Annotated in this window: 107 protein-coding genes and 5 pseudogenes (1 of these 112 running past the window's edge); 57 read left to right on the top strand and 55 right to left on the bottom strand. The window is 73.6% G+C overall.

Going from position 1 to position 112,538, the window contains the following annotated elements:
* The 3 genes from ACFY00_RS05690 to ACFY00_RS05680 all read right to left on the bottom strand — a co-directional run.
* Positions 1–810: the 5' portion of a hypothetical protein gene (locus ACFY00_RS05690; protein WP_388027593.1), read on the bottom strand. The gene continues 510 nt to the left of window position 1, outside the view; 810 of the gene's 1,320 nt are visible here — the first part of the coding sequence; it begins with the start codon at positions 808–810; the stop codon falls past the left edge of the window.
* A gap of 127 nt (positions 811–937) precedes the next feature.
* The gene (locus ACFY00_RS05685; protein WP_388027591.1) at positions 938–1,138 is read right to left on the bottom strand and encodes a hypothetical protein; all 201 of its coding nucleotides are present in this window, start codon (positions 1,136–1,138) and stop codon (positions 938–940) included.
* A complete protein-coding gene (locus ACFY00_RS05680) occupies positions 1,135–1,659 on the bottom strand; it encodes a carboxymuconolactone decarboxylase family protein (RefSeq protein WP_388027589.1) in 525 nt (174 codons plus the stop codon). The genes ACFY00_RS05685 and ACFY00_RS05680 overlap by 4 nt, the downstream gene beginning before the upstream one ends.
* 97 nt (positions 1,660–1,756) lie before the next feature.
* Between ACFY00_RS05680 and ACFY00_RS05675 the strand changes: the two genes are divergently transcribed.
* A complete protein-coding gene (locus ACFY00_RS05675) occupies positions 1,757–2,362 on the top strand; it encodes a TetR/AcrR family transcriptional regulator (protein ID WP_388027587.1) in 606 nt (201 codons plus the stop codon).
* 85 nt (positions 2,363–2,447) lie between these two features.
* Positions 2,448–3,662 (top strand): M20 family metallopeptidase, encoded by a 1,215-nt coding sequence (locus tag ACFY00_RS05670; RefSeq protein WP_388027586.1) that lies wholly within the window; start codon positions 2,448–2,450, stop codon positions 3,660–3,662.
* Positions 3,663–3,677: 15 nt separating this feature from the next.
* Here ACFY00_RS05670 and ACFY00_RS05665 read toward each other — a convergent pair whose 3' ends face one another.
* Positions 3,678–4,673: an Lrp/AsnC family transcriptional regulator gene (locus ACFY00_RS05665; protein WP_388027583.1), complete on the bottom strand. Its 996-nt coding sequence runs from the start codon at positions 4,671–4,673 to the stop codon at positions 3,678–3,680.
* 120 nt (positions 4,674–4,793) lie between these two features.
* Here ACFY00_RS05665 and ACFY00_RS05660 point away from each other — a divergent pair, with 120 nt between their 5' ends.
* Entirely contained in the window at positions 4,794–6,185 is a 1,392-nt protein-coding gene (locus ACFY00_RS05660; protein WP_388027581.1) for an MFS transporter, read from the top strand.
* 50 nt (positions 6,186–6,235) lie between these two features.
* Here ACFY00_RS05660 and ACFY00_RS05655 read toward each other — a convergent pair whose 3' ends face one another.
* The 3 genes from ACFY00_RS05655 to ACFY00_RS05645 all read right to left on the bottom strand — a co-directional run bounded on the left by ACFY00_RS05655 (position 6,236) and on the right by ACFY00_RS05645 (position 9,723).
* Complete coding sequence (locus tag ACFY00_RS05655; protein ID WP_388027578.1) at positions 6,236–7,102, bottom strand: hypothetical protein; 867 nt, start codon at positions 7,100–7,102, stop codon at positions 6,236–6,238.
* Positions 7,103–7,265: 163 nt separating this feature from the next.
* Positions 7,266–8,414: a metallophosphoesterase gene (locus ACFY00_RS05650; RefSeq protein WP_388027575.1), complete on the bottom strand. Its 1,149-nt coding sequence runs from the start codon at positions 8,412–8,414 to the stop codon at positions 7,266–7,268.
* 151 nt (positions 8,415–8,565) lie between these two features.
* On the bottom strand, positions 8,566–9,723 hold the full coding sequence (locus tag ACFY00_RS05645) for a LacI family DNA-binding transcriptional regulator (protein ID WP_388027572.1): 1,158 nt from the start codon (positions 9,721–9,723) through the stop codon (positions 8,566–8,568).
* A gap of 286 nt (positions 9,724–10,009) precedes the next feature.
* Here ACFY00_RS05645 and hisC point away from each other — a divergent pair, with 286 nt between their 5' ends.
* From hisC to ACFY00_RS05580, 13 genes are all read left to right on the top strand, one after another.
* Entirely contained in the window at positions 10,010–11,086 is a 1,077-nt protein-coding gene (hisC, locus tag ACFY00_RS05640; protein WP_388027570.1) for a histidinol-phosphate transaminase, read from the top strand.
* A 97-nt stretch (positions 11,087–11,183) separates the two neighbouring features.
* Entirely contained in the window at positions 11,184–12,479 is a 1,296-nt protein-coding gene (locus ACFY00_RS05635) for a TrpB-like pyridoxal phosphate-dependent enzyme (protein ID WP_388027568.1), read from the top strand.
* Positions 12,480–12,675: 196 nt separating this feature from the next.
* Entirely contained in the window at positions 12,676–14,052 is a 1,377-nt protein-coding gene (locus tag ACFY00_RS05630; protein WP_388027566.1) for an efflux RND transporter periplasmic adaptor subunit, read from the top strand.
* A complete protein-coding gene (locus ACFY00_RS05625; RefSeq protein WP_388027564.1) occupies positions 14,052–14,828 on the top strand; it encodes an ABC transporter ATP-binding protein in 777 nt (258 codons plus the stop codon). Before ACFY00_RS05630 ends, ACFY00_RS05625 begins: the two co-directional genes overlap by 1 nt.
* Positions 14,825–16,027 (top strand): ABC transporter permease, encoded by a 1,203-nt coding sequence (locus tag ACFY00_RS05620; RefSeq protein WP_388027562.1) that lies wholly within the window; start codon positions 14,825–14,827, stop codon positions 16,025–16,027. Before ACFY00_RS05625 ends, ACFY00_RS05620 begins: the two co-directional genes overlap by 4 nt.
* A gap of 12 nt (positions 16,028–16,039) precedes the next feature.
* Positions 16,040–16,678: a hypothetical protein gene (locus tag ACFY00_RS05615; RefSeq protein WP_388027560.1), complete on the top strand. Its 639-nt coding sequence runs from the start codon at positions 16,040–16,042 to the stop codon at positions 16,676–16,678.
* Between the two features lie 161 nt (positions 16,679–16,839).
* The gene (locus ACFY00_RS05610) at positions 16,840–17,589 is read left to right on the top strand and encodes a response regulator transcription factor (protein WP_388028003.1); all 750 of its coding nucleotides are present in this window, start codon (positions 16,840–16,842) and stop codon (positions 17,587–17,589) included.
* Between the two features lies 1 nt (position 17,590).
* The gene (locus tag ACFY00_RS05605; RefSeq protein ID WP_388027558.1) at positions 17,591–19,054 is read left to right on the top strand and encodes a sensor histidine kinase; all 1,464 of its coding nucleotides are present in this window, start codon (positions 17,591–17,593) and stop codon (positions 19,052–19,054) included.
* A gap of 303 nt (positions 19,055–19,357) precedes the next feature.
* On the top strand, positions 19,358–20,899 hold the full coding sequence (locus ACFY00_RS05600) for a cytochrome ubiquinol oxidase subunit I (protein WP_388027556.1): 1,542 nt from the start codon (positions 19,358–19,360) through the stop codon (positions 20,897–20,899).
* An 11-nt stretch (positions 20,900–20,910) separates the two neighbouring features.
* Positions 20,911–21,918 (top strand): cytochrome d ubiquinol oxidase subunit II, encoded by a 1,008-nt coding sequence (cydB, locus tag ACFY00_RS05595; RefSeq protein ID WP_388027553.1) that lies wholly within the window; start codon positions 20,911–20,913, stop codon positions 21,916–21,918.
* Positions 21,919–21,952: 34 nt separating this feature from the next.
* Positions 21,953–25,420 carry a thiol reductant ABC exporter subunit CydD gene (gene cydD, locus ACFY00_RS05590; protein WP_388028001.1) on the top strand — a complete coding sequence of 1,156 codons (3,468 nt, stop codon included), beginning with the start codon at positions 21,953–21,955 and terminating at the stop codon, positions 25,418–25,420.
* A gap of 57 nt (positions 25,421–25,477) precedes the next feature.
* Positions 25,478–27,268 (top strand): GAF domain-containing sensor histidine kinase, encoded by a 1,791-nt coding sequence (locus ACFY00_RS05585; protein WP_388027551.1) that lies wholly within the window; start codon positions 25,478–25,480, stop codon positions 27,266–27,268.
* Between the two features lie 51 nt (positions 27,269–27,319).
* Entirely contained in the window at positions 27,320–28,222 is a 903-nt protein-coding gene (locus ACFY00_RS05580) for a DUF72 domain-containing protein (protein ID WP_388027550.1), read from the top strand.
* Between the two features lie 18 nt (positions 28,223–28,240).
* Here the strand turns inward: ACFY00_RS05580 and ACFY00_RS05575 are convergent, their stop codons facing one another.
* The 4 genes from ACFY00_RS05575 to ACFY00_RS05560 all read right to left on the bottom strand — a co-directional run bounded on the left by ACFY00_RS05575 (position 28,241) and on the right by ACFY00_RS05560 (position 31,652).
* Positions 28,241–29,053 carry an HAD family hydrolase gene (locus tag ACFY00_RS05575; protein ID WP_388027548.1) on the bottom strand — a complete coding sequence of 271 codons (813 nt, stop codon included), beginning with the start codon at positions 29,051–29,053 and terminating at the stop codon, positions 28,241–28,243.
* 82 nt (positions 29,054–29,135) lie between these two features.
* Positions 29,136–30,071, bottom strand: coding sequence for a hypothetical protein (locus tag ACFY00_RS05570; protein WP_388027547.1), 936 nt, complete (start codon positions 30,069–30,071; stop codon positions 29,136–29,138).
* A gap of 98 nt (positions 30,072–30,169) precedes the next feature.
* The gene (locus ACFY00_RS05565) at positions 30,170–30,643 is read right to left on the bottom strand and encodes a hypothetical protein (RefSeq protein WP_388027545.1); all 474 of its coding nucleotides are present in this window, start codon (positions 30,641–30,643) and stop codon (positions 30,170–30,172) included.
* Positions 30,644–30,719: 76 nt separating this feature from the next.
* Complete coding sequence (locus tag ACFY00_RS05560; protein ID WP_388027544.1) at positions 30,720–31,652, bottom strand: LysR family transcriptional regulator; 933 nt, start codon at positions 31,650–31,652, stop codon at positions 30,720–30,722.
* Positions 31,653–31,723: 71 nt separating this feature from the next.
* Between ACFY00_RS05560 and ACFY00_RS05555 the strand changes: the two genes are divergently transcribed.
* The gene (locus ACFY00_RS05555; RefSeq protein ID WP_388027541.1) at positions 31,724–32,458 is read left to right on the top strand and encodes an SDR family NAD(P)-dependent oxidoreductase; all 735 of its coding nucleotides are present in this window, start codon (positions 31,724–31,726) and stop codon (positions 32,456–32,458) included.
* A gap of 75 nt (positions 32,459–32,533) precedes the next feature.
* Here the strand turns inward: ACFY00_RS05555 and ACFY00_RS05550 are convergent, their stop codons facing one another.
* Positions 32,534–33,601, bottom strand: a complete 1,068-nt coding sequence (locus ACFY00_RS05550) for a ParB-like protein (RefSeq protein WP_388027539.1) — start codon at positions 33,599–33,601, stop codon at positions 32,534–32,536.
* Positions 33,602–33,767: 166 nt separating this feature from the next.
* Between ACFY00_RS05550 and ACFY00_RS05545 the strand changes: the two genes are divergently transcribed.
* Positions 33,768–34,241 carry a hypothetical protein gene (locus ACFY00_RS05545; RefSeq protein ID WP_388027538.1) on the top strand — a complete coding sequence of 158 codons (474 nt, stop codon included), beginning with the start codon at positions 33,768–33,770 and terminating at the stop codon, positions 34,239–34,241.
* Between the two features lie 15 nt (positions 34,242–34,256).
* Here ACFY00_RS05545 and ACFY00_RS05540 read toward each other — a convergent pair whose 3' ends face one another.
* On the bottom strand, positions 34,257–35,144 hold the full coding sequence (locus ACFY00_RS05540; RefSeq protein ID WP_388027536.1) for an LLM class flavin-dependent oxidoreductase: 888 nt from the start codon (positions 35,142–35,144) through the stop codon (positions 34,257–34,259).
* Between the two features lie 239 nt (positions 35,145–35,383).
* On the opposite strand from ACFY00_RS05540, the gene ACFY00_RS05535 reads away from it, so the two are divergent.
* Positions 35,384–35,938 (top strand): DUF433 domain-containing protein, encoded by a 555-nt coding sequence (locus ACFY00_RS05535; protein WP_388027533.1) that lies wholly within the window; start codon positions 35,384–35,386, stop codon positions 35,936–35,938.
* Positions 35,935–36,396 (top strand): DUF5615 family PIN-like protein, encoded by a 462-nt coding sequence (locus tag ACFY00_RS05530; RefSeq protein WP_388027531.1) that lies wholly within the window; start codon positions 35,935–35,937, stop codon positions 36,394–36,396. The genes ACFY00_RS05535 and ACFY00_RS05530 overlap by 4 nt, the downstream gene beginning before the upstream one ends.
* Before the next feature lie 65 nt (positions 36,397–36,461).
* On the opposite strand, the pseudogene ACFY00_RS05525 reads toward ACFY00_RS05530, so the two are convergent.
* A pseudogene (locus ACFY00_RS05525) lies at positions 36,462–36,701 on the bottom strand (LLM class flavin-dependent oxidoreductase); the annotation flags it as partial.
* 60 nt (positions 36,702–36,761) lie between these two features.
* Here ACFY00_RS05525 and ACFY00_RS05520 point away from each other — a divergent pair.
* Both ACFY00_RS05520 and ACFY00_RS05515 read left to right on the top strand, forming a co-directional pair.
* Positions 36,762–37,010, top strand: coding sequence for a type II toxin-antitoxin system CcdA family antitoxin (locus tag ACFY00_RS05520; protein ID WP_388027529.1), 249 nt, complete (start codon positions 36,762–36,764; stop codon positions 37,008–37,010).
* Positions 37,007–37,408: a DNA-binding protein gene (locus ACFY00_RS05515; RefSeq protein WP_388027526.1), complete on the top strand. Its 402-nt coding sequence runs from the start codon at positions 37,007–37,009 to the stop codon at positions 37,406–37,408. Before ACFY00_RS05520 ends, ACFY00_RS05515 begins: the two co-directional genes overlap by 4 nt.
* Positions 37,409–37,414: 6 nt before the next feature.
* Here the strand turns inward: ACFY00_RS05515 and ACFY00_RS05510 are convergent.
* Positions 37,415–37,597 (bottom strand): annotated as a pseudogene (locus ACFY00_RS05510) (LLM class flavin-dependent oxidoreductase); the annotation flags it as partial.
* Positions 37,598–37,646: 49 nt separating this feature from the next.
* On the opposite strand from ACFY00_RS05510, the gene ACFY00_RS05505 reads away from it, so the two are divergent.
* On the top strand, positions 37,647–38,201 hold the full coding sequence (locus ACFY00_RS05505; protein ID WP_388027524.1) for a hypothetical protein: 555 nt from the start codon (positions 37,647–37,649) through the stop codon (positions 38,199–38,201).
* On the opposite strand, the gene ACFY00_RS05500 is transcribed toward ACFY00_RS05505, so the two are convergent.
* The 7 genes and pseudogenes from ACFY00_RS05500 to ACFY00_RS05470 form a co-directional block, all read right to left on the bottom strand.
* Positions 38,165–38,662: an Imm15 family immunity protein gene (locus ACFY00_RS05500; RefSeq protein ID WP_388027522.1), complete on the bottom strand. Its 498-nt coding sequence runs from the start codon at positions 38,660–38,662 to the stop codon at positions 38,165–38,167. The genes ACFY00_RS05505 and ACFY00_RS05500 overlap by 37 nt on opposite strands.
* Before the next feature lie 3 nt (positions 38,663–38,665).
* Positions 38,666–42,451, bottom strand: a complete 3,786-nt coding sequence (locus ACFY00_RS05495) for an RHS repeat-associated core domain-containing protein (RefSeq protein ID WP_388027520.1) — start codon at positions 42,449–42,451, stop codon at positions 38,666–38,668.
* Positions 42,448–43,173 (bottom strand): WXG100 family type VII secretion target, encoded by a 726-nt coding sequence (locus ACFY00_RS05490; protein ID WP_388027518.1) that lies wholly within the window; start codon positions 43,171–43,173, stop codon positions 42,448–42,450. Before ACFY00_RS05490 ends, ACFY00_RS05495 begins: the two co-directional genes overlap by 4 nt.
* Before the next feature lie 286 nt (positions 43,174–43,459).
* A pseudogene (locus ACFY00_RS05485) lies at positions 43,460–43,714 on the bottom strand (LLM class flavin-dependent oxidoreductase); the annotation flags it as partial.
* A gap of 36 nt (positions 43,715–43,750) precedes the next feature.
* Complete coding sequence (locus ACFY00_RS05480) at positions 43,751–44,287, bottom strand: hypothetical protein (RefSeq protein WP_388027516.1); 537 nt, start codon at positions 44,285–44,287, stop codon at positions 43,751–43,753.
* A 15-nt stretch (positions 44,288–44,302) separates the two neighbouring features.
* The gene (locus ACFY00_RS05475) at positions 44,303–45,352 is read right to left on the bottom strand and encodes a glycosyltransferase family 4 protein (protein ID WP_388027514.1); all 1,050 of its coding nucleotides are present in this window, start codon (positions 45,350–45,352) and stop codon (positions 44,303–44,305) included.
* 32 nt (positions 45,353–45,384) lie between these two features.
* Positions 45,385–45,870, bottom strand: coding sequence for an NUDIX hydrolase (locus ACFY00_RS05470; RefSeq protein ID WP_388027511.1), 486 nt, complete (start codon positions 45,868–45,870; stop codon positions 45,385–45,387).
* Between the two features lie 125 nt (positions 45,871–45,995).
* Between ACFY00_RS05470 and ACFY00_RS05465 the strand changes: the two genes are divergently transcribed.
* Positions 45,996–46,571, top strand: coding sequence for a hypothetical protein (locus ACFY00_RS05465; RefSeq protein ID WP_388027508.1), 576 nt, complete (start codon positions 45,996–45,998; stop codon positions 46,569–46,571).
* A 2-nt stretch (positions 46,572–46,573) separates the two neighbouring features.
* Here the strand turns inward: ACFY00_RS05465 and ACFY00_RS05460 are convergent, their stop codons facing one another.
* The 5 genes from ACFY00_RS05460 to ACFY00_RS05440 all read right to left on the bottom strand — a co-directional run bounded on the left by ACFY00_RS05460 (position 46,574) and on the right by ACFY00_RS05440 (position 51,459).
* Complete coding sequence (locus tag ACFY00_RS05460) at positions 46,574–47,218, bottom strand: hypothetical protein (RefSeq protein WP_388027505.1); 645 nt, start codon at positions 47,216–47,218, stop codon at positions 46,574–46,576.
* Positions 47,178–48,296, bottom strand: a complete 1,119-nt coding sequence (locus ACFY00_RS05455; RefSeq protein ID WP_388027503.1) for a hypothetical protein — start codon at positions 48,294–48,296, stop codon at positions 47,178–47,180. The genes ACFY00_RS05460 and ACFY00_RS05455 overlap by 41 nt, the downstream gene beginning before the upstream one ends.
* Positions 48,293–49,639 carry a glycosyltransferase family 2 protein gene (locus ACFY00_RS05450; protein WP_388027500.1) on the bottom strand — a complete coding sequence of 449 codons (1,347 nt, stop codon included), beginning with the start codon at positions 49,637–49,639 and terminating at the stop codon, positions 48,293–48,295. The genes ACFY00_RS05455 and ACFY00_RS05450 overlap by 4 nt, the downstream gene beginning before the upstream one ends.
* Entirely contained in the window at positions 49,636–50,778 is a 1,143-nt protein-coding gene (gene ribA / locus ACFY00_RS05445) for a GTP cyclohydrolase II (RefSeq protein ID WP_388027497.1), read from the bottom strand. Before ribA ends, ACFY00_RS05450 begins: the two co-directional genes overlap by 4 nt.
* Before the next feature lie 174 nt (positions 50,779–50,952).
* On the bottom strand, positions 50,953–51,459 hold the full coding sequence (locus tag ACFY00_RS05440) for a hypothetical protein (RefSeq protein WP_388027495.1): 507 nt from the start codon (positions 51,457–51,459) through the stop codon (positions 50,953–50,955).
* A gap of 190 nt (positions 51,460–51,649) precedes the next feature.
* Here ACFY00_RS05440 and ACFY00_RS05435 point away from each other — a divergent pair, with 190 nt between their 5' ends.
* Positions 51,650–52,996: a transcriptional regulator gene (locus tag ACFY00_RS05435; protein WP_388027492.1), complete on the top strand. Its 1,347-nt coding sequence runs from the start codon at positions 51,650–51,652 to the stop codon at positions 52,994–52,996.
* On the opposite strand, the pseudogene ACFY00_RS05430 reads toward ACFY00_RS05435, so the two are convergent.
* The 3 genes and pseudogenes from ACFY00_RS05430 to ACFY00_RS05420 all read right to left on the bottom strand — a co-directional run.
* Positions 52,996–53,205 (bottom strand): annotated as a pseudogene (locus ACFY00_RS05430) (LLM class flavin-dependent oxidoreductase); the annotation flags it as partial. The gene ACFY00_RS05435 and the pseudogene ACFY00_RS05430 sit on opposite strands and share 1 nt — an antisense overlap.
* Before the next feature lie 446 nt (positions 53,206–53,651).
* The gene (locus ACFY00_RS05425) at positions 53,652–54,479 is read right to left on the bottom strand and encodes a helix-turn-helix domain-containing protein (protein WP_388027489.1); all 828 of its coding nucleotides are present in this window, start codon (positions 54,477–54,479) and stop codon (positions 53,652–53,654) included.
* 116 nt (positions 54,480–54,595) lie between these two features.
* Entirely contained in the window at positions 54,596–56,101 is a 1,506-nt protein-coding gene (locus tag ACFY00_RS05420; RefSeq protein WP_388027487.1) for an MFS transporter, read from the bottom strand.
* 309 nt (positions 56,102–56,410) lie between these two features.
* On the opposite strand from ACFY00_RS05420, the gene ACFY00_RS05415 reads away from it, so the two are divergent.
* From ACFY00_RS05415 to ACFY00_RS05375, 9 genes are all read left to right on the top strand, one after another.
* Positions 56,411–57,703, top strand: a complete 1,293-nt coding sequence (locus ACFY00_RS05415) for a glycerophosphoryl diester phosphodiesterase membrane domain-containing protein (RefSeq protein ID WP_388027484.1) — start codon at positions 56,411–56,413, stop codon at positions 57,701–57,703.
* Positions 57,704–57,948: 245 nt separating this feature from the next.
* The gene (locus ACFY00_RS05410) at positions 57,949–58,824 is read left to right on the top strand and encodes a hypothetical protein (protein ID WP_388027482.1); all 876 of its coding nucleotides are present in this window, start codon (positions 57,949–57,951) and stop codon (positions 58,822–58,824) included.
* Positions 58,825–58,858: 34 nt separating this feature from the next.
* Entirely contained in the window at positions 58,859–59,824 is a 966-nt protein-coding gene (locus ACFY00_RS05405) for a hypothetical protein (protein ID WP_388027479.1), read from the top strand.
* Positions 59,821–60,594 carry a hypothetical protein gene (locus tag ACFY00_RS05400; protein WP_388027477.1) on the top strand — a complete coding sequence of 258 codons (774 nt, stop codon included), beginning with the start codon at positions 59,821–59,823 and terminating at the stop codon, positions 60,592–60,594. Before ACFY00_RS05405 ends, ACFY00_RS05400 begins: the two co-directional genes overlap by 4 nt.
* A complete protein-coding gene (locus ACFY00_RS05395; protein WP_388027475.1) occupies positions 60,591–61,622 on the top strand; it encodes a hypothetical protein in 1,032 nt (343 codons plus the stop codon). The genes ACFY00_RS05400 and ACFY00_RS05395 overlap by 4 nt, the downstream gene beginning before the upstream one ends.
* Positions 61,623–61,747: 125 nt before the next feature.
* The gene (locus ACFY00_RS05390) at positions 61,748–62,758 is read left to right on the top strand and encodes an ABC transporter ATP-binding protein (protein WP_388027474.1); all 1,011 of its coding nucleotides are present in this window, start codon (positions 61,748–61,750) and stop codon (positions 62,756–62,758) included.
* Positions 62,755–63,648, top strand: coding sequence for an ABC transporter permease (locus ACFY00_RS05385; protein WP_388027473.1), 894 nt, complete (start codon positions 62,755–62,757; stop codon positions 63,646–63,648). Before ACFY00_RS05390 ends, ACFY00_RS05385 begins: the two co-directional genes overlap by 4 nt.
* Before the next feature lie 9 nt (positions 63,649–63,657).
* On the top strand, positions 63,658–64,575 hold the full coding sequence (locus ACFY00_RS05380; protein ID WP_388027471.1) for an ABC transporter ATP-binding protein: 918 nt from the start codon (positions 63,658–63,660) through the stop codon (positions 64,573–64,575).
* A 10-nt stretch (positions 64,576–64,585) separates the two neighbouring features.
* A complete protein-coding gene (locus tag ACFY00_RS05375; protein ID WP_388027468.1) occupies positions 64,586–65,302 on the top strand; it encodes an ABC transporter permease in 717 nt (238 codons plus the stop codon).
* 78 nt (positions 65,303–65,380) lie between these two features.
* Here ACFY00_RS05375 and ACFY00_RS05370 read toward each other — a convergent pair whose 3' ends face one another.
* The 3 genes from ACFY00_RS05370 to ACFY00_RS05360 form a co-directional block, all read right to left on the bottom strand.
* Positions 65,381–66,628 (bottom strand): CynX/NimT family MFS transporter, encoded by a 1,248-nt coding sequence (locus ACFY00_RS05370; RefSeq protein WP_388027466.1) that lies wholly within the window; start codon positions 66,626–66,628, stop codon positions 65,381–65,383.
* A gap of 74 nt (positions 66,629–66,702) precedes the next feature.
* Entirely contained in the window at positions 66,703–67,422 is a 720-nt protein-coding gene (locus ACFY00_RS05365; RefSeq protein ID WP_388027464.1) for a FadR/GntR family transcriptional regulator, read from the bottom strand.
* 133 nt (positions 67,423–67,555) lie between these two features.
* Positions 67,556–68,200 (bottom strand): ScbR family autoregulator-binding transcription factor, encoded by a 645-nt coding sequence (locus tag ACFY00_RS05360; RefSeq protein WP_388027462.1) that lies wholly within the window; start codon positions 68,198–68,200, stop codon positions 67,556–67,558.
* 173 nt (positions 68,201–68,373) lie between these two features.
* On the opposite strand from ACFY00_RS05360, the gene ACFY00_RS05355 reads away from it, so the two are divergent.
* The 6 genes from ACFY00_RS05355 to ACFY00_RS05330 all read left to right on the top strand — a co-directional run bounded on the left by ACFY00_RS05355 (position 68,374) and on the right by ACFY00_RS05330 (position 73,707).
* Positions 68,374–69,564 carry an acyl-CoA dehydrogenase family protein gene (locus tag ACFY00_RS05355; RefSeq protein ID WP_388027460.1) on the top strand — a complete coding sequence of 397 codons (1,191 nt, stop codon included), beginning with the start codon at positions 68,374–68,376 and terminating at the stop codon, positions 69,562–69,564.
* Positions 69,561–70,253: an HAD family hydrolase gene (locus tag ACFY00_RS05350; RefSeq protein WP_388027457.1), complete on the top strand. Its 693-nt coding sequence runs from the start codon at positions 69,561–69,563 to the stop codon at positions 70,251–70,253. The genes ACFY00_RS05355 and ACFY00_RS05350 overlap by 4 nt, the downstream gene beginning before the upstream one ends.
* Before the next feature lie 98 nt (positions 70,254–70,351).
* Entirely contained in the window at positions 70,352–70,924 is a 573-nt protein-coding gene (locus ACFY00_RS05345; RefSeq protein WP_388027456.1) for a TetR family transcriptional regulator, read from the top strand.
* A gap of 220 nt (positions 70,925–71,144) precedes the next feature.
* Complete coding sequence (locus tag ACFY00_RS05340) at positions 71,145–72,899, top strand: pyridoxal-phosphate dependent enzyme (protein WP_388027455.1); 1,755 nt, start codon at positions 71,145–71,147, stop codon at positions 72,897–72,899.
* Entirely contained in the window at positions 72,896–73,204 is a 309-nt protein-coding gene (locus tag ACFY00_RS05335; RefSeq protein ID WP_388027454.1) for a hypothetical protein, read from the top strand. The genes ACFY00_RS05340 and ACFY00_RS05335 overlap by 4 nt, the downstream gene beginning before the upstream one ends.
* 41 nt (positions 73,205–73,245) lie before the next feature.
* Positions 73,246–73,707 carry a DUF2000 domain-containing protein gene (locus ACFY00_RS05330; RefSeq protein WP_388027452.1) on the top strand — a complete coding sequence of 154 codons (462 nt, stop codon included), beginning with the start codon at positions 73,246–73,248 and terminating at the stop codon, positions 73,705–73,707.
* 165 nt (positions 73,708–73,872) lie between these two features.
* On the opposite strand, the gene ACFY00_RS05325 is transcribed toward ACFY00_RS05330, so the two are convergent.
* Positions 73,873–74,367 carry a hypothetical protein gene (locus ACFY00_RS05325; RefSeq protein WP_388028036.1) on the bottom strand — a complete coding sequence of 165 codons (495 nt, stop codon included), beginning with the start codon at positions 74,365–74,367 and terminating at the stop codon, positions 73,873–73,875.
* 166 nt (positions 74,368–74,533) lie between these two features.
* Positions 74,534–74,997 (bottom strand): annotated as a pseudogene (locus ACFY00_RS05320) (BTAD domain-containing putative transcriptional regulator); the annotation flags it as partial.
* A gap of 392 nt (positions 74,998–75,389) precedes the next feature.
* Between ACFY00_RS05320 and ACFY00_RS05315 the strand changes: the two are divergent.
* The gene (locus tag ACFY00_RS05315; protein WP_388027450.1) at positions 75,390–76,307 is read left to right on the top strand and encodes a ScbA/BarX family gamma-butyrolactone biosynthesis protein; all 918 of its coding nucleotides are present in this window, start codon (positions 75,390–75,392) and stop codon (positions 76,305–76,307) included.
* Positions 76,308–76,754: 447 nt separating this feature from the next.
* Positions 76,755–78,527 carry an LCP family protein gene (locus tag ACFY00_RS05310; protein WP_388027448.1) on the top strand — a complete coding sequence of 591 codons (1,773 nt, stop codon included), beginning with the start codon at positions 76,755–76,757 and terminating at the stop codon, positions 78,525–78,527.
* A 43-nt stretch (positions 78,528–78,570) separates the two neighbouring features.
* On the opposite strand, the gene ACFY00_RS05305 is transcribed toward ACFY00_RS05310, so the two are convergent.
* From ACFY00_RS05305 to ACFY00_RS05265, 9 genes are all read right to left on the bottom strand, one after another.
* Complete coding sequence (locus ACFY00_RS05305) at positions 78,571–79,386, bottom strand: HAD family hydrolase (RefSeq protein ID WP_388027446.1); 816 nt, start codon at positions 79,384–79,386, stop codon at positions 78,571–78,573.
* Between the two features lie 31 nt (positions 79,387–79,417).
* A complete protein-coding gene (gene serS, locus ACFY00_RS05300; protein WP_388027445.1) occupies positions 79,418–80,698 on the bottom strand; it encodes a serine--tRNA ligase in 1,281 nt (426 codons plus the stop codon).
* A 570-nt stretch (positions 80,699–81,268) separates the two neighbouring features.
* Positions 81,269–82,204: a prephenate dehydratase gene (gene pheA / locus ACFY00_RS05295; protein ID WP_388027442.1), complete on the bottom strand. Its 936-nt coding sequence runs from the start codon at positions 82,202–82,204 to the stop codon at positions 81,269–81,271.
* Between the two features lie 121 nt (positions 82,205–82,325).
* Complete coding sequence (efeB, locus tag ACFY00_RS05290; protein ID WP_388027439.1) at positions 82,326–83,549, bottom strand: iron uptake transporter deferrochelatase/peroxidase subunit; 1,224 nt, start codon at positions 83,547–83,549, stop codon at positions 82,326–82,328.
* Positions 83,546–85,675: a FixH family protein gene (locus ACFY00_RS05285; RefSeq protein WP_388027438.1), complete on the bottom strand. Its 2,130-nt coding sequence runs from the start codon at positions 85,673–85,675 to the stop codon at positions 83,546–83,548. The genes efeB and ACFY00_RS05285 overlap by 4 nt, the downstream gene beginning before the upstream one ends.
* A gap of 30 nt (positions 85,676–85,705) precedes the next feature.
* Complete coding sequence (locus ACFY00_RS05280) at positions 85,706–86,188, bottom strand: copper chaperone PCu(A)C (protein ID WP_388027436.1); 483 nt, start codon at positions 86,186–86,188, stop codon at positions 85,706–85,708.
* Positions 86,185–86,865 (bottom strand): SCO family protein, encoded by a 681-nt coding sequence (locus tag ACFY00_RS05275; RefSeq protein ID WP_388027434.1) that lies wholly within the window; start codon positions 86,863–86,865, stop codon positions 86,185–86,187. The genes ACFY00_RS05280 and ACFY00_RS05275 overlap by 4 nt, the downstream gene beginning before the upstream one ends.
* 95 nt (positions 86,866–86,960) lie before the next feature.
* Positions 86,961–87,692, bottom strand: a complete 732-nt coding sequence (locus tag ACFY00_RS05270; protein WP_388027431.1) for a YcnI family protein — start codon at positions 87,690–87,692, stop codon at positions 86,961–86,963.
* A gap of 141 nt (positions 87,693–87,833) precedes the next feature.
* Positions 87,834–88,682, bottom strand: a complete 849-nt coding sequence (locus ACFY00_RS05265; RefSeq protein WP_388027429.1) for a hypothetical protein — start codon at positions 88,680–88,682, stop codon at positions 87,834–87,836.
* A 230-nt stretch (positions 88,683–88,912) separates the two neighbouring features.
* On the opposite strand from ACFY00_RS05265, the gene ACFY00_RS05260 reads away from it, so the two are divergent.
* From ACFY00_RS05260 to ACFY00_RS05235, 6 genes are all read left to right on the top strand, one after another.
* Positions 88,913–89,587, top strand: coding sequence for an ATP-binding protein (locus ACFY00_RS05260; RefSeq protein WP_388027426.1), 675 nt, complete (start codon positions 88,913–88,915; stop codon positions 89,585–89,587).
* A gap of 114 nt (positions 89,588–89,701) precedes the next feature.
* Positions 89,702–90,940: an MFS transporter gene (locus tag ACFY00_RS05255; RefSeq protein WP_388027424.1), complete on the top strand. Its 1,239-nt coding sequence runs from the start codon at positions 89,702–89,704 to the stop codon at positions 90,938–90,940.
* Between the two features lie 121 nt (positions 90,941–91,061).
* Positions 91,062–91,451, top strand: coding sequence for a YciI family protein (locus tag ACFY00_RS05250; protein WP_388027999.1), 390 nt, complete (start codon positions 91,062–91,064; stop codon positions 91,449–91,451).
* 103 nt (positions 91,452–91,554) lie between these two features.
* Positions 91,555–91,791: a hypothetical protein gene (locus ACFY00_RS05245; protein ID WP_388027422.1), complete on the top strand. Its 237-nt coding sequence runs from the start codon at positions 91,555–91,557 to the stop codon at positions 91,789–91,791.
* Between the two features lie 90 nt (positions 91,792–91,881).
* Entirely contained in the window at positions 91,882–92,502 is a 621-nt protein-coding gene (locus ACFY00_RS05240; RefSeq protein ID WP_388027420.1) for a TetR/AcrR family transcriptional regulator, read from the top strand.
* Positions 92,503–92,592: 90 nt separating this feature from the next.
* A complete protein-coding gene (locus tag ACFY00_RS05235; RefSeq protein ID WP_388027418.1) occupies positions 92,593–93,549 on the top strand; it encodes an alpha/beta fold hydrolase in 957 nt (318 codons plus the stop codon).
* A 75-nt stretch (positions 93,550–93,624) separates the two neighbouring features.
* Here ACFY00_RS05235 and ACFY00_RS05230 read toward each other — a convergent pair whose 3' ends face one another.
* Positions 93,625–93,861, bottom strand: a complete 237-nt coding sequence (locus ACFY00_RS05230) for a DUF5302 domain-containing protein (RefSeq protein ID WP_388027416.1) — start codon at positions 93,859–93,861, stop codon at positions 93,625–93,627.
* A 110-nt stretch (positions 93,862–93,971) separates the two neighbouring features.
* On the bottom strand, positions 93,972–94,124 hold the full coding sequence (locus ACFY00_RS05225; protein ID WP_388027415.1) for a hypothetical protein: 153 nt from the start codon (positions 94,122–94,124) through the stop codon (positions 93,972–93,974).
* A gap of 147 nt (positions 94,125–94,271) precedes the next feature.
* On the opposite strand from ACFY00_RS05225, the gene ACFY00_RS05220 reads away from it, so the two are divergent.
* Entirely contained in the window at positions 94,272–95,093 is an 822-nt protein-coding gene (locus ACFY00_RS05220; protein ID WP_388027414.1) for an integrase, read from the top strand.
* A 7-nt stretch (positions 95,094–95,100) separates the two neighbouring features.
* Here the strand turns inward: ACFY00_RS05220 and ACFY00_RS05215 are convergent, their stop codons facing one another.
* A complete protein-coding gene (locus tag ACFY00_RS05215; RefSeq protein ID WP_388027411.1) occupies positions 95,101–95,655 on the bottom strand; it encodes a 1,4-alpha-glucan branching protein in 555 nt (184 codons plus the stop codon).
* 96 nt (positions 95,656–95,751) lie between these two features.
* Here ACFY00_RS05215 and ACFY00_RS05210 point away from each other — a divergent pair, with 96 nt between their 5' ends.
* Positions 95,752–96,654 (top strand): hypothetical protein, encoded by a 903-nt coding sequence (locus ACFY00_RS05210; protein ID WP_388027409.1) that lies wholly within the window; start codon positions 95,752–95,754, stop codon positions 96,652–96,654.
* 26 nt (positions 96,655–96,680) lie between these two features.
* Here ACFY00_RS05210 and ACFY00_RS05205 read toward each other — a convergent pair whose 3' ends face one another.
* From ACFY00_RS05205 to ACFY00_RS05180, 6 genes are all read right to left on the bottom strand, one after another.
* Positions 96,681–97,334 (bottom strand): class I SAM-dependent methyltransferase, encoded by a 654-nt coding sequence (locus ACFY00_RS05205; RefSeq protein ID WP_388027407.1) that lies wholly within the window; start codon positions 97,332–97,334, stop codon positions 96,681–96,683.
* Positions 97,335–97,649: 315 nt separating this feature from the next.
* The gene (locus tag ACFY00_RS05200) at positions 97,650–98,522 is read right to left on the bottom strand and encodes a hypothetical protein (RefSeq protein ID WP_388027405.1); all 873 of its coding nucleotides are present in this window, start codon (positions 98,520–98,522) and stop codon (positions 97,650–97,652) included.
* A gap of 105 nt (positions 98,523–98,627) precedes the next feature.
* Positions 98,628–99,131 carry a SigE family RNA polymerase sigma factor gene (locus ACFY00_RS05195; protein ID WP_388027404.1) on the bottom strand — a complete coding sequence of 168 codons (504 nt, stop codon included), beginning with the start codon at positions 99,129–99,131 and terminating at the stop codon, positions 98,628–98,630.
* A gap of 143 nt (positions 99,132–99,274) precedes the next feature.
* Positions 99,275–99,442, bottom strand: coding sequence for an excalibur calcium-binding domain-containing protein (locus tag ACFY00_RS05190; RefSeq protein WP_388027402.1), 168 nt, complete (start codon positions 99,440–99,442; stop codon positions 99,275–99,277).
* Between the two features lie 24 nt (positions 99,443–99,466).
* On the bottom strand, positions 99,467–100,393 hold the full coding sequence (locus tag ACFY00_RS05185; RefSeq protein ID WP_388027399.1) for an SUMF1/EgtB/PvdO family nonheme iron enzyme: 927 nt from the start codon (positions 100,391–100,393) through the stop codon (positions 99,467–99,469).
* A gap of 52 nt (positions 100,394–100,445) precedes the next feature.
* Positions 100,446–101,219 carry an aminotransferase class IV family protein gene (locus ACFY00_RS05180; RefSeq protein ID WP_388027397.1) on the bottom strand — a complete coding sequence of 258 codons (774 nt, stop codon included), beginning with the start codon at positions 101,217–101,219 and terminating at the stop codon, positions 100,446–100,448.
* Between the two features lie 241 nt (positions 101,220–101,460).
* On the opposite strand from ACFY00_RS05180, the gene ACFY00_RS05175 reads away from it, so the two are divergent.
* The 5 genes from ACFY00_RS05175 (at position 101,461) to ACFY00_RS05155 (ending at position 107,148) form a co-directional block, all read left to right on the top strand.
* Entirely contained in the window at positions 101,461–102,030 is a 570-nt protein-coding gene (locus tag ACFY00_RS05175; protein ID WP_388027395.1) for an ATP-binding protein, read from the top strand.
* A 250-nt stretch (positions 102,031–102,280) separates the two neighbouring features.
* Positions 102,281–103,384, top strand: coding sequence for a radical SAM protein (locus ACFY00_RS05170; protein WP_388027393.1), 1,104 nt, complete (start codon positions 102,281–102,283; stop codon positions 103,382–103,384).
* Positions 103,381–104,205: a hypothetical protein gene (locus ACFY00_RS05165; RefSeq protein ID WP_388027392.1), complete on the top strand. Its 825-nt coding sequence runs from the start codon at positions 103,381–103,383 to the stop codon at positions 104,203–104,205. The genes ACFY00_RS05170 and ACFY00_RS05165 overlap by 4 nt, the downstream gene beginning before the upstream one ends.
* Complete coding sequence (gene serS, locus ACFY00_RS05160; protein ID WP_388027389.1) at positions 104,198–105,430, top strand: serine--tRNA ligase; 1,233 nt, start codon at positions 104,198–104,200, stop codon at positions 105,428–105,430. The genes ACFY00_RS05165 and serS (ACFY00_RS05160) overlap by 8 nt, the downstream gene beginning before the upstream one ends.
* Positions 105,427–107,148, top strand: a complete 1,722-nt coding sequence (locus tag ACFY00_RS05155) for a carbamoyltransferase (RefSeq protein WP_388027388.1) — start codon at positions 105,427–105,429, stop codon at positions 107,146–107,148. Before serS (ACFY00_RS05160) ends, ACFY00_RS05155 begins: the two co-directional genes overlap by 4 nt.
* A gap of 90 nt (positions 107,149–107,238) precedes the next feature.
* Here the strand turns inward: ACFY00_RS05155 and ACFY00_RS05150 are convergent, their stop codons facing one another.
* On the bottom strand, positions 107,239–108,195 hold the full coding sequence (locus ACFY00_RS05150) for a pirin family protein (protein ID WP_388027386.1): 957 nt from the start codon (positions 108,193–108,195) through the stop codon (positions 107,239–107,241).
* Positions 108,196–108,332: 137 nt separating this feature from the next.
* Entirely contained in the window at positions 108,333–108,821 is a 489-nt protein-coding gene (locus ACFY00_RS05145; RefSeq protein WP_030459265.1) for an SseB family protein, read from the bottom strand.
* Between the two features lie 214 nt (positions 108,822–109,035).
* On the opposite strand from ACFY00_RS05145, the gene ACFY00_RS05140 reads away from it, so the two are divergent.
* A complete protein-coding gene (locus ACFY00_RS05140) occupies positions 109,036–110,865 on the top strand; it encodes an acyl-CoA dehydrogenase (protein ID WP_388027384.1) in 1,830 nt (609 codons plus the stop codon).
* A gap of 249 nt (positions 110,866–111,114) precedes the next feature.
* A complete protein-coding gene (locus tag ACFY00_RS05135; RefSeq protein WP_388027381.1) occupies positions 111,115–112,416 on the top strand; it encodes a M18 family aminopeptidase in 1,302 nt (433 codons plus the stop codon).
* Positions 112,417–112,538 lie beyond the last annotated feature (122 nt).

Here is a 112,538-nt window from a genome sequence, read left to right as displayed (position 1 = left end):
GCGGATCAGGTCGGCGGTCTCGGTGCTGCCGGGGGTCTTGACGAAGTGGTAGAGCGACGGGGCGTTGAGCGCGAGGCTCTGGTAGGTGCCGGTCTGGCGGCTGTAGACGGTGAGCAGTTGGACCGGGTCCGCGCCGACCAGCAGCGCCGGGACGTCCAGTGCGAGGTAGACGGCCGGGATCGCCAGCAGGCTCTGCCACTTGACCTGCCGGGTGACCACCATGACCAGCAGGAACGGGAAGACGAAGACGGTCTGGAGCTTGAACGCGAAGGCCAGGCCGAACAGGGTGCAGGCCCACCACGGGCGGTGCCGGAGCACGAAGTAGACGCCGCCCACCACGAACGAGGCGTAGATCGAGTCGGCCTGCGCCCACCACCCGCTGTTCGCGGCGACGGTCGGCAGCAGCACGGCCAGCAGCGCCGCCGCGAACGGCTGCCACGCGGAGCGCCCCGGGAAGCGCAGGGCCACCAGCTTGAACACGAAGAACGCCTGCAGCAGGTCGAAGGCGACGGAGAGCGCCTTGATCCCGGTGAGCGCGGAGACCGGAAGGTGGGTCAGGCCGGCCAGCAGGTACAGGTACGGGACGTTGTAGTCGGCGAAGCCGGGGTCGCTGAGCGCCCGGAGGCCGCCGTGATCCGCGATGTAGTGGTACCAGGTCTGCAGGAAGACCTGGTAGTCCACCGATTCGGCGTGCCACTTCGGCAGCCGGGCGGTCAGGCAGGCGGCCACGACGACGGCGGCCAGCAGCAGGCGGACCGCCGGTCTCGACAGCGCTCCCCGCGCTTCACCGGATATGTTCGGTGCGCTCACAGACGATCTCCCCGGATACGGGGGAGCGCCACATCGCCCCCCGAACACAATTGGCACACATCCTAGCCGTCCTGGGTAACGGGCCGGGCGGAGCAGGGGGGTGCGGGGAGCGCGGGCCGGGGTGCGGTCAGGCCGGGTGGGTGAGGCGGTGGACGGCCGGGGCGGAGACCACCTGGACGGTGTCGGTGCCGGGCAGCCGGAGGTGGGCGAAGCCGCCCTCCAGGGTGAAGTCGACGTCCTCGGCGCGGTCGACGGGGGTGCCCGTGGCGTCCAGGACGGTGTAGCCGGGGCGGAGTTCGACCGTGCCGCGGCGGGGGTGGGGGGTCATGCCGGGACCTCCGGGAAGTCGAGGGCGGGCTGCGCGAGGTGGTTGAAGTAGTTGGAGAGCGTGTTGAGCGCGACGTGGGCGGTGATCTCGGCGAGTTCGGCGTCGGTGACCCCGGCCGCGCGGGCGGTGGCGAGCTCCTCGTCGGTGACCCGGCCGCGGCGGTGCAGGACGCGGTCGGCCAGGCGCAGCACCGCGTCGGCGTGCGGGTCGGTGTCGTCGGCGCCCTGGCGGGTGCGGGCGAGCTGCTCCTCGTCGAGGCCGAGCAGGCGGCGGCCGCGCAGGGTGTGGGCGCTGACGCAGTAGGTGCACCCGTTGTGCTGGGCGGTCAGCAGGGCGAGCTGTTCGCGCAGCTTCGGGGTGAGGGCGCCGTTGCCGAGGTGTTCGTGCAGGGCGAGGTAACCGCCCAGGGCGGCGGGGGAGTTGGCGAGGGTGGCGTACAGGTTGGGGAGCCGTCCGAGGCGGGCGCGGGTGCGTTCCAGCAGCCCGTCCGGGTCCTCGGTGAGCAGTGGCAGGCGTGGCATCGTCCCCTCCGGATGGTACCGATCGGTTCCGTTCTGACGCGACAGGACGGTACCGATCGGTACCGAAATCCGTCAACCACCCGCTAGCCTGGGGGACATGGCCACCCACGCACGCGCCCGCCTGCTCGACACCGCCGAGGCGCTGTTCTACGCCGAAGGCGTCCGCGCGGTCGGAGTCGAGCGGATCCTCGCCGAGTCCGGCGTCGGCCGCGCCTCCTTCTACCGGCACTTCGCCGGCAAGGACGCCCTGGTCGTCGCCGTCCTCACCCGCCGCGACCAGGCCTGGCGCGACTGGCTCGCCGACCGCGTCACCGCCCTCGGCGGCCGCCCCCTCGACGTGTTCGACGCCCTCGCCGAACGCTTCGCCCGCGCCGACTTCCGCGGCTGCGCCTTCATCAACACCATGGTCGAGACCGCCGACCCCGACAGCCCCGCCCACCGGGTCGCCGCCGCCCACAAGCGGCAGGTCGTCGACTACGTCGCCGCGCTGCTCGCCGACCGGGGCCACCCGGCCGACCGGGCCGCCGACCTCGCCCACCGGATCGTCCTGCTGATGGACGGCGCGATCGTCACCGCCCTGCGCGAGGGCACCCCCGCCCCCGCCGCCGAGGCCCGGACGATCGCCGCCGCCCTGCTGGCCGCCGAGCCGCCGCCGGGGCCGGGACTGGAAGATCCGTGCGCGGAGCCCGCCGCCCGCGGGTGATCCGTGCGCCCGGACCGGACGGGCGGGCGACGGCGCGAGGATGCCGGGGAACCGTCCGCTCCCCGTCCACCCAGGAGGCGCACCCATGTCGGCCGACGTTCACCCCCCGCTCGACGGACTCCGCCGCGACGCCGCCGCGCTCCACCCCGAACTCGTCGCACTGCGGCGCGCCCTGCACCGCGAGCCCGAGATCGGACTCGACCTCCCCCGCACCCGGGCCCGGGTCCTCGCCGCCCTGGACGGCCTCCCGCTGGAGGTCACCCTCGGCGAGCGGCTCTCCTCCGTCACCGCCGTGCTGCGCGGCGCCCGCCCCGGCCCCGCGGTGCTGCTCCGCGCCGACCTGGACGGCCTGCCCGTGCAGGAGAACACCGGCCTCCCGTACGCCTCCCAGGCCCCCGGCGCGATGCACGCCTGCGGGCACGACCTGCACACCGCCGCGCTGGTCGGCGCGGCCCGGCTGCTCGCCGCCCGCCGCGAGGAGTTGGCGGGCAGCGTGGTGCTCATGTTCCAGCCCGGCGAGGAGGGCGGTGGCGGCGCCGCCCTGATGGTCGAGGACGGCGTCCTGGACGCGGCCGGGGAGCGGGTCGCCGCCGCGTACGCCCTGCACGTCGGCGCCGCGCTGCTCCCGGCCGGGTACGTGGCCGGGCGGCCCGGGCCGATCATGGCGGCCTCCGACACCCTGCGCGTGGTGGTGCGCGGCCGCGGCGGCCACGGCTCCAGCCCGCACCTGTCCACCGACCCCGTCCCGGTGGCCTGCGAAGCCGTGCTCGCCCTACAGACCATGGTCACCCGCCGCTTCGACGCCTTCGACCCGGTCGTGCTGACCGTCGGCACCTTCCACGCGGGCACCGCCGAGAACGTCATCCCCGACGAGGCCGCCTTCGGCGCGACCGTCCGCTCCTTCTCCCCCGCCGCCCGCGAGCGGGTCCTCGCCGAGGCCGTCCGGCTGGTCCGCGGCATCGGCGAGGCGCACGGCTGCCAGGTCGACGCGGTGGTCGAGCCCGGCTACCCCGTCACCGTCAACGACCCGGCCGAGGCCGCGTACGCCGAACGCACCGTGCGCCGACTGCTCGGCGAGGAGCGCTACGTCGAGATGCCCCGCCCGCTGGCCGGGTCCGAGGACTTCGGCGTGCTGGCCGAGCACGTCCCCGCCGCGTACGTCATGGTCGGCGCCTGCCCCGCCGACGCCGACCCGTTCACCGCCGCCTACAACCACTCCGCCGAGGCCCGCTTCGACGACGGCGTCCTCGGCGACGCGGCGGCCCTGCTGGCGGCGCTGGCGCTCGGCAGGCTGCGGTGACCCGGCCGCGACGGCTCAGGGCTCGATCGGGACGTAGCCGGTCCGGCGGCCGTCCGCGGTCAGCAGGTGCCCGACCAGCTTGAGGGTGCGCAGGGTCACGTGCCGGTCGTGGACCCGGATCGCCGGGTGGTGGTGCGCCAGCTCCTGCTCGATCCGGCGCAGGTCCGGCAGCTGCGGGGCGATCAGGTACAGCGCCAGGTTCGCCGGGCCGACGGTGACCGCGCACATCCGGGTCTGCGGCAGCGCGGTCAGCCGCCGCACCGCGTCGGGCAGGTCCGCGGGCGGCACGTCCAGCCACAGCATCGCGCCCACCGGGTGGCCGGTGACCCGCGGCGAGGCGTCGCAGCGCAGCACCGCCCGCCCGGAGCCCCGCAGTTCGGCCAGCCGGCGGCGCACCGTGCTGGCGGGCAGCCCGGTGCGCGCGGACAGCTCCGCGTAGGGCATCCGGCCGTCCGCGCCCAGCGCCCGGATCAGCGCCAGGTCCTCCTCCACCCGCCGGTCCGCCACCGGCCGGGCCGCCCCCGGCGCGGGCGCCGCGATCGCCCGCCGCTGCTCGGCGTCCAGCGCCCCGTTGGAGAAGCGGCTGCCCTCCACCAGCGTCCGCTCCACCAGCGCGGTCCGGGTGCGCAGCACGCCGGGCACCGTGCCCAGCCGCTCCAGCAGGTACGAGGTCAGCGAGCCGTGGTCGTACGCGGCGACGGTCAGCAGCAGGTCGGCGTCGCCGGTGACCAGCTCGATGCTGGCGGTCTGCGGGTGCCGGGCCACCGCCGCGGCCACCGCGCCGACCCGGTCGGCGGGGCAGTCGACCTGGACGAGCGCGGTCAGGCCGCGGCCGATCCGGTCCGCCGACGGGTAGCAGGTCACCCAGGCGTCCCCGTTCGCGGTCAGCCGCGCCCAGCGGCGGGAGAGCGTCGCCGGGTCGACGCCGAGCGGGGCGGCCAGCCGGGACCACGGCGCGCGCGGGTCGACCCGGAGGGCGTCGACGAGCGCCAGGTCGAGTTCGTCGATCATGGCTGATCCTTGCGCGGTGTCGGCCGCAGGAACGGATTCGTGCGCGGGCGGTGCGGCGGCCTCCAGGTTAGCCATCCTGGCCGCCACCCCCACACCCTCCGCACCCCCACGGAACCGCCGATGACCGCCACCGTCGTGCCCCCGCCCGCCCGTTCCGCCGGCCCCGTCCGCTCCGCCGTCCTGCTGCTGGCCCTGGTCGAGTCCGCCAGCGGCGTGCTGCAGGGCGGCTTCCCGATCCTGCTGCCCCGGCTCGGCGACCACCTCGGCCTGCGGCCCGCCGACCTGAGCCTGGCGCTGGGCGTCGAGTTCCTGGTCTCGGGCGTCGCCGTGCCGCTCACCTCCCGGCTCGGCGACCTGTACGGCCACCGCCGCCTGCTGCGCGCCACCGTCCTGCTCACCCTGCTCGGCTCGGTCGTCACCGCCCTCGCCCCCGACCTGCCGGTCCTGCTCGCCGGACGGGCCCTGGCCGGGTTCCTGGCCTGCTGGCTGCCGCTGGAGTTCGCGATCCTGCGCGACCGCCTCGGCGAGGAGCGCGGCGGACGCGCCGTCGGCCCGCTGGTCGGCTCGCTCACCGTCGGCTCCACCCTGGGCGCCCTCGCGGTCGGCGGACTCGGCGCCGACCCGGCCGCCACCCGCCCGCTGCTGTGGGCCCTGGCCGCGCTCCCGGCGCTGGTCCTGCCGGTGGTGTGGCGGCTCGTCCCCGAGTCCCGGACCAGGGCCGCGGGCCGGATCGACTGGGCGGGCACCGCCCTGCTCTCGCTCGGCCTGACCCTGCTGCTGTCCGCCCTCGGCGCGAGCGGGGTGCTGCCGGTCGCCGCGACCCTGACACTGCTGGCCGCGGGCGCCGGGCTGCTGGCGCTGTTCGTCCGCCAGGAGCTGCGCACCGACACCCCGACGGTGGGCGTCCGGCTGCTCGCCCGCCGGGCCACCGCCCCGGCCTTCGCCCTCAGCTTCCTGCTCGGCTGCGCCCTGTACGGCGCCCAGGGCCCCACGCTGGCCTTCCAGGCCGCCGACCCGGCCGAGACCGGCTACGGGCTGGGCGCGGTGCCGCTGGTGCTCGGCCTGCTGGTCCTCCCGCAGACCGCCGCCGCCACCCTCGGCGCCCTCACCGCCCACCGGCTGACCCGGCGTCACGCCCCCGCCGCCGTCCTCGCCGCCGGGTTCGCGCTGTGCGCCACCGGCTACGGCGCCATCGCCCTCGGGCACGCGGCCGCCTGGCAGTTCGTCCTCGGCGGCGCGCTGGCCGGCTACGGCGCCGGACTGGGGCTGAGCCTGCTCCCGGCCCTCCTCATGCAGCGGCTGCCCGCCGACCGGACCGGCATCGGCACGGGCGTCTACAACACCCTCAAGTCCCTGGCGGGCGCGGCCGCGGGGGTGGTCGCCGCTGCGGTCCTCGACCACCTGGCGCTCCGGGCGGGCGTGCCCGCCGAGGGCGCTTACACCCTGGTGTGGACGGGCTGCGCGGTGCTGTGCGCCCTGGGCGTGCCGGTCGCCCTGCGGGCACGCTCCTGAGGGGCCCGCATCGAGGGGCCCTCCGGGCCCCTGACGGCGCCTCCCGGCGTTCAGACCTCGTTGGGGCCGGTGAACCCCGGGCCCTCGGGGCGGGGGCGGCCCTGGTCGTCGGTGAGCCCCTCCGGGCCCGGGCTGGTGAAGTCGGGGGAGGAGTAGCCGGGCCCGGTGAACTCCGCGGAGCGTTCGCGGGGGCGCCCCCGGTCGTCGGTGAGGCCCTCGACGCCGGGGCTGGTGAAGCCCGGGGAGGAGTAGGCGGCGCGGCTGTAGCCGGGGCTGTGCAGGTCGGGCGGGGCGGTGCGGGCGGGCGGCAGCGGGGCGACGGGCGCGGCGGCCAGGTTGGCGTGCAGCCAGGGCAGCAGGGCGCGTTCGCGCAGCGCGGTGCGCCAGGCCTCGCGGGCCTCGGCGAGGTCGGCGTGCTGCTGTGGGTCGGCGTGGTCGGGGCCGGTGGAGGCGTCGCGCAGCGCGGTGAGGACGAGCCCGGCGCCGCCGACGAGCAGGGCGGCGGCGGCGATGGCGAGGGCGACGACCCCGGCGGTGACGGTGGAGCGGCCGAGCGCGAGGTCGGGCGCGGCGGCGCGCAGCAGCCAGCCGAGCAGCAGCAGGACGAGTCCGGCGGCGCCCGCCAGGACGGGGGTGAGCACGGTGAGGACGGGGAACAGCCCGGCCCCGGTGGGCGGCGTGCTGCCGGGGTGCTCGGCGAGCGCGGTGCGCAGCGCCAGGTAGTGCGCGTACTCGGGCGCGGCGGGTGCGGCGACGGTGTCGGCGTCGGCGAGCGCCTTGGTGTGGAGCTGTTCGGCGGTGAGGTGCTCGCCGGGTCCGGCGAGGGCCTGTCGGACGCCGGTGTCGCGCAGTGCTTCGTCGAGCAGCCGCGCGAAGTCGGCGCGGTCCTCGGCGAGCAGGCGCGGGGGGTTGCTCATGGGTACCCCGTTCCGCGAGGTCGACGGAGGTCAGTGGCCTCGATGGTAGGGGCGCGCGGGAGCGGGCCGACAGCCTCTTTCCGGAACTTCCGGGTGCTCAGTTCCCTTGCTGGGCAAGGGGAGTGTCGTTCAGTTGTTCAGTTCGGGGCCGGGCCCGCGGGTGTCAGTTCAGCGGCAGCCGGGCGACCAGCAGGCGTCCGTCCATGGTGACGCCGCCGTCCATCGCGATGGCCAGCTCGTCGGCGTAGATGTAGGGGCCGGGGACGTGCGGCGGGGTGCCGTCCTCGGGATGGTCGCCGGTGAGGTACGGGATCGGGCTGTGGCCGTGGACGACCCGGTAGCCGCCGTAGACGGCGAGCAGTTCCTGGGCGGCCATGGTGCCGGCCTGGCCGCGGAAGGCGAAGCGCTTGGTGAACTTGCGGAAGGCGTCCCACCACTCGTCGATGCCCTCGTCGGCGAGCAGGGCGTGCACGGCGTCGTTGACGTCGGCGATGGTCTCGCCGTACTCCAGGTACGCGGTGGTGTCGGAGTGCAGCAGCAGGTGGCCGTCCTCCAGGGCCATCGCGGGCAGCCGGGAGAGCCAGCTGATGTGGTGCGGCTGCAGGCGCTCCAGGTCGTGCTGCTGGCCGCCGTTGAGGCGCCAGGCGGCGAGGAAGGAGGCCGTTCCGGCGGTGGACTGGACGGCCTCGTCGCCGTAGCGGGAGGCGCCCAGGAAGAGCAGTTCGTGGTTGCCCATCAGGGCGCGGCAGTAGCCGCCGGCCGCGGCGGCCTCGGCGGCCAGCTGCATGACCAGGTCGATGACGCCGATGCCGTCGGGGCCGCGGTCGGTGAAGTCGCCGAGGAACCAGACCCGGGAGCGGCCGGCCGACCAGTGGCCCTCGGTGTCGATCAGGCCCTGCTGGTGGAGGGCGGCGAGCAGCTCGTCGAGGTACCCGTGGACGTCGCCGATGACGAACAGCGGTCCGGGGCCCTCGCCGGGCTCGGGCTGCGGGTAGGGGAAGTGCACCTCGACGGGCGGGGTGTCGATCGGCGGGCCGAGCTCGATGGTCGGCGGGTCCTCGTGCGGGGCCTGGCCGGTGGGCGCGTAGTGGCCGGGTACGGGGGGCGCGTCGGCGCCGAACTGGCTTGCCGGGGCCCAGTGCTGCTCCAGGTAGCGGGCACCGCCGTAGGTGCTGTACGTCTCCTCGTACGGGTACCCGGCGGGCTCGGCGGGTTCGAAGTAGGAGCCTTGCGGGAGCACGTCGAGGTCCTGGCGGGGGCGGGGGCCCGAGTGCGGGTGCTCGGGTTCGCGGAAGAGGTCCTCGGGTGTCATTCGCCCATCATAGGAAGCGCACTCTCCCGTCGTCCTCACCTGGTCGGTATCCGATTCCTGTCGGCCCGCCCGCCCGGCCCCGCGCGGGCCCCCCGGCCGTCCGGTCCGTACCGGTCTGGGGTGGTCCGGACCAGTGCCGTCGCGCCCGCGGCTACCCCTCGCCGGGGGCCCGGGGCGGGCTGACGGTGGTGCGCGGGGTGCGGCGCTGCGAGGAGGCCCGGACGATCAGCTCGGTGGGCATCAGGGTGCCGGGCGGCGGGCCCGTCCCGGCGGTGCGGTAGCGCGGCGGGAAGAGCCGTCCGGTGGCGGTGCCGGTGCCCGCGTCGACTCCTTCGATCGCGTCGATCAGCAGGTTGACCACGGTGGTGCCGATCCGACGGGGTTTCAGCGACAGCGTGGTGATGGGGGGTTCGGTGTTGGCGTACACGTCGGACTCGCTGCAGCACACCAGCAGCAGGTCGTCGGGCACCCGCAGCCCGTAGCGGCGGGCGGCCGCCAGCAGGTCGGTGCCGTTCGGGTCGAACAGGCCGTACACCGCGTCGGGCCGGTCGGGGCGGGCCAGCAGCCGGTCGGCGGCCACCGCCCCGGCGGCCGGGTCGTGGGCCGGGTAGGCCTCGTACACGGGCTCCTGGCCGACCCGGTCGCACCAGGCGAGGTACGCCTCGGTGGAGAGCCGGGTGTAGGTGTCGGTGGAGGTGCCGGTGAGCAGGCCGATCCGGCGGGCCCCGGCCGTGCTGAGGTGGTCCAGGATGTTCAGGACGGCGGCCTCGTGGTCGTTGTCGACCCAGGCGGTGACCGGGCAGTTGCCGGGCTTGCCGTCGGAGACCACCGGGACGCCGGACCGGTACAGCTCGGTGACCAGCGGGTCCTGGTCGGGCGGGTCGATCACCACCGTGCCGTCGAGCGCGATGTTGCTCCAGACGTCGTGCCGGGAGGAGGCGGGCAGCACCACCAGGGCGTAGCCGCGGCCGAGCGCGGCGCTGGTGGCGGCCCGGGCCATCTCGGCGAAGTAGGCGAACTCGGTGAAGGTGAACGGCTCTTCGCCGTACGTGGTGACCGTCAGGCCGATCAGGCCGGACCTGCCGGTGCGCAGGGTGCGGGCGGCCGCGGACGGCCGGTACCCGAGTCGCTCGGCGACCTCGCGGACCCGGCTGCGGGTCTCGTCGGGGAGGCGCCCCTTGCCGTTCAGGGCGTCCGAGACGGTGGTGATGGACACGCCGGCGGCCGCCGCGACGTCCCGGATGCCGGCCCGCTCCAGGCGCCGGGACGCGGTGGCCCGTCGACCGTTCTGGTTGGCTGCTGCTGTCATGGCGGACCGATCGTATGGCTCGTGACGGCGCTGCGTGACCGGTTCGCTACCGAAGGTCGGAGATACGTTTCTCCATGAACGCCTTGGGCGGGTGCCCTTCGATCGGCACGGTTTTCCGGCCGCGATACCTCTGACATGTGCCAAAGGAACCCGGCAGAATGGCCGAACTGCACCCGTAACCCGGACGAGCATCTCACCCGCACGGGTGAGGGCGGTCGGTATCGTTCGCGGCACCCGACCGGGGCGGAACGGCGCCACCGCCGAGTAACGAGAAACGGAGAACCCCGTGGTTCAGCGCGAACACGGCCCCCGCCTGCGGCCCAGCCTGGGCGGCATCCCCAGCTACAAGCCGGGCAAGCCCGCCGGGGCCGACGCCTTCAAGCTCTCCTCCAACGAGAACCCCTACCCGCCGCTGCCCGGCGTGCTGGAGGCGGCGGTCGCCGCCGCGGGCGACTTCAACCGCTACCCCGACATGGCGGTCAGCGGCCTGGTCACCGAACTCGCCGAGCGCTTCGGCGTCCCCGCCGAGCACGTCGCCACCGGCACCGGCTCGGTCGGCGTCGCCCAGTCCCTGGTGCTCTCCGCGGCCGGCCCCGGCGACGAGGTGGTCTTCGCCTGGCGCTCCTTCGAGGCGTACCCGATCATCACCCAGGTCGCGGGCGCCACCCCCGTGCCCGTCCCGCTGACCGACGGCGAGGCCCACGACCTCGACGCGATGCTCGCCGCGATCACCGACCGCACCCGGCTGGTCTTCGTCTGCAACCCCAACAACCCGACCGGCGCGGCCATCCACCGCGAGGAACTGGTCCGCTTCCTGGACGCCGTCCCGGCCGACGTGCTGGTCGTGCTGGACGAGGCCTACCGCGAGTTCATCCGCGACGCCGACGTCCCCGACGGCATCGAGCTCTACCGCGACCGCCCCAACGTCTGCGTGCTGCGCACCTTCTCCAAGGCGTACGGCCTGGCCGGCCTGCGGGTCGGCTTCGCGATCGCCCACGAGCCGGTCGCCGACGCGCTGCGCAAGACCGCCGTCCCGTTCGGCGTCAGCCAGCTCGCCCAGGACGCCGCGGTCGCCTCGCTGCGCGCCGAGGACGCCCTGCTGGAGCGGGTCGAGGCCCTGGTCGCCGAACGGGCCCGGGTCACCGCCGCGCTGCGCGCCCAGGGCTGGACGGTCGTCGACTCCCAGGCCAACTTCGTCTGGCTCCGCCTCGGCGAGCGCACCCTCGACTTCGCCGCCGCCTGCGCCGAGGCCGGCGTGGTGGTCCGCCCGTTCGCGGGCGAGGGCGTGCGGGTCTCGATCGGCGAGGTCAAGGGCAACGACCTGTTCCTGGGGGCCGCGGAGGCGTTCCGCAAGGAGATCTGAGCCTCCGTCAGAAAGCGGGGCGGGCGGCGCGGTTGCCCGCCCCGCCGCGGTGGAAGGACTCCGGGGGCAGGCCCGCGCACCACAGGGAGAAGCCCGGATGACCACCCAGCACGACGCCGACCTCGTCCCCACCGCCTGGTACAACCTCCTGCCGGACCTCCCGGAGCCCCTCCCGCCGATGCTCCACCCCGGTACCAAGGAGCCGGTCACCGCCGACGACCTCGCCCCGCTGTTCCCCGCCGAACTCGTCGCCCAGGAACTCGGCGGCCCCCGCGAGGTGGACGTCCCCGGCGCGGTGCTCGACCTGTACCGCCGCTTCCGCCCCGCGCCCCTGGTGCGCGCCGAGCGCCTGGAGCGCGCGCTGCGCACCCCCGCCCGCATCTACTACAAATACGAAGGGGGCAACCCGACCGGCTCGCACAAGCTCAACACCGCGCTGGCGCAGGCGTACTACAACAAGCGGGCCGGGGTGACCCGGCTGGTCACCGAGACCGGCGCCGGGCAGTGGGGCAGCGCGCTCGGGCTGGCCTGCTCCTTCCTGGAGCTGGACTGCGAGGTCTTCATGGTTCGGGTCTCCTACGACCAGAAGCCGTACCGGCGGGCCCTGATGGAGACCTACGGCGCCGCGGTGCACGCCTCGCCCTCCCAGCTGACCGCCGCCGGACGGGCCGCGCTGGCGGCCGACCCGGCGGCCACCGGCAGCCTGGGGCTGGCGATCTCCGAGGCGGTCGAGTCGGTGGCTGCGGCGGGCGGCGCGGCCAAGTACGCGCTCGGCTCGGTGCTGAACCACGTGCTGCTGCACCAGACGGTGATCGGGCAGGAGGCGCTGGCCCAGTTCGCCCGGATCGACGACTACCCGGACGTGGTGATCGGCGCGGCGGGCGGCGGCTCCAACTTCGGCGGGCTGGCCTTCCCGTTCCTGGGCGAGCAGTTGGCAGGCCGCCGGGCGGTGCGGGCGGTGGCGGTGGAGCCCGCGTCCTGCCCCTCGCTGACCCGGGGCCGCTACGACTACGACTTCGGCGACAGCGCGGGCACCACCCCGCTGATGAAGATGCACACCCTGGGGCACGGCTTCACCCCGCCCGCGATCCACGCCGGCGGGCTGCGCTACCACGGCATGTCGCCGATCGTCAGCCACCTCAAGGAGCTCGGGCTGGTCGAGGCCGTCGCCGTGCCGCAGACCGCCTGCTTCGAGGCGGGCGTGGCCTTCGCCCGGGCCGAGGGCATCGTGCCCGCGCCGGAGTCCACCCACGCGGTGCGGGCGGCCGTGGACGAGGCGCTGGCCTGCCGGGAGTCCGGCGAGTCGAAGGCGATCGTGTTCGCGCTGTCCGGCCACGGGCACTTCGACATGCAGGCGTACCTCGACCACTTCGCGGGGCGGCTCACGGACTGACCGCGGGGCCCGCGTGAAGCGGTGACGGGACTTTGCTGGGAGGTTTCCGGGAATCGGGTCAAGGGCCGGTGGTCGTCCGGTAGGCCACCGGCCCACGGGTGGTCGGTATGTGCCGATCTGTCCGGATCGCTGGTCACAGCGGGCGTTCAGGATTCGCACAGGACGGCGCAAGAGCGCGGGGCGATGCTTCTGCGCCATGAAGGTGCTTCCGCGACGGCGTGGGGCCGTCCTCGTCAACTCCGCGCTCGGCGTGGCCCTGCTGGGCGGGGTCGCGCTGGCGTACACCACCCTGGACAGCGGCAGCAGCAAGGCCGCGACCACGTCCAAGGTCAGGACCGTCACGGTCGCCAAGGGGACGGTCCAGGCCACCGTGTCCGGGTCGGGCACGCTGTTCTCGCCCTCCGACGCCGGGCAGGACTTCGTCACCGGGGGCAGGCTCACCTCGGTGAGGGTCGCGGTCGGCGACGCGGTGAAGAAGGGCCAGGTGCTGGCGACCGTCGACACCACCGCGGCCCAGCAGCAGGTCGACCAGGCGCAGTCCGCGCTGAACACGGCGGAGGCGAACCTGACCAAGGCCGAGGCGGGCGAGAGCGTCACCACCACGGTGGCGGGCACGTCCGGCTCCGGCCGCGGCGGCGGCACCGGCGCGGCCTCCGGCGGCGCGGGCGCCCAGAGCACCCCGCAGCCGACCACCACGACCACCGTCAAGGTGGACCAGGCGCAGGTCGCCGCGGCCCAGCAGCAGGTCGACAACGCGGAGACGACGCTGGCCAACGCCAAGGCGGCGCTGGCCGGGACGACGCTCACCGCGAGCACCGACGGCACCGTCGCCTCGGTCTCCGGCAAGGTCGGCGACACCGTCTCCGGCACCGGCTCCGCCGGATCGTCCTCCGCCGGCTCGTCCTCCTCGGGCGGCTCCTCGGGCGCCAAGAGCGCTACCGGCAGCGGAAGTTCGAGCACCACCCCGTCCGGTTTCATCGTGCTGACCAACCCGTCCGGGATGGAGGTCACCGCGAACTTCTCCGAACTGGACTCGCTCAAGCTGAAGAAGGGCCAGGCGGCCACCGTCACCCTGAACGCGCAGTCCGACACCAAGCTGGACGCGACCGTCCTGTCGGTCAGCTCGCTGCCCTCCAGCTCCACCAACGGGGCCGTGCAGTACGGCGCGACGCTGCAGATCACCGGTGACACCTCGACCCTGCGCACCGGCCTGAGCGCCACCATCTCGGTGACCACCGGCTCCGCCGAGAACGCCCTGTCGGTGCCCACCGCGGCCCTGCAGGGCACCGGCAGCACCCGCACCGCGACCGTGGTGCACGACGACGGCTCCACCGAGCGGGTGCAGGTCGCCGTCGGCATCGAGGGCGACAGCACCGTGCAGGTCACCGAGGGCCTGACCGAGGGCGAGAAGGTCGAGTTGACCTCCACCACCGCGGGCACCGGCAACGGCTTCCCGTCCGGCCAGTTCCCGGGCGCGGGCGGCGCGGCGGGCGGCTTCGGCGGCGGCACGGGCGGCTTCGGCGGCGCGGGCGGCGGCTCCCGCAACGGCGGCGGCGCCGGAGGCACCCGCTGATGCGCACCGCCAAGCCCCCGGTGATCCAGATCCGCCGGGTCACCAAGTCGTACGGCCACGGCGACGCCGTCGTGCACGCGCTGCGCGGGCCGGTGACCGGCGGCGGCGAGCCGCTCGGCGTCGACCTGGACGTCGCGGAGGGCGACTACGTCGCGGTGATGGGCTCCTCCGGCTCCGGCAAGTCGACCCTGATGAACATCCTGGGCTGCCTGGACGTGCCGACCTCCGGCCGCTACCTGCTGGACGGCACCGACGTCGGCCACCTTGACGAGGGCCAGCTCGCGCTGGTCCGCAACCGCAAGATCGGCTTCGTGTTCCAGTCCTTCAACCTGGTGCCCCGCACCACCGCGCTGGCCCAGGTCGAGCTGCCGCTGGCCTACGCGGGCGTGCGGGCCGCCGAGCGGCGCCGCCGGGCGATGGCCGCGCTGGGCCTGGTCGGCCTGGCCGACCGGGCCGGGCACAAGCCCAACCAGCTCTCCGGCGGCCAGCAGCAGCGCGTCGCGGTGGCCCGGGCGCTGGTCACCTCGCCCGCGATGCTGCTGGCCGACGAGCCCACCGGCAACCTCGACAGCCGCTCCACCGAGGAGGTGCTGGGCATCATCGACGGACTCAACGCCCGCGGCCGCACCGTGGTGGTGATCACCCACGAGGACGAGGTCGCGCTGCACGCCAAGCGGGTGCTCCGGCTGGTCGACGGCGCGATCGTCTCGGACGTCCGGCAGGCCCCGGTCGACGGGCCGCCGCCCGCGCTGGCCGCCGCGGGGGTGGTCGCGTGATCGCCTGGCAGATGCTCCGCTTCGCGGTGGCGGGCCTGGCCGCCAACAAGGTCCGTTCCGCGCTGACCATGCTCGGCGTGCTGATCGGCGTGGCCTCGGTGATCCTGCTGCTCGCGGTCGGCAACGGCTCCTCGGTCGCGGTCAAGGACTCGATCACCTCGCTCGGCACCAACTCGCTGACCGTCTCCTCCGCCGCCTCGCGCGGATCGGCGACCGCCGCGAAGAAGCTCACCGTGGAGGACGCCAAGGCGCTCGCCACCGCCACCGACGCCCCGTCCATCAAGTCGGTCGCCCCGGTGGTCACCACCAGCGGCACCGCGCTGTACGGGAACATCTCGTACCAGCCCGGGCAGGTCGTCGGCACCTACCCCGCCTACTTCGAGACCGCCAACCTGAAGGTCGACAAGGGCGACTACTTCTCCGTCGACGACGTGCTGAACTCCCGCAAGGTCGCGGTGCTCGGCTCGACCACCGCCACCGAGCTGTTCGCCACCGAGGACCCGGTCGGGAAGCGGATCACCATCGGGGGCACCCCGTTCACCGTGGTCGGCGTGCTGAAGGCCAAGGGCTCCACCGGCTTCAGCGACCCCGACGACGTCGTCGTCGCCCCGCTGCCGACCGTGCAGAACGCGTTCACCGGCTTCGGCTCGGTCAACCAGATCCTGGTGCAGGCGTCCTCCGCCGAGGCCACCACCGAGGCGCAGGCCGACATCACCCGGATCCTGATGGGCACCCACGCCCTCAAGGACGCCACCAAGGTCGACTTCCGGATCAGCAACCAGACCTCGCTGCTGAGCGCCCGCGAGTCCACCACCAGGACCTTCACCGTCCTGCTCGGCGCGGTCGCCGCGATCTCGCTGCTGGTCGGCGGCATCGGCATCACCAACATCATGCTGGTGACCGTCACCGAGCGGACGAAGGAGATCGGCATCCGCAAGGCGCTCGGCGCGCCCCGCGCGGTCATCCTCGGCCAGTTCCTGGCCGAGTCCACCCTGCTGTCGGTGATCGGCGCCGGGCTGGGCGTGCTGGCCGGCGTCGTCGGCTCGCACTTCTCGGTGGTCGGCATCAAGCCGGTGGTGATCCCCGAGTCGGTGCTCGGCGCGTTCGGCATCGCCGTCGCCATCGGCCTGTTCTTCGGCAGCTACCCCGCCAACCGGGCCGCCGCGCTGCGCCCGATCGACGCCCTCCGGCACGAGTAGAAGGAGACCCCCGTGTCAGACGACCAGGAGCTGCTGGCCACCGCGCCGGACGCCCGCGACATCACCGCCGAGCTGGCCGCGCCGCCGCGCCGCAAGCTCCCCTGGCCCACCCTGGCGCTGGCCGGCTGCGTCATCGCCGTGCTCTCCTTCGCGGGCGGCGTCTGGTACCAGAAGGACGACGGCAGCGGCACCGGCACCCGGGCGGGCGCCTCCAACGACCGCCTCCCGGGCGCCGCCGGCCGCGGCGGTTACGGGGGCGGCAGCGGCCGCGGCGGCTACGGCGGCGGCGCTGGCCAGGCCACCGGCGGCAGCGGCCAGTTCCCGGGCGGCGGCGCGGCGGGCGGCTTCACCCGCGGCACCGTGAAGTCGGTGGAGGGCAACACCGTCTACCTGACCGACGCCAACGGGAACACCGTCAAGGTCACCACCCAGGACTCCACCAAGGTCACCACCACCAAGGAGGGCAAGGTCGGCGACCTGCAGCCCGGCCAGACGGTGACCGTGCTGGGCAGCAAGGGCGCGGACGGCTCCTACAGCGCCACCCAGCTCACCGAGGGCAACGCGGCGGGCGGCTTCGGCGGCCGCGGCGCGGGCGGCGGCACCGGCGGGAACGGGGGCGGCGCGGGTACCGGTTCGGGCACGACCGGATGACTCATACAATCTTCATTCCCTTCGCGTAGCCTGCCCGGGCTAGGGTCTGTATGACGGTTTCCGGTCGGGCGCAACCCGGCGGGCGCCGTCGGACAGACCCCCGCGGAGTTCGGGGTGGCCCATTCGTCCGGCCGGGAGGCGGAGCAATCGTGTCAGGCGCAGTGCAGTCGAGCCCGGTCGCGGCGGTCCAGGCCGGGGGCGAGCCCTTCCTCCTGGTCGTGGACGACGAACCCAACATCCGCGAGCTGCTCTCGGCCAGCCTGCGCTTCTCCGGCTTCCGGGTGGCCTCCGCCGCCACCGGCCAGGAGGCCCTGGACGCGGTCGCCGCCGAGCGCCCCGACCTGGTCGTCCTGGACGTGATGCTGCCCGACCTGGACGGCTTCACCGTGGTGCAGCGGCTGCGCGACCAGACCCAGTGGCCGCAGAGCCCCGAGCACGTCCCGGTGCTGTTCCTGACCGCGAAGGACGGCACCGGCGACAAGGTGCAGGGCCTGGCGGTCGGCGCCGACGACTACGTCACCAAGCCGTTCAGCCTGGAGGAGCTGATCGCCCGGATCCGGGCGATCCTGCGCCGGGCGGGCGGCCCGGCCGACGACGGCCGCCTGGTGGTCGCCGACCTCACCCTGGACCCGACCGCGCACGAGGTCACCCGCGGCGGCGTCCCGGTCTCGCTCTCCCCCACCGAGTTCAAGCTGCTGCACTACCTGATGGCCAACGTCGGCCGGGTGGTCTCCAAGGCGCAGATCCTCGACCACGTGTGGGCGTACGACTTCGGCGGCGACCTGTCGATCGTCGAGTCGTACATCTCCTACCTGCGCCGCAAGCTCGACTCCGGCCCGGCGCACGGCCCCAAGCTGATCCACACGGTGCGCGGCATCGGCTACGCGCTGCGCCGGCCGCCGAACAGCTGAGGTGGCCCGCTTCTCGCTGCGGGTGCGCCTGCTGGTGCTCGCGCTGCTGCTGGTCACCACCGGGCTGGTGGTGAGCGACACCCTGGTGCTGGGCACCGTCCGCGGGCAGTTGGTGGACCGGGCCGACGAGCAGCTCGACCGGTTCGCCGAGCCGCTGTCGCGCCGCGCGCCGACCAAGCAGAGCACCGCCTCGGTGTTCAGCAGCACCCAGACCCCCGGCCGCCGCACCGGCCAGGGCCTGCCCAGCGAGTACGTGGTGCGCTACCTGGCCGAGGACGGCACGGTGCTGTCGGTGATCCGGCAGCCGCTGAGCGAGTCCGACCCGGCCCCGCAACTGCCCGCCCTGGACCGCAAGGGGCTGACCGACCGGCTGGACGAGCCGTTCACCGCCTCGGGGCCGCGCTCCAGCGAGTGGCGCTCGATGGTGAAGCCGCTGCAGCGCGCCACGGCCAACGACCCCACCGCGCCCCGGTACGTGCAGGTCGCGGTGCCGCTGGCGGACGTCCAGTCGACCATCTCGCACCTGCGCACCACCTTCCTGACCATCGGCGGCGCGGTGCTGGTCGGCCTCGTGGGCCTGGGCGCGCTCGCGGTGCGGGCCGGGCTGCGGCCGCTGCGCCAGCTGGAGGCGGGCGCCCAGCGGATCGCCGACGGCGACCTGTCGTACCGGATGCCGGAGCTGCCGGTCCGCACCGAGGCGGGGCGGCTGTCCGCGGCGCTGAACGGGATGCTCACCCACATCGAGACCGCGTTCGCCGCCCGGGCCGCCTCCGAGCAGCGGATGCGCCGCTTCGTCGCGGACGCCTCGCACGAGCTGCGCACCCCGCTGGCCGGGATCCGCGGCTTCGCCGAACTGCACCGGATGGGCGCGCTGCAGGACGTGGACCGGGCGATGGACCGGATCGAGTCGGAGGCGGTGCGCCTGGGCGCCCTGGTCGAGGACCTGCTGCTGCTGGCCCGCCTGGACGAGGAGCGCCCGCTCAACCTGGCCCCGATGGACCTGCGCACGCTGGCCGCCGACGCCCTGCACGACCTGACCGCCCTGGACCCGGGCCGCCCGGTCGCCCTGACCGGCCCGGACGGCGAGGGCGCCCCGCAGCCCGCCCCGGTGCTGGGCGACGAGGCCCGGCTGCGCCAGGTGGTGACCAACCTGGTCGGCAACGCGGTCAAGCACACCCCGGCCGGCACCGCGGTCCGGATCGGCGTGGGCCGGGCGAGCGGCGGCTGCCTGCTGGAGGTCGCCGACCACGGCCCCGGTCTGACCGAGGAGCAGGCGGCCCAGGTCTTCGAGCGCTTCTACCGGGCGGACGCCTCGCGCAGCCGCCGGGCGGGCGAGAGCGGGGGATCGGGGCTGGGCCTGGCGATCGCCAACGCCCTGGTCTCGGCGCACGGCGGCGAGCTGACCCTGCGCACCGCCCCGGGCGACGGCGCGGCCTTCCGGCTCACGCTGCCCCGCCAGTACTGACGCCCCGCCCCCGCCGGTGCCCCGCCTCCGCTGACGACCCGTCAGCGGCGTCCGCGTCAAGCGCCGTTCGGTACACCCGGCCTGCCCGGCTGCCGCTTGTGAGCGGTCGGCGGGACGCCGGATCATCGGTGTGTCGCACAACACCCCACCCCCCTGCCACCGCACCGATAAGCGTCGTGGATACTTCCCTTGTGAACGTGTTCACGTTCACAAGCGGACAAGCTTGGGACGGTTCGGCGCGCTTGCGTGCTAGATCTGCCCTTTTGTCCGGCATGTGGCACAACCCCTGTGAGAGAGGGCGCAGTGGACCTAGCAGTCGCTCACGAGACCATCTCGCGATGGCAGTTCGGCATCACCACCGTCTACCACTTCCTCTTCGTGCCCCTCACGATCAGCCTGGCCTCGATCGTGGCCGGTCTGCAGACCGCCTGGGTCCGCACGGGCAAGGAGAAGTACTTCCACGCCACCAAGTTCTGGGGAAAGCTCTTCCTGATCAACATCGCCATGGGCGTGGTCACCGGCATCGTCCAGGAGTTCCAGTTCGGCATGAACTGGTCCGACTACTCCCGTTTCGTCGGCGACGTGTTCGGCGCCCCGCTGGCGATGGAGGCGCTGATCGCCTTCTTCTTCGAGTCGACCTTCATCGGCCTGTGGATCTTCGGCTGGGACCGGCTCCCGAAGCGGATCCACCTGGCCTGCATCTGGCTGGTCGCGATCGGCACCGCCCTCTCCGCGTACTTCATCCTGGCCGCCAACTCCTGGATGCAGCACCCCGTCGGCTACCGGATCGACCCGGCCACCGGGAAGGCCCAGCTCACCGACATCGTCCGGGTGCTGACCCAGAACACCGCCGTCGTCCAGGTCTTCCACACCCTCACCGCCGCCTTCCTCACCGGCGCCGCCTTCGTGGTCGGCATCGCCAGCTACCACCTGTGGCGGGCCAAGCGCGGCAAGGAGACCGACCGGAAGAAGACCGCCGCGATGCGCACCTCGCTGCGGGTCGGCCTGGCCATCGCGGTGGTGGCCGGCCTCGGCGTGGCGATCAGCGGCGACACCCTCGGCAAGGTGATGTTCGAGCAGCAGCCGATGAAGATGGCCGCCGCCGAGGCGCTGTGGGACACCCAGGCGCCCGCCCCGTTCTCGGTGTTCGCGATCGGCGACGTCTCCAAGGGCCACAACTCGGTCGAGCTGGAGATCCCCGGGATACTGTCCTTCCTCGCCCACAACGACTTCTCGTCCGCGGTGCCCGGCATCAACGACACCGCCGCCGCCGAGGCCGCGCAGTACGGCGGACAGCCCACCGACTACATCCCCGACATCTTCGTCACCTACTGGGGATTCCGGCTGATGATCGGCTTCGGCATGACCTCCTTCGCCGCCGCGCTGATCGGCCTGTGGACCACCCGCCGGAAGTTCTGGCTGGCCCCCGAGCACCGCACCGCCGAGGACGAGCCGCCGAAGCTGATGCTCACGAAGAAGCGCGAGATGAGCGTCTTCTTCACCCGTTGGAGCTGGCGGATCGGCATCCTCACCATGGGCTTCCCGCTGATCGCCAACAGCTTCGGCTGGATCTTCACCGAGATGGGCCGCCAGCCCTGGGTGGTGTTCGGCCTGATGCGCACCCGCGACGCGGTCTCCCCCAACGTCACCGTCGGCACCCAGCTGGTCGGCCTGACCACGCTGACCGTGCTGTACGCGGTCCTCGCCGTCATCGAGGTCAAGCTGCTCGCCAAGTACGCCGCCGCCGGGCCCGACACCAGCGAGCAGCCGCCCGCCGAGGACCCGACCCTGCGCGGACCCTCCGACGACGAGGACGCCGACCGGCCCCTCGCCTTCGCGTACTGAGGACGGACCCCATGCACCTGCACGACCTCTGGTTCATCCTGATCGCCGTCCTGTGGACCGGCTACTTCTTCCTGGAGGGCTTCGACTTCGGCGTCGGCATCCTCACCCGCACGCTGGCCCGGAACACCGCCGAACGCCGCGTCCTGATCAACACCATCGGCCCGGTCTGGGACGGCAACGAGGTGTGGCTGCTCACCGCGGGCGGCGCCACCTTCGCCGCCTTCCCCGACTGGTACGCCACCCTGTTCAGCGGCTTCTTCGTCCCGCTGCTGCTGATCCTGGTCTGCCTGATCGTCCGCGGCGTCTCCTTCGAGTACCGGCACCAGCGCAGCGGCGAACGCTGGCAGCGCAACTGGGAGCTGGCGATCTTCTGGACCTCGCTGCTGCCCGCCTTCCTGTGGGGCGTCGCCTTCGGCAACATCGTGCACGGCGTCGACATCGACGCCGACAAGAACTACGTCGGCACCCTCTGGGACCTGCTCAACCCGTACGCGCTGCTCGGCGGGCTCACCACCCTGGTGCTGTTCACCTTCCACGGCGCGGTGTTCACCTCGCTCAAGACCAGCGGCGAGATCCGGCTCCGGGCCCGCGCCCAGGCCACCGGGCTCGGCCTGGCCACCGCCGTGCTCGCCCTGGTCTTCCTGGTCTGGACGCAGGCGCACTCCGGCAACGGCTGGAGCCTGGCCGCGCTGGTGGTCGCCGTCCTCGCCCTGCTCGGCGCGCTCGGCGCCAACCGGCTGGCCCGCGAGGGCTGGGCGTTCGCGCTCAGCGGCCTGACCGTCGCGGCCGCCGTCGGGATGCTCTTCCTGTCGCTGTTCCCCGACGTGATGCCCTCGACGCTGAACCCCGACTGGTCGCTGACCGTCACCAACGCCTCGTCCTCGCCCTACACGCTCAAGGTGATGACGGTCGTCGCCGTGGTCTTCACCCCGCTCGTGCTGCTCTACCAGGGCTGGACGTACTGGGTCTTCCGCCGCCGGATCGGCGTCCAGCACATCCCCGCCGCCGCCCACCACTGACGCAGGAGCCGAACCCATGGACCGCCAGCAGCGGATGCGTCCGATCGACCCCCGGCTGCTGGCGCACGCCCGCACCACCCGCGCCTTCCTCGCCGGCACCGTCCTGCTCGGCGGGGCGGGCGCGGTCCTGCTGGTGGTCCAGGCCGCGCTGATCGCCTCCCTCGTCGTCGGCGCCTTCCAGGACGGCCGGGCCGGGCTGGGCGGGCACCTGCTCGGCCTGGCCGCCGTCACCCTCGGCCGGGCCCTGGTCGCCTGGCTCACCGAACTCACCGCCCACCGCTCGGTCGCCACCGTCAAGTCGACCCTGCGCCGCCGCCTGCTCGACCACGCCACCGCCCTCGGCCCCGCCCACCTCACCGGCGGCCGCACCGGCGACCTCGCCACCCTCGCCACCCGCGGCGTCGACGCCCTCGACGACTACTTCGCCCGCTACCTCCCGCAGCTGGCCCTGGCCGTGGTCGTCCCGCTGGTCGTGCTGGCCCGGATCCTCGGCGCCGACTGGGAGTCCGCCGCGATCGTCTGCGCCACCCTGCCGCTGATCCCGCTGTTCATGGTCCTGATCGGGTACGCCACCCAGGCCCGCACCGACCGCCAGTTCGCCGGACTCGCCCGGCTCTCCCACCACTTCCTCGACGTGGTCGCCGGACTGCCCACCCTCAAGGTCTTCGGCCGGGCCCGCGCCCAGGCCCGGGCGATCGGCCGGATCACCGAGGACTACCGGCGCGCCACCCTGCGCACCCTGCGCCTGGCCTTCGTCTCCTCCTTCGCCCTGGAACTGCTCTCCACCCTCTCGGTCGCCCTGGTCGCCGTCTCGATCGGCTTCCGGCTGGTGCGCGGCACCCTCGACCTGGAGACCGGGCTGCTGGTCCTCGTCCTCGCCCCCGAGGTCTACCTGCCGATCCGCCAGGTCGGCGCCCTCTACCACTCCAGCGCGGAGGGCCTGGCCGCCGCCGGGAAGATCTTCGAGGTCCTGGAGACCCCGCTCCCCGCCGACGGCACCCGCCCCGCCCCCACCGGCACCGACCTGCGGGTCGAGCGGCTGACCGTCCGCCACCCCGGCCGCGGCGGCGAGACGCTGTCGGGGTTCTCGATGACCGTCCCGGCCGGGCGCACCACCGTCCTCACCGGCCCCAGCGGCGCGGGCAAGACCACCCTGGTCAGCGTCCTGCTCGGCTTCACCCGCCCCGACGGCGGACGCGTCCTGCTCGGCGGGCAGGACCTCGCCGAGACCGACCGGGCCAGCTGGCACGCCCAGGTCGCCTGGGTCCCGCAGCACCCCCACCTGTTCGCCGGGACGGTCGCCGAGAACGTCCGCCTCGCCCGCCCCGACGCGAGCGACGCCCAACTCGCCGCCGCCCTGGCCGCCGCGCACGTCGACTTCACCACCCCCGACGCCCTCCTCGCCGAGGACGGCCACGGCCTCTCCGCCGGGCAGCGCCAACGCCTCGCGCTGGCCCGCGCCCTGCTCGCCGACCGCCCCGTCCTGATCCTCGACGAACCCACCGCCCACCTCGACCCCGTCACCGAGGCCGCCCTCCTCGGCACCCTCCGCGCCCTGGACCGCACCGTCCTGCTCATCACCCACCGCCCCGCCCTCACGGCCCTCGCCGACCACCACGTCCACCTGCCGGGGCCGGTGGCCGCCCCGCAGGCGCGCAACCAGCTGCGCAACCAGACGCGCAACCAGGGGCGCGAGGAACTGCGCGAAGCGGAAGGCACCGTCCCACAGACCCGGTACGACGAGGAGCCGCTCCCCGAGGGGGCCGTCCGGCAGCGCGTCCCCCGCTTCTGGCTCGCCGTCCTGCTGGGCGCCCTCGCCCTCGGCTGCGCCGTCGCGCTGATGGGCACCTCCGGCTGGCTGATCTCGCGGGCCTCGCAGATGCCGCCGGTGCTGTACCTCATGGTCGCGGTGACCTCGGTGCGGGCGTTCGGGATCGGGCGGAGCGTGTTCCGGTACGCGGAGCGGCTGGTCGCGCACGACGCGGTGCTGAAGGCGCTGGGCGGCGTCCGGACGGCCGTCTACCGGCGGCTGGAGCGGCTGGCCCCGGCCGGGCTGCCGCAGTTCCGCCGGGGCGACCTGCTGTCGCGGCTGGTCGCGGACGTGGACGCGGTGCAGGACTTCCACCTGCGCTGGCGGCTGCCCGCCGCCGTCGCCGTGCTGGTCTCGCTGGGCGCCTCGGCCGCCCTGGCCGCGTTCCTGCCGCTGGCGGGCCTGGTGCTGGCGCTGGGCCTGCTGCTGGCGGGCGCGGCCGTCCCGCTGCTGGAACGGTGGGTCTCGGGCCGGACGGAGCGGCGGCACGCGCCCGCGCGCGGCGAGCTGGCGACCGCGGTGGTCGACACCCTGACCGGCACGGCGGAGCTGACCGTCGCGGGGGCGCTGCCGCGGCGGCTGGCCGTCGCGGCGGACGCGGACGGCGCGCTGACCCGGCTGGCGGCCCGGTCGGCCGCCGCGGGCGGCCTCTCGGCGGGCCTGGTGGCGCTGGTGTCGGGCCTGACGGTGGTCGCGGCCTCGGCGGCGGGGGTGCACGCGGTGGCGGCGGGGGCGCTGCCGGGGGTGTGCCTGGCGGTGGTGGTGCTGACGCCGCTGGCGGCGTTCGAGGCGGTGGCGGGGATGCCGACGGCGGTGCGCCACCGGGAGCGGTCCCGGGCCGCCCGGGAGCGGCTGGAGCAGGTGCTGGCCGCGCCGCTCCCGGTCCGCGAGCCGGACGCGCCGGAGCCGCTTCCTGCCGTGCAACTGCCGATCTCCGTACGGGACCTGGCGGTGCGGTGGCCCGGAGCCGAGCGGGACGCGCTGTGCGGGGTCGACCTGGAGCTGGCGGCCGGGCGGCGGATCGCGGTGGTGGGGGCGTCCGGTTCGGGCAAGACCACGCTGGCGCAGGCGCTGCTGCGCTTCGTCGAGCCGTCGGCGGGGGCCGTGCTGCTGGGGGGCCGCACCGACACCCGGGAGCTGGCGGGCGAGGACGTCCGCCGGGTGGTGGGGCTGTGCGCGCAGGACGCGCACGTCTTCGACAGCTCGGTGCGGGAGAACCTGCGGCTGGCCCGGCCGGACGCCGACGAGGCGGCGCTGCGGGCGGCGCTGGCCGCGGCCCGGCTGCTGGACTGGGCGGACGGCCTGCCGGAGGGGCTGGACACCATGGTCGGCGAGCACGGGGCCCGGCTCTCGGGCGGCCAGCGCCAGCGCCTGGCGCTGGCCCGGGCGCTGCTGGCCGACTTCCCGGTGCTGGTGCTGGACGAGCCCGCCGAGCACCTGGACGTCGCCACCGCGGACGCGCTGACCGCCGACCTGCTGGCCGCCACCGCGGGCCGCACCACGCTGCTGATCACGCACCGGCTGGCCGGTCTGGACGACGGCAGCGTGGACGAGGTGCTGGTGCTGGACGGCGGCCGGGTGGTCGAGCGCGGCCGCTGGTCGGAGCTGGTGGCGCGGCCCGGCGGCCGACTGGCCGCGATGGCGGAGCGGGAGCGGGCGGGCGAGCGGGCGGGCGAGCAGGTGGCGGTCTGACCGGGCCCGACCGTCCGTAAAACCGGGCAAACCGGGACGTACGTGCACACTGGTGGCATGCAGACGCCGGAGGAGCCGGTCGCCACGGGCGGCCGGCCGCGCATCCCCGAGATCTCCTCGCTCGGACTGGACACCCTGGTCACCGAGGTCTCCGAGCGGCTGCAGTCCGCCGCCGCGGTGACCGACCGGATGCAGCGGCTGCTGGAGGCGGTGGTGTCGGTCGGCGCGGGCCTGGACCCGCACGCCACGCTGCAGCGGATCGCGGCGGGCGCGGCCGAGCTGGTGGACGCCGAGTACGCGGCGATGGGCGTGGTGAACCCGAACGGCAGCGGCCTGTCGGACTTCATCCACATCGGCATCGACAACCGGACGGCCGCCGAGATCGGCCACCTGCCGACCGGCCGCGGCATCCTGGGCGCGCTGATCGACGACCCGCGGCCGCTGCGGCTGACCGACCTGTCCACCGACCCGCGCTCGGTCGGCTTCCCGGCGCACCACCCGCCGATGGTGTCCTTCCTGGGGGTGCCGATCCGGGTCCGCGGCGAGGTGTTCGGCAACCTGTACCTGACCGAGAAGAAGGGCGGCGGCGCGTTCACGCCCGAGGACGAGCAGGTGGTGCTGGCGCTGGGCGCGGCCGCGGGCGTGGCGATCGAGAACTCCCGGCTGTACGAGCAGGGCCGCCGCCGCGAGCGCTGGATCACCGGCGCGGCCGCGGTGACCACCTCGCTGCTGTCCACCGACGAGGCGCAGGTCGCGCTCACCGTCGCCGCCGAGCAGGTCCGCGAACTCGCCGACGGCGCCCTGGGGATGATCCTGCTCCCGGCGGGGGAGGACCGGATGCGGGTGGCGCACGCCTCCGGCGAGCGCGCCGACCACCTGACCGGCGAACTGCTGCCGGAGGAGGGCTTCGCCCCCCGGCTGCTGGCCGGGGAGGCGGTCTACCTGGACGACCTGGCGACCGCGTCGGAGACCGGATCCGACGCCCAGTTCGACCGGCTGGCAAGGGAGTTCGGTCCGGCGATGGCGGTGCCGATGGTCTCCGCGGGCCGGGTGCTGGGCGCGCTGTGCGTGTGGCGCGAGGCCGGCATGGTGCCGTTCACCGACGCCGAGCGGCAGCTCTCCCAGACCTTCGCCTCGCAGGCGGCGCTGGCCCTGCGGTTGGCCGAGTACCAGCGCAACCAGCAGCGCCTGGCGGTGTTCCAGGATCGCGACCGGATCGCCCGCGACCTGCACGACCTGGTCATCCAGCGGCTGTTCGCCACCGGCATGATGCTGGAGTCGGCGGCCCGCCGGGCCGTCGTCCCCGAGGTGCAGGAGCGGATCGGGCAGGCCGTGGACGAGCTGGACGCCACCATCCAGGAGGTCCGCACCACCATCTACGCGCTCCAGCACGGCGACACCGACGACGAGCCGGACACCCTGCGCACCCGGGTGCTGCGCGAGGGCAGCCAGGCCGCGGCGGCGCTCGGCTTCCGGCCCACCGTCACCTTCACCGGCCCGGTGGAGAGCCTGGTCGGCGAGAAGACCTCCCGCCAACTGCTGGCCGCGCTGCGCGAGATGCTCTCCAACACGGCCCGGCACGCCCGCGCCTCCCGGGTCGCCGTCGAGCTCGACGCCACCGTCCACCTCGGCGAGGACGGCCGCCCGCTCTCGCCCGCCCCGACCCGCACCGGCCCGCCCGGCGTCCTGCTCACCGTCACCGACGACGGCGTCGGCATCCCCGAGGGCGGCCGCCGCTCCGGCCTGCGCAACCTCACCCGCCGCGCCGAGGCGCTCGGCGGCGACGCCTGGCACGAGACCGGCCCGCACGGCAGGGGCACCCGGGTCCGCTGGACCGCCCGGCTCTGACGACGGCGCCCGGGCCGTTACGGCGGGCCGGGACGGGGAAGGCGCGCTCGCATGGGAGAGATCAGGGTCGGCGCGTGCTCCTGGACGGACAAGGAGCTGGTGGCCAGCGGCTGGTACCCGGCGGGCCACCGGGACGCCGAGGGCAGGCTGCGCCACTACGCGTCCAGGTTCCCGGTCGTCGAGGTCGACGCCACGTACTACGGGCTGCCCAGCACCCGCAACAGCACCCTGTGGGTCGAGCGCACCCCCGCGGACTTCCGCTTCGACGTGAAGGCGTTCTCGCTGCTCACCGGCCACCCCACCCGGGCCGCCGCGCTCCCCGCCGACCTCCGCTCGGCCCCCCGGGACGACCCCGGGCTGCTGGACGAGGTGTGGGCCCGGTTCAGCGGCGCCCTCGAACCCCTGCGCGCGGCCGACCGCCTCGGCACCCTGCTCTTCCAGTTCCCGCCGCGGCTGACCCCGGGCGCCCCCGCCCGGGCGGTGCTGCGGGCCTGCCGGGAGCGCGCCGCGGGCTGGCCGCTGGCGGTGGAGTTCCGCCACCCCGACTGGTGGCGGCCCGACCTCGCCGAGGACACCCGCGCGCTGCTGGCCGAACTGGACGCGGCCGCGGTGGCCGTGGACACCGCCCAGGGCCTGCCCACCTCCGTGCCGCCGGTCGCCCCGGTCACCTCCCCGCGCCTCGCGGTGGTCCGCCTCCACGGCCGCAGCCCGGCCTGGGGCACCGGCTCGAAGGAGGACCGCTTCCGCCACGACTACACGCCCGCGGAACTCGCCCCCTGGGTGGAGCGGGTCAGGGCGATGGCCGACCGGGCCCGGGAGGTGCACGTGCTGTTCAACAACTGCTGCGCCGACGCCGCCGTCCGGGCCGCCGGGACGATGACCGGCCTGCTCGGCCTGGACCCGCCCCGGGGGCCGGAGCCGCCCCGGGAGCTGGAGCTGGACCTGGGCCTGTGAGGGTGGGCGGGAGGGAGGTCAGAGCAGCGTCTCGATGACCGCGGCGACGCCGTCCTGCTCGTTGCTGACGGTGTGCTGCCCGACCGCGGCCAGCACCAGCGGGTGGGCGTTGGCGACGGCGTAGGACTGCCCGGCCCAGGCGAGCATCTCCAGGTCGTTGGGCATGTCGCCGAAGGCCACCACCTCGGCGGCCTCGATGCCCTGCTGGGCGCACCAGCGGGCCAGGCTGCTGGCCTTGGTGACGCCGGGGGCGCTGATCTCCACCAGCGGGATCGGGCTGGAACGGGTCACCTCGGCGAGCGGGCCGACGGCGGCCCGGGCCAGGTCCAGGAACGCGTCGGGGGAGAGGTCGGGGTGCTTGCCCAGGAGCTTGAACAGGCCCTCGACCTGCCCGGCGGCGAGCAGCTCCGCGGCGGTGCCGACCGGGTGCTCCCGGTCGGACTCCCACATCAGCACGTCGTACCCCGGCTCCCGGGCGAAACCACCGGGGAACTCGAACGCGAAGGCGGTGCCGGGCAGTTCGGCCCGCACCCGGTCCACCACGGTGAGCGTCCCGGCCGGGTCGAGCGGGTAGGTCTCCAGCAGCTCGCCGCGCCGGACGTCGACCACCGCGCCGCCGTTGGAGCAGATCGCCACGCCGTGGCCGCCGATGTGCGCGCCCAGGTGCCGCATCCAGCGCGGCGGCCGCCCGGTCACGAACACCACCTGCACCCCGGCGGCCTCGGCGGCGGCCAGCGCGGCGGCCGTCCGGGCGGTCACCGTGCCGCCGGAGCAGAGCAGGGTGCCGTCGAGGTCGGTGGCGATCAGACGCGGGCGCGGGGAGGCGGTCATCCGTCCATCTTCGCGCACTCGCCGGGGAACCGGACCCGCCCGGTGCGGGCGGGTCCGGGCCCGGGTGCGGTTCGGCGGGCGGTCAGGCCGCGACGTCCAGGGTGAGCGCCGCGGTGTGCAGCGTGCCGCCGGTCTGGAACTGCAGGAACAGCCGCCAGTTCCCCGGCTGCGGCAGCTCGGCGTGCAGGGCCAGGGTCGGGCCGCCGCCCGCCCCCTCGGCGGCCTCCGTCTCCGGGTGCAGGTGCGCGAACGCCAGGTCGCCCGCGTGGAAGGCGGTCAGGTGGGCGTACGTCCCCAGGTAGGGCTGCAGGTCGGTGACCGGCCGCCCGTCCTTGCTGACGGTGACGGTCAGCTCCCCGGCCGCCCCGGCCCTCGGGGTGCCCGCCACGCTCACCGTGTAGCCGTCCGCGGTGGTGCTGGTGGCCGCGGGCGGCAGCGGCACCGGGGTGGCCGCGCCGGGCACCGTCGCGGTGCGGCTGAGCACCAGGCCGGTGCCCGCTCCGCTGCCGGAGCCCGGGACGAACGAGGCGTACACCCGCCAGTCGCCGGGCTCCAGGCCCTCCAGCGGGGCCGTCCAGGTGCCGTCCGGCGCCATCGCGGGGTGCAGGTGCCGGAAGCCGGACAGGTCGGAGCGGATCGCGTAGAAGTGCATCTCCTTGGTCTGCTCGGGTCGGTACGAGGTCAGCGCCCTGCCGTCCGGACCGGTCACGGTGAACCGGTACTCGGCGCCGGACAGCGCGCCGTCCAGCCGGTAGCCGCCCCGCTCGGCGGCCGGGCCGTCGGCGGCGCCGCCGTTCGTGCCGTTCGTGCCGTTCATGCCGTCCGGGCCGTGGCTCATCCCGGCCATGTCGTGGCCGGTGGGGGAGCCGGTGGCGGCGGGGGAGGCGGCGTGGTCCATGCCGCCCATGCCGCCCATGTCGTCCGTGCCGCTGCCGCAGGCGGTCAGGGCGAGGGAGAGCGCGGCGGCCGCGGCGGCGGCGAGCAGGGCGCGGCGGCGGGGGGTGGTGGTACGGGTCATCGGGAGGTCGCTCCAGGGTGCGCGCGCGGGTGCGCGGTCGCGGACAGGACGCGGCGCCCGGTCGGTCGCGCGGGTGCGGACCGGGCCGGGTGGCGCCCTCACCTGCGGGCGACGCAGACCAGGAGCAGCAGGTCCCGCCCGCCGTCCGGCGGGGCCCGGCCGCCCCGCTCCGCGCCGGTGCACGACGGCCCCGCGAGCGGCGGGTGCGGCGGGGCGGGCGGCAGGGCCGGGCCCGGGGCGGGCAGCGGCAGCCGGTCGCGGGCCGGGGTGGAGACGCAGGCGGAGGCCGAACTCCCGTGCGACAGCGGCGTGCTGACGGCGGGGCGGTCCGCGGCGGGCCCATGTCGGGCGGGGTGCGCAGCCTGCGCGGTCTGCGCGGGGTGGGCGGTCTGCGCGGCCTGTGCGGGGTGCGCGGTCTGCGCGGGGTGGCAGCCGGTGGCACTCGCCGGGCTGCCGTGCATCAGGAACAGCCCGAGCAGCAGGGCGCACAGCACCGCCCACCGGGCGGCCGTCCGCCCGGCCGGTACCGGTGCCGGTTCCGTTCCCGTGGCCCGCGCCGTCCACTCCGTCATCCCGCTCACCATACCCCCTCCCGGTATCGAACGACCGTGCGGTCGGGCTCGGTGAGGGGCCCGGTCAGGGGCCCGGTCAGGAGGCCAGGCCGGTCAGCCGGTCGGGGTGCCGGGCGGCGACCTCGTGGGCGGCCCGGACGAAGGCGGCGACGGCCGCGGAGCGCGAGGTCTCCGGCCAGGCGACCACGACCGTGCTGGGGCTGAGGCCGACGACCGGCCGGTACGCGAGGTCCGGGCGCCGGTGCCGCTCGGTGGTGGAGAGCGCCAGGAAGCCCACCGCCTGACCCAGCGCGACCACCTCCAGGAGCTGCTCGACACTGGCCACCAGCGGCCCCTCGGGAGCGTCGCCCGGCGCCGGGCCGCCGCCCGCCCCGTCGCGCCCCGCGTAGTAGGCGGCGTCGGCGGGGTCGGCCCCCTGCCAGCGCGGCACCGGCTCGCCCGCGAGGTCGGCCGACCGCAGCCGCCGACGCCCGGCCAGGCGGTGCGCGGCGGGCAGGACGGCCAGCCGCGGCTCGACCACGAGCGGCTGGGAGTCCAGCCCCCGCCCGTCGAACGGGCTGCGCAGCAGCGCCACGTCGGCCCGGCCGTCCCGCAGCATGGCGATCGGCTCGCCGCTGCCGCCGACCACGACCTCGGGCGGCGGCAGCTGCGGGCCCGCCTCCCGGTAGGCGGCCAGGACCTCCCCCAGCAGCCCGGCGTCGCCGCCCGGCTTGACCGCCACGACGAGCCGGGGCGTCGGCCGACCGGCCCGGCGGGTGCGCCGGGCCGCGGCGTGCACCGCGTCGACCACGAGCCGGGCCTCGTCGAGCAGCACCTGCCCGGCGGCGGTCAGCCGCACCTGCCGGGTGGTGCGCTCCAGCAGGCGCACGCCGAGCCGGGACTCCAACTGCGCGATCGCCTTCGACAGCGGGGGCTGCGCCATCTGCAGGCGCTGCGCGGCCCGGCTGAAGTTCAGCTCCTCGGCGACCGCGACGAAGTACCTCAGCTCCCGTACCTCCAGCTCGTTCATATCCGTGGACTATAGGTCCAGAGCCTCCCGGTCTTTCCCCAACACCCCTCGCCGCAGGGAGGCTTGGGGCCATGACGACACCACGGAAGATCGCCCTGGTCACCGGCGCGAACAAGGGCATCGGCAAGGAGACGGCGCGCGGACTCGCGGCCCTCGGCACCACCGTGCTGATCGGCGCCCGCGACGCCGAGCGCGGCGAGGCGGCGGCCGAGGAGCTCCGCGCCGACGGCGCCGACGCCCGCTTCCTCCCGCTCGACGTCACCGACGGGAACTCGGTCCGGGCGGCCGCCGAGTGGATCGACGCCACCTTCGGCCGCCTCGACGTCCTGGTCAACAACGCCGGGATCGCCGTCGGGCACCGCAAGCCGAGCGAGACCTCCGCCGCCACCGTCCGGGAGGTCTACGAGACCAACGTGTTCGGCGTCATCGCGGTGACCAACGCGGTGCTCCCGCTGCTGCGCCGCTCCGCCGCCGGACGCGTCGTCAACATGTCCAGCGAACTCGGCTCCCTCTCCCACCTGTCCGACCCGGACGGTCCGTGGGCCGCCCACACCGCGGTCCTGCTCCCGTACTGCACCTCGAAGAGCGCGCTGAACGCGGTCACCGTGCTCTACGCCAACGAGCTGCGCGCCGAAGGGATCCTGGTCAACGCGGTCAGCCCCGGCTACTGCGCGACCGACCTCAACCGGCACGGCGGGGTGCGCACGGCGGGGGAGGGCGCGGCCGTCGCGGTCGCCCTGGCGACGGTGGGCGAGGACGGGCCGACGGGCGCCCTGCTGGCCGAGGACGGGCCGATCCCCTGGTGAGGGCGCGCCGCCCCGGGCGCGGTGGACGCCCCGCCGGTGCCGGAACCCCGCACCGGTGGGGCGTCGAGCGGCCGGTCAGCCCAGGCCGTTGACCCGCTTGTACTCCAGCGCGTACGCCAGCTTGCCCGGCTTGGCGTCCGGGTACGGCTTGCTCAGCTTGCCGAACTCGCCCTTGTCGGCGGCCTTCCCGGCGTTCCACCGGTCCAGCGCGTCCAGGTCGCCCGCGGTGAAGCCGCTGTCGACCGGGGCGCTCTTCGGCAGCGCGGTCATCGCCCGGGTGGTGGCCTCGACCGCGGCCAGGTAGCTGGTCAGGTCGTTCCGGTCCCAGCCCGACAGGTCGACGCCGGAGCGGTCGCGGATCCAGCTGCCCCAGTAGAACTCCTGGAACGGCACCGCGTTCTGGGTGTAGCCGATGTCGCGGCCGAAGTAGAGCAGGCTGCGGTACTCGTCGTCCTGGAAGTTCGCCAGCCCGACCGAGGTCGGCAGCTGGTTGACCTTGACGGGGTTGCCCTCGGGGTCGCTCAGGTACACCCACTTCTCGGCCTGCATCCGCGCCCAGAAGTCCTGCCGGGTCAGCGTGCTCAGGTTGGCCAGCACCCGCAGCCGCACGTGCAGGTCCGCGCCGCCGTCCGGGGTCTCGTAGAACGAGGTCAGGGTGTGGTGGCCGTCCGTCAGGAACGGCTCGCCGCCGGGGCCGATCACCACGGTCTTCATCGCGGCGGTGCTGTCCGCGGTCTCGCCGCCCACCGGCAGCGCGCAGGTGAACGAGGACGGGTCGTCCAGGCGCGCGTCCGGCTGCGCCGCGACCGCCTCGACCCGGCCGTCGGCCTCGCACCAGTCGCTGAACTTCTTGTTGATCGCGTCCTTGCCCAGCGTGTACCGGCCGAGCTTGTAGTACACCTCGTCGTAGCCCAGCGACGGCTGGGTCGGGTGCACGTCGCCGATCCGCACGTCCAGCAACTGGCCCGGCCGGGCGCACAGGTACGGGGCGAACGGCGTGCTGCGGTTGTCGTGGCCGCAGAACGACGGCCGCTCACCCGGCGCGCCGGGCGCGGCGGACGCGGCCGGGGCGGTGGCGGCGACGCTGACCAGGGCCGCGCCGACCGCCAGCAGCGGTACGGCGGTCGGGACTCGGAATCGCATGGTGCTCCCTGCGGGACGGCTGGAGGTGGACCGCGAGCGTGCCAGCGACCGGCCAACGCCCGGAGTCACCGCCGTGGACGCCCGGGGAACGCGGGTGAACGATCCGCCCGCGCCCCTCCTCGCGTTCTACCGTTCCCCTGTTCTCCCGCCCCGAGAGGAAGCACCCGTGACCGACCACGACGCGACCAGGGTCGAACCGGACCGGCAACCGGACGCCATCCGCACCCCCGCCGAGATCGACGCCGCCCTCGACCGGGGCGACCGCCTGGCCGGCACCGCCGTGATCCGGATGGTCTTCAGCTGCCCCGACTTCGCGCTGGTCGCCCCCCGGGTCGAGCGCGCCCTGCACGCGCCCGACCACTACACCCGCCAACTCGGCTGCGTCGCCGCCGGGGACATGACCCGGGTCTTCGGCCGACTCTCCCCCGGCATCTACGCCCGGCTGCGCGAACTCGGCCCGCACCGCGAGGCGCAGGACGCCGTCCTCGACGTCCTCACCTTCATCCCGTGGGCCGAGCTGCCCCCGTGGTTCCGGTGGCGCCGATGCGTGGCCGAGGCGCAGGGCCTGGGGCAGCGGCTGTACTACTCCTGCGCCGAGCCGATCGCCTCGCTCCTCCAGCGGGTCCGGCGCCGCCGCTGACCGGCCCGCCCCGGCTCAACCCAGTTGCGCCAGGCCCTCGGTGGCGATCCGCTCGAAGACGCCGAGGTCGTTCTCGAAGATCGAGCCGGGCACCGGCCAGTGGATCACCAGCTCGGTGATCCCCAACTCCCGGTACCGCCCGGCCCAGTCCACGAAGGCGTCCACCGACTGCAACGGCTTCTCCGCCGTCGACCCCTGCAGCAGCACCTTCTCCAACTCGCCGACGTCCCGCCCGACGGCCTCGCACGCCGCCGCCAGCTTCTCGACCTGCCGGGCGATCACCTCCGGCGCCTGCTCCACCGGCACGTCCGCCGGCCCGCGCGGGTCCCCGTACGTCACCCACCCCTGCCCGTGCTCCGCCGCCAGCCGCAGCCCGCGCGGTCCGGTCGCCGCCACGTAGAACGGCACCCGCGGCGTCTGCACGCACCCCGGGACGTTCCGCGCCTCCACCGCCGAGTAGTACTGCCCCTCCCGGGTCACCGCGTCGTTGCGCAGCAACGCGTCCAGCAGCCCCACGAACTCCCCGAACCGCGCCGCCCGCTCCTTCGCCGACCACGCCTCCTGCCCCAGCGCCGTCGCGTCGAACCCGACCCCGCCCGCCCCGATCCCCAGCGTCAACCGCCCGCCCGAGACGTCGTCCAGCGTGATCAGCTCCTTCGCCAGCGTCACCGGATGGCGGAAGTTCGGCGAGGTAACCAGCGTGCCCAGCCTGATCCGCTCGGTCGCCGTCGCCGCCGCCGTCAGGGTCGGCACCGACCCGAACCAGGGCTCGTCCCGGAAGGACCGCCAGCTCAGGTGGTCGTACGTGTACGCGGCGTGGAAGCCGAGTTCCTCGGCCCGCCGCCACACCTTCTGCCCCTCGCTCCACCGGTGGATGGGGAGGATCACCGTACTCAGTCGCATGGCCCGACCCTACGCGTTCGCTGCATCGGCGATTCGATCTGCGGTAAGTCGCTGAGTCAGGTGAAATCGTGGCAGTCGGGCCAGCACTACGGGACCATGAAGTACGGTTCGGTCGACTGCCGAACGAGGCCAGGGAGGTGCCGCAGTTGTCGTATGAGCCAAAGCTCGCTGCTGCGCTGTCCGGCGCCACTCTGCGCCAGTTGTCGCATTGGCGTAGGGCCACAGCGGGGCGCGGAGCCGTGCTGGTACCGGAACTTTCAGCCTCTCGGCCGATCCTCTACTCCTTTCGGGACGTCGTGGCCCTCCGCGCGTGCGTCCATTTGCGTCAGGACACCTCGCTCCAGAAGATCCGGCGTGCGCTGGACACCCTGCGTGACGGACTCAACGAGCACGAACACCTGTCGCGCTACCGGCTGGTGGCCAGTGCCGACACCATCTACCTGGCCGCGCCGGATCACGCTGTGGATCTGGTGCAGAAGCGCGGCAACCTGGTCATCCACGAGATGGTCGACGTGCTCGCCCCGTTCTACCGCAATGGCCGCCAGATCCCGAGCCTCCTGCAACCCAGAGAGCACCTGTCGGTGGATCCGCTGGTCCGTGGCGGCGAACCCGTGATCGAGGGAACGCGTGTCCCTGCTTCGGAAGTCGCTGCTCTACTGAAGGACGGTGTCCCCCCGGAGTCGGTCGAGGACTTCTACCCTGGTGTCACCGCGGCAGCTGCCCGCGACGCTGCCGACTTCACCGCCTATGTGGACAGCTACTCGGATGAAGGATTTCGGCAGGCTGCCTCTTGAAAATCCTGCTCGATGAGAACGTCCCCCTGCCTTTGGCGCGCATGGCCCAGTTGCTGCTGAAGCAACACGAAATTCAGCACGTGGCAGAGATCGCCGGCTGGGCAGGCACCAAGGACATCGAGCTCTACGCACGCGCGGCCTCAGCAGGCTTCCAGGTCGTGATCACCAACGACACCAAGCAGATGGCTCGTCCGCTGGAGGTCGTGGCGATCGCCGAGTCGGGGCTGCACAGGATCGAGTACCGCCACAATCACAAGCACGGGGGCCTGGTCGGCTTGGGTGCTGCTGTCGCCACTGTCTGCGCAGGCCTGCCCCATGCATTGACCGAGCTCGAGCACGCAACGGGCCAACTTCTGCTGTCCCTGACTTCGATCGACCCGTCGCATCAGAGCCGACTGCGAATCGTGAACCCCGCCACGGCTCCTCCGAAGCACTGGCCAACGACCGGAGGTATGTGAGGAGCGGGCCGCTCGAACAAACTCCACGCCAAACGGGCGCGACTTCGGACTTTCCCAGCTCAGCCTGTGATGGGTGAACGAGGCTTGACCGAGGTCACCAGCGTCCCCAGCCTGATCCGCTCCGTCGCGCACGCCGCCGCCGTCAGCGTCGGCACCGACCCGAACCAGGGCTCGTCCCGGAAGCTCCGCCAGCTCAGGTGGTCGTACGTGTACGCGGCGTGGAAGCCGAGTTCCTCGGCCCGCCGCCAGACCTGCTGCCCCTCGCTCCACCGGTGGATGGGGAGGATCACCGTACTCAGTCGCATGGCCCGACACCATGCCGCCGAAGACCGGCGAAGCATGCATACCGGCAGCATGCTTGCTTCATGGCGGCTACCACACGCATCACGGTCACCCTGTCCACGGAGCAGGTGACCGAGCTGAAGAAACTCACGGACAACATCTCCGGCTACGTCGCGGAAGCGGTGGCCCGGCAGATCAGACATCAACTGGTCGCGGAAGAACTCCGCCAGTACGAGGAACAACACGGCGCGTTCACGGAAGAGGAACTTGCCGCCGCGCACGCAAGGATCTTCGGTTCGTCCGGGCCGGGCGGTGGAGCGGCAGTCGCGTGAGTGTGCGGATCGAGACCGTCGTGCTGGATTCCCAGGGGATGTCCGCCTGGATCTCGCAGGACCGGGAGGTGCTCGCGATGATCAAGGCTTTCCACTCGACGGGGGTCGACCTGGTCATCGGCGCCAACACCATCGTGGGGATCTCGCACGCCAGGGCGAACACCGCCCGGCTGAGCCGCATGCTCTCGCAGGCCAGGATCGAGCCCGTGACCGAGCACGCGGCCAGAGCCTCTGCGGCACTTCTCAAGCAGGCCGGGCTGCACGGTCACAAGCACGCCATCGACGCCACCGTCGCCGAGATGGCACTCCGCCAGCCAGGTCCGGTGGCCATGCTGACCTCGGACGTCGACGGCATGGCCCGGCTCTGCGGTGACCGGGTCCGGCTCATCACCATCTGAGCCGACGGTCGTGCACGCCGCCGCCGTCGGGGTCGGCACCGACCCGGAACACGGCTCTTCCCGGAAACTTCGCCGACGCAAGCAGTGGTAGGTACAGGCCGCACGGAACTCGAGGTCCTCGGCGCGCTGCCACACCTTCCGTCCCTCGCTCCACCGGTGGACGGGAAGGATCACCGTACTCAGTCGTATGCCGTCACCCCTATGGGCGAAGCGGGGCTCGTCCTCCGCGGTCAAGCCGGTGACCGCTCGGGCCCTGCTCAATACGCTGATCACCAATACCACGACCTATGACAGCTCGGGCAACGACTTCAACTGGCGCTACCTCAACGGCTCCCGGCCCGTGACCGGCGCGGCCAATCCCGGGGTGAGGTCGTACGTCTTCGTCTCCGGTCCGTGGTCCGGCGCTCCTGTGCTCGAAGTCATCGCGGTGAATCGGTGCGCGGTGGCGGACGGCGTGACCCACGGCCCCGGTTTCTGGACCGTCAGCGAGGAGGGGATCGCGAGCGTCGGGCAGGGGGGCAGTGGTGGGCCGGCCGCCGGGGTGAACAGCGACCCGCGGACGGTGAGTGCCCGTGGTCCGATCTCCGTGGTGCTCCCCAACTCCCACCGGGACGCCTGCGCCGGCCGTACCCATGACGGGCGTGTCTGTTCCACGCGTTCCTTCCACATCAACATCGACGCGGTCACTGCGGAGGTCGGCTCCGATCCCGCGCTCGGCACCGTCAAGGTCACCGTCAAGGACCCGGAGGCCGCCGGTCAGCCGGGGAGGGGCATCGCCGGAACCGTCACGTAGAGGCGTTCGATCGAGAACGGACGGGCAGCGGAGGCAGTGCTGGTGAGAACCCGGGCCCCGTCGGTCCCGGCGATGGCTTCGGCGGTGAACCGGGCCTCGGGGCCGGTGGCGGCGGTGAGGTCCAGGTGGTCCAGCACTCCGTTCCCGGGGCGGGTGTACCAGATCGACGGGGTGAGGAAGCCGTCGTCGCGGTACTCCTCCCACCCGGTGATCGAGACCATGCAGAAGAAGTCGTCGGCGCGGTCGGCGACGTCGGTCGCCAACCGCTCCACGTACGTCACCGCAGCGCGGACGAGCCAGGCGTTGGCTTCCGGGCGGGTGAGCGGAGCCAGGAAGTCGAGCTGGGAGTACCGGGAGTACAACGGAACTTCGTCGAAGGTCGTCAGAGGGTGGAGGAAGTCGTCGAAGCTGTCGAGCTCCTCGTCGGCGAGCAGGTTGGCGAACTCGTCTTCGAACTCCACTGTCTACACGTCCCATCCGTACTCGCGCAGCCAGTCCAAGGTCTTCTGACTGTACTTGGGGTCCCCGTCGTGGAAGGTGCCGTCCTGATTCAGTGCCGGTGAGCCCCGGCCCTTGCGCTGTGCGTGCCACTTGCTGCCGGGAACGCTCTCCTCGGGCCCGTCGATCCGATGGATCTCCGACGGTCCGCGTCCCGCCTTGACGGCCTTTTGGGCGGCCCGAGCCTGGTAGTCGCGGTAGTAGGCCCGCCAGTCCTTGATGTTCTTGTCCACGTTGTCGGGGTGGTACGGGTCGTCCCACGGACCGCCTTCCCTGCCGCCGAACGCGGGCTGTGAGCGGTATCCCCGAGGGACGTTGGTGTGCGGCGACAGGCCCAGCGGGTCGAAGGAGGCATGGGGGTTGCCGACGTACGTCTCCGGGTTGGGGGCGGCGGAGAGGCCGAGCGGGTCCGGAGAGACGTAGCGCGCGTTCTCCGGGTCGTAGTAGCGGTGGACGTTGTAGTGGAGGCGGGTCTCGGGATCGAAGTACTGGCCGGGGAAGCGCAACGGGGTGTAGGTGGTGCTGGTCCGCGGCCACGCGGTGGTGCCCCACACGGTGGAGGTCGCGCGCCAGGCGATGGTGCCGGCGGCCGGGTCGACCAGTTCCGTCGGAGTGCCCACCAGGTCGGTTACGACGGCGAAGAAGTGCCGGTCGACCTCGGACTGTGGCGTCTCGGATCCCGACGCGTAGATGCTCTCCGTCTGGGCGAGCGGGCGCGGCCCGTCGTGGTCCCAACTGAGGGTGTGCACGCCCGGCAGGTAGGGGGCCCGGGTGGTCTGTTCGGCCAGGGTCGGGCCGTCCCAGGTGAAGTCGGTCTGCTCCACCACGGCCGAACCGGTCTCGGACATGCGCTGCTTGGCGATCCGACGTCCCAGCGGGTCGTAGAGGTAGCGCCACCGGGTGCCGTCCGGTGTGATGACCTGGGTCAGGCGGTTCTCGGCGTTCCAGGTGTACTGCCAGACGTCCGGTTTACGGGACAGCCGACCCACCCGCCGCCTGATCAGGCGGCCGGCCCCGTCGTACGCGTAGGCGATCCGGCCGGCGGAGGCGAGCCGGGCTCCGGTGAAGGTCCGCTCGCCGAGGGCCGGGCGGGTCGCGTCGGTCGGCGGCCAGTCCGCGTGGACGAGGTTGCCGGCGCCGTCGTAGGCGTAGCTCTCGTTCCGCTCGGGGGACTGCACGGAGGTGACCCGGCCGACGGGGTCGAGGCCGAAGGTGCGCGGGCCGTCCAGGGCGTCCTCGATCCCGGTCAGCTGCCCACCGCGGCGGTAGGCGAAGTCGCGCTGCTGGAGCGTCGAGGTTCGGGCACGCACGGTCTGGGCGACCAGCCGGTCAGCGGCATCCCAACGGTTCGTCAGGGTGACGCCGTCACCGAGGACGCGCAGGGTCTCCCGCCCCGAGAGGTCGTAGGCGAAGTCGAGGCGTCCGCCCGTGGTGGTGAGGGAGAGCGGCCGACCCACCTGGTTGTAGGCCCACTCGGCCAAGTGGCCGGACGGCGTGGAGCGGCGGACCCGTCGGCCGAGCAGGTCCCGGTGGTGGGCGAGGGTTCGTCCGTTCACGGTCTCGGTCAGTACGTTGCCGAGGCCGTCGAAGGTGCGGACGAGTTCGGCGTCGGGATTGACCGCCCGGACGAGGTTCCCGGCGAGGTCGTACTCGTAGGCGGTGAGCAGCCCGTCGGCGTTCCGGGTCGTCGTGCGGCCCAGCACGTCGTAGGTGTACCGGGTGCACTGGCCGAGCGGATCGGTCCGGGTGACCACCTGCCCGGCGGCGTCGAGCTCGTAGTGAACGGCGCGTCGGTCGAAGTCGTCCTCGCCGACCAGCCGGTCGGCCGGGTCGTACGTGTAGGTCCATTGCCGACCGAGGGCGTCGGTGACAGAGACCAGTCGCATGTTCGCGTCGTAGGCGAAGGCGACGCGGGCGCCGTCGGGGGTGGTGCGGGCGGCGATCTTCTCGAAGTGGGTGTACGCGAAGGCCGTGGTCTGCCCGTGCGGGTCGGTGTAAGCGAGACAGTTGCCCTCGCCGTCGTACGCCCACCTCTCCGTGGCGCCGTCCGGGCCGGTACGGGAGGCCAGGTGCCCCTCGGCCGTCCAGCTCAGGGATGTGCTGTTCCCCAGCGGATCGGTCAGGGTCACCAGGCGGCCGAACGCATCCCAGCGGTGCCGGACCACCGCGCCGGCGGCATCGGTGATCTCCACCGGCAGACCGGCCTGATCGCAGCGCACCGTCGTCCGGTTGCCGAGGGCGTCGGTCACTGTCATGGGGTGGCCGTGCTCGTCGTAGGCGTACGTGGTGGTGGCGCCCAGCGGGTCGGTGACCGCCGTTCGGTTGCCGTTGTCGTCATAGGTGTACCGCCAGGTTGCGCCGCCGGGCTCGATCAGGGTTTCGACCAGCCCGGGGAGGTACGCGTAGGTGGCGGTGGTGCGCTCGCCGTCGGGGCGGGTGACGGCGATCAGGTCACCGGCGCCGTCGTACGCGTAGCGGGTGGTGCGGCCGAGGGGGTCGGTCTCGGTGAGGAGGCGGTCGTACTCGTCGCGTTCGTAGGTGGTGGTGTGGCCGAGGGGGTCGGTGACGGCGGTGATCTGGGCGTGGTCGTTGACCAGGTAGGTGGTGGTGTGGCCGAGCGCGTTGGTCTCGGTGTGGGTGCGCAGGCCGGTTTCGGGGTCGGGGTCGGAGTAGGTGAAGCGGAAGGCGAGGGCGCCGGTGGTGCCGCCCTCGTCGGTGACGCGGTCGAGGTGGTCGTAGGTGTAGCGGTACCGGGAGTCGTTGCGGTCGGTCCAGGAGGTGAGGCGGCCGGTGGCGTCGTTGGTGAAGCGCATCGGCTTGCCGCTGGAGTTGTAGACGGCGGTGAGGTGGCCGTCCGTGTAGCCGTAGCGCATCAGCAGCGCGTCGCCGCCGGTCTCGGTGGCGTTCGCCAGGCGCAGTGCGGTGATGCGGTCGTTGTCGACGGTGACCAGGAGCTGGTAGCCGCCGGAGTGGGTGATGGAGAGCGGGACGCCGTCCTCGTCGTAGGCGAGGGCGTAGTGGCGGCCGTGGCGGTCGCGGACCTCGGTGAGCAGGGCCTCGTCGCCGTCGGGGGTGGGGGCGAAGGTCTTGACCAGGCCGGTGGAGGGGTCGGTGACGGTGTAGCAGCCATCCTCGCGGACGTCGAGTTCGTTCCGGGAACCGGCCGAGGCGTACACCGGATCGCCTGGTTCGGGGTGGGGGTAGGCCTGGGTGATCCGGTCCGGGCGGACGTGGACGACGCCGTGCTCGTCGATCTCCAGGCGCTCGTCGAAGGTGCAGATCCACCGCGTGCCCATCCAGCGCCCGGTCAGCAGTCCGGAGTCGAAGCTGCGGGTGAACTCCAGCGGGAGCGAGCCGGGCAGCGAGGCGTCGACCTGGTCGATGTACATCCGGCCGGTGGCCATGTCGACGGGCTCTCCGCCGCCGCAGCGGGTGTCCTGCGGGCGGCCCTCGGTGCGGGGGCTCTTCACCTGGTCGCGGCCGCGGCCCTTGGGGTGCGAGCCGCCGCCCTTGCCGCGCCGCCCGCCGCCGGAGCGCGGGTGCGGGATTCCGTCCTTGCCCTCGCCGCGCATGATCTTCGCGAGGTCCTTGGCGTGCTTCTCCTCGACCTCGCGGACGTTCTTGGCGACGTGCTTCATGTTGTCGCCGGCCTTGCGGTAGAAGCCCTTCAGCGCCTTCCCCGCGTCCTCGGCGAGGGTCTTGCCGAGCTTCTGCGCCGCGTGCTCCAGCGCCTTGACGATCTGGTTGCTCATTCGAAGCTCACCCCCGCGACCTTGGACTGGAACACCTCGGCGTGGCCGGCGACGGTCTCCGCGTGGTCGTGCATCATCCGCGCGTGCTCCTCCAACGCGTCCGGGTCGATCCGGAACCCGCTGCCGCCGCCACCGCCGCCCGAGACCCCGAGCGCGGACTCCGCCGCCTGGAACACCAGCCCGGACACGGCGCCCGCGACCGTGTCCACCAGCGGGCCGATCGCCGCCTCCACCACCTGGGCGATGATGTACTGCTCCAACTGCTGTTCCAGGTAGTTGATCAGGCGCTTCGCGGCCTCCTCGATCGCCAGCACCGCGGCCTCCGCGATCCCGAAGGTGGCCACCGCCGCGGCCTGGTCCGCCACGAACGCCGCCGCCAGCGCGACCAGTTCGGCGATCGTCTCGACCTTCATCGCCACGATCACCCCCGCCGCGACGTCCAGCGCCTCCGCCACCACGTGGCAGGCCTGCACCAGCTCGTTCAGATGGCTGTCCGACACCGACGCCCACTTCGCCAACAGCGCCTCGTACGACGCCCCCTCGTACGCCTCGCCCAACCGCTGGACGGTCTGCGTCGACTGCTGGTGCGAACTCTCCACGTTCTGCGCGAACTCCCGGACGTGCGCGGCGAACTCGCGCACCTTGTCCTCGTTCACGGTCGGCCAGTTGATGCCGAAGAACGACAGCAACTCCACCACTTCGCCGGGCAGTTCGATCGCCACGCCAAGTCCTCCCCCGAAGACGCCTGCACGTTCGCCCGACCGTAGTCAGGAACGCCGGTCAACAGGCGGACTTTTCCCAGTCTTGACCATGGACGGGCAGCGTCCGCTTCCGGGCGGACACGATCGGCGGGCGGTCCCGACCCGGTGCCCGGGCCTGCGCGGGGCGAGGGCAACCGGAACCGAGCGCATCCGGACCCGCCGCGCCGACCCGGCTGCGACGCCACCGTGGAGATCCCGCACGCCGAGACGGACACCGGCCGACCGAACCGGGTACTCCCGCAGGTCAGACCGTGATGGGTGAACGAGGCTTGACCGAGGTCACCAGCGTCCCCAGCCGGATCCGCTCGGTCGCCGTCGCCGCCGCCGTCAGGGTCGGCACCGACCCGGACCACGGCTCGTCCCGGAAGGACCGCCAGCTCAGGTGGTCGTACGTGTACGCGGCGTGGAAACCGAGTTCCTCGGCCCGCCGCCAGAGCTGCTGCCCCTCGCTCCACCGGTGGATGGGGAGGATCACCGTGCTCAGTCGCATGGCCCCGACCCTAACCGGACAAGCGGTGACGCGTTACGCACGTGTGCCTCAAGCGGTGGCGCGCGCAGGCTGCCCGCAGGCAAGCGTAGAGCGTATGGCGGTTCTCACTCCTGCAGCACCAGCAGCTGCTACGTCTGCTCCTCCGCCGACCGCGACGGTCCGGGCGGGCAGGCCCGCACATGGGCGGCAGATGCCCGGCTGCGGGCACCGGGCCGTGGGGCACTTGGCGCACTCGGCGAGCCGGGCCGCCGCAGGCCGCACGGCGGCCTGTACGGGCGGCATTTTGCGCTCCAGGCGGGAGCGAAGCACCGCCACGGCCGAGTGCACCGTGTCGGGCAGGCCGGGAAGCAGGGCGTTGGTGAGGTCGGCGGGGGTGCTGCCGCGCTCCAGCCACTGGACGACCAGGGGTGCGAGCTGCTCGGCCTCGGTCTGACCGAGGCGAAGGCGGGGTTCGGGGCGGAGCACCCGGAACAGGGTGGCGACCGCCTCGCGGGTCTGTTCGTCCGGGACGGCCGAGGTGTTCTCGGGGTGCTGGTGGTGGTCCTCCCGCCCTCCTCGGTGGTCGGGCTCCTGCTCCGGAGGCACCGAGGCGAGTGCCTCTCAGCCGGACAACACGAGTTCCTCCCAGGCCGAGGCGATGCGCTCCGGGGCGAGGTGCCGGACGCTCCTCTTGGCAGCGTGCGCGAGGGGGATCCTCAGATCTCGGTCGGAGAGCACTGCGATGGTGGACTGGACGAAGGCGTCCTGCACCTCCGGAGTGGTGATGTCGCCTGGTATCAGCAGGCCGGTGCGGTTGTGCTGGACGCGCTCGGTCAGGGCGTCGATGGCGCTGGTGATGACGGGGGTGCCGGCGGCTGCGGATTCGGCGGCGGCCAGGCAGAACATCTCGGGGAAGCGGCAGGGGTAGAGGGTGAGGGCGGCCTGCTGCTGGATGTCGATGAGTTCGTCGCGTGGGCGGGCGCCAAGCAGGCGGACGCCGTCCGGGAGAGGGCTGCCACCGAGGAGTTGGTGCCAGCGGTCGTCGGCTTCGGAGTTGGTGAAGCCCCAGAGCTGCCAGCCGCTGGTGACCCAGAGTTCGGCGTCAGGGACTGCGGCGCGGATGCGGGGCCAGATGGCGAGTGCGATGTCCAGGCCCCGGTTCGGCATGCTGGCGAAGAGGCAGACGTTCGGCCGGTCCTCGATGGGGCGGGTGTAGCGGTCGGTCTCCACCGGCAAGGGGATGAGGGCGGTGGGGATGTCGATCCCGGCGGTGTCGAGTCTCTGTTGCATGGCGTGGGATGCGAGGACGACCTTGCCGCCTCGGTGGCGGAAGGTGTCGGTGAAGGTTGCGGGGCCGCGGGTGCGGTCGTCGAGCATCCAGAACAGGTGCCGGCCGGCCTTGGAGTCGGTCGGCCAGAGCGATTCGTCGAAGCGGACCGCAACGGCAACGTCGGGGGACGGTGTGCTCGGGAGCTCCCAGGTGTGGCGCCAGGTCACACCGTCGTAGACCCCGGGCCGGTAGCAGCAGTTGAAGACCTCGACCTGGTGGCCGCGTGCGGCCAGGGCGCGGGCGAGCAGGACGAGTGAGGCTTCGCTGCCGCCGAGGCCGGGGTTCTCGTAGTCGGGCGGGTAGAAGCTATTTCGCTTGGGGTAATGAAAGTGCCAGCGCACTGTTGGTCTCCCGAAGGTCGTTGTGGCGCACGTCAGTTGCGCCAGGTGTCTTCGCGTACGGCAGCGGGGTCGAGGCCGAGCCGGTAGGCGGCGTGGACGGCGGCGGCGGCCTGGAGAAGGCCGTCGATGCCCCAGTCGAGCAGGGCGGGGGCTTTGTTGATCGGGGTGATCAGCCGACCGTAGGTGCGGCCGGTATCGGGGTCCGCGTGCCGTGGCAGGAAGTCGGCGATCCTTGCCACGTACCGGAGTTGGGCGAAGGGTTCCTGGCCGTCGTCGGTGACTTCCTGGTAGCCGAGGTAGAGGAGGTCTCCCAGGGTGATCTGGCTCTCTTCCAGGCACTCGCGTTCGAGTACTGCGCTTGCGTCTTCGCCGGCCTCGGGCTTGCCACCGGGCAGGCCGTAGCGTCCGCTGTCCTCGCGCAGCAGCACCCGGCCGCTGTCGTCGAAGCAGAAGCCGTAGACCTGCCGGACGGTGATGCCCTCGGGCAGCGGGTCGGTGACCCAGCGGAAGGTGGCCATGATGTCTCCTGGCGAGTCTCGATATGGTCAGTGCGGCTTGCCAGTCGGGCGCTTCGAGGTGTGAAGTGCTCGGTATGCCCGTGGTGTTCTGCAAGCCAGATGCACTCTATGGACCGCACAGCCGGGTGGCCTCCCAGCGCGCCGGGGCTTTCCTGCGCGCGCTCGCGGCTCACTGCCGTGGCGGCGGCTGGGAGAGGGTTCCCGAGGAGTGGAGGACCGCCGCCGACCGGGCGGCCCGGCAGGTGGCCGAGCGTGCGGTCACCGAGCCGTCCTTCCGGGGAGCCCTGGTCGACGCGGTGGCCGTTGCCGAGCGGCTGGAGGCCACCGCGGCAGGCTTGCCCATCGGGGAGCGACCGGTGCTGGAGGTGCTGCTGCTCGCGGTGGAGGGTCTCGGCTTCGCCGTCAAGGAGCGTGCCCGGCTGGTGCTGGGTGAGGTCGGCGTGGACGCGGTGTACCAGGACTCCGCCACGACAGTGGAGTTCGCCGCGGTACGAGCGAGCCTTCTGGAGTACCTGGCCGGCCATCCGGTCGAGATATGGCGGCTGTCCGACGGGCAGGCCGAGTGCGCCCTGCAGTGGTGGAAAACCTACGTCCGGCAGATGCTGCTGGACCGTGAACCGGGCGTGCACCTGCTGCGGAACCTGGTGCACGCCTGCGACGGGCCGGATGCCGACTACCTGCTGGGCCGCCTGCCGAGTTGACCTCACCGCCCTGCGCTCCAACAGGCGATGGCATGACGCGCGATCTGCTCGGCGAGCTGCTCCGGAGCGGCGGCGGAACTGTCGAGGCGCAGAAGGCGTGGGACGTGCTCGGCCATGAGGCCGTCGAGGGTCTGGTGCCAGGAGGCGAAGGCTGCCGGGTTCGGTCCGAAGAAGCGGCGGGAGGCAACCTTGCCGGTCCGGCCGGCTGCCACGTCTGCGTCGTGGCGTCGCAGCCGGACGGTGAAGTCGGTGGACAGCAACGTCGCTCCTGCGAAGCGGACCTGTAGGGGCGCGGTGACGGTGTAGGCGCGGGCCATCCACCGGTCGTGCTCCAGCGCGGCCCGCGCCCACGCCCGGAAGTGGGTGCTGACCTTCAGGACCGGCTGGGTTCGGGACCGGTGGCCGAGCCGGTCGAGGACCGGCTCGGCCACGTAGAGGGTGCGACGCAGGAGGTCGGTGCTGCTGCCACGCGGGACGGCGGTGGTGATGTTCGCGAGCCGGGCGTCCAGTCGCGCGGCCCGGCCGCCGACGAGCGGGCCGATGACGATGTCGGTGTCGATTCCCTGCTGGCGGAGCTGCTGTTGGGCGAGCCTGGTGATGGTCTTCTTACCGGAGCAGTCGAGCCCCTCCACTGCGTAGGCGTGCATCGAGGTCCCCCCTCCTTCCCAGGTGGACGGGGCCGCCGAGCGCGAGGGACGCGGTGATGAGGCCGGTGGCGGCTGTGTGGGCCTGGGGCGAGCAGGCGGCGAGCTCGATCAGGTGCAGCGGGTAGCTGCCGCCGTCGGGCAGCGGGAGATCGGCGTAGTGCCAGGAATCCCCATCGTCCGGGCAGGACGGGATCCGCTCGGCGCCGAGGATGCCGGTGAGGTGGCCGGCCGCGCTGAGGTGGCCGTAGGTGTTGCCGAAGTGCCGGACCTGTTCGCCCTGGCCGAGCATGACGGTTTCGGCGAGCGCGGTCAGCCGGGAGCCTGGGATGAGTCGGCCCTCTGCCAGGAGGGCGATCAGGTCGTCCTCCGTCAGTGGGGCCGGGCGGCTGCCGGTCGGCGGCCCGGCGACGGGGAGCGGTTCGGTGTCGAGTCGGCCGCTGACCGGGTGCAGCCGCACGCGCAATGGCAGCCCTTGATCACTGGTGGCGACGGCCAGGAGCGGCCAGAGGGCGGCTCGTTCTGCCCGTGCCCAGCGGGCCAGGATGGGCAGGAGCCCGCCGGGGACCTGGGCGAGCGCGGCGGCCAGGACACGACGGGACGGGGAGCGGGTGAGGCTGACGAGGTCGAGTTCGGGCAGGCCGGGCGTGAGTTCGCGGTGCAATTGATCCGCTGTCCGCCACAGAGCCTCGCCGACCGTGAGATCGGGAGCGGTTCCCGGGCGGGTGCAGTTCGTGGTGAAGGTGTCGCGCAGTCGGGCGAGGACGGCGCGCTCGGCGTCAGTGGGTTCGGGCCGTGCGAGGGCGGTGTCGTAGATGCCCTTGATCCGGGCGACAGCCTCGCTGTCGTTGGCGGGCAGCCACCAGGGGGCGAAGGTGAGCCGGCCGGGCAGGGCGAGCACGTCCAGGCGGTCGTCGTGGAAGCGTGGGAGGCGGATGGTCGTGCCGCCCCGGTGGCGGGGGTACTCGTTCAGGATGCCCTGTTGGTGCCCGAGCACGGCGATGTGCCGCAGGTAGTGGATGGGCATCCTCGCGGACGGGTTGACGGTCGGGTGCCAGGCGTCGGTGTGGTCGAACGTCATCGGTCTGCCTCCACGGCGCCGGTTTCCTGCCAGGGGCCTTGGGCCGGCTCGCTCAGACGACGCGCGTACCGCTGGAGGTTGGCGGTGAGCTCGGCGTCCCGGCGCTCCGCGCTGCCGGACCTGGGCGGGTGCTCACGGTGGAAGACCCCGGTCGACAGGACGGGCACGACGTACGAGCCCTGGGCGATGGCCTTCGCGGCGAAGCAGACATCCTCCGGTCCCCAGCCGGTGAAGTCGGGTGGGAAGCGCACGGATCGTGCGGTTCGCGCGGGGACGGCGAGATTGTTGCCCTTGACCATGAACGGCAGGTCGACGGGGCCGAGCAGGCGACCGTGGCCGAAGTCCCGCAAGTTGCGCGTCTGGACGAGCGGGCTCACCGTGACGGCTTCGTGTACGGGCACCAGCCCCAGCCGCCCGGGTGCGTAGTGGGCCCTGACGCGCGAGTCCCGGCTGCCGTCCGGAGCCCGGTCGGGCACCGGACGTTCGGCGGGGACGTGGTCGCGCAGCGACACCGTGATCAGGTTCGGGGAAAGGACATGCCGGGCGAGGTGCTCGGTCAGATAGTTCGGGGCCAGGAGGGTGTCGGCGTCGCAGAACACGATCAGGCTGTACCGGGCGCGCTCGGCGCCGTGATTTCGTGCTCCTCCGCAGTGGAGTTGCCGCTCGGAGCGCACGAGCCGGATCTGAGGGGGAAGCGAGGCCGGCAGCTCAAGGGGCGGATCGCTGGCATCGTCGACGACCAGCGCCTCCCACGGCGTGTCGGGCGTCAGCTGCGCCGCCGCGGCGACGAGGGCCTCGACGACCTCGGGGAGGACGTCGTGCACTCCTCTGGCCGGCAGGACCACGCTGACTCCCCCAAGCCAGGGCAGAGCCGGTGACGTGGCCGTGTCCAGCGGCCCGTGGCCCAGTGCGGTGCCCGCGAGGTCCAACGCCCAGTAGTCGTTGCTCCGCGCGCCGAGGGCAGTCTGGATAGCGGCGTCGGCGCCGGCGGCCGGCCAGCCGAGCCACCCGGCCGCGTTCCAGGGCTGTTCGACCTCGGTCTCCGCAAGAACGGCGAGGACTTGGGGCGTACCCCGTCGCACCAGCAGCAGCCGGGCGGACGCCGGACCGGCTGTGTGGTCGGCCAGCAGGGCCCGCAGAGCCAGGGCATGGCGGCGCCGCCACGTGTCGCCGCTCTCGCAGGTCCAGCCCGCCCCGCCCGGTGCCGGGATGCGCACCTGGCGGCCGGAGACCGTCACCTGGACGAGCAACTCCAGTGGCGCGTATCCGGATTCGGCCCAGCGCTCGTGAGCGCTCCCCAGGGCCGCCACCTCGCGCAGGTTCGTGGGACGGGATGCGTTCACCGGGCACGCTCCGCCAGCAGTGCAGCGCCGGGAAGGCCGGGCAGCAGGTGGCCCATGCGATCCCGTTTGGTCCTCAGGTACTCCAGGCTGTGCTGGTTGGCGGGGACGACGAGCGGGACCTGTTCGGCGACCGCGATACCGAGTGCGGTGAGCGCCGCCGCCTTGGCGGGGTTGTTCGAGAGCAGCCTGATCGAACGCACGTCGAGGTCGGCGAGGATCTGCGCGGCGACCCGGTAGTCGCGTGCGTCGTCCGGCAGCCCGAGTGCGGAGTTGGCGTCGACCGTGTCGAAACCCGCGTCCTGGAGCGCGTAGGCGCGAAGCTTCGCCAGCAGGCCGATGCCGCGCCCCTCGTGCCCGCGCAGATACAGGACCACTCCAACGCCCTCGTCGGCGATCGCGGCGAGCGCGGCGTCCAGTTGGGGACCGCAGTCGCACCGCAGCGACCCGAGGGACTCCCCGGTGAGGCACTCGGAGTGCACGCGGACCAGCACGTCCTTGGCACCGTGGAGTTGGCCGACCGTCAGAGCCAGGTGCTCGGCGCCCTCCAGCACGCCGCGATAGCCCCACGCGCTGAACACGCCGTGCGGGGTCGGGATCCGGGCCTGGGCAGCGCGGCCGATGCCGATGGCGGTGCCGGAAGTCGCGATGCCCCGCTGGGCACCGGCGTCACCACCGGCGCGGCGGCGCGCCTGCTCCCGCACGGCCATGAGGATCAGGCCCATGTAGTTCTCGCCGTGGCCGGCGCACGTTCCCCAGAACTCGTCGCCCCAGTCGTTGCCTTCGACGAGTTCGGCCGTGCCCGTGGACAGCAGCAGGTCACGCAGCCCCTCGTCGCGGAACTTCTGCTCGACCAGGTCCCGCATCACCGCGACCTTGACCTCTTCCCAGTCCCCGCGGTCGAGGTGGAGCCGCCCGAGTCGCTTGGCCTCGTCGGGGTCGGTGGCCGCAGCGATCAGCGCGCGCAGCTCCGTGTCGTGTGTCTTGGCCGCCTGGTAGGCGTGCTCGACCGTCGGGTAGTCGACCGTGTCGAGGCGCACGATGGCCGGGTGGAAGTTCGAGAGGAACGCCCAACGGCCGGTGAAGCGGTCGATCACCAGCGGGACAGCGCTGTCGTACGCGTGTTGCACGCGGTTGTACATGGCACCCTCCTGGGGTTGATTGAGTTCGAGTGACTCCGTCACCGGCCGGTCCGACAGGCGTGGAGGTCGGCGGGTGGAGCTGGCGGGATCAGTGCCTCGTTGTCAGCGCGACCAAGGTTGGAAGGGCGGACCAGCCCTGATCGGCCGCCTTGCCGATACGGGTCGAGAGCGCGGTCAGGCTGCCGCCACCACACCGCTCTCGGGCTCGGTGGTCTCGCTGTCGTCCGCCTCGGCCACGGTGCGGGCCGGATGCACCAGGGCACCGAGGCGGCGGTCGCCGGTCAAGGCCGCATCGGTGGCGACCAGGAAGAAGACGATCTTCCCGAGCTCCAGTGGCTCCCAGCCCCACGAGTACGCGAGCGCGTTGACCAAAGTGAGCCCCTGACCCGATCCCTTCTCGTAGTCGGATCCGCACACCACGGGAAGCCGAAGCGACCGGTCCCTCCCCTCGATCCGCAGAAGGCGCCCCGTCCATTCCAGTCCGTACCCAGCAATCGCCGCCCGCGTGCAGCAGCGCATTCGTATCAACTCGCTTGCGCACAGCATCACGTCGGAGAGCGCGCTCTCGGACAGCGGGACGGCCCGGCTCCGCGTGACAGCAGCGATCGGCTTGCGTGCCCGGACCACGGCATCACCACCGGCCTGGACGTGAAACTCGCCCGGAATCGGGAGACTGTTCATGCCCGAGAGCCCCCGTACGACTGCGTTCAAGGTTCTTCCCCTCTACGGCTCCGGATCTGGCGGTGCGGTACAGCGTCGCCGCGCAGCAGTGCGCTCCGGAACGTTTCTGGGGGGTTTCTCCTCGATGCGGCCCGCGTCGCAGTGGGTAGCAGTACGCTCACCAACAGGCCATGTATTGCTGGGGGTTGAGATGAGCTCAGACGTTCTGGCAGTTCACCCGCTCACCCATCTGATGCGGTTACGCGGGTGGGGAAAGATCCGGTTCGCGCGCATGATGTGCGAACGCGGCGCCGAGCTGAAGATTCATCTGGCGACCAACCGGACGCTGGTGTGGAAGTGGGAGCAGGGGCAGGAGCCCGGGCCGGAAGCGCAGTTCGTTCTGGCTGACCTACTGGGCGTCAATCCCCGTACGCTGGTTGCCAGTCCGTGGCCGAGGTGGCTCCCGGTCTGGGAGGTGACCGGCATCACGGCGCCGTGGACGAAGGCCGGTACCGTGGACGTACTGGTGGAACTGGTCAGGAGTGGGCATATGGATCGGCGGGGCTTTCTCACCATCACCGGGTCCGTCATGGCCACCGTCGCCGCGAGCTGGGCCTCCGCCTTGCCGGCCTTCGCCTCCGCCCTTCAGGGCGACCAGGTGACGGACTCCATGGTCGACACCCTCGAAGCCCGCGTCGGCACGCTCCAGACCCTGGACGCGCAGATGGGCGGCGCCCGCCTCATAGAGCAGGCCCGAGGTGACCTGTCGATCATCACGACTCTGCTCAAGCACGGCCGCCACACCGAGGCCGTCGAGGCCCGCCTGCTCGGGCTGGCCGCCCAGGTCAACTACATCACCGGGTGGATGGCCTACGACAGCGGCCTCCGCTCCGCCGGCCAGCAGTACTACCTCGGTGCCCTGCGCGCCGCCAAGACCATCGGCGACGACGCCCTCGGCGGCTTCCTGCTCGCCGAGATGGGCGTCCACCTCTCCGACGCCGGCAACCCCGCCGAGCGCGTCGCCCAGGTCGAGACCGCGCTCGCCAACACCCCCGCGACGATGCAGCCCGGCGTCCGCAGCTACCTCGAACTCCACCACGCCGAGAGCCTGTCCCGCGACGGCCAGCACCAGAAGGCCGGATCCGCCCTCAACCGCGCCCACGACCTGTGGTCCAGGAACGGCGGCGACCAGCTCCCGAGCTGGCTGGCCTGGTACGGCGATGCCCAACTCAGCTCCACCGAAGGCAAGATCATGCTCCGCGCAGGCCAGGTCGACCGCGCCACAAGCGCGCTGGCCTCCTCCATCGACCACGCCGTCCCCCGCGACCAGGCCGTCCGCGCCGGACGCCTCGCCACCGCCCGCCTTGCGGGCAAGGACCTCGACGGTGCCCTCGACGCCGCCCATCGCGGCCTCGGTCTCCTCGAAACCCAGGTCCACTCGGTCCGCGCCGTCAACCGCCTCACCAAGTTCGAGGGCTACCTCAAGCCGTACGCGGCCGAGCCTGCCGTTGCCGCCTTCCGTGAGCGCCTGCGCGCGCTGCCCGCGATGGCCGCCTGAACCGGCGTCCCCAGCCGGATCCGCTCGGTCGCCGTCGCCGCCGCCGTCAGGGTCGGCACCGACCCGAACCAGGGCTCGTCCCGGAAGGACCGCCAGCTCAGGTGGTCGTACGTGTACGCGGCGTGGAAGCCGAGTTCCTCGGCCCGCCGCCAGAGCTGCTGCCCCTCGCTCCACCGGTGGATGGGGAGGATCACCGTGCTCAGTCGCATGGCCCGACCCTACGAGACCGGTCCCCTTCGCACGGCCGCGTCGTCCCGCGGTACCGGGCCGGCCGCACGGTCTCCGGACGTGCAGCGGTCGTGATCTTCGAACCGGGTGTGAACGACGTGCTCGGCACCCATGGGATCCGGCTCGGTGGACAGCAGGACCCCGCCGGTGGAGCCGCCCGGGCGCAGGACCTGGACGGCGGAATCCTCTTCGGCCCGGGTCCGGGCCGAGTCGTCCTGCGGCCCGGGGCGGTCAGCAGGGGCCGGGCAGGTCGTAGATCGGGAGCCGCCGGGTGTCGCCGAGGCGCCGCACCGAGAACAGCCGCTTCCCGTAGGACGCTCGCTGATCACCTCGACGGTGCTGCCGGTCCGGCTCCCGGCCGGGTTCCAGGTGGGGGAGGGACTGCTCCGGGGGACGCCCGGCCGGCGGTCGGCCGGCCGGTCGGCCGTCACGTCGGGGCGGTGCCGTTCGCGAGGGCGGTGCGGAACACCTCGGCGGTGTGGGGGTCGGCGGGGTGGAAGGTCTCCAGGGAGAGCGCGGAGACGGTGGTGTCGGTGCCCGCGCCGAAGGAGGTGACGGTGCTGAACAGGCGGACCTCGGTGCCGAGGGCGCGCAGGTGCAGGAGGGCCAGCACGCCGTCGCCCGGGGCGGGTGCGGCCGGGCCGGGGTAGGCGGAGACCTCGCGGTACAGGGCGCGCAGGCCGGGCAGGCCGGAGTGCACCATCTGGCGGTGCAGGCGGCCGAGCAGGTGCTCGCGCCACTCGGCGAGGTTGACGACGTGCCGGGCCAGGCCGTCGGGGTGCAGCGAGGCGCGCATCAGGTTGACCGGCGGGCGGCGCAGGTGGGCGGGCAGGGCGTGGGCGAGCAGCGCGGCGGGCCGGTTCAGCGCGACGACGTCCTCCGCGGCGTCGAAGGCCAGTGCGGGGAAGGGCTCGTGGGCGGTGAGGAGTCGTTCGACGGCGCGGACGACCGACTGCGGGTGCGGGGAGCCGGGCCCGGTACGAGTGGGGGCGTGCCCGGCGGCGAGGTAGAGGGCGTCGCGGTGCCGGTCGGGGATGTCGAGCCGGTCGGCGATCCGGGCCAGCAGGGCCGGGCTCGGGCGGGAGCGGCCGGTCTCGACGAAGCTGAGGTGCCGGGCCGAGGTGTCGGCGAGCAGCGCGAGGTCGAGCTGGGTCAGCCCGCGCCGCCGCCGCCACTCGCGCAGCAGCGCACCGACCTCGGAGCCCGTTCCGCTCCCGCCGTCCCCGCCACCCCCGCTCCCGCTGCCGGCGTCCAACTCGCCTGCGGGCGATGGGCGGTGAGCGCTCGACGGGGGCACCTGCGGATCGTAGCAACGGGACCGGGCCCGGGCGCGGGTGCGCAGCGGAACGGGCGGGACGGCCGGGGCGGTGGTCACGGTCGCCCCGCCGGACGGGCCCGGTCGGGCAGGAACAGGACCAGGACCGCGGCCGGCAGGCAGCAGCCGACCAGCAGCTCCAGGCCGAGCACGAAGCCGTGCGCGGACGTGCCGCGGCCCGTCCCGACCAGGCCGACCAGGGCCACGCCCACCGCGCCGCCCGCCTCCTGCGCGGTGGACAGCGCGCCCGAGGCGGCCGCCGCGTGCCGCGGGGCGACCCGGGCCAGCACGGTGTCCGACAGCGGGGCGGTCACCAGGCCCATGCCCAGCCCGGCCACCAGCAGGCCGGGCAGCAGCTCCCAGGTCGTTCCCCCGGCGCCGAGTTGCCGGGCGGTCAGGGCGAGGGCCGCGTACCCGGCGCCCACCGTGAGCGCGCCGAGCGCCAGGACCTGGCGGCCCAGCCGGACGGCGACGGCCGGGGCCAGCGCCGAGCTGAGGAAGAAGCCCGCGCCGACGGTGGTGAAGACCAGCCCGGAGCGCAGCGGCGTCAGCCCGCGCCCGTCCTGCAGGTACAGCGCCAGCAGCAGGAAGAACGAGCCCATCGCCAGGAAGTACACCAGGGTGGTGGCCAGCCCCACCGAGAACGCCCGCTCCCGGAACAGGGCCGGGTCGATCAGCGGCGCGCCGCCGCGCCGGGCCAGCCGCCGCTGCTGCCCGGCGAACGCGGCCAGCAGCGGCGGCGCGGCGGCGAGCAGCAGCCAGGTCCACTCCGGCCAGTGCTGCTGGCGGCCCACCACCAGCGGCAGCACCACCGCGGTGAGCCCGGCCCCGACCAGCAGCGCGCCCACCGGGTCGAGCCGATCGCGCCGCCCGTCGGCCTTACCGCCGTGCCGCCCGTCGCCCCGCCCGTCCTGCGGTCGGACGTCCCGGGACTCCGGCACGACGTCCCGGGACTCCGGCACCAGCCGCGACACCCCGGCCAGCGCCAGCAGCCCGACCGGGACGTTCACCAGGAAGACGCCGCGCCAGCCCAGCCCGTCCGGGTTCCAGTCGATCAGCGCCCCGCCGAGCAGCTGCCCGAACACCCCGGCCAGGCCGACCGACAGGCCGTAGGCGTTGAACGCGGCGGTGCGGGCCGAGCCGGTGAACTCGGCCCCGATGACGGCCAGCACCTGCGGCGTGACGACCGCCGCGGCGGCGCCCTGCAGGATCCGCAGCGCGATCAACTCCCCGCTGCCCCCGGCCAGTCCGGCCCCCAGCGAGGCCAGCGTGAACGCGGCCAGCCCGATCGTGAACACCCGTCGCCGCCCGTACAGGTCGCCGAGCCGCCCGCCGGTGATCAGCCCGGCCGCGTACGCGACCCCGTAGCCCGCGATCACCGCCTGCACGGCGGCGGGCCCGGCGTGCAGGCCCTCCCGGACGGACGGGGCGGCGACGTTGACGATGAAGAAGTCCAGCGTGGGCATGAAGACGCCCGCCAGCAGGACGGGCAGGGCCGCCCACGGCGGGCGGCCGAGGGGGACGACGGCCGGGCGGGGCGGCTGGGGCTCGGTGGTGCTCACGGGCGGGCTCCTCGGGGTCCGACGGCGACGGCGTTCGACCGCGCGCTCCCGACGCGGTGCGCGCAGGGGGGCGGGAGGCGCGCGGGCGCGCAGGGGTACGGGGTGCGGGGGAGGGGCACGACGGGTTGCCCCGGTGCCCTGCCACGATCACCGGCACCGGCCCGCGCTGTCGATTACCCGTCAGGTCATGCGGCCCGGTCCCGGCGGCCGGGACCGGGCCAGGGGTGCCTCGGCGAGGGTCCGAACAGGGCCCTAGGCTCGGACCCGGAGCCCGGAGGTCGGGCCCGACGGTGTCATGGAGGGGTACGGATGAGCGGGGACGGCGGCAGTCCGGGTCAGCAGCAGCACGGCGGGCAGCCGTACGGGCCGGGGGCCCAGGGTCCGGGCGGTGCGCCGGCCGGCGGGCCGGGCCACTGGCCGGGGTACGGACCGGCCTACGGGCAGCCGGGGTGGAACACCGGCGGCGGTTGGGGCCAGGGCCCGTGGGGCCTCCCCCCGGTCGCGCCGCAGCCCGGCGTGCTGCCGCTGCGCCCGCTCGGGTTCGGCGAGATGTTCAGCGCCGTCGTCGACACCGTGCGCCGCTACGCCAGAGCGCTCTACCTGCCGCTGGCGGTGTTCGCCGGGATCCTCGCGGTGCCGCTGCTGGTGGCGTGCGCCGTGCTGTCCGGACCCCTCGCGGACGCGCTCGAAGTGTTCCGCACCGACCCCGAGGACGTCACCTCCGGACAGCTGTGGGACGTGGTCCGCCCGGTCCTGATCCTCGGCGGCCTGTACCTGCTGGCGCTCATGGTGCAGTACGTGGTCGCCGGTCCGCTGGCCACGGTGGTGCTGCGGGCCGCCACCCTCGGACGCAAGCTGACGGCCGGACAGGCCTGGCGGGAGGCCCGTCCCCGGCTCCGGACGACCACCGCCGTGACGGCGCTGCTGTTCGGCGGGGTGCTGCTGGGGTACCTGCTGGTGCTGGTCGTCGTGCTCCTGCTCGATCTGGTGAACGGGGGCCTGGCGGCTCTGGCGATGGTCCTGCTGTTCGGGGCGCTCATGGTCGGTGCCCTGTACGTGACCGTCCGGCTGGCCCCGCAGGTGCCGGTGGTGGTGTTGGAGGAGAGCGGCCCGAAGACCGCGATCCGCCGGGCCTGGCAGCTCAACAAGGACAACTGGTGGCGCTCCCTGGGTCTGGTCGCGGTGACCTCGATCGCGGGCGCGTTCGCGGCCGGCCTCCTCAGCCTCCCGCTCCGGATCGCCGTGGCGCTGGTCGCGCCGTTCGACACCACCACCACCACCGATTACGCGGGGACCGCCCTGTACGGGCAGATCACCCACGACGCGATGTCGTTGATGCTGATGTTCGGCACGGGCATCTGGCTGCTCACCACGGTGGTGACCGGCCCGCTGGTCCCGTTGGCCAACGGCGTGCTCTACATCGACCGCCGGATCCGCAACGAGCGCCTGGACATCGCGCTGGCCGAGGCCGCGGGCATCCACCTGAGCGAGTCCTACGGCTACCCGCAGCCGGTTCCCGTCCCCGCCCAGGCCGCGCCCGCGCAGCCCGCGCCCGCGCCGAGCGCCGAGCGGCCCGCGGACGAACGGCCGGAGGACAACTGACCGCTGCTGGTTGCGGTTCAGTCACGGACTGCCCGATTGGCCGCCATTACGGCAATTGGACCCCTGAACCCTGTTGTTGACGGGAGCGCAGGTCTCACATAATTCGTGCACCGCGTGTTGACGACCATGTTCGAGCCGGCCGGGGGGACGGCTCGAACCGCTGCGCGGGCAGCCATGTGAACCTTGGGGGGAGACCCTTGTCCGTTCCCGAACCGTCCCCTGAACCGGCGGCCGGTCCCGAACCCGTGCCCGCAGCCGCGGCCGAGCCCGCAGTCGCACCCGCGACCGCCGCCGAGCCCGCAGCCGAGCCCGTGCCCGCCGCCGGGCCCGCGACCGAGATCGAGCCCCTGCCCGCGCCGGACGCCCCGCGGCGACTGCCCCGGGCGGTCGGGGTGGTGCTGTCGGTGGCCGGGCTGCTCGCGGTGACCGCGGCCAGCGCGGCCGTCACCGTCGCGGTGGGCAGGCCGGACCACCCCGGGCACGCCGTCGCGGCGGCCCCGTCGGGCGCGGTGCCGAGCGCCGCCCCGTCCCCGTCGGCCTCTCCGAGCCCGACGCCCACGCCCTCCCCGAGCCCGACGCCGTCGCCGACTGTGGCCCCGCGCCCGGCCAGCACCCTGCAGGGCAGCGTCTCGGGCGGCAAGCACAGCGGCGACCTGCGCTACTTCCTGCTGCCGGTGCCCGACGACGCGGACCCGTACGGTTCCCCGGACGGCACGATGATGACCATGGAGGACATCCAGGCCGGGTACGGCAAGGACGTCGACATCAAGGGGGTCCTCGACTCCTGGGACTTCAAGGACGCGGCCACCCGCACCTACCGCACCCGGGACGGGAAGACCGAGGTGCGGATCGAGCTCAAGCGCTTCAAGCGCACCGACCGGGCCCAGGGCTTCGCCGACCACAGCAGCTACGACCGGGAGTCGTTCGACATCGACGGGGTGTCGAACGCCAAGGGCTACGTCTTCAAGCCCGAACAGCAGGCGTACACCGGTGAGTTGATCGGCATCGGCGTGGTCGGCGACGTGGTCTACGAGGTCACCGTCGACGTGCAGGGAGACCCCGACAAGGCGCTGCTCGCCGATGCGATGAAGCGCGCCCACGACCGCCTCGCCAACGGCTGACGGCAGACCCGAACCCCCTCCCCAGGAGCCAGAGTTGAGCACCGAATCCGCGGACGCGGCGGAGCCCGGGACGGCCGCTGCCGCCGAGCCGTCCACCCCGCCGCCCACCGCCTCACCCACCGCGACAGCGCCCACGCCCGCGAACCCGTTCGCCCCGCCGTCCGCCCTGCCCGAGACCCCCGTCACCCCCGAGACCCCCGTCGTCCCCGAGACCCCCGTGGCCCCCGACGCTCCCGACACCCCTGACGCCCCCGGGGCCTTCGGTGAGGCCGAGGTGATCGAGGCCGGTGCCGAACCCGTCCGGAGGAAGCCGCGGTTCGGGGTGGGGACGCTGTTCCTGACCGCGGTGCTGGCCGGTCCGCTGGTCGGGGCCGGGGTCGGGTACGCGATCCAGGCGTCCCGGCCGCCGACGCCGCTGCCGAAGATCGCCGCGCCGAAACTGTCCTACCCGGCCGAGCGGGTGGACCCGAAGGCGCTGGCCGCGGCCGGTCCACAGCCGCTGGACATCGACGGCGACCTGCGCAAGCTGCTGATCGAGCGTCCGGCGGGCACCGAGGACCGCACCGACGGCGACGGCGACGGCTGGTTGTCCCCGGACGACATGGCGGAGAACTACGGCGACAGCGCGCGCGAGTTCAGCTCGTTGCTGTCGGGGGGCTTCCGCCGGGCCGCCTCGGTGGCCTGGGAGTCGGGCGACGACCTGTACCAGGTCACGCTGGCGCAGTACGTGCCGGAGTCGACGCGGAGGGCGATCGCCGACGCGGCCCCGAGCTCGACCCACGAATCGGAGGTCTCGCTGATCCCTGGCAACACCGAGAGCTACCTGGTGATCGGCAAGCAGCCCCTGCACTACGCGCGCAGCACCGACACCTACTACTACGGCGAGGCGCTGGCCCGTAAGGGCAACGTGGTGATGACCGTCGCGGTCTACGCCAAGAACCCGGTGGACCGGGCGCAACTCGAAGACATCGCCAAGCGCCAGTGGGAGAAGCTCGCGTGACCGACATCGAATCCGCCGGGACGGCCGTTCCGGCGAAGCCGCGGCGGCGGGCGCCGAGGGCGCTCGCGGCGGTGCTCGCGGCGGCGCTGGTCGGCGTCGGCGTCGGCGAAGTGATCATCAAGGTGCACTACGAGGACGGGTCGGACCGCCCGGTGGCCGCGGCGCCCGCTCCGGCGCCGTCGGCGAGCGGGCCCGCCCCGTGGGGCGCCAAGTCGAACGGCAACCACTTCGGCAGCCTGCGCGACCTGCTGCTGCCGGTGCCCGACGGGTACCGGCTCGGGCCGGACTACAAGGGCCTCGGCAACGACGACGAGTTCGCCGGGACCCTGGAGCAGGCCCAGGAGGAGGAGCTGTCCGAGGTCCCGAAGAAGTACCGGGACCAGTACAGGGAGGCGCTCACCAGCCTGCACTTCACCGGCGTCGGGGTGCGCAGCCTGGTGCCGACCGACGACCGGCTGCTGGTGGTGCTGAAGCTGACCCAGTTCAACCAGCAGGTGGTGTCGGAGCGGAGCGCGCTGTTCGGCGCGCTGGTCGACGACACCGACCTGTTCCGGCGCGGGCCGAACGTGCCGGAGCACCCGGACGCGCGCTGCGCGCTGCCGCCGCTGGTCGCGGGCGACCAGCTCGACTACATGTCCTGCTACTCCGCCGAGGGCGACCTGCTGGTGGAGATGCGGGTCTCGGGGGTGGCGCCCCTCGACCAGAACAAGGTCGTGGACCTGTTCCGTCAGCAACTGGACCGACTGGCCCGACCGGGAGCCTCCGTATGAGCAGTGACACCACCCCCCAGACCGGGTCGGACGCCGGGTCGGAGCCGATCATCGGACCGGTCGTCGAGGAGACTCCGCAGAGCCCGCCGCCGATCCCGCCGCAGAGCCCTGCGCAGGACCCGTCCGACCCGTCCGACCCGTGGCAGGCTCCCTGGCAGGACCCGTCGCAGCAGCCGGACGCCGGGGCGGGGCGGTCGAAGGCCGACCGCCGCCGCCGCTGGCAGGTCGGCGGCGCGCTGCTGCTGGCGGTGGTGACCGGGGCGGCCGCGGCCGTGCTGGTGACCCTGCCGGAGCGCACCGACGTCCCGGGCCTGGCCACGCCGAACGACGGCCGGTACGCCTTCCCGGAGCTGACGCTGCCGCCGCTGCCGGTGGGCGCGTCGGCACCGGCCGACTCCAAGCTGAAGGCGCACGCGGCGGACCTGCGGGCGCTGCTGCTGCCGCTCCCGGCGGGCGCGGTCGCCACCGGCCCGTCGGCGTCCCCGTCCGCCCCGGCGTCCCCGTCCCCGTCCGCTTCGGAGTCGGCTTCGGCCTCCGCCCCGGCCTCCCCGTCCGGTTCGGCGTCCGCGGCGCCGAGCCTGCCGCCGGTGGTGGGCCGTTGGATCCCGTGCGACCGGGACGCGATGCTGGCCGCGGACGACACGTACACCCTGCGGCTGACCACGGACGCCTGCCGGGGCGCGGCCGCGCAGGGCTGGACGACCGCCGACGGCACCCGCACCGAGCTGCGGCTGTTCCACTTCGGTTCGTCCGACGAGGCCGCCGACTACTTCGGGGGCGTCCGGATGATGAGCGGGACGAAGGACATCGCCACGACCACCCTGGACAGCGACGGGAAGTACCCGGTCGCGGCCGGGCAGTTGGACGTGCGGCTGTCGGAGCAGAAGTCCGGCGGGGCGCCGACCGGGAGCCTGTGCTGGCTGCAGAGCGGCGACGTGGTCGCGCTGATCCAGATGACCAACCCCAAGGGCGTGCCCGCGCAGGCGTTCCGGCAGGTGGTCGCCCTGCAGAGCAGCCTGCTGGCCTGAAGCGCCGCGGCCCGGTCCGCCGCCGTCCCCTAGGGGGCGGGCCGGGACGGTCATCCCGTGGAGGGAGGCAACCCGGGCTCCGCAGCGCATTCCGCGAGGCGGGGCCGGACGGCTACGTTGATCCCGTGTCCACAGTCATCAAGACGGACGGCCTCACCAAGAGGTTTCCCGGGGTCACCGCGCTGGACCGGCTCACCGTCGAGGTGGAGCCCGGTGTGGTCGGCCTGGTCGGGGCGAACGGTGCGGGAAAGTCCACTCTCATCAAGATCCTCCTCGGGTTGTCCCCGGCCACCGAGGGCACCGGCCAGGTGCTCGGCCTGGACATCGCCACCCAGGGCCCGGCGATCCGCGAACGGGTCGGCTACATGCCGGAGCACGACTGCCTGCCACCGGACGTGTCCGCCACCGAGTTCGTGGTGCACATGGCCCGGATGTCCGGCCTGCCCGCCTCCGCGGCCCGCGAGCGCACCGCCGACACGCTCCGCCACGTCGGCCTGTACGAGGAGCGCTACCGCCCGATGGGCGGCTACTCGACCGGCATGAAGCAGCGGGTGAAGCTGGCTCAGGCGCTGGTCCACGACCCGCAGTTGGTGCTGCTGGACGAGCCGACCAACGGCCTCGACCCGGTCGGCCGGGACGAGATGCTCGGGCTGATCCGCCGCATCCACGCCGACTTCGGCATCTCGGTGCTGGTCACCACCCACCTGCTGGGCGAGCTGGAGCGGACGTGCGACCACCTGGTGGTGATCGACGGCGGCAAGCTGCTGCGCTCCTCCTCCACCGCCTCGTTCACCGGCACCACCCAGCTGCTGGCCGTCGAGGTCACCGACCACCCGGTGGACCGCGCCTTCGACGCCGACGCGGTGCTGGCCGAGCGGCTGACCGCGGCCGGCCTGACCGTCCGCGCCGACGGCAGCCGGATCCTGCTGGTGGAACTGGCCGGTGACGACACGTACGACACCGTCCGCGACACCGTGGACGACCTGGGCCTGGGCCTGGTCCGGCTGGAGCAGCGCCGCCACCGGGTCGCCGAGATCTTCAGCACCCGGTCCGACGAGGACGCGGACGAGTACGGGCACGAGCACGGGCACGCGGACGCGTACCGGACCGCGGCCGCAGGAGGCGAGCAGGCATGACCACCCGCCCCGACGCCCACGGCGGCGTCATCCACGACATCGGCTACCGCCCGTACACCGGGCCGCGGTTGGGCCGCCGGTACGCCACCCGCTCGCTGTACGTGCAGAGCCTGCGGGCCGCGTTCGGCCTGGGCCGCTCCGGCCGGTCCAAGGTGCTGCCGTTCCTGCTGCTGGGCGGCATGGCGGCGCCCGCGCTGGCGATGCTGGCGATCGCGCTGTTCGCGCACCTGGACAGGATGCCGAAGGACTACGCCGACTACCTGGCCTCGTTCTCGGTGCTGCCGCAGATCTTCCTGGCCGCGCAGGCCCCGGTGCTGATGTCCCGCGACCTGCGGCACCACGTCGTCCCGCTGTACTTCTCCCGCCCGGCGACCCGGGGCGACTACGTGTCGGCGAAGTTCGCGGCGATGTTCAGCGCGCTGATGATCGTGCTGGCGCTGCCGCTGCTGCTGCTGTTCACCGGCGCGATGCTGGCGAAGTTCCCGGTCGGCGACAACCTGCTGCACCTGCTGTACGGCCTGGTCGCGGCGGTGCTGTACGCGCTGGTGTACACCGCGCTCGGCCTGCTGATCGCCGCCGCCACCCCGCGCCGCGGCTTCGGCGTGGCCGCGATCATGGGCGTGCTGATGATCAGCTTCGCGCTGGCCAACCTCACCTACGCCCTGAACGGCGGCTTCGACCCGGCGCGGACCTCCTCCTCCTGGGCGTTCCTGATCTCGCCGTCCGCCTCGGTGGAGGCCCTGGTCAACCGGCTCTTCGACCTGAGCACCGACGACTTCTCCGCCCTGCACGCCCCCACCGGGGCCGGTTCGGCGGTGTTCCTGGCGGTGCTCCTCGCCCTCACGGCCGGCGGCTACGCGCTGACGCTGCGCCGCTACCGGAACGTCTGAGAGGCAGCCATGGCCGTCATCACCATCGACAAGGTCTCCCGCTGGTTCGGGAACGTGGTCGCCGTCAACGACGTCACGATGACCATCGGGCCGGGCATCACCGGCCTGCTCGGCCCCAACGGCGCCGGGAAGTCCACCCTCATCCACATGATGAGCGGGTTCCTCGCCCCCTCCGCCGGCGCCGTCACCCTGGACGGCGCCCGGATCTGGCGCAACCAGGAGGTGTACCGGGAGATCGGCCTCGTCCCCGAGAAGGAGTCGATGTACGACTACCTGACGGGCTGGGAGTTCGTCCTCGCCAACGCCGAACTGCACGGTCTGGCCGACCCGGGCGCCGCCGCCGAGCGGGCCCTCGCCCTGGTCGAGATGGGCTACGCCCAGGACCGGCACACCGGCACCTACTCCAAGGGCATGAAGCAGCGCGTCAAGATGGCCTCCGCGCTGGTCCACGACCCCTCGGTGCTGCTGCTGGACGAGCCGTTCAACGGCATGGACCCGCGCCAGCGCCTGCACCTGATGGAACTGCTGCGCCGCTTCGGCGCCGACGGGCGCACCGTGCTGTTCTCCTCGCACATCCTGGAGGAGGTCGAGCAGCTCGCCCGCCACATCGAGGTGGTGGTGGCCGGGCGGCACGCCGCCTCCGGCGACTTCCGCGAGATCCGCCGTCTGATGACCGACCGCCCGCACCGCTACCTGGTGCGCTCCAGCGACGACCGGCAGCTCGCCTCGGCGCTGATCGCGGACGGCTCCACCGCGGGCATCGAGTTCGACGCCTCGGAGAAGGCCCTGCGCGTCCAGGCGGTCGACTTCCAGGGCTTCACCACCCTGCTGCCCAGGGTCGCCCGGGCGGCCGGCATCCGCCTGTACACCGTCTCCCCGGCCGACGAGTCGCTGGAAAGCGTCTTCTCGTACCTGGTCTCGTCCTGAAGGGCCCCCGATGAACACCACCGTCGCCAGGCTCACCGCGCGCGGCCTGTTCGGCCGTCGCCGGGTCCTGATCCTGCTGGCCGTCCCGGTCCTGCTGCTGGTCGTCTCCGTGCTCGCCCGCAGCAGCGGCCTGGACGAGCTGGACCTCGCGCACCGCATCCTGGGCACCCTCGCCCTCGGCACGCTCGTCCCGATCACCGGCCTGATCGTCGGAACCGGCGTGATCGCCACCGAGATCGAGGACGGCTCGATCGTCTACCTGCTCGCCAAGCCGCTGCCCCGCTGGAAGATCGTCACCACCAAGCTGGCCGTCGCGGTCGGCAGCACCTGGCTGCTCTCCGCCGTCCCGCTCTACGTCGCCGGACTCCTCCTGTACGGCACCGGCGACCGGGTCGTGCTCGGCTACACCGTGGGCGCGCTCGCCTCCGGCGCCGCGTACAGCGCGCTGTTCCTGCTGCTGGGCGTGCTGACCCGGCACGCGGTGATCGCGGGCCTCGCCTACGCGCTGATCTGGGAGAGCCTGATCGGCAGCTACGTCGAGGGCGCCCAGACCCTCTCCGTCCAGCAGTGGGGCCTGTCGCTGGCCGAGGCGATCGCCGCCGACGGCACGGTCGTCGCCCCGGTCGGCCTGGGCACCGCGCTGTGGCTGCTGGTGATCGTCGGGATCGGCGCCACCGCGTACGCCTCGGTCAAGCTCTCCGGGCTGACGCTCAGCGGCGAGGAGTAGGCCCCGGAGACGGAGAACGGGCGGGGACGGTCGTGGTGACCGTCCCCGCCCGTTCCCGGGTCCCGCACCCTCCGGGTCTCACACCGTCCGGTTGCGGCCCGCGCCCCAGCCCGCCGCCGCCGCGACCGCGGCCAGCACCAGCAGCACCAGCAGCGTCGCGTCCCAGCCGCCGGTGAGCTGGTGCAGCGCGCCCGCGCCGACCGGACCGGCCGCCGCGACCAGGTAGCCGACCGCCTGGCTCATCCCGCCCAGCCGGGCCGCGCCCAGCACGCTGTCGGTGCGCAGCACGATGAACGCCAGGCCCAGGCCCAGCGAGCCGCCCTGCGCCAGGCCCAGCAGCGTCGCCGAGAACCACGCCCCGGAGACCGGCGCCAGCAGCAGCCACAGCACGCCCGCCCCGTTCAGCCCGGCCATCGCCAGCGCCAGAGCGCGCTGCCGGGTCATCCGGCCCGCCAGCAGCGGCACTAGGAACGCCCCGGCGACCTGCACCAGGTTGCTGAACGCGAAGACCAGGCCGGCCTCGCCGCGCGGCATCCCGTGGTCGGACAGGATCGTCGGCATCCACGCCACCAGGGTGTACACCAGCAGCGAGGAGATCCCCATGAACACGCTGATCTGCCAGGCCAGCGGGGACTTCCACGGGCTGCCGGGGACCGCCTTCGCGGGCACCGCGGGGGCCGCCTGCACCGGCACGGTGCGCTGCTGCCGGGCCCGCAGCACCTGCGGCAGCCAGGCCACCGCGGCGACCAGCGCCAGCACCGACCAGGCGCCCAGCGAGGCCTGCCAGCCGCCGCCCAGCGCGTGCTCCAGCGGCACCGACAGCGCGGCCGCCATGGTCGCGCCGACCAGCATGGTGGTCGAGTAGACGCCGGTCATCATGGCCGCCTTGTGCGGGAACTCCCGCTTCACCAGGCCCGGCATCGACACGTTCAGCACCGCGATCGCCACGCCGATCACCACGCAGCCCGCGTACAGCGCCGCCGCCGAGGGCAGCACCCGCAGCAGCACGCCCGCGCCCAGCGCCAGCACCGCGCCCAGCACCACCCGCTCGGTGCCGAAGCGCCGGGTCAGCCGCGGGGTCAGCGGCGCGCCCACGCCCTGGAACAGCACCGGCACGGTGGTGATCAGGCCGCTGGCGGTCGCGGACAGGCCGAAGGTCCGCTGGATCTCCGCGACCATCGGCGAGACCGCGGCCAGGCAGGCCCGCATGTTCAGGGCCACCAGCACGATCCCGGCCAGCAGCAGGGCGGGGTGGGCGAAGCGGGCGGTGGTTCGGGTACCGACCTTCGGGTCGAGGGCGGGCTGAACGGCACGGGTGACCGACATGGCTGGGCTGACTCTCTGTGCTCGGTGGTGCTACGGCTACGGCTACGGCGCGGACGGCGGGAGCGGGCCGCGGGTCACTTCCGCGCGGCGATCGCGGCGAGCAACTGCTCCACCGCCGCCGTCGGCTCCGCCAGCAGCGCCCGGCAGGCCGCCTCGGCGCGCTCCGGGTCGCGGCTCCCGATCGCGTCGACCAGCGCCGCGTGGGTGGCGATCGCCACCTCCGGCATGTCGTGGTCGCCGAACGCGGTGCGCATCGACTCCCGCACCGAGGCCCCGAAGTACCGGTACACCTCGGTCAGCGCGGGGTTGTGCGCCGCCTCCACCACGGCCGTGTGGAACTCCAGGTCGTGCTCGACGGTGGCCTCCCGGCCGGCCCGCTCCGGGTGCGCGGCCATCACCGCGGCCTCGCGCGCCAGCGCGGCCCGCATCCGGGCCAGGTCCTCCGGGGTGTGCCGCTCGGCGGCCAGCCGGGCCGCCTCGGTCTCCAGCGCGGCCCGCACCTCCAGCACGTCCCGCACCCCCGAGCGCTGCACCCCGCGCAGCACCGCCGCCGGGTCGCTGGTCGAGCGGACGAACGTCCCCTCGCCCTGCCGCGACACCAGCATCCCCGCGTGCACCAGCACCCGGATCGCCTCGCGCACCGTGTTGCGCCCGACCTGCAACCGCTCCGCGAGCTCGTGCTCGCTCGGGATCCGCGACCCCACCGCCCAGACCCCGGACGCCAGTTGCTCGCGCAGCTGCTCGATCGCGGCATCCACCAACGACCGCCGCCCCGCCGCCTGCAACCCCTCCACGCCCGGGCTCCTCTCACCACGCTCGCCGCCGACCTGCCCGGTCATCCTACAACCGCTTGCCCGGTCATCCTACAACTGGCGCCGCCGAGGGCGACGCGTCCCCGCAGGGGGCGCGCCGCCCTCGGGGGTCGCCTCAGGCGCGGACGGCGCCGAACACCAGGTCGCGCAGCTCCTGCCAGCGCGGGAGGAGGTCGCTGCGGTCGTTGAGGACGTCGGAGACGTGCTGGACGCCGAAGAAGCCGGAGACCAGGACGCGGCCGAGGGCGTCCGGCTCGACGCCCTCGCGGAGCTGGCCGGCCTCGCGGGCGTCGACCAGGAGACGGGTGATCAGGTCGGTCCAGCCGACGTAGGGCTGCGGGAGCGAGGCGTCGATCAGGGAACGCTCCAACTGGAGCCGGGCGCCCGCCTGGACGATGACGTCGTCGCGGAAGGTGAGGGCCGCGGCGTCCATCAGCTTCAGGACGGTGTCCAGCGGGGGGAGCCCCTCGGCGAGGATGCTCTCCAGCAGTTGCGGCCAGCGGCCGTAGTGGGCCTCCACCACCTCGATGGCGAGGGTCTCCTTCGACGGGAAGTGGAAGTAGACGGCCCCCTTGGTCATCCCGACCCGCTCGGCGACGTCCTTGATCGAGGTGGACTTGAAGCCGTGTTCGTTGAACAGCTCGGCGGCGGCCTTCAGGATCAGGGCGCGGGTCTTGACCGCGCGGTCCTGCCGTAGCTCCGGCTTGCGACCCTCGGGGGCGGTGAGGAGCCAGTCGAGGGCGGGGGGTGTGGCGGACACGGTGGTTCCTTTCGCGCGGGGGCGCCCGTCGGTTCGGGACGACAGGACGGAGCGCCGCTTGCAGAATACCTTCGCGTCGGTATATTTTCCAGCTCGACGGGTCGGGTACCGGTACGGTCGCGCTGCTGAGACCTCCTGCCGGGCCGGGGAGGGCCCGCGAGGAGGGCACGCACATGGAACTGACCGTACGTCCGCCTGACGCCGAACCGGCCGTCGCCCGCCCGGGCCCCGACGCCGACGCGCCGTCCGACCTGGCGCGCGGCTCGGTCCGCGCCCTGGAGGAGGGCCGCCGGCTCACCCCCGAGCTGGCCGGGGCGCTCGCGGACGCGGGCTTCGCCCGGCACTTCGTCCCCCGCCGGTGGGGCGGCCGGGCCGGTGGGTTCGGCGAACTGGTGACGGCGGTCTCGGTCCTCGCCGAGACGTGCGCGTCCACCGCCTGGTGCGGCGCGCTCTACGCGGCCCACGGCCGCCTCGCCGCCCACCTGCCGGAGGACGGGCAGCGGGAGCTGTGGGGCGCCTCGCCGGACGTGCGGATCGCGGCCGCCGTGGCACCGCCGTCCGGTACCGCGCGACGCTGCGGCGACGGGTGGCGGATCTCGGGGGAGTGGGGCTTCGCCAGCGGTGTCGACCACGCCGACTGGGTGCTGCTGGCCGTCCGGGGCGGGGACGCGGACGGGCCGGGCGGGGCGGAGCGCGGGCCGGGCGCGATCGGGCGGATCTTCGCCGTGCCGCGCGGCCGCTTCGAGGTCCGCGACACCTGGCACCCGCTGGGGATGCGCGGCACCGGCTCCCACACGGTGGTGGTGGGCGAGGCGTTCGTGCCGGAGCGGCTGAGCCTCACGCTCGCGGACCTGGGCACGGCGCGTCCGGGCGCGGCCCGCTGCCACCGGGTGCCGTTCCCGCTGGTGGCGCAGCTCCAGTTCGTCGCGCCGATCGTGGGCGCCGCCCGGGGGGCGCTGCGGACCTGGACGGAGCGGGCCGCCGCGCGGGTGCCCGCCGGTGGGCGGTCGGCCGGGGCGGCCGGCGTGCAGCAGGCGCTGGCCCGTTCGGCCGGCGAGGTGGAGGCGGCCGCGCTGCTGCTGGAGGGCGCCGCCGCCCGGGCCGACGAGGACGGGCCGGTGGTGACGCCCCTGCTGATCGCGCGCAACCAGCGCGACCTCGCGCTCGCCGCCGAACTCGCGGCCGGTGCGGTGGACCGCCTGTTCCGGTCCTCCGGGGCCGCCGGACAGGCGGTGGACGACCCGCTCCAGCGCCGCTGGCGCGACGTCACCGTCGCGGCGGGCCACGGCGCCCTGCGGTTCGAGAACGCCGCCGCCGGGTACGCCGCCGCCGTGTTCGGGGCCGCCGCCGGAGGTGCGCGGTGACCGCCGCCGTGCCGGTCGCCGTCCCGCGGACGCCGGCGCGTCCGCGGCGGGCGGCGTTCTTCGACGTCGACCGGACGCTCATCAGCGGCCACAGCATGGTGGCGCTCTGGCGCCGCTGGACGGCGGCCGGCCCGGCCTTCCCCGGGCGCGAGCTGCCGACGGCCGCCGCCGGGGTGCCGCGCGAGGAGCTGAACCGGGCGTACTACCGGTTGTTCGCCGGGGAGTCGGCGGCGCTGCTGCGACGCGTCGGCGCGGACTGGTGCGAGGCGTACCGGCGGACTCCGGGGGCCTTCCTGCCCGACAGCCTGGCCGCACTGCGCGGGCACCTGGCGCAGGGGCACCTGGTGGTGCTGGTCTCCGGCTCGCTGCGGGCCTGCCTCGACCCGCTGGCGGCCGGGCTGGGCGCGCACGCGGTGCTGTGCACCGAGCAACTGGTGGACGCGGAGGGGAGGTTGACCGGTGAGGTGGTCCGTCCGATGATCGGCGCCGCCAAGGCGGAGGCCGCCCTCGGGCTGATGCGGCGGCTGGGGCTGGACCCGGCGCAGTGCCACGGCTACGGCGACCACGCCAGCGACCTGCCGATGCTCCGGGCGGTCGGGCACCCCGTGGTGGTCGGCGACGATCCGGTGCTGGCGGAACGGGCCGCCGCGCTGGGCTGGCCGGTGCTGCCGGGAGCGCGGAACGACTGACCGACCGGCCGCCGGGCCGGGGCGGCCGGTCCGCGTGGTAAAAAATACCTTTGAGAAGGTATTTTGGCTTGGGGAGGTCGGAAAGGGTGGGCGAGGCCATGAAGCAGGAGCGCGCGAGACGGACCCGCGAGCGGATCCTCGACGCGGCGGCGGAGGAGTTCACCCTCCACGGGTACGCCAACGCCACCGTCCAGGGCGTCGCGGCCCGGACCGGGATGACCAAGGGCGCCCTCTACGGACACTTCGGCACCAAGCAGGGCCTGGCGGAGGAACTGCTCCGCCAGGCCCGCGAGGCCTGGTCGCTGCAGTGGGACGCCTCCGGGGAGCCCGGGGCGCCGGCCCTGGAGGCGCTCCGCAGGCTGGTCTTCGGGCTGTCCGGGCAGTACTACGGCAACGTCCGGTTCAGGGCGGCGTTCCGACTGGTGGCCGACGGGCCCCGGGCGACGGACGGGCCGGACCTGGTCGAGACGGTCGAGCACCACCTGACCGAGGCGGTGGAGCGGGTCCAGCGGGAGGGCGCGGCCACCGCAGGGCTCCCGCCCGAGACCGTCGCCCTGGTGCTGCTCGCCATCGTGGTGGGGATGCACCTGGTGGGCCGTCCGCAGCCCGTCGGCAGTCCGCCCGACCGGGTCGGGCAGGCGTGGACCTTCCTGGCCGCCGTCCTGGGCTGACCGGTTCCCGAACGGCCGCGTCGACCGCCCGGAACGGCCGGGCCGAGCACCCGGCAGGGATTCCCGCCGGGCGCTCCGGCTCGTCCGGGAGGGCCGCGGGCCGACTCGGCTTGGTCGCGGCCTGACCGCCGCTTGGCAGGTCCCCGGCAGTCCCTGGGTGTCGGCGGTACCGGGGACCGGGCCCGCCCGCCGCACCGAACCACTGAACCTGGAGGCAACTGTGACCACCGACGTCCCCTGCAAGGAGCTCCAGTACGGCTGGGAGGCGGCCTACCAGCAGCAGACGCAGGACGCGCCGCTGTGGCAGGAGGACCCGATCCCGGTCATCCCCGAGGCGATCAAGGCGCTGTCCGCCCGCAAGGTGAACACCGTCGTGGACCTCGGCTGCGGCGACGGGCGCAACCTGGCCGCCCTGGTGGACGCGGGCTTCACCGCCCTGGGCGTGGACATCGCCCCGACCGGCCTGAAGAACGCCCGGCGGATCATCCGGCAGCGCTCCTTCCTGCTGCGCGCCGACGCCACCGAACTCCCGCTCATCGACGCCTCGGTGTGGACGCCGTGTGTGTGGACGAATCAGTACGACAATCCGGAGAATCCGGCGATTCACCGTCAACTCACCGGACCCGAGATCTTCCAGCAGTTCCCGCAGGCCCCCGGGGCGGTGTTCGCGGCGATCTCCACCGGCGGGACGTTCGCGGGGCTGAGCCAGTTCTTCCGCGAGGCGTCACCGTCCACCCGGATGGTCGCGGTGGACATCGAGGGCTCGGTCGCCTTCCACGGCCCGCCGGGAAGGCGGCACCTGTCGGGAATCGGCGCCGGCCGGCCGTCCACCTTCCTCGACGACTCCCTGGTGGACCGCTTGGAGATCGTGGACATCCACCGGGCGGTGCGCTACTGCCGACTCGACCTGAAATCCGCCGGACTGCACCTCGGGGCCTCGGCGGGGCCGTGGTGGCGGCCTGCGCCCGGTACCTGGAAGCGCATCCGGAGGTCGAACGCGTGGTCTGCCTCTGCGCGGACGGCGGCGACAAGTACGCCGGCACGATCTACAACGACGGGTGGCTGCGCTCGATCGGGGTGGAGCCACCGGGTGAGGAAGCCGCCGGGGCCCGGGCCCCGGCGGCTATCCTCTCCGGAGTCGCCTGAAAATCGAAGGACCGTCATGCAGGGGATCCCAGACATCAGTCGCGAACTCCAGGACTGCGCGACGAGCAGCGAACCGGTCCCCGCGCCGGGCGCGGCCCTGGAGGAGCTGGAGAATCTCCCCGAGAGCGTCCTGCACCGCACCGACGAGCACGATCTCGCCGTCCTGCTCTGCCTGGCCGGGATCTGCTCGGTCCGCACCGGGCACGGATTGTCGGCGGCGGCCCTGCAAGGGGTCGCCGACCGTTACGCGGACACCTCGATCCTCTACACCGGACGGGTGCTGCCGCGCATCAAGGAGGCGATCGGCCGGCTCTACGAGGGCGCCGAGGAGAGGTCCCTCGACAAGCTCGTGGAAGTGGCCGACCACATCAGCCAGGGCTGGCCCGGGTACGCCGACTCGGTTTTCCCCCGCGCGTTCTCCGGGCTGGCGGGCGAACTCGGAATGGACGGGCCGGGGGACTTCCTGGAAACCTCGTTCATCACCTGGCGGCGGGGCCTGGAGGAGTGTGCGTCCGGCTCCCCGGAGAGCGCACTGCGTTCCTTCGGGGCCAGCCTCGGGACGTACCGGGAGTTCTCGTACTACGCCGACGCCGCCTGGCTGTACGCGGACCTGGTCATCGCCGGGTTGATGGCCGGTGACCCGGAGGCCGCCGCCCGCACCGCCGACGCCCAACGCCGGTACGTGGAAGGCGTGATCGCCGGGGCCGGGGAGCGCGACGAACCCGGGGCGGCCGCCGTCGCCTCCGCCGGGACCACCCGAGCCGGTGGGAGCACCGGCTGGACCTGGACCTCGCCGTCTACGGCGAGAGCCTGCTGGTCAACGGGGTGACGATCTACGAGAACGCCCCGCCGGCCCTGGTGTCCATCCTCCGCGAACTGGCCCGGGACCTCGCCGCCGCCCGGGCCGAGGGGCGGGACGTCCCGTACGTCTCCGCCGCCGAACTGGCCGCCCGCACCGGGCGTTCCGGCAGCGCCATCGCCCAGGTGGTCCGGCGCTTCCGGATCGCCTGCCGGGACCAGTTCGCCCGCTCCACCGCGCTGGGCGTCGAACCGGACAGCCTGCTCCAGGGGCGCCCCGGCTACCGGCTCAACCCCGCCGTCCTCGGCGAGGCCGAGTTCTACCTGGTGCCCTGAGCACAGGGCACCGAGCAACCACCATGTCGAAGGAGCACCCCGTGTCCGACCTGTTCACCGAGCCGTCCGCCGTCGATGCCGACTGGAAGTTCGCCCTGGTCCTCAAGGCGAAGCTGCCCGCCGGCGTGGCGCTGAACGCGGCCGCGCACGCCGCGCTCGGCCTGGCCGCCAAGGCCGCAGTGGACCACCCGGAGCTCGCCGGGAAGATGTCCTTCCTCAACTTCCCGGACGCCGACGGCAACGCGCACGGCCCGGTCTCGGGCCTGTCGCTGGTCGTCCTCGAAGGCCGCGCGGCCGGACTGCGCCGCTTCCGGGGCGAGGCGCTCGCCGCCGGGCTGCTGGTGAACGACTTCACCTCGGCGATGACCGGGGACACCTTCGCCGAACAGCTGGTCCGGATGGCCGGCACCCCCGAGGAGGAGATCGAGTACTACGCGGTGGCGGCCTTCGGCCGGCGCGACGAACTCGACCCCCTCACCAAGAAGTTCTCCCTGTGGAAGTGAGCGGGAAGACCGAGGATCACAGGAGAGGGGATTCCGCGAACACCGCCGCACCCGACCTGACCGTGATACCCGGCGCACTGGTCGGCGAGGTCCTCCCTGACCTGCACGCCGAGGCGAAGCGGCTGGTCGAGCAGGTGTACGTCCAGAGCGCCCGTGGCCGGCTGGTCAACCCCGACAGCTCCTTCCTGCGCCCCGACCCCGAGGCGCGGGCGCCACGCTGTCCCGGTGGGTCAGCACCGCGCCGTCCTCGCTCTCGTACAGCCGGTAGACCTCGACCACGAGGTGCCGGCCGGCCGAGCTGACGGTGAGCACCTCGTACGTGCTGCCGTCCGGCCGTCCGTGCAGCAGCACCGGCCGCTGCGCCCCGGTGGGGCCGGTGCGCAGCGCCGTCACCGCCTCCCGCACCTGGGCGGGGGTGCGGCAGAGCCGGCCGGCCCCGGTGCCGGTCGCCGGGCGGGCCAGGACGGGCCAGTCGGTCCAGGAGCCGAGGGCGGCCCCGACCTCCTCGGGCTCCGTCACGACGGCCCACGCCGCCGCGCCCTCCCCGCGCCCGGTACGGGCGGCCTGGCTGCTGTACAGCACCAGGCAGTCGGTGCCCTGCTCCTTGAAGGCACGGGCCAGACCGGCACCGCTGAACACCGGATCGACGAGTACGAACACGGCTCGCTTCCTCGGGTCGTGAGCGAACGGACGGAGAACCGGGACACCAGGGCCCGAGCCGCAGCCAGCACAGCAGATCGGCGGGGGCGGGGAAGCCGCGCTGATGGGCCGCGAACTCCTCCCGGGTGGGGTGACGGACGGTCAGGGCCTTGAGTTCGCCGACCAGTTCGCGGTGGAGGCCGATCCTGAGGTCCGCCTCGACGCGCTGCTCCAGCGCGCTCAGTCGGGCGTCCTCCAGCCGACCGCCTCGGCGGCCAGCACCGGCCCGTGCGGGAGGTCGCCGAGCGCGCTGCCGCGCCACGGTCCGACGGCCTCGCGCAGCACGGCGGACGCCCGCACGTGGTCGCCCGCGGCCAGGGCCGAGCGGCCCACCGCGACGCGCTGCTCGAAGACGTGCAGGTCGAGTTCGACGGCTTCCGGCTTGATCCGGTAGCCGTTCGGGCGGGTCTCCAGCAGGTCCTCGCCGCCCGGGACCGCCCCGAGGGCCTTGCGCAGTTGGTAGCGGTGGGTCTGGACGGTCTTGCGGGCCGGCTTGGGCGGTTCCTCGTCCCAGAACTCCTCGATCAAGGCCGCGTTGGAGACCGTCCGCCCGGCCTGGAGGAGCAGGGTGGCGAGCACCCGCCGGGTCATGGCGGCGGCAGGGGTGAGGTCGTTCTTCTCGTCGCGCACCTCAACCGGACCCGGCACGGCGAAGTCCACGATCGGCTCCCTCGCAGCGCAACATAAAAAAACCTTTGCGAAGGTTTCTGGCACGCGACCTCGGCCGCCTTTGATCGAATCGATCCGCAGTCTCGCGGCGGCAGGCGGGAGGACGGTCCTCCACTCGGTCGATCCGCGCAGGTCGCGAGGGTGCGGCGGGTTTTCGGTCTCACCATGCGAGACTTCCCTTGCAGATTAATATTCCTACCCGTAGGTTTTTTCCACCGCGCCGTGAGGGTGTGTCGAGGGGGAGGGTGTCTGTCATGTGCTCAGTTCTGCCCGATGCAGTCGGTGTACGTACTTTCTGTCGTGACGGGAAGGAGGTGTCGGACTCGCTCTTCGACCAGCCCGTACCGCGCCGCTACGTCCACCGGGCCGCGGTCTCCGAGGTGATGCTCACCGCCTTCCACCAGGACGGCCCGGACGCCTTCGTCCTCGCCGCCCAGTGGCCGCGCGGGCACGGCTTCTACCGCACCGAGCACGGGCTGCACGACCCGCTGCTGCTGGCCGAGACGGTCCGCCAGGTCGGCCTGATGGTCGGCCACGCGGGCTACGGCGTCCCGTTCGAGAACCCGTACATCATGAGCGGCCTCTCCTACCGGATCACCCCCGCCGGACTCGCCTGCGGGTCGACCCCGACCGACCTCGTCCTGGAGACCGGCTGCCACGACGTCCAGCGCCGGGGGGGCCAACTCGCCGGCCTCACCTACCGGATGCGGATCCACCGGGGGATGACCGAGATCGGGGAGGCCTCCGCGGCCTTCACCTGCGTCTCCCCCGCGGTGTACCGCAGGCTCCGCGGCCCGGCAGCGGGCGCCGAGGTCCGGCCGCTCCCGCTGCCGACGCCGGTCGCTCCCGGGCTGGTCGGCCGCGACCACCCGGCGGACACCGCCCTGGCCCCGACCCCCGAGGGCGACCGCTGGCTGATCCGCAGCAACCTCGACCACCCGGTGCTGTTCGACCACCCGGTCGACCACGTGCCCGGCATGGTGATCATGGAGTCGATGCGCCAGGCCGCGCGGCTCGTGCTCGCCGACCCCGGCGCGGTCGTCACCGGGTTCGACGTCGACTTCCTCCGCTTCGTCGAACTGGACGCCCCCGCCGAGCTGACGGCCCGGGTGGAACCCGGCCGCGGCGGGCGGCCGCTGTCCCACGACGGCGCCACCGCGGTGGGCGTGGCCGTCGAGCAGGGCGGCGCCGTGGTCGCCGAGGGCAACCTGCTCGTTCGAGGCAGGGACTGAACCGTCGGGCACCACCGCCGGGGCGCTCCGCCGGAGACCGCGCCACCTGATCCTCCGCCGGTGGCGGGAGCTCCACCCGGTCATGGCGATCCGCGTCCCGCCGCCGTACCCGTACCGCCGGGACGCGGGCCCCCCGCCGGGCGACGACCGGGCCGCACCGGACCCCGCGGGCGCGGCCGGGTCGCGGACCCCGCGCGGGCGCGGCTCCGCTGACCCCCCCGCGCCCCGCCCCCCGCGGCGCCGCGTTGCAAGGCTCACACCCCGGGCCGGGAACCGGCGGTCCGCGCACGGGCGTTCCACTGCACGGAGCGTGCCCCGGGCAGTGACTCGGAAATGATCCCTTTGTATGCTCCGCTCTCCGGCTCCTTCCGTCCGTCGGCGATGACGCGCGCGGCGGGGAGCGGTGGCAGAGGCGCCCGCAGGCCGCCTCCGGTGAAGGGTGCAGGTATGACAGGCCGCAGGGCGGGGACGTCGGGTGAGGACGCCGGGTGGTGGGAGAACCTCCCCCCGCAGGGTGATCCGTACCGGCAGGACGCGCCCCAGCGCGACGACATACCCGGGCCGCGGGTGCCGCGCAGCCGCTCCGGCAGCCACGACGCCGCCCCCACCGGGGGCCGGGCCGAGGCGCGCCGGGCCGCGCAGGGGCGGGGCGGACGGCGGGCCCAGGGCGCGGACGCGGACGGGCCGCCGGAGGGCGGCCGGGCCGGGGCCCGGCGGGCGGCGCAGGGGCGCCGCAAGCCCCGCCGGACCAAGCGGATCGTGGTCTGGAGCCTGGTCGGCACCAGTGTCGCGGTGGTCGGCACCGGCGGTTTCCTCTACTGGCGGCTGAACTCCAACCTCTCCTCCTGGGACAAGTCCGGCGTCAGCCAGAGCCGCCCCCCGGAGGCGGCGGCCGACGCCAACGGCAACAAGCCGATGAACATCCTGCTGATCGGCTCCGACTCGCGCGACGGCGCGAACAAGGACCTCGGCGGCGGCGAGGACGGCGGCGCCCGCTCCGACACCACGATCCTGTTGCACGTCTACGCCGACCACAAGCACGCCGTCGGCGTCTCGATCCCGCGCGACGCGCTGGTCACCATCCCCAGCTGCAAGCTGCCGAACAAGACGTGGACCAAGGAGCAGACCGGCATCCGGTTCAACACCGCCTTCTCGGTCGGCAACACCGAGCAGGGCAACCCGGCCTGCACCCAGAACACCGTGGAGAAGCTCACCGACCTGCGGGTCAACCACACCATCGTGGTCAACTTCGAGGGCTTCGCCTCGATGACCAAGGCCGTCGACGGAGTCCAGGTCTGCCTGCCCAACGACATCTACGAGGGCGACCTCAACCCCAACCTGCCCCACAAGGGCAAGCTGATCTACCACAAGGGCGTCCAGAAGGTGGAGGGCCAGGCCGCGCTGGACTACGTCCGGCTGCGGCACGGCATCGGCGACGGCTCCGACGTCGGCCGGATGAAGCGCCAGCAGGCGTTCCTCTCGTCGCTGATCAAGCAGGTCAAGTCGAACGGGATGAGCCCGACCAGCCTGTACCCGCTGGCCGACGCCGCCACGAAGTCGCTGACCGTGGACGAGGACCTGGACAGCGTCGAGAAGCTGACCGACCTGGCGATGACGCTCAAGGGCATCGACCTGCACGACATCAAGTTCATCACCACCCCCTGGCACTACGAGGGCGCCAAGATCGGCCTCAACCACCCCGAGGTCGACCAGCTGTGGGCCGCGCTGAAGGCCGACCGGACCCTCGACAACCAGGACGCCAGCGCCGGCAGCGCCTCCCCGTCCCCGGCCGGGGAGGCGACGCCCACCGCGACGCCCGCCCCGCCCGCGGACGGCACCGGCGTGAAGGTCGCCGTCTACAACGGCACCACCACCGGCGGGCTCGGCAACAAGGCCGCCGCGACGCTCAAGGCCGCCAACTACACCGTCACCACGACCGGCAACGCGCCCAGCCAGAACCACGCCACCACGGTGGTCCAGTACGCCTCGGCCGCGTTGAAGGAGCGCGCGCAGGCCGTGGCCGCGCTGTTCCCCGGCGCGACGGTCGAGGCCGGGGGGACGTCCGGCATCTCGGTGGTCCTGGGCAAGGACTACGCGGCCGCGGCCGGTGGCGGGACGGCCCCGGGCGGGGCCACCGACCCGGGCCCGGTCTCCTCCCAGGTCGCCGGGGAGGCCCGCTCCGCGGACCAGGACGCCTGCTCCGACCTGACCTTCGGCTGACGGCCGTGCGCGGGGCGCCGTGCGCGGGGCACCGCGCACGGGCTCAGCGCAGTCCGAACACCCGGTCCAGCACCACGGCGACGCCGTCCTCGTCGTTGCTGACCGTCACCTCGTCGGCCACCTCGCGCAGCCGCTCGTGCGCGTTGCCCATCGCCACGCCGTACCCGGCCCAGCGGAACATCGGGACGTCGTTGGGCATGTCGCCGAAGGCGATGGTCTCGGCGGCGGTGACGCCCAGGCGGCGGACGGCCAGCGAGAGGCCGGTGGCCTTGGTCAGGCCGAGCGGGAGGAGCTCGACGATGCCCTCGCCGGCCATCGTGACGTTGACCAGCTGCCCGGCCACCGACCAGGCCGCTTCCGCGAGTTGGTCGTCCGTCAGGTCCGGGTGCTGGATGTACAGCTTGCTGACGGGGGCGGCGAGCAGCTCCTCGGGCGCGACCGCCCGGATCGGCAGCTCGGTGCCGATCCGCAGCCGGTAGCCGGGCCCGGCGACCACTTCGCCGTCCAGGCCGTCCCGGTTGGCGGCGACGGCCAGCGGGCCGGTCTCGGCCTCGATCTTGGCGAGGGCGACGGCGGCCAGCTGCCGGTCCAGGGTGACGGAGGTGAGCAGCTTGTGCGCGCCCGCGTCGTAGACCTGGGCGCCCTGTCCGCAGACCGCTATCCCGGTGTACCCGATCTCGTCGAGGACCGGCCTGGTCCAGCCGGCCGAGCGGCCGGTGACGATGATGTGCTTCGCCCCGAGCGCGGTGACCGCGCCCAGGGCCTCGCGGGTGCGGGCGGAGACGTTCTCGGCGCTGGTGAGCAGCGTCCCGTCGAGGTCGGTGGCGACCAGCCGGTAGGGCAGGGGGGCGGTGCTCATGGCGCGGAGTGCCTCCTGGACGAGGGTGGGGTCACCGGGCGGCGACGGGCTCGAGCACGGCCCTCCCGCCGAGGAAGGGCCGCAGCGCCTCGGGCAGGACCACCGAGCCGTCGGCCCGCTGGTGGTTCTCCAGCAGCGCGACGATCACCCGGGGGACGGCGACCAGGGTGCCGTTGAGGGTGGCGAGCGGGCGGACGCCCTCGCTGTCGCGCATCCGGATGGAGAGCCGGCGGGCCTGGTACTCGGTGGTGTTGGAGGTGGAGGTGACCTCGCGGTACTTGCCCTGGGTCGGGACCCACGCCTCGATGTCGAACTTGCGGGCGGCCGAGGCGCCGAGGTCGCCGGAGGCGACGTCGATGACCCGGTAGGGCAGCTCCAGCGCGTTCAGGAAGTCCTTCTCCCACTGGAGCAGGCGGCGGTGCTCGGCCTCGGCGTCCTCGGGGGTGGTGAAGACGAACATCTCCACCTTCTCGAACTGGTGGACGCGGATGATGCCGCGGGTGTCCTTGCCGTAGGTGCCGGCCTCGCGGCGGAAGCAGGAGGAGAAGCCGGCGTACCGCAGCGGGAGCCGCTCGGCGTCCAGGATCTCGTCCATGTGGTAGGCGGCGAGCGGGACTTCGCTGGTGCCGACCAGGTAGCGGTCGTCGTCGGCGAGGTAGTAGACGTTCTCGGCGGCCTGGCCGAGGAAGCCGGTGCCGTCCATCGCGGCGGGGCGGACCAGCGCCGGGGTGATCATCGGGGTGAAGCCGACCGCGGAGGCCTGCGCCATCGCCATGTTGACCAGGGCCAGCTCCAGCAGCGCGCCGGGGCCGGTCAGGTAGTAGGAGCGGGCACCGGCGACCTTGGCGCCGCGCTCGGTGTCGATCGCGCCGAGCAGCTGGCCCAGTTCGACGTGGTCGCGGGGCTCGAAGCCCTCGGCGGCGAAGTCGCGCGGGGTGCCGATCTCCTCCAGCGTGACGAAGTCCTCCTCGCCGCCGACCGGGGCGGCCGGGTCGATCAGGTTGGCCAGCGCGCGCTGCAGCCGCTCGGCCTCCTCCTTCGCCTCGCCCTGGGCGGCGTCGGCGGCCTTCACCTCGGCGGCCAGCTCCTTGGTGCGGGCCAGCAGGGCGGCCTTCTCCTCGCCCTTGGCGGCGGCCACCCGCTTGCCCAGCTGCTTCTGCTCGGCGCGCAGCTCGTCGAAGCGGGTGCCGGACGCGCGGCGGCGTTCGTCGGCGGAGAGCAGGGCGTCGACCAGGTCGACGTCCTCACCACGGGAGCGCTGCGAGGTGCGCACTCGCTCGGGGTCTTCACGGAGCAGGCGGAGGTCGATCACGCGCTCCAGCCTACCGGTGGCCGGGGGCCGCTCCGGGACGCCGGCCCGGGGCTGGGGATAACCGCGTTCCGCCTGTGGATAACCCCGGTGGAAAACCCTCCCGGGCGTCGGTTATCCACAGGACCGCACGTCAGCCTGTGGACAGTGGGGGAGCAAAGGTCAGCAGACGTCCGAACCGCGAATTGCAGGTTTCAAACCTCGATTCGGCTTCCCGAGTGAGGGAATTCGCTCGCTCGCCCAGGTGATTTGTCGGCGCAAGGGCGACTCTGGTCCGATTAGTCCACTCCGCGCCGCTAGTAGATGATCTGACCGGTCCTGGCGGTTTCTTTGCCGTTTTGTCGACTCCGACCCGGACCTGTGGATAACTGCCCGTCAGTTGGGGACAACCGGGCCTGTGGACGCCGCCCGCCGCCCTGTGGATGAACCGCCCCGACCGCCGCCCCGACCGGCCCGGCCGACCGCGCCGCAGGTGAACGGGGCTGTGCCGGGCGGGTGACGTCCGGGCATGTCGGAAATGAACGCGGCCCCGCCCACGACCCGGTCCGCGCCCCGACCGGAAGGCGCGGCCGACTACAGCTCGCCGCGCCCGTCCAGGCAGCGGGAGAGCCAGTCCGCGGCGTTCGCGAAGTCCAGGTCCGAGGTGCCGTTGCGGAGCGGGGAGGCGGTGCCCTTGTCGGCCCGCGGGTAGGAGCCGAGGAAGCGCACCTGCGGGCAGATCCGCTTCAGGCCCATCAGCGCCTCGCTGACCCGCCGCTCGCTCAGGTGGCCCTCGCAGTCGATCAGGAAGCAGTAGTTGCCCATGCCCTCGCCGGTCGGCCGGGACTCGATCCGCATCAGGTTGATCCCGCGCACCGCGAACTCCTGCAGCAGTTCCAGCAGCGCGCCCGGGTGGTCGTCCGGCAGCCAGACCACCATCGAGGTCTTGTCCCAGCCGGTCGCCGAGGACACCCGCCCGGGGCGGCCCGCCAGCACGAACCGGGTGGTCGGCGCGGCCGCGTCGTGGATCTCGTCCGACAGCACCTCCAGCCCGTACAGCTCGGCCGCGAACGCCCCCGCCACCGCCGCGTCGTAGCGGCCCTCCTGCACCAGCCGGGCCGCCTCCGCGTTGGAGGCCGCCGACTCCCACTGCGCGTCGGGCAGGTGGGTGGCCAGCCAGTGCCGCACCTGCGGCTGCGCCACCGGGTGGCCGCTGACCGTCTTGATGTCGCCCGCGGCGGTGCCGGGCCGGACCATCACCGCGAACGAGATCGGCAGCAGCACCTCGCGGTAGATCATCAGCGGGCTGCCGTTGATCAGCTCGTCGCTGGTGGTGGTGACCGCGCCGTCCACCGAGTTCTCGATCGCCACCATGGCGCCCGCGGCCTCACCGGCCCGCACCGCGTCCAACGCCGCCGACACCGAGGCCACCGGCGTCAGCTCCCGGGTCGCCGCCTCCGGCAGGGTGCGCAGCGCCGCCTCGGTGAAGGTGCCCGCGGGCCCGAGGTAGGTGTAACGGGTCGCCGACATGACCGCCTCCGAACTCACTGCGCGTACGCGTGGGCACCCCTGGCCCACCCCGTCACCATAGCCACTTTCCCGGCCCCGCCCGGCCCCCGTCCCGCCCCTCGGGCAGCGGACCGGACGGACCCTAGCCCTCCAGCAGTCGCTGCCCCACGTACTCGCCCGCGGGCGCGCCCGGCGGCACCGCGAACAGCGCCGAGGCCTCGTGCCGCAGGTACCGGGACAGGCCGTCGCCCCGGGACAGCCGCTGCTGCACCGGCACGAAGCCGCGCGCCGGGTCGGCCTGGTACGCGGCGAACAGCAGCCCGGCGTCGGGGGAGCCGTCGGCGAGCAGGCCGTCGTGGAAGGAGAAGCCGCGCCGCAGCATCGCCGCCCCGCCGTTGGAGTCCGCCGCGGCGAGGCGGACGTGCGCGTCGGGGGCGATCTTCAAGGTACCGTCGGCGTGGGTGGCGGCCAGGTCGACGGGGGTGCGCTCGACCGCGTCGGGTCCGCCGGAGAGCGGGGCGCCGTCGCTCTTGCGGCGGCCGATGATCCGCTCCTGCTTGTCCAGCGGCAGGGTGTCCCAGCCCTCCAGCAGCATCCGGATCCGGCGCAGCACCGCGTAGCTGCCCCCGGCCATCCAGTCCGGGCCGGTGGCGAACACGGTGGCGGCGAAGTCCGGGTCCTGCGGGCGCGGGTTGTTGGTGCCGTCGACCTGGCCCATCAGGTTGCGGCCGGTCATCGGGTGCGGCGTCGCCCCGGGCGTGCGGGCGAAGCCCGACATCAGCCAGCGCGGCGCGGCCAGCCCGGTGGCCAGCCGCACCAGCACCCGCAGCGCGTGCACCGCGACCAGGGCGTCGTCCGCGCCGATCTGCACCCACAGGTCGCCGTCGGAGCGGGCCGGGTCCAGCGCGTCGCCGGGGAAGGCGGGCAGCGCGGCCAGCGCCGCCGGGCGGCGGTCGGCCAGGCCGACCTTGTCGAACAGGGAGGCGCCGAAGCCGAAGGTGACGGTCAGCGAGCTCGGTCCGGCGTCCAGCGCGATCTGGTTCTCGCCCTCCGCGGCCGGCTCGCCCGCGGCCATCCGGGCGGCCGCCGCCGACCAGCCGCGCAGCAGCGCGGCCAGCCCGTCCCGCCCGGTGCTGGCCAGCAGGTCGAACGCCGCCCACTCGACCCGGGCCTGGGCGGGCTCGACGATCCCGCCCTGCCGCGGCCCGTGGAACGGCACCCGCGCCGCCCCCGGCGTCCCCCCGTCGGCCGGGGCGTGCGCGGACGCCCGCCCGCCCCACGCCCCGCCGGCCGCCCCCACCGCGAGCCCGGCCCCGGCCCCGCCGAGCACCGCCCGCCGGGACGGCCCGGCCGCGCCGCCGCTCACTGGCCCACCTTCAACTGCCGGGTGGCGGTGACCTGGTCGATGTCGGAGGACCGGACGGTCACCGACACCACCCACACCCCGTTCAGCGGCAACTGCGCGGTGCCGGTCCACCGGCCGGTGCCCTGCGCCTGCAGGGTCACCGGCAGCGGCCCGAGGTCGCGGTCGGGGAGGGTGAAGGCCAGCTCCAGCTCCGGCACCTCGGTGGGCTGCCCGGTCGAGTCGGTCAGCGTCAGGGTGACGGCGTTGGGCCCGGTGGCGACCGGGTTGACGGTGACGACCGCGGTGCCCTTGGCACTGGCGGTGCGGCCACCGGTGTCGTACGGGAGCTTCAGCTCCTCGGTCCGCCCCGGCACCGCCGAGGCCCCGGCCGACGGGGCCCCGGCCGACGGGGTCGACGCGGCGGGGGCGTCCGCGACGGCCTGCGCGACGCGTCCGGGCGGGGAGTTGGTCAGCATGGTGGTCACCACCAGCACCAGCACCGCCACCGCGGTCTCCACCACCACGCTGCGCCGCAACCCGGCCCGCGCGGGGGAGCCCCCGGCGGCCCGCTCGCCCCGGGCCCGGTCGCGCACCGCCCGCTGCCGGGCCAGCTGGGCGGCCCGCTCCGGGTCGGCGCCCGCGGCGCCCGCAGCGCCCGCGGCGACCTCCGATCGGTCCGGGACGTCCGCGCCCGCACCGCCCGCACCGGCACCGCCCGCGGCGCCGGCCGCACTCGCGGCACGCTCCGCCCCGGTCGCGACGGTCTCCGCGCCCCCGGCGCCAGCCGCCCCGCCCGCCCCGGCCGCGACCGCCGCCGTCTCGTCGGCGGTGCGCAGCCGGGCGGTCCAGGCGCGGGAGATCCAGGCGACGCCGAGCATCGCCGCCACGCAGCCGACCTTGACCAGCAGCAGTCGCCCGTACGAGGTGTCGACCAGGGCGCTCCAGGAGCCCAGGCCGCGCCAGGACTGGTAGACGCCGGTCACCACGAGGACCGCGACCAGCCAGAACGCCAGCCGGGAGAAGCGGTCGACGGCGGCGGCGGGCAGGCCGTGGCGCAGGCCGACGGCGAGGGCGGCGAGGCCGCCGAGCCAGCCGGCCATCGCGAGCAGGTGCAGGGCGGCCAGCGGGAGCGCCAGCGGCACCTGGATGCCGACCGAGGAGTGGTCGGCGCCGACCCAGGTCGCGGCCAGCGCGAGCGCGAGGGCGAGCCCGGCCAGACCGAGGCCGAGCCGGGTGTCGCGCTGCGGGCGCTCGGCGGCGGCCCGCTCCAGGCGGCGCAGCTCCGCCTCCTCCTCGTCCGCGGGCTCCTCGGCCGCCGCCTCCGCCTCCGCCGCGGGGGCGGGCTTCGGCTGCGACGTCCCCAGCTGGCCGACCAGCAGCGAGAGGAAGACGCCCGCGGCGGCGAGCAGCAGCAGCCGGGCGGCGAGCGCGGTGCCGATCCGCTCGTCCAGGGTGGCGCGCACCAGCGAGAGGTCGAAGGACTGCCCGAGGCCGGTGCCGCGCTCGTACGGGCCGCGCAGCATCAGCACGGCGACGGTGGACAGCAGCAGCGCGACCCAGCCGGTCATCAGCAGCCGCTGCACGCCGCGCACGGCCGCGCCGCCGGGCCAGACCGCCAGGACGAACGCGGCGGCCCCGGCCAGCAGCGCGAACGCGAGGTAGGCGACGGTGCGGGCGGTGCCGTACGCGAGGGCGACCGCGCCGTCGGCCTCGGCGCCCTGGACGGCGGCGGCGTTCACCGAGGTGTCGGAGGGGGCGCCGACGGAGAAGGTGAAGGCGCCGCCGACGGGGTGGGAGTCCTCCGAGACGGCCCGCCAGGCGACGGTGTAGGTGCCGTTGGCGAGGCCGGAGCGCAGCGCGACCCGGGCGGTGGCGGCCCGGCCGTCGACGTGCTCGGGCTTGCCGTCGTCGACCGCGTTGCCCTGCGGGTCGAGCACCCGGACCGAGTCCGTGGACAGCGACACGCCCTCGCTGAAGGTGAGCGTGACGGCGGCGGGCGCGGTCGCCACCACCGAGCCCCGCTCCGGGTCGGTGCCCTCCAGGGTGGCGTGCGCGGACGCCGCCGTCGCCCCGCCGAGCACCAGCCCGAGCGCCGCCACCAGCACCGCCAGCAGCGCGCCCAGCCGCCGCCTCGCCCCTGTCACCACGTGCGTGCCTCTCCTCGTCGCCATCGCCGATCAGCTACCCGGACGGTACGTCAGCGGCTTCACCGGCACCTTCACCACGACGCGTCCCGCCTTGGCGAACTGCAGGTCCAGCTCCAACTCGTCGCCCAGCGCGGGCTGTTCGGTCCAATCCATGATCATCAGGTGCGCGCCGCCGCGGGACAGGTCGAGGGTGCCGCGGGCCGGGACGTCCATCCGGTCGACCTGCTCCATCGAGGTGTCGGTCGAGCGGTGCATGGTCACCGACCCGGCGGCCGGGCTGCTCACGCTGACCAGGGTGTCCGCGCCGCCGCTGTTGCGGACGGTCAGGTAGCCCGCGCCCATCCCGCCCGGCGTGGCGGGCAGCGGTATGTACGGGTCCGCGACGGTCAGCCGCGGCGCGCCGCCGCCGCCGTCGTCCCCGGCCCGGTACGCCACCGCGCCCGCGCCGACCGCGAGCGCGGCGGCCAGTCCCGCCCCGAGCAGCGCGGAGCGCCGGAACGATCGGCTGCTCACACCGCCACCCCCTTCGCCATCAGCTCCAGGTCGTGCTTGTAGACGTCGATCGAGGTGCCCGCCATGTACAGCAGGTGCGCCTTGTCGTCGGTGGGCAGGAACGCCAGCACCTGCGCGCCGTGGGTGGAGGTGACCGCGCCCTTGGCGTCCACCACCGGGTCCTCGACCGCGATGCCCAGCGGCTTGGCGGCGGCCTTCACCTTCGCCAGGTCGCCGGTCATCCCGACGAAGTCCTTGCCCATCGAGTCCAGCCAGGTCCGCAGCGTCTGCGGGGTGTCCCGCTCAGGGTCGGTGGAGACGAAGACGACCGTCAGCTTCTCCCGCTGCTCGGGGGTCAGCTTCGACATCGCGACGCCGATGTCGCCCATCGTGGTCGGGCACACGTCCGGGCAGCTGGTGTACCCGAAGAACAGCAGCACGCTCTTGCCCGCGGTCCTCGCCCGCAGGTCGTACGGCTGCCCGGAGGTGTCGTTCAGCACCAGGTCGGGCTTCTCGAAGTTCTTGCTGAGCACGGTGCCCTGGTACTGGCTGGTCGACGCCTTCCGGCTGACCTTCGCCGCCCCGGTGCTCTCCCCGCCGCCACCGGAGGAGGAGCAGGCGGACAGCGCCAGCGAGGCGCCGAGGACGAGGGCGGCGGCGGTCAGCAGCCGGGGGCGGGGGCGGTGGAGGGGAGCCAAGGGACTTTCCTGTTCGTGCGGGGGTGCGGGGAGCGTACGTCCACGGAGGGGGAGGGGAGCCGGGACGGGGCGCGCGGCCCCGTCCCGGCGGTGGTTCAGGACCGCGCGGAGCGGCGGCGCAGCCCGGCCACGCCGAGCGCCGCGCCGACCACGCCGACCACGATGCCGACCACGCCCAGGGTGCGGGCCGTCGAGTCGGAGGCCTTCGCGTCGGACGCGGCGGCCTGCTGGGTGCCGGAGGAGTCGGTCGAGTGGTGGTCGGCGGCAGCGGAGGCCGCGCCCGCCGCCTTGACCAGCTTCAGCGTCGGGGCGGGCTTGGACGGCTCGGGCTGCCCGTCCTTGGCCTCCTCGATCCAGCGGACCACGTCGCCGTTGTCGTACGTCTGCAGCGCCTTGAAGGTCAGCTGCTCGGTGTCGGTCGGCAGCGCGCCGAGCGAGACCGCGAAGTCCTGGTACTGCCCGGGACCGATCCTGGTCCCGTCGTTCGCGGTCCAGGTGATCTTCGAGACGGCCTCGGTGATCTGCTGGCCGTGCGAGTCCAGCGGCTTGTCGAGCTTCGACTTCTCCGTCACGGCCGTCCAGCCGGGGACGGGCTGGGTGCGCACCGAGGCCATCGGGTGGTCCAGCGGCAGGTTGACCTCGACCTTCACGGTGGAGGCGGTGTCGCTCTCGTTCGGCACCCGGAACGCCACGGCGGTGTACCCGCCCTGCTGGGCGCTGCCCGGCTGGACGGTGACGTGGGCGAAGGCGGGGACGGCGGACGCCAGCAGGGCGCCCGCGGCCAGCGCGAGCGCGCCGAGGGAACGACGGGCGGAAAGCGAACGCATCAGGGGACTCCTGAGGAAAGGGGCCGCGCGGCGGTGCCGCGTCGGCACGGGGGAGGTGCGGGGACTCGTCCGCGCCCGCTCACGGCGCGGGCACGGCGGCAGCGGTGCGCGCCCGAGCCCCGGCGTCTGCCCCGGGCCCGATCAGCGCGCGAACGCCACCGCGGGCGGTCCCCTGCGCAGCAGGCTGTGCCGCAGCGCCGCCGCCACCGGCAGCGGCCAGTCCTCCGCCCGCCCGGTCCGGCGCGGCGCGGCCGGGCGCTCCACGCCCAGCAGCAGCGCCGTCAGCAGCGCCACCGCGGTGCGCAGCGGGGCCGCCCACTCCCGGGCGGTCAGCGCGACCGTCCGCAGCAGCCGCCACAGCGCGGCCTCGCCGCGCCGCAGCCACCAGCCCGCGACCAGCGCGGCCGCCAGGTGGCCCAGCAGCATGCCGGGGGTGAGCCCCAGCCAGCCGGACGCCGCGTGCGGCGCCGCGGCCGCGACCACCGCCTGCGGGTCCAGGCCCGCGGCGCTCACCACCTGCTCCGGCGTGGTGTCCAGCGGGACGACCGTCAGCCCGTTGCCGGGGGCGTCGTCGCACAGCAGCCGACCGGCGACCACCGCCAGCGGGTCCGCCGCACCGGAACCGGCCGTCCCGGCCATCCCGGCCATCTGCGCGTGCGCCATCGGCGCACCGCCGCCCAGGCCGCCGCCGAGGAGGTGGAACAGCAGGTGCAGTCCCAGCTGCCCGGCGCCCAGCGCCGTCGCGATCGCCGGCAGCGAGCGCTCCCGCCCGCCGAGCAGCGCCGCCGCCGCGCACACCGCGGCGAACCCCGGCAGCAGCACGTCCGGCGCCACCGCGCCACCCGCCCGCGCGTGCCCGAGGGCCGCGACCAGCGTGCACACCAGCGCGAACGGCACCGCCCGCAGCAGCCGCAGGTCCCAGGCCGCCACCGGCACCCGTCCAGCGGGCACGGCGGCGCCCCGGCGGGCGGCGGCGGTGGGTTCGGTCATGGCCGGGACATCATCTCACCGCCTACACCCGACCCCCGGGCAGGGGCGTGAACCGGCCCCGAATGGCGAGAAACCGACCGGCGCACTCACCCGTTCGCGCGCTGATCGGCACACCCGACGGGACCAGTCCATCCGCCGAACGGGCGGGCTTGGCTCGTGCGGACGGTTCGCCGTGCACCGCCGAGGAGATAGCTAGTTGTATGTGGAGCCGCAGCCAGGAGGGATCTCCCGTGGAAATCTGGTGGACTCTGCACCTCAAGCGCGAACCGGCCAGCGTGCCGCTCGCCCGTCGCGTCCTGCTCGGCGCCATGGACTCCGCCGGAGTCGACCCGCAGGTCGCCTTCGACCTCGGCCTCGCCCTCACCGAGGCCTGCGCCAACGCGGTCGAGCACGCCGCCCCCGCGCCCGCCGGGGACACCTTCCAGGTCACCGTCTCGCGCAGCGGCGACCTGCTGCGGATCGAGGTCGCCAACGCCGGCCCGGCCGCGCCCGTCCCCGCCCTCCTCGGCGTCCCGCTCGCCGAACGCCCGCTCGCCGAGCGCCTCGCCCCGCGCCCGGCCGCGTCGCGCCGCCCCGCCGCCGAGCGCCCCGGCCCCGCCCCGCGCTGCCGCACCCGCCGGGGCCGCGCCTCCGTCCCGGCCCGGGTGCTCACCGCCCGCCGCCCCGCCGCGGACCGCCCCGCCCCCTACGACACCCACGTGCTGCCCCCGCTGCCCCGCCCCGCGCTCTCCGTCCCCGACGGCCTGCCCGACCTGGACGCCGAGTGCGGCCGCGGCCTGTTCCTGATCCACGCCCTGGCCGACCGCGTCCAGCTCCGCACCCACCCGCTGCGCGGCGCCACCGTCAGCTTCGACAAGCTCCTCACCCCGCGCCCCACCGCCGCCCTGCTGCGCACCGCCTCCTGACCGGCCGCTCCCCTCCCGCGCTCCGCCCCCTCCCGCGCGTCTCACGCTCCGGAATTCACTGGCGAGCTCTCCGCGACCGCCGGTTATGGTCTAGACCGGCCACCGGAGGGGACCATGACCACCACTGCTGCGGAGCCCGCCTCCGCCTCCCGTCGCGCGCTGTCCCGGATGGGCCAGGCCCTGCAGGGGCGTGACTTCCGTCTCTGGTTCTACGGCCAGCTGACGTCCGCGTCCGGCGGTCTCGCGCAGGGTGTCGCGACCTCCTGGATGATCCTCGAACTCACGCACAACGCCGTCTGGTTGACGGTCCAGACGGCCTGCGCCTGGGGCCCGACCCTGGTCCTCGGCCCGTGGGCCGGGGCCCTGGTCGACCGCTCGGACCGGCGCCGCCTGCTGCTGGTCACCCAGAGCCTGATGATGGCCGTCAGCCTCACCCTGGCCCTGATCGCCGCCTTCGGCAGCCTCAACCTGTGGGTGCTGCTGGCGCTCTCCACCTGCACCGGACTGATCACCACCGTCGACTCCCCGGCCCGCCAGGTCTTCGTGGTCGACCTGGTCGGCTCCGGAGCGGTGGCCAGCGCCGTCGGGCTCTGGGAGGTCGCGCTCAACGCCTCCCGGGTGATCGGCCCCAGCATCGCGGGCGCCCTGCTCGCCACCAGCGGACCGGCGCTCTGCTTCGCCTTCAACACGCTCGCCTACACCGCCCCGATGCTCGCCCTGGTCAAGCTCCGCCCGGCGGGCGGCGGTCCGCGCCGCGACCGCGTCCGGGCGCCCAGGGCGAAGGCCCGCGAGGGGCTCTCCTACGCCTGGCGCTCCCCGCTCGTCCGCGGCCTGCTGCCGATGTCCGCCGCCAGCGGCCTGATCTTCGCGATGGGGCTCACCCTGCCCCCGCTGGTCAGCTACTCCCTGCACGGGGGCGGCGGCGGGTACGGCCTGCTGATGGCCGCGTTCGGCATCGGCGGCCTGCCCGGCGCCCTGCTGGCCGCCGCCTCGCCCGAACCCACCCCGCGCCGGGTGCGCACCCTGTCGCTGGCCACCTCCGCAGCGATCCTGCTCACCGCCCTGTCGCCGAACGCCTACGTCGCCGTGCCCGGCATGGCCGCCGTCGGCCTCACCTCGATCTGGTTCATCGCCACCGCCAACACCCTGGCCCAGCTGCGCTCCGCCCCCGAGATGCGCGGCCGGGTGATGTCCCTGTGGGGCAGCGCGATGACCGGCACCCTCCCCTTCACCGGCCTCGCCGTCACCGCCGTCTCCCAGCACGTCGACGCCCGGCTCGGCTTCTCCCTCTCCGGCACCGCCCTCCTGCTCGCCACCCTGGCGGCCTGGCGGGCCCTGCGCCCGAACACCTGACCCGGCGCCGACCCGCGGGCACCATCCGGCACCGGGACGTCGAGAACGGCGTCCCGGCTCCGACCCCGGTACGGAAGACGCCGATCCGCACCGCACCGCGAGGAGCCCCGCCGTGACGTACATGCTGCAGATGCACTTCAGCCAGGACGACACCGCCGTCCCGCCGATCCCCACCTGGAGCCCCGAGGCCGTGGCCGTCCACGTCGCGCACATGCGGCGGACGGTGGCCGAGCTGACCGCCAGCGGCGAACTGGTCGAGGCCCGCGGCCTCGCCATGCCCGACACCGCCCGGATCGTCCGGGCCACCGACGGGGCGCCCCTCGTCACCGGCGGGCCGTTCCCGAGCGGCAAGGAGTTCCTGTTCGGCTGGTGGCTGGTCGACTGCGCGGACGAGGCCCGGGCGGTCGAGATCGCGGCCCGGGTCTCCGCCGCGCCCGGGCACGACGGGAAGCCGATGAACATGCCGATCGAGGTCCGCGAGCTGATGTCGGAGCCCCCGGCGCAGGGCTGACGGTGCAGGGCTGACGGTGCGGGGCGGACGGTGCGGGGGCGGTGCCGTCGCGCCGTCCCCGCGCGAATTGCCGGGACGGTCCGGGCGGCGGACCATGGTGATCATGATGCACCAGATGCGCGCCGAGACCGACCCCACCGGCGCCACGGACTCCGTGGTCAGCTGGCACATCGTCCGCAACGCGGACCTCACCGCGCTGTGCGGCCGGGAGCTGGCCGCCGCCGCGCCCCTCCAGGACGCCACGCGCTGGACGGCCGACCCCGACCACAACTGCCACACCTGCGGGGCGCTGTTCCTGCGCGAGACCCCGTACCTCCCGGACGAGCACGACGAGCGCTGACGGTCGGCGGCCGTCGGCCCTCGGGGGTCCGGCACCCGGCTCCGGCGTACCCTGGCGGGTGTCCCGACCCGTTCCGCCGGAGGTGCTCCCGTGGTCATCGACTCCGCCACCGACGGCCGGGTCCAGCGCGGCAACGAGACCCGCCGGGCGGTGCTCGGCCGGGCGGTGCAGATCGCCTCGGTCGAGGGGCTGGGGGCGCTGTCGATCGGGCGGCTGGCGACGGACCTGGGGCTGAGCAAGAGCGGCGTGTTCGCGGGCTTCGGCTCGAAGGAGGAGCTGCAGCTGGCGACCGTCCGGGCGGCGCGGCGGATCTTCCACGACCGGGTGGTGGCCCCGGCGCTGGAGCGGCCCGCAGGGGCGTCCCGGCTGCTGGCGCTGTGCGAGCACTGGCTGGAGTACTCGCGGGGCCGGGTCTTCGACGGCGGCTGCTTCTTCTACTCGGTGACGGCCGAGTTCGACGCCCAGCCCGGCCCGGTGCGCGACGCGCTGGCCCGGTCGGCGCTGGAGTGGGAGGGCCTGGTGGTCGACCTGGCCCGGGCGGCCGAGGCGGCCGGCGAGCTGCCGCCGGGCTCCGACCCGGAGGAGCTGGCGATGCTGCTGACCGGCCTGATGGACGGCGCCAACAGCCTCGCGGTGCTGCACGACGACCCGTCCCGCTACGACCGGACGATGCGGGCGATCCGCCGCCTGCTGGGCCTCCCCCCGGCCTGACCGCCCGCTCCGGAGGACCGCCCCACCCGACCGCCGGGCCCTTCGGGCGCTCCCTAAAACTGCACGAACGGTCGTGCTAATATCCCGCCCATGGCAGCTACCGCTCTCGTCCGCACCGCGCTGAACGCCACCTCCCGGGTCGCCACCGCCCCGCCGGGCCGGGTGGCCTTCGAGCTCTTCCGGCACCCGGTCCGCCGCAGCCGGGTCCGCCCCGCCGAGCGCGAGCTGCACGACCGCGCGGTCACCGAGGAGCTGTCGGTGAACGGCAAGCGGGTGCGGGTCTACCGCTGGGGCGACGGGCGGCGGCCGGTGCTGCTGGTGCACGGCTGGCGCTCCCGGGCGTCCCGGTTCACCCCGTACGTGCGGGGGCTGCTGGACCTCGGGATGAGCCCGGTCGCCTTCGACGCGCCCGCGCACGGCGACTCGGGCGGCCGGACCGTCACGATCCTGGAGTACCGCGAGCTGATCGTCCGGCTCGCCGAGCGGCACGGGCCGTTCGAGGCCGCCGTGGCGCACTCCTTCGGGGCCTGCTGCACCTTCCTCGCGATGGCCGAGGGCGTGCCGGTCGGGCGGCTCGTCTCGATCGCCGGGCTCGCCGAGTTCGGCTACCTGGTCGAGGCGTTCACCGCACTGATGGGTCTGAACGAGCGGCTGGAGCGGGACCTGGCCCGCCGGATCGAGCAGGTCCTGCTGCCCGGCGCCGGGGACGTCTGGCGGCGCTTCGACGCCACCCGCCGCCCGGAGCTGGTCACCGCGCCGATCCTGGCGGTGCACGACGAGGAGGACGACGTCGTCCCGTACCGCCAGGCGCAACTGCTGCGCGCGGCGTACGGCGAGGGGCAGTTGCGGCTGATCACCACCCGGGGCCTGGGGCACCGCCGGGTGCTCGTCGAGCCGACGGTGGTCGACAACGTGCTGGCCTTCCTGGCCGAACCGCTGCCGGTCGGGCCGGTCGGCCCGGTCGGCCCGGTCAGCCCGGTCGGCCCGGTCAGCCCGGTCGGCCCGGTCGTGCCGGACGGGCCGGTGGACGTGCTGCCCGCCGCCTGACGGCGGGTCGGAACGCCGGACGGCCGGTCCCGCGCACGCAGTGCGGGACCGGCCGTCCGGGTGGGCGGGCGGCGCTCAGCCGCCGCTCTTGCGACGGAAGGTGCGCTTGCCGCCGGCCGCGCCGTGGGTGCCGTGGATCTTCGAGTCGCCGCCGGGGCCGCCGTTCGTGCTCCGGTTCGCGCCGCCCTTGCGCTGCAGGGCGGCCAGGAACTTGGCCTTCTGGTCGTCCGGGGCGGCGGCCTCGGCACCGGTGCCGGTCTCGGCGGTGGCGTCCGGCGCGGGCTCGGTGGCCGGGTCGGTGTCGCTGCTCATGGGGACCTCCTGGACGGGGAGCGGGTGTGCTGCAGCACACCCTGCCATGCCGAGCGGGGATGGTGTCAGCCGATATCGGCGTCCGCGCCCCCCGGCGCGCCGCGCGGACGCTACGCCGCCCGGTGGGCGCCGGTCCGCGGGTGCTCCCGGCGCTCCCCGTGCTCCCCGTCCTCGCGGTACTGCAGACCGCCGATCATGAACAGCAGGGTGAGCACCGGGAAGCCGATCGCGGCGATCACCAGTACGAAGAACTGCCAGACCATGGGGTCGCTCCTGTCGCGGGACGTCGGGAGAGCCGAGGCCGATTGACCGGCTTTGCCCCATTATGTCCGATCGGCTCCGGGGCACCCGGGGACGGAACGCGGTCGGACCCCTGTTCGGGACCGGGTCGCGGCCGCAGACTGGAGGGCATGCGGGTAGAGCTGGCAGTCGACGCGCGCCGCCCCGACCGGGCCAACGAGGACTTCGCGGTCGCCACCCCGGAGGCGCTCGTCCTCCTGGACGGCTCCAGCGCCCCGGACGCCCTGCCGTCCGGCTGCGCCCACGGCATCGCCTGGTACGTGCGCCGCCTCGGCGTCCACCTGCTGGCCAGGCTCACCGACCGGGCCGACCGGCCGATCGCCGACTGCCTGGCCGACGCGATCGCCGAGACCGCGGCCCTGCACGGCGGCGGCTGCGACCTGGCGAACCCGGCCACCCCCGCCGCCATGGTGGTCGCCGCCCGACTGCACGAGGACACCCTGGAGTACCTGGCGCTCGGCGACTCCCTGCTGGTGCTGCACCTCAAGGACGGCCCGCCGCGGGTGATCGGCGACAACCAGCGCTTCCCCGGCGGCGAGGCGCTGCGCCGCCAGATCTGGTCGACCGTCCCGGGCACCGCCGAACGCGCCGCGCTCTACCTGCGGTACGCGGTCGCCGTCCGGGCCGCCCGCAACACCGGCCACGGCCCGTGGATCGCCGCCGCCACCCCGCACGCCGCCGAGCACGCCGAGACCGGCACCGTCGCCCGGGCCGACCTGCACGGCGTGGCCGCCCTCTCCGACGGCGCCGCCCGCTACACCGACCGCCTGGAGCTGGGCAGTTGGGCCGACGCGGTGCGGCTGCTCGCGGAGGCGGGCCCGGCCGAGCTGATCGCCCAGGTCCGGGCCGCCGAACGCTCCGACGCCGCCTGCCTGCGCTGGCCCCGCGGCAAGGCCCACGACGACGCCGCCGCGCTCTACGCCCGCCTCTGACCCGGAGTCAGCCCGCCGCCACGAACACCGCGCGCCGCGCCGACCCGTCCGGCGCGGTGTACGGGCCGACCGCCTCGCCCGGCGCGGGCGCCCCGGCGGACTCCTCGACCGGTGCCAGCACCCGGCGCAGCACCGGCTCCACCTCGCCCGCCACCGGCGTGACCGTCACCCTCGTGTCGACCGCGTCGCTCTCGGACTGCTGCTGCGGCACCGCCTCCCCGCGCAGCAGCCGCGCCAACTCCGCTCGCACCACGGGGTCCTGGGCCCCGTCGTAGAACCAGCGGGTGCCCAGCACCCCGTGCTCGGCCGTCCCGATCAGCGCTCCCTCCGGAGCCCCCGCCAGCGGCGTGCCCCGGTACGCCATCGGCACCAGGTAGGCGTCCCGGTCGTCCGTCACCACCAGCAGTTCGATGCCCACCTCGCCCGCCGGGTCATCCAGCCGGAACCCGCCGGCCCGGACCAACTGGCCTCCCCCGGGCCGGAACCAGCTCTGTCCCGGCAGCCATGCCGCCAGCAGCTCCAGTTTCCCCGGTTCGATCGTGGTGTGGTGGATCGTCGCCATGGCCGGCCTCTCGCTCCGATGGTTCCCGTCGGCCCCAGCCTACGAACCCCGGGCCGGTAGCGTGGTGGGGCCGGAACGGAGCAGGGGGAGGACGGCGTGGGGATCAGGCAGGTCGGCGAGGGGGCCGGGCGGCGGGCCGGGGAGGCGCTGGGGTCGGTGTCGGGGGCCGTGACGGGCGCGGTCTCGGGGGCGGTCGCCTCGGCCCGGGCCAAGGTCGGGCCGGACTGGGCGCGGCGGGCCCTGGAGACGCACCCGAAGCCGGGGGTGCCGCCGGAGGAGGAGTGGGAGGTCTCGCTCGCCGGGCTGATCGGCCGCCTCCCGCACGTCCCGGGCCCGGCGGTGCGGCTGCTGCACCTGCTGGACGGGCTCGGCCAGGTCGCGGTCGGGCCGGAGGAGGTCGGCTTCGACGGGGAGTCGGTCGCCTGGGGCAGGGTCCTGGAGATCCGCTGCCACAGCACCGTCGACCTGCTGCCGGACGTGGTGGTCGAGCGCGAGGTCGACCGGATCCGCGAGTTCCTGCCGCCCCTCCCCGGCCGCAAGTGGCTGGTCACCAGGGCCGCCGAGGCGCTGCTCACGGTCGCCCTCGCGGCGAGTGCCGCCGCCGAGCGCCAGGAGCGCTCGCTGCCCTGCGAGATCGTCGCGAAGAACCTGATCGGCCGTCCGAAGAACCTGGCGGGCGGCCTGTTCGCGGCCTCCGCGCTCACCCTGATCCCGGAGGCGGGCGAGGCGCTGCTCGCCGCCGCCCGGGAGCGCGGCATCCCGGTCACGGTCGTCGACGACCCGATGACCGGCCTGCACGCCGAACGCGCCGCCCAGCTCCGCGGCGCCACCGACCGCCTCACCGAGGCCCTCCGCCGCCTGCGCGGCACCGACGCCGACGCCGACCCCGACCCGGAGGCCGATCCGGAGGCCGCCGCCGGGCGGAGCAAGGCCGAGGTGGGTGCCGCCGCCCTCGCCGAGCTCGAACAGCTCAACGCCCGTCGGCAGCACGGGGACTGACCGACCGCTCGGGCGCGGCCGACCGCTCAGGCCGGGGCGGTGGCGAAGGCGTGCAGCCAGGTCAGGTCGCGGTGGCCGGGGCCGTAGCGCTCGGCCTCGTGGGAGCGTTCGACGGCGGTGGGGCGGAAGCCCGCTCCGGTGAGGAGGTCGGTGACGCGGGCCGCGGACTGGTAGCGGTAGAAGCGGGACGCGTCGCTGCTGAAGGGCTCGACGACCTGCTCCTCGCCCTCGCCCTCCTTGAAGCTGGCGAACAGCGCGCCGCCGGGGGCCAGCACGCGGCGGAAGCCGGCCAGGGCGGTGCGGACGTCGTGGTCCTTGAGGTGGAGCAGCACGGCCTGGCACCAGATGCCGCTGAAGTGCCCGTCCGGGAAGTCGAGTCGGCGGGCGTCCATGACCCGGAAGCTCAGGTCGGGGCGGCGTTCGGCGGCGCGGGCGACGAAGGCGGGCGACAGGTCGACGCCCTGGGCGCGCAGGCCGCAGTCGGCGAGCAGGGCGGTGTCGCGGCCGAAGGCGCAGCCGACGTCCAGCACCCGCCCGGCGGGGTCGGGCAGCAGCCGGACGAAGGCGTCGATCTCGGTGGTGGGGAGCATGGCGGCGGTGGCCCGCTCGTAGCGGCCGGGGTCCAGGTCGTAGGCCCGGACGGTGGCGTCGAGGTAGTCGCCGGGGTGGTCGTCGTGCACGTGTGCCGTCCTTCCGCAGCCGCGCGGACGGTTCGCGCGGCAACCCTCCGGACGCGGGTTCGCGTCCGGAGGGTTGCACCGGAGGGGACGTCAGGAGGTCACCGGGTCACCGAGAAGGGCAGCTCCACGCGCCTGCCCTCCACGTCGGCGTAGTCGGTGCCGACGACGGTCAGGCGACCGTCGACGCTCTCGACGTCGCTGGGGCGGCGGTGGCCAGCAGGGCGGCGGACAGCAGCAGGGCGGTGGTCAGTGCGGTGCGGTGCTTCAACGCTTTCTCTCCTTCGTCGGGGCGGTCGGGGCGGTGCGTGCGGAGACTCACTCCTCGTACGCGGTGGAGTGCGCCTGGGCCGCCTCCACCGGGTGCAGGTCGCCCTCGCCGAGCAGGGCCGTGACCCGGGGCTGCCGGGCGAAGGCGACCACCTGATCGACCGTCAGCGGGGACGAGAGCGGGGTGCCGCCCTCGTACGCGTACGGGCCGACGCTCAGGTCCACGTCGCTGCCGCCGAGCCGGAAGGCCACGCTGGTCGAGGTCCGCCCGTCGCTGTCCAGACCCGTCCAGGCGGTGCCCGTGATGCCGCCGGCCAGTTGGACCCGCTTGCAGGTCGAGCCCTTCACCTGCACCTCCTGCCCGATCGGGGTATCGGCGCAGAGCGTGCTCGGCGGGCCCGCGTCGCTGTGGGGGCGCACCGAGAAGCGGAGCAGGAGGTCGCCCCGCGCGGACCTCCCCAGGTAGTCGGAGACGCGGTCGCCCAGCAGGCTGACCGAGCCGATCTCCGGTGGCAGCAGGTCCTGCAGCGCGGCGGCGCTCCGCTGCCGGAAGTCCTCGATCCGCAGTCGCTCGGCCTCCGGGAGCACCGGGACGGACTGCGAGGGGTCGGGGGACGCGGTCGGGGCGACCGTCGCGGTGGGGAACGCCCGCGGGCTCGCGGTCGGCGCCGCGGCGACCTGCAACGGCGCCGGCCCCGCCCCCCCGCCCGAGGGCTCGGGCAGGAGGGCCAGCCCCGTCGCCGCCAGCGCCGCCGTGCACACCGCCGCCCCGCCGATCGCCAGCCGCGCCCGCAGCCGCCGCCGACGCCCCTGCCGCATCGCCCCGGCCGTCAGCCCGACCGGCTCGGCCAACTCGTCGGTGGCCCGGCTCATCGCCCCTCTGACGAACAGGGCCCCGGGGGCCTGCTCCTGATCCTGCATGTCGAAGCTCCTTCACGGTGTTTTGTTTTTTGATCCGGCATCCGCCGCGGACCCGAGCTCGTGCGTACGTGCCTTGTGCGGCAAGGGGGTTGTGCGGACGGGCACTCAGGCGGTCGCGTACGGGCTGGACTCGCCCAACTGCTCGCGGAGCCTGGCCAGGGCGCGCGAGCACTGGCTCTTGACGGTGCCGGTGCTGCACCCGAGCAGGTCGGCGACGGTCTCCACGCTCAGGTCCTCCCAGTAGCGCAGGACCACCATCGCCCTTGCCCGGACCGGCAGTTCGGCCAGGGCGTTCATCAGCGTCACCCGCAGGTCGGAGTCCTCGCCGGGCGAGCTCTCGGGCCGCGACGCCAGCAGTCCGAGCCGCCGGGCCACCGCCCGTCTGCGCTGTTCGGCCAGGAACGTCCGGGTCAGCACCGTCCGGGCGTAGGCGTCGAGGTGTTCCATCCGCGACGCCCGCCGCCAGTGCGCGAACAGTTTGGCCAGCGTCGTCTGCGCCAGGTCCTCGGCCCGGTGGACGTCCCCGCACAGCAGGTACGCCGTCCGGTACAACCGGCGTCCGCGCGTCGCCGCGTACTCCTCGAAGCTCAACTCGTCCTGCCCGCGCATCCGCTCCCCCGCCCCTCCGGCGACCCACCCCTGTCAACCGTTCCCAATGTGCGAGCCCTCCGGAAGGTTGAGCCCGGAACACGGGAAAGCCCGCCCCCGGCCGCTGTGCGGCAGTGGGGCGGGCTTTCCCGCAGGTCGGGCGGTTACTTCTCGCAGGCCACCCCGTCCCCGTCCCGGTCGAGTCCGGGACGGTAACCGGGCTGTCCCACGAACAGAAGGGCCGCGCCGGTGGGCAGGAGTGCCGAGTCGTCGATCTCGCCGACGAAGTCGATGGTGTACTCCCCCTGTTCGGAGGGCCGAACGTCCCTCACGGTCGCCGCCGCAAGGGCCCTGGCTCAGCCCGGCGCGCCGTCCGCGGAACAACATCGGAAGCCGGTGTCGTCGTCGAGCATGGTCGTGTCGGCGTCGTTGAAGGCGGACGGCGTCGCCCGGGCGAAGGGGCTGGTGAACGCGCCGGCCTTCAGCTCGCGCCGTCCCGGTTCGGATTCGTCCGCGCACCACTCCCAGGTGTTGCCGCACAGGTCGTAGACGCCGTACGCGCTGACCCCGCTGTGGAAGCGACTGACCGGGGTCGTCCGGCCGATACCGCCCTCCCGGCTGTTGCACTTGGCCGGGGTCGGCTGATCGCCCCAGGGGTACACGTCCCCCCGGGGCCCGCGGGCGGCCTTCTCCCACTGGTGGCTGGTCGGCAGCAGCTTGCCCGCCCAGAGCGCGTACGCGGCGGCGTCGTGCCAGGTGACGAACACGACGGGGTGGTCGAACAGCGGGTCCGGGCACTTCCCCTTCGGCCAGTGGCGTGGAGCCGGGTGTCCGGTGGCCGCGACGAAGCGGGAGAAGTCCGAGTTCGTGACCGGAAAGACGTCGATGTAGAAGTCCGGCAGCCAGATCGGCGTCTTCTCGGGGCCGGCGAGGAACACCCCGGCTTCGACGAGCGCCATCCGCTTGCCGTCACCGGGGTGCCTGATCTGGTGTTGCCGGGGCAGGGCGTGCTCGCTGCCCGCGGGTTGGTCGGAGAGGGCTCCGGGCGAGGCGCCGGTCAGGCGGACGAAGCGCTCGTGGACCTCGGGACCGGACGCGGCGAGCGACGTGTCGAGAGCGGCCTGGTTGACCGGTCGGGGCGTGATGTCAGCGCCCCGCGCCTCCCACTTCGACACCATGCGGTCGCTGACGCCGAGGTGGCAGGCGAACGCCTCGATGCTCATCCGCTTCGCCTGCCGGAGCGCCTTGACCTCGGCTCCGGTCCACACTTCTACGGTCGCCACCGCGGCCCCCCACCCCACACCTTCGCGTCCCGCGCCCCCTCGCCGGAGCCAACTAGAGTAGATCGAGCGGAAGTTCCGTGTACTCCTTTCGGAGTTCTTCGATCACGGGGTGCGTGTCCGGGAAGGCCGTGCCGTCCACCGCGTTGATCGCCCGGACGCCGATGCCGATGTTGGTGGCGAAGGCGGCGTCGAAGCCGGCGAGGTCGCCGAGTCGGACGGCCGCGGTCGACGACGGGTGCGCCTGGCGGAGCAACTCCATCGTGGTGCCGACCAGGCACTCGGCGTTCGGCCAGACGACTTGGTCTCCCCTGACGAAGCCGACGTTCCAGGTGCCGCCCTCGGAGATCACCGACTCGGCGTCGGTGAAGAGCGCGTCGTCGAAGCCCGCCCGCTGGGCGTCGCGGCGGTGGCGGAGCGAGGCGAAGAGGCCGACGCTCTTCACGGCCGGCAGGTCACGGGTGTAGACCACGGACTGGACGCGCATGGCGGGGAGGGGCAGCGGGCCGGCAGGTCGGGTGGTCACCAGTACGTGCGGATGGGCGTCGTTGCCGACGTGCCCGAGGTCGAGGGCGGGATCGAAGACCGTCACCCGGACCACGCAGCCCCCGGAGGACGGTACGGCGCGGCGGGCGAAGTCCCGGACGCGGTCGAGGTCGAGGTCGGTGTCGAAGACGGCGCGGCAGTCACGGGCCAGGCGCTCCAGGTGGAGGGCGAGGCCGCGCACCCGGCCGTCCTCGACACGGATCGAGGTGAAGTGCCCGTAGTTCGTCAGGGCAAGGGCCTGGAGGTGCTCCAGGCTGATCGGGCTTCCGTTCAGTTCCGCCATGGCGCCAAGCATGGCACCGGCCACCGAGGGGCGGGGCATGGTTCCAGTCGGCCGGGAGTCGAAGTTCGGTGAAAGTTCAGGTTCGGGGCGGTGCCAGGACGTACCGGCCCGGTCACCTCCAGCGCCAGCCTGGTCGCACAAAGTCGGCTCCCGGTCGGCCGGTTCACGGTCCACACCCTCTGGACCGGAACCGCGAGGCGAGCCTCCACCCCCGAGCAGCTCCCGACCTGGGAGGATCCGCGTGGCACACGTACGACCCTGTTTAAGCCAGTTGGCGCCGGCCGACACCCCGGACGCGGTCGGGTGGGCCCGACGGCACACCGCCGAGGTGCTCCGCCACCGGTGGGTCCCGGCTGACACCATCGACACGGCCCGACTCATCGTGTCCGAGCTGCTCACCAACGCCGTGCGGCACACGCAAGCCGATCAGGAAGTCTCCCCGTACTCGCCACTGTCGCCGGCGTGCACGGTCGCCCTGACGCTCCAGCTCGGCGGCGGGCGGCTCCTCCCGCAGGTCCAGGACCACGACAGCCGACCGTCGCTGGTCAAGAAGGCAGGGGAGGAGGCGGAGAGCGGCCGGGGCGTCTTCCCGGTCGAGGCGCGGAGCGAGCGATGGGGGTACTACTGCCCGCCCGAGCCCGACGGCAAGATCGCCCGGTCGGAGTTGACGGTCGTCGGCCGAGCCCCCGGGCTCGCGGACGACCGCACGAAGAGCCACGGCAGTGCCGACAGCGCGGGCGGGGTCGGGCGGTCCGACGAGGACACGCCGCTGGTGGTGGCCCGAGCCCCTGTCGGGCTCCGCGGACTCTGACGCGGGAACCGCCCACGCGCAGTGGGCCCATGAGCGAGTGGCTGGCGTCGAGCCCCGCGCCGACGGCCACTCCGAGCACCCTCGCTTCCCCGACGCGGACTCGATGCCCACCGACCGCGGACGGGCGGCGAGGGTGCTCACCCACCTCCGGAATCAGCAACTCTCCTCCCAGAAAAGGCGAGTTGATGCCGGAGGGGCAATCGCAGGACGCACGTGCAGCTCGACTCGACGACCGAAAGGCAGACGCGCCATGAAGGTGATGGACAACCGGTACTCGCCGGGCATGCGCAAGTGGAACCTCCGGTTCGGAATCACGTCCCGTTGCAACATCCGCTGCCAGTACTGCCTGCCCGAGGGCAAGCAGGGCGTCATCGTCCAGCCCTCGCTGGAGGAGGCCGTCGAAGTCCTCCAGGCGGCGCACGACATCGGGTTCACCCGGATCCACTACACCGGGGGCGAGCCGACCGTCCGCCGGGACTTCGTGGACCTGCTCCGGGCCGCGAAGGAGATCGGCTTCACCCAGCAGATCGTCACGACCAACGGCTACCGACTGCACCACTTCATCGAGGAGGCCATCGACGCCGGCCTCACCCGGGCGATCATCAGCATCGACACCCTCGACGAGCAACGGAACCTCTTCATCACCCGCCGCGGCTTCCACGGCGACACCCTCCGCAGCATCGAACGCTCCGTCGAACTGCTGCCGACGCTCACCAAGATCTCGTGCGTCACCATGCGCGACACCCTGCACGAGCTCCCGGCCTTCATCGACTACGCCCGCACCCTCAACAACAGCGGCGGGGCCGGACAGCTGGCGATCAAGCTGAACCAGTTCTTCCCCTCGAACCCTGCCCAACTCGGCTCCGAGGGCGAGGCGTTCTGGAAGGACCAGTTCGTGGAGGAGTCGGCCATCCTGGACTCCCTCGCCCAGGCCGGGGAACTCAAGCCCGTCCGGCGCGAGGGGATCGAGGGCGACAACCCCAGCTACAACTACTACGAGATCGGCGACACCGGGGTGAAGGTCGCCGTACTGGCGATGTTCTCCTGGGACTACCCGTGCGGCGGGTGCTGGAAGCTCCGCATCAGCCCGAACGGCATGGCGACGATCTGCATCAGCCAGAAGAACCCGCCCGTCCTGTGGGGGATGACCCTCGACGAGAAGCGCGAGACCTTCAAGCGGCTGACCGGGTACCGCGACAGCGAGCAGTTCGACGTCGACAACCCCAACCGCAAGCACTACCGCGACCAGCTCGGCGAACTCCGCTTCGACAAGGTCGTCGGCGAGCAGAAGACCATCGCGCACTTCCGCACCATCCTCACCCGTGAGCAGATGGAAGCCCAGGGGCAGGCGTGACCGCTGGACTGGAGCGCCTGTGCTTCGGCACGTCCACCTTCGTGGCCGGCCGCCTGTTCCCCGGGAAGGACTCGGGCCCCGGCATCGCCGCACTGCGCACGGCGCTCCAGTCCGGCGTCCGGCTGATCCACTCGAACCCGAACCTGGACACGCAGTGGGCCGTGCGCGAGGTGTTGGACAGCACGGAGCCGATCCCCGGCCTCCGCCACCTGGTCAAGGCCGAGTGCCCGCTGCAGGGGGACCTCGAAGGCCGCGTCAACACCGCCATCGAGGTCTCCGCCGGCCGACTGGGCATCCGGCGGATCAGCGCGGTCGTGCTGGAGATCGACCTGAAACGCACCGGCCGCACCGCGCTCCTCCACGACCGCCGGGCCCTGGGCGCTTTCTTCCGCACCGGCGCCCGGGTCGCGTTCGCCTCCGGCCGCGTGGACGCGGTGTACGCCTACTGCCACGGCCCGGAGGCGCTCGCCGCAGCCCTGCGCGAGGAGGCCATCGGCGCCGTCGCCACGCAGTACCACCTCTCCTCACCGTGGGCGCGCTCGTACCTCGCCCGGGTCGAGCGGGCGGGCAAGCCGTTCATCGGCATGTCGCCCCTCAACCGCGGAGCCCTGGTCGACGTGCTCGCACCGACCCCGGACGCACGGCTCCGACCTCTGGCCTGGGCGCTCGACGACCCGCGCGTCAGTGCCGTCGCCGTGACCATGTCCTCTCCCGAACACGTCAGGGAGGTGGTCGACACCGTTCGCAAGTCGGAACGATCAAGAGGCCGGGATCTCTACACTGGCCGGACCGATCCCAAGGAGAGAGTTTCCCGTGATTGACATCGCCCTGCTGCGAACCGACCCCGACCTCGTGCGTCGTACCGCACGGGCGAAGAGTTCCGACGTCGACGTCGACCGGCTGATCGCCGTGGACGCGGAGCTCCGCCAGGAGCAGACCCGGGCCGAGGAGCTGCGCTCCCAGCAGAAGAAGCTCGGCAAGGGCGCGGACATCGAGGCCGCGCGGGAGTTGAAGAACCGCGTGCAGGCCGCCAACGACCGCGTGCGGGACCTCCAGGCCGAGCGCGACGAGCTGTGGGTCCGGGTGCCGAACATCTTCCCGGACGACACCCCCGTGGGCGACGACGACGAGGGGAACGTCGAGCTGCGCCGTGTCGGCGCGGCGGAGCCGACCGACGAGGCCCGAGCCCACGAGGTCATCGGCGAGCGCCTGGGCATCTTCGACCTCAAGCGCGCCGCCGAGGTGTCCGGCTCCGGCTTCTACTACTGGAAGGGCGACGGAGCCCGCCTTGCCTGGGCGATGTTCTCCTACGTCCAGGACCTCCTGGTCCAGCGCGGCTTCTCCCCGATGCTCACCCCGCTCATGGCCCGCGAGCGCACCTTCTTCGGCACCGGCTTCCTGCCGTTCTTCGAGGACCAGCTGTACCGCGTGCAGGGCACCGACCTGTCGCTGATCGGCACCACCGAACAGACCCTGATCGGCTTCTACGGCGACACCATCCTCGACCCCGAGGAGCTGCCGATCCAGGTGGCGGCGTTCTCCCCGTGCTTCCGGACCGAGGCCGGCGCGGCGGGCCGGACCAACCGCGGCGGCTTCCGCGCGCACCAGTTCCACAAGGTCGAGCAGATCGTCCTGTGCCACCCGGACCAGTCCGAGCACTGGCTGAACGAGTGCCAGCGCAACGTGGAGGACATCCTCGACGGCCTCGAACTGCCGTACCGCGTCGTGCGCGTGTGCCTGGGTGACATGGGCGCGCCCACGTACAAGAAGTACGACACCGAGGCGTGGTTCCCGTCCTTCGGCATGTACCGCGAGACGCACTCCAACTCGAACCTGTGGGACTACCAGTCCCGTCGCTTCAAGATCCGGTTCAAGGACGGGGACGGCAAGACCGTCCTCCCGCACACCATCTCCTCGACCGGCATCACCGACCGCGCCGCCCTGGCCATCCTGGAGAACCACGTCCAGGCCGACGGCACGATCTACATCCCCAAGGCGCTCCGCCCTTACCTCGGCGGCCAGGAATGGATCGGCAGGCGGGATTGACCCTGACGCTGGGGCTGAACTTCGGCACCCACGACGCGGCGGCGGCCATCGTTCACGACGGAACGGTGGCCGCCGCCGTCGAAGAGGAGCGCCTGAACCGGATCAAGAACACCAAGGCGTTCCCCGGGCGCGCGATCCGAGCCTGCCTCGACCTGGTCGGCGCCCGCGCTGACGACCTCGACCAGGTGGCCCTCTTCGTGGACCCGAAGCTCCACCTGCTCCTCGCCCCCTCCAACCTCCGCCACGGCACGGCCGCCTCGATCGGATCCCTGCTCTCCGACCTCGACAAGTACCGCAAGCGCCGACGGCTGCCGGCCGCCATCCGCGACAGCGGCCTCCTACCGAAGAACCTGCCGCTCATACCCGTGCCCCACCACCGGGCGCACGCGGCCAGCGCGTACCACGTCTCGCCGTTCGACGACGCGCTCGTCGTCACGCTCGACGGCCGGGGCGAGTACGAGACCGCCGTCGTCTTCGACGGGCAGGACGGGAAACTGGCCAGGCGTCACCACATCACCTATCCGCACTCGTTCGGCTACCTGTACAGCGCGCTCACCCGCTACCTCGGCTTCCGGCCGCAGAGCGACGAGTACAAGGTCATGGGCCTGGCGGCGTACGGCGGCGACACCTACGGCGAACGGCTCGCCCGGCTGGCCCGGTTCGACGCCGCCACGGGCCGCCTGCGTCTGGACCTCCGCTACTTCGACCACCACCGCAGACCGAGCCGGAGCCGCACCCTCTACAGCCCCGCCCTGGTCGAACTCCTCGGCCCACCGCGGGACCCCGGCGACGAGATCACCGACCGCCACCGCGACATCGCCCACGCCCTCCAGCACCTCCACGAGCAACTGACCGGCGCCTACCTCGCCCACGCCCAACGGCTGGTGCCACGCAGAACGCTCTGCCTCGCCGGGGGCGTCGCCCTCAACTGCGTCGCCAACGCGGCGGTCGTCTCCTCCGGACGCTTCGACCGGGTCTTCGTCCAACCCGCGGCCGGCGACGCGGGAACGTCCATCGGGGCCGCGCTGGTCGCGGACGCCTCCACAGCACGGCAGCCCTTCCGCAACGCCTTCCTCGGCCCGGAGTTCACCACCAGCGCCGTCGAGAAGGCCCTCAGCAGCCTTCCGGCAGGCCGCTACGAGGTGCGGCACACCGCTGACCCTCAGCGGGAGGCGGCAAGGCTGCTGCACGGCGAGCAGGTGATCGGCTGGTTCCAGGGCCGCATGGAGTTCGGGCCCCGCGCACTCGGAGCCCGCAGCATCCTCGCCTCGCCCCGCTCAGCCGAGACGGCAGTGCGGATCAACGCGATGATCAAGCAACGCGAGGCGTTCCGCCCCTTCGCGCCAGCCGTCCTGGCCGAGCACGCCGACGAGTACTTCGAACTCTCCCCGGCCGGGGCGTTGGTCTACCCGTACATGCTCGCCACGGCCCCGGTGCGCCCGCACCGGCGGGAGGACATCCCGGCGATCGTCCATGCCGACGGGTCCGCCCGGGTACAGACAGTCGCGCGGGCCGCCAATCCCGCCCTCTGGGGGGTGATCCGGGAGTACCACCGGCTGTCCGGCGTTCCGGTCCTGCTCAACACCTCGTTCAACGGGGCTGACGAGCCGATCGTCTGCACGCCGCAGGACGCGGTGGACACGTTCGTGAGGTGCGGACTGGACGGGCTGGTCATCGGCTCGTCTGTGGTCACGGTTCGGGATCTCAGGTCGGTCTAGGGGACAAAGCCGGGAACCGGCCCGAGCGGAAAACGACGCCTGCGTGAACCCGCCCTGGGGAGGGCGGGTTCACGCAGGCTGATTCGAGGGTCAGTTCTCGTCGGCGGGGACGGTGCCGAGGCGGCCGGCCTGGAAGTCCTCCATGGCCTGCTGGAGTTCGCGGTGGCTGTTCATCACGAACGGGCCGTACCAGGCGAGGGGTTCGCGGATCGGGAGGCCGCCGAGGAGGACGACCTCGAAGTTGGCCGAGCGGGAGTCCTGCTTCTCGTCGGCGCGGATGGTGAGGCTGTCGCCGTCGCCGAAGACCACGGCCTGGCCCATGCGGAACGGACGCCGTTCCTCGCCCGCCGAGCCGCTGCCGGCCAGGCCGTAGGCGAGGGCGTTGAAGTCCGGGCGCCAGGGCAGGGTGACCTGGGCGCCGGGGTTCACGGAGACGTGGATCATCGTGATGGGGGTGTGGGTGGTGCCGGGGCCCTGGTGGCCGTCGAGTTCGCCGGCGATGACCCGCAGGAGGCCGCCGCCGTCGGCCGAGGCGAGGAGCTTGACGCTGCCGCCGCGGATGTCCTGGTACTTCGGCGTGATCATCTTGTCGGAGGCGGGCAGGTTCACCCAGAGCTGGAGGCCGTGGAAGATGCCGCCGGACATGACCAGCGACTCCGGCGGGGTCTCGATGTGCAGCAGGCCGGAGCCCGCGGTCATCCACTGGGTGTCGCCGTCGGTGATGGTGCCGCCGCCGCCGTGCGAGTCACGGTGGATGAAGGTGCCGTCGATGATGTAGGTGACGGTCTCGAAGCCCCGGTGCGGGTGCCAGGGGGTGCCCTTGGGCTCGCCCGCCTGGTAGTCCACCTCGCCCATCTGGTCCATCATGATGAACGGGTCCAGGAACTTCTGGTTGATCTTGGCGAAGGCGCGGCGGACCGGGAAGCCCTCGCCCTCGAAGCCCTCCGGGGCGGTGGCGACGGTCAGCACCGGGCGGGGGGCGGCGCCCTCGGCCGGGGTCGCGATGCGCGGCAGGATCAGCGGGTTCTCGACGGTCACGGCGGGCATGTCGGCCTCCTTCGGCGGTCTGTGGCCTACGTCCACCACAGTAGTTCAATTCTCAACCACTCGCAAGGTTGAACGTTGAACTACATGGACGCATTCCCGCTCGGGCGGAACCGCGGGGAGGGGTGGGGGCGGTCGGGTCAGCCGTACATGCGGCGCATGGTGAAGTCCACCATCTGCTCGACCGCGCGGGCGTCGAAGACCATCCGGTGCTCGCCCTCCATGTCGAGGGCGAAGCCGTACCCGGTGGGCAGCAGGTCGAGGACCTCGGCGCCGGTCACCGAGAAGTGCTTGGACTCCTTGCCCGCGTACCGCTTCAGCTCCTTGAGCGAGCTGAACATCGGGATCACCGGGGTCGGGGTGTTGTGCAGGGCCAGGAAGCCGGGGCGGTCGCCGCGCGGGCAGTACACCTTGGAGGTGATGAAGATGGCCTGGAAGTCCTCCACGGGCATGGCGCCGGTGGTGAAGGCGCGCACCGCGTCCGCCAGGGAGGGCGGGGAGGGCTCGGGGTAGAGCGACTGCTGGGCGGCCTGCGGGTCGCCGTACCCGGGGCCGGGCATGCCGGACATCCCCTGCTGCATCTGCTGCTGGTAGGGGTCCTGGTAGGCGCTCTGCTCGTAGCCGTACACGGGGACAAGGCTATCGGGCCGCGCCCCGCTTGGGGGCGGGTGATCCGCACAATCCCGGCCGGGGCGCCATTGTGGGACGTGACCACGTTCATAGCCCCGTCACGTCAGGGGGCTTGAACAAGTTACCAACGGGTAGCATCATGGGGCGTACTGGTGGGTAAGCGGTGCGCCGGAATGCGGCCGCCCGTGGAGCAGACGAACCGGAGAAACGGTCATGGGTCACTACAAGTCCAACCTGCGGGACGTGGAGTTCAACCTCTTCGAGGTGTTCGGCCGCGACCAGGTGTACGGCACCGGTCCGTTCGCCGAGATGGACGTCGACACCGCGAAGAACATCCTCGGCGAGATCGCCCGGCTGGCCGAGAACGACCTCGCCGCCTCGTTCGTCGACGCCGACCGCAACCCGCCGGTGTTCGACCCGGAGACCAACACCGCTCCGATCCCGGAGACCTTCAAGAAGAGCTACCAGACCTTCATGGACGCCGAGTGGTGGCGCCTGGGCATCCCGGAGGGCATCGGCGGCCAGGTCACCCCGAACTCCCTGGTCTGGGCGTACGCGGAGCAGGTCCTCGGCTCCAACCCGGCGATCTGGATGTACTCCTCCGGCCCGGCCTTCGCCGGCGTCGTCTACGACGAGGGCACCGAGGAGCAGCAGAAGGTCGCCCAGCGCATGGTCGAGCGGCTGTGGGGCGCCACCATGGTGCTGACCGAGCCGGACGCGGGCTCCGACGTGGGCGCGGGCCGCACCAAGGCGATCAAGCAGGAGGACGGCTCCTGGCACATCGAGGGCGTCAAGCGCTTCATCACCTCGGGCGAGCACGACATGTCCGAGAACATCATCCACCTGGTGCTGGCCCGCCCCGAGGGCGGCAAGCCGGGCACCAAGGGCCTGGGCCTGTACATCGTGCCGAAGTTCGACTTCGACTGGGAGACCGGCGAGCTCGGCGAGCGCAACGGCGTCTACGCCACCAACGTCGAGCACAAGATGGGCCTCAAGGCGTCCAACACCTGCGAGATGACCTTCGGCGCCAAGCACCCGGCCAAGGGCTGGCTGCTCGGCGAGACCGTCGACGGCATCCGCCAGATGTTCAAGATCATCGAGTTCGCCCGGATGATGGTCGGCACGAAGGCCATCGCCACCCTGTCCACCGGCTACCTGAACGCGCTGGAGTACGCCAAGGAGCGCGTGCAGGGCGCCGACATCTCGCAGTTCATGGACAAGACCGCGCCGCGCGTCACCATCACCCACCACCCCGACGTGCGCCGCTCGCTGCTGACCCAGAAGGCGTACGCCGAGGGCATGCGCGCCCTCGTGCTGTTCACCGCCTCGGTCCAGGACGACATGCTGGCCGCCCGCCTGCGCGGCGAGCACGACGCCGCCGCCGAGCGCCTGAACGACCTGCTGCTGCCGATCGTGAAGGGCTACGGCTCGGAGAAGTCCTACGAGCAGCTCGCCCAGTCGCTGCAGACCTTCGGCGGCTCCGGCTACCTGCAGGAGTACCCGATCGAGCAGTACATCCGGGACGCCAAGATCGACACCCTGTACGAGGGCACCACCGCCATCCAGGGCCAGGACTTCTTCTTCCGGAAGATCGTCAAGGACGGCGGCCAGGCGCTGACCGCGGTCAACGAGCAGATCGCCAAGTTCCTCGCCACCGGCGAGGGCGGCGCCGAGCTGGCCGCCGAGCGCGACCTGCTGGCCAAGGCCGCGGGCGACCTGGAGGCCATCGTCGGCAAGCTGATCGCCGACCTGACCGCGGTCGAGCAGGACGTCAAGAACATGTACAAGGTGGGCCAGAACACCACCCGCCTGCTGATGGTCTCCGGCGACGTGGTGGTCGGCTGGCTGCTGCTGCGCCAGGCCGCGGTGGCCCTCGCCAAGCTGGAGGCCGGCGCCTCCGGGAAGGACGTCCCGTTCTACCGGGGCAAGGTCGCCGCCGCCAAGCACTTCGCCCGCACCGTGCTGCCGACCACCGCCGCGCAGCGCCAGATCGCCGAGGCCGTCGACAACGAGCTGATGGAGCTGGCCGAAGAGGCGTTCTGACCCGGTCGATCCGGCGCCCCCACAGGACCGCCTGACCCACCCTCACCCCGCGGGGCCCGGTACTGCACCGGGCCCCGCGGCGTCGTTCCGGGACCCGCTCCGGCGGGGCCGGGCCGCGTTGTGTCGCGCTGGGTTCACCGTTGTGTCACCGTTGCGGACTTCCCGCGGCCCTGTCCGTGTACGGGCATATGCTCATGGTGCGGACCCGCAACCCCACCAGGCCCGCCCCGCCTTCTACCCAGGAGCAAAATGTCGACCGCCGCCCGCACGGCCCACTTCGACCGGAAGCACACGGACGACCTGATCGCCTTCCTCGCCGCCTCCCCGTCCCCGTACCACGCGGTGGCGAGCGCGGCCGAGCGGCTGGAGCGGGTCGGCTTCCGCCGGGTCAGCGAGACGGACGCCTGGGAGGGCGGCAGCGGGGGCCGCTACCTGGTGCGCGGCGGCGCGATGATCGCCTGGTACGTGCCGGAGAACGCGACGGCGGCGACGCCGTACCGGGTGGTCGGCACGCACACGGACTCGCCGAACCTGCGGGTCAAACCGGTGCCCGACACCAGTTCGGCCGGCTGGCGGCAGGTCGCCGTGGAGATCTACGGCGGCGTCCCGCTCAACACCTGGCTCGACCGGGACCTGGGGCTGTCCGGCCGACTCGCGCTGCGCGACGGCGGCACCCGGCTGGTGCACCTGGACGAGCCGCTGCTGCGCGTCCCGCAGCTCGCCATCCACCTCGACCGCGGGGTCAACGACGGCCTCAAGCTCGACCGCCAGCGCCACCTGACGCCGATCTGGGGCATCGGCGGCACCAGCGAGGGCGCCCTGCTGGAGTACGTCGCGGAGAAGGCCGGCCTGGCCGCCGCCGATATCACCGGCTGGGACCTGATGGCGCACGACATCCAGCCGCCCGCCTACCTCGGGCGCGACCGCGAGCTGCTGGCCGGGCCGCGGCTGGACAACCAGCTGTCCGTGCACGCGGCCACCGCCGCGCTGGCCGCCGTCGCCGAGGCGGGCGGCGAGCTGCCGTACATCCCGGTGCTGGCCGCGTTCGACCACGAGGAGACCGGCAGCGAGTCCGACACCGGTGCGCAGAGCCCGCTGCTGGGCAACGTGCTGGAGCGCTCCTGCCACGCCCGCGGCGGCGGCTTCGAGGACCGCGCCCGCGCGCTGGCCGGCACCGTCTGCCTGTCCTCCGACATGGGCCACGCCGTGCACCCGAACTACAGCGAGCGGCACGAGCCCGGCCACCACCCGATGCCCAACGGCGGCCCGATCCTCAAGGTCAACGTCAACAACCGGTACGCCACCGACGGGGTCGGCCGGGCGGTGTTCGCCGCCGCCTGCGAGAAGGCCGGCGTGCCGTGGCAGTCCTTCGTCTCCAACAACGCGATGCCCTGCGGCACCACGATCGGCCCGATCACCGCGGCCCGGCTCGGCATCACCACGGTGGACTGCGGCATCGCCGCGCTGTCCATGCACTCCGCCCGCGAGCTGTGCGGCGCGGAGGACCCGCACTACCTGGCGAGCGCGATCAAGGCCTTCCTGGAGGGCTGAGCGGCCTCCGGGCGGACGGGGGGGGGGGGCGCCGGGGCCCCCCCCCCCCCCCCCCCCCCCCCCACCCCCCCCCCCCCCCCCCCCCCCCCCCCCCCCCCCCCCCCCCCCCCCCCCCCCCCCCC

This window comes from Kitasatospora sp. NPDC001540 (assembly GCF_042894345.1).
Classification (GTDB): Bacteria; Actinomycetota; Actinomycetes; order Streptomycetales; family Streptomycetaceae; genus Kitasatospora; species Kitasatospora phosalacinea_C.
Note: the sequence above shows the minus strand (reverse complement) of the source record. Positions and strands in the feature narration are given on the sequence as shown.

Bases quoted from the DNA above. Each gene is read 5' to 3' on its own strand.
- ACFY00_RS05355 (WP_388027460.1), top strand. From the start codon at position 68,374: ATGGAACTGACCGTACGTCCGCCTGACGCCGAACCGGCCGTCGCCCGC.
- ACFY00_RS05460 (WP_388027505.1), bottom strand. From the start codon at position 47,218: ATGCACGCCTACGCAGTGGAGGGGCTCGACTGCTCCGGTAAGAAGACC.
- ACFY00_RS05385 (WP_388027473.1), top strand. From the start codon at position 62,755: ATGACCACCCGCCCCGACGCCCACGGCGGCGTCATCCACGACATCGGC.
- ACFY00_RS05495 (WP_388027520.1), bottom strand. From the start codon at position 42,451: ATGAGCAACCAGATCGTCAAGGCGCTGGAGCACGCGGCGCAGAAGCTC.
- ACFY00_RS05380 (WP_388027471.1), top strand. From the start codon at position 63,658: ATGGCCGTCATCACCATCGACAAGGTCTCCCGCTGGTTCGGGAACGTG.
- ACFY00_RS05415 (WP_388027484.1), top strand. From the start codon at position 56,411: ATGAGCGGGGACGGCGGCAGTCCGGGTCAGCAGCAGCACGGCGGGCAG.
- ACFY00_RS05170 (WP_388027393.1), top strand. From the start codon at position 102,281: ATGAAGGTGATGGACAACCGGTACTCGCCGGGCATGCGCAAGTGGAAC.
- ACFY00_RS05560 (WP_388027544.1), bottom strand. From the start codon at position 31,652: ATGAACGAGCTGGAGGTACGGGAGCTGAGGTACTTCGTCGCGGTCGCC.
- ACFY00_RS05440 (WP_388027495.1), bottom strand. From the start codon at position 51,459: ATGAACAGTCTCCCGATTCCGGGCGAGTTTCACGTCCAGGCCGGTGGT.
- ACFY00_RS05630 (WP_388027566.1), top strand. From the start codon at position 12,676: ATGAAGGTGCTTCCGCGACGGCGTGGGGCCGTCCTCGTCAACTCCGCG.
- ACFY00_RS05685 (WP_388027591.1), bottom strand. From the start codon at position 1,138: ATGACCCCCCACCCCCGCCGCGGCACGGTCGAACTCCGCCCCGGCTAC.
- ACFY00_RS05520 (WP_388027529.1), top strand. From the start codon at position 36,762: ATGGCGGCTACCACACGCATCACGGTCACCCTGTCCACGGAGCAGGTG.
- ACFY00_RS05140 (WP_388027384.1), top strand. From the start codon at position 109,036: ATGGGTCACTACAAGTCCAACCTGCGGGACGTGGAGTTCAACCTCTTC.
- cydB (WP_388027553.1), top strand. From the start codon at position 20,911: ATGCACCTGCACGACCTCTGGTTCATCCTGATCGCCGTCCTGTGGACC.
- ACFY00_RS05670 (WP_388027586.1), top strand. From the start codon at position 2,448: ATGTCGGCCGACGTTCACCCCCCGCTCGACGGACTCCGCCGCGACGCC.
- ACFY00_RS05635 (WP_388027568.1), top strand. From the start codon at position 11,184: ATGACCACCCAGCACGACGCCGACCTCGTCCCCACCGCCTGGTACAAC.
- ACFY00_RS05310 (WP_388027448.1), top strand. From the start codon at position 76,755: ATGACAGGCCGCAGGGCGGGGACGTCGGGTGAGGACGCCGGGTGGTGG.
- ACFY00_RS05645 (WP_388027572.1), bottom strand. From the start codon at position 9,723: ATGACAGCAGCAGCCAACCAGAACGGTCGACGGGCCACCGCGTCCCGG.
- pheA (WP_388027442.1), bottom strand. From the start codon at position 82,204: ATGTCGGCGACCCGTTACACCTACCTCGGGCCCGCGGGCACCTTCACC.
- ACFY00_RS05660 (WP_388027581.1), top strand. From the start codon at position 4,794: ATGACCGCCACCGTCGTGCCCCCGCCCGCCCGTTCCGCCGGCCCCGTC.
- ACFY00_RS05220 (WP_388027414.1), top strand. From the start codon at position 94,272: ATGCGGGTAGAGCTGGCAGTCGACGCGCGCCGCCCCGACCGGGCCAAC.
- ACFY00_RS05255 (WP_388027424.1), top strand. From the start codon at position 89,702: ATGACCACCACTGCTGCGGAGCCCGCCTCCGCCTCCCGTCGCGCGCTG.
- ACFY00_RS05200 (WP_388027405.1), bottom strand. From the start codon at position 98,522: ATGCAGGATCAGGAGCAGGCCCCCGGGGCCCTGTTCGTCAGAGGGGCG.
- ACFY00_RS05180 (WP_388027397.1), bottom strand. From the start codon at position 101,219: ATGGCGGAACTGAACGGAAGCCCGATCAGCCTGGAGCACCTCCAGGCC.
- ACFY00_RS05455 (WP_388027503.1), bottom strand. From the start codon at position 48,296: ATGACGTTCGACCACACCGACGCCTGGCACCCGACCGTCAACCCGTCC.
- ACFY00_RS05665 (WP_388027583.1), bottom strand. From the start codon at position 4,673: ATGATCGACGAACTCGACCTGGCGCTCGTCGACGCCCTCCGGGTCGAC.
- ACFY00_RS05215 (WP_388027411.1), bottom strand. From the start codon at position 95,655: ATGGCGACGATCCACCACACCACGATCGAACCGGGGAAACTGGAGCTG.
- ACFY00_RS05565 (WP_388027545.1), bottom strand. From the start codon at position 30,643: ATGACGGAGTGGACGGCGCGGGCCACGGGAACGGAACCGGCACCGGTA.
- ACFY00_RS05575 (WP_388027548.1), bottom strand. From the start codon at position 29,053: ATGACCGCCTCCCCGCGCCCGCGTCTGATCGCCACCGACCTCGACGGC.
- ACFY00_RS05580 (WP_388027550.1), top strand. From the start codon at position 27,320: ATGGGAGAGATCAGGGTCGGCGCGTGCTCCTGGACGGACAAGGAGCTG.
- ACFY00_RS05375 (WP_388027468.1), top strand. From the start codon at position 64,586: ATGAACACCACCGTCGCCAGGCTCACCGCGCGCGGCCTGTTCGGCCGT.
- ACFY00_RS05230 (WP_388027416.1), bottom strand. From the start codon at position 93,861: ATGAGCAGCGACACCGACCCGGCCACCGAGCCCGCGCCGGACGCCACC.
- ACFY00_RS05150 (WP_388027386.1), bottom strand. From the start codon at position 108,195: ATGCCCGCCGTGACCGTCGAGAACCCGCTGATCCTGCCGCGCATCGCG.
- ACFY00_RS05250 (WP_388027999.1), top strand. From the start codon at position 91,062: ATGCTGCAGATGCACTTCAGCCAGGACGACACCGCCGTCCCGCCGATC.
- ACFY00_RS05585 (WP_388027551.1), top strand. From the start codon at position 25,478: ATGCAGACGCCGGAGGAGCCGGTCGCCACGGGCGGCCGGCCGCGCATC.
- ACFY00_RS05370 (WP_388027466.1), bottom strand. From the start codon at position 66,628: ATGTCGGTCACCCGTGCCGTTCAGCCCGCCCTCGACCCGAAGGTCGGT.
- ACFY00_RS05270 (WP_388027431.1), bottom strand. From the start codon at position 87,692: ATGCGTTCGCTTTCCGCCCGTCGTTCCCTCGGCGCGCTCGCGCTGGCC.
- ACFY00_RS05650 (WP_388027575.1), bottom strand. From the start codon at position 8,414: ATGACACCCGAGGACCTCTTCCGCGAACCCGAGCACCCGCACTCGGGC.
- ACFY00_RS05550 (WP_388027539.1), bottom strand. From the start codon at position 33,601: ATGCGATTCCGAGTCCCGACCGCCGTACCGCTGCTGGCGGTCGGCGCG.
- ACFY00_RS05655 (WP_388027578.1), bottom strand. From the start codon at position 7,102: ATGAGCAACCCCCCGCGCCTGCTCGCCGAGGACCGCGCCGACTTCGCG.
- ACFY00_RS05245 (WP_388027422.1), top strand. From the start codon at position 91,555: ATGATGCACCAGATGCGCGCCGAGACCGACCCCACCGGCGCCACGGAC.
- ACFY00_RS05305 (WP_388027446.1), bottom strand. From the start codon at position 79,386: ATGAGCACCGCCCCCCTGCCCTACCGGCTGGTCGCCACCGACCTCGAC.
- cydD (WP_388028001.1), top strand. From the start codon at position 21,953: ATGCGTCCGATCGACCCCCGGCTGCTGGCGCACGCCCGCACCACCCGC.
- ACFY00_RS05540 (WP_388027536.1), bottom strand. From the start codon at position 35,144: ATGCGACTGAGTACGGTGATCCTCCCCATCCACCGGTGGAGCGAGGGG.
- ACFY00_RS05225 (WP_388027415.1), bottom strand. From the start codon at position 94,124: ATGGTCTGGCAGTTCTTCGTACTGGTGATCGCCGCGATCGGCTTCCCG.
- ACFY00_RS05135 (WP_388027381.1), top strand. From the start codon at position 111,115: ATGTCGACCGCCGCCCGCACGGCCCACTTCGACCGGAAGCACACGGAC.
- ACFY00_RS05570 (WP_388027547.1), bottom strand. From the start codon at position 30,071: ATGACCCGTACCACCACCCCCCGCCGCCGCGCCCTGCTCGCCGCCGCC.
- ACFY00_RS05675 (WP_388027587.1), top strand. From the start codon at position 1,757: ATGGCCACCCACGCACGCGCCCGCCTGCTCGACACCGCCGAGGCGCTG.
- ribA (WP_388027497.1), bottom strand. From the start codon at position 50,778: ATGTACAACCGCGTGCAACACGCGTACGACAGCGCTGTCCCGCTGGTG.
- ACFY00_RS05345 (WP_388027456.1), top strand. From the start codon at position 70,352: ATGAAGCAGGAGCGCGCGAGACGGACCCGCGAGCGGATCCTCGACGCG.
- ACFY00_RS05395 (WP_388027475.1), top strand. From the start codon at position 60,591: ATGAGCAGTGACACCACCCCCCAGACCGGGTCGGACGCCGGGTCGGAG.
- ACFY00_RS05470 (WP_388027511.1), bottom strand. From the start codon at position 45,870: ATGGCCACCTTCCGCTGGGTCACCGACCCGCTGCCCGAGGGCATCACC.
- ACFY00_RS05680 (WP_388027589.1), bottom strand. From the start codon at position 1,659: ATGCCACGCCTGCCACTGCTCACCGAGGACCCGGACGGGCTGCTGGAA.
- ACFY00_RS05625 (WP_388027564.1), top strand. From the start codon at position 14,052: ATGCGCACCGCCAAGCCCCCGGTGATCCAGATCCGCCGGGTCACCAAG.
- ACFY00_RS05435 (WP_388027492.1), top strand. From the start codon at position 51,650: ATGAGCTCAGACGTTCTGGCAGTTCACCCGCTCACCCATCTGATGCGG.
- ACFY00_RS05195 (WP_388027404.1), bottom strand. From the start codon at position 99,131: ATGCGCGGGCAGGACGAGTTGAGCTTCGAGGAGTACGCGGCGACGCGC.
- ACFY00_RS05235 (WP_388027418.1), top strand. From the start codon at position 92,593: ATGGCAGCTACCGCTCTCGTCCGCACCGCGCTGAACGCCACCTCCCGG.
- ACFY00_RS05265 (WP_388027429.1), bottom strand. From the start codon at position 88,682: ATGACCGAACCCACCGCCGCCGCCCGCCGGGGCGCCGCCGTGCCCGCT.
- ACFY00_RS05555 (WP_388027541.1), top strand. From the start codon at position 31,724: ATGACGACACCACGGAAGATCGCCCTGGTCACCGGCGCGAACAAGGGC.